The sequence below is a fragment of the Actinotignum saccati genome (assembly GCF_051265055.1).
GTDB lineage: Bacteria > Actinomycetota > Actinomycetes > Actinomycetales > Actinomycetaceae > Actinotignum.
Window position 1 is genome coordinate 1 of sequence record NZ_JBOZCC010000005.1, and the last position, 115343, is coordinate 115343.

Below are 115343 nucleotides of genomic sequence, written 5' to 3' on the forward strand. Positions count from 1 at the left end.
TCCGGAGTGATCGTGGCCGTCGACTGGTCCGGGAAGGTTACGGTGACCGTGCCGTTTTCGGAGACGGTGATCGTGGTTCCTTCGGGGAGCTTCGGATTCTTCTTCTCGACGGCCTTCTTGACCTGTTCGCGTTCGGGATCGGTCAGCTTATTGACATCAACAACACCGGTGATTTCGGGGTCGTTGATCTTGATCTTCTCATTGTCCTTGAGCTGGCGAACCGTCTTGTCCGGAGTGAAAGTAGTTGAGGAGCCGTCCTTGTAGGTCACGGTTGCAGTGCCATTGTCGGAGACAGTGATCTTGGCATCCGTGGGCAGGTCCGGGTTCTTAGCCTTGATAGCATCGCTAACCTTGGTCTTTTCCTCGGGCGTGAGTTTATCGAGGTCAACAACGCCGGTGATGTCAGGATCCTTCAAAGTGATCTTCTCTGCCATCTTCGGCTTGGTGACAGCGATCTTGAAGGGAACCTTCACCGGATCGGGCTGGCCGGGAATCGTGACGAGCACAGTGCCCGTCACATCGCCCGTCTCCTTATCCTCGGGGATCTGGTAGGTAATCTTGCCGTCGTTGCCAACAGTGAGTCCAGCGGGAGCTTCGCCGTCGACCTTAAACGTGGAACCGTCCGGGAAAGTGAAGCCTTCCGGCGTGGAGATCGGAACCTCAACCGTGGAACCGGACTTGCCGCTGGAATCCGGGTATGAAGGCGTGACGAGCGGCGCCTTGAAGGTCTTGGTGCCGAGTTCCTTGCCGTTACGGTTGAAGACAATCGTGACATTGCCTTCCTTGTCCACGGTGACTTTGTCCGTGTCCTTGAGCTGGTTGAGTTCCTTGACCTTGGCCTTGATGGCATCCTGTTCGCCGGGCGTCGGGTTATTCGGGTCAGTTACTGCTGTCTCAGAAATCTTGGACGTGTAGTAAATGATGGTGGCGGTCAGCTTCGGGGAGACCGCACCAAGGTCGGTTGTGAGCGTGCCGGGGAATTCCTGGGTGCCGGGTTCGTGGCTGATCCCGGGAACCTCAATATTCTTGGTGATTTTGCCCTTGACCTCGTTGTGAACATCCTGCTTAGAAAGTCCCGCGTCGTCCCCGTACTTGAGAATTCCGAGCTTGCCGTAATCCACATCTATAAGCCCCTTCACATCTTCGGGGGTGAAAGGCGCGTCGGTATCCAGGCTGCGGATGAGAGTGTCCTGCTTCGTGGGAAGAACACGCACCTTAAACAGATTCGAGAAGGACTGGGTGTAGCGCATATCGTCGGCTTTGTCCGTACGGATTCCGATAAAACGCTTACCGCCAATCGAATTGGAGATACCAGCGTCATACTGACCGGAGATAACGGCGGTATTGCCGGCGAGCTTGAGGTCGAACCCGGAAAGCTGTTTCGTAGCTGGCCACGCCTCGCCCTGGCCCGGGGCGTTAGTTCCCCAGAGCTTACCCTTGCTGTAGTCATCGGCTTTCAGAGTAACTGTTACCGGAGGTACGGGGGTGGACTTCAGTTTGTTCTGGTTTGTGTTCGTGGAAGGATCGAGGAAGACCAGAATATTGGGAACCTTCCCGATAACGCTCACGGATTCGCTGCTGGGAACGACGACGCTAAACCCGTCTTCACCGGCTTTGTTCGCAATAGTGAGCTTTCCTTGGTCATCCACGGTGACCTGATCACGGGTGAGACCGAGGGCGGGGTTGTTCTTGAGGAAAGCGTCAACAATCTTTGCCTGCTGATCCGCGGACAGGGTGTAACTATTCGGATCGGCAACCGTCATTTTGCCCGCGTTATGGGTGCTTTGATTTTGAGGGGCACCCTTTTGGGGATCCGGGTTTTCCTCCCGGAACGCGAACGGTGGAGCGTAGTAGAAAACCTTGACGTTGTAAGTGTCGAAGGTGTCCTGAGTCCCCTTCTTGGCCACGATAACCGGTACGTCCTTAACGCGATCTTTACGCTTTGGGCCGTAGGAGTTAGCGTTGGCTTCGCTGAGGTTCTTTACCGTGAACTCATACTCATCGGGATTCAGGTTGTTTTTGGTGAGCTGAGCCTTGACGGAGTCAATCACCTCAGCCTCGGTCAGTCCATTGACTAAGAAGAAGTTCTTTGCGATGGCACCGCCGAACTTTGCGGAGTTGGCTTGTTCGGCGCTGGAAGCTCCCGCGGGGGAGGCTGGATCGGCGAGCGCGGGTGTGCCGCCGAAGAATATAAGGGTGGCCGCCAGGGTGGCACCCGCTATCTTACGAAAAGAGGTCACGAGATCCCTTCCTTATTTCCCAATCGTTGAACAATGAATACAACATTGATTTGAATAGAGAATTCGTATCATTATTCTAATCCGCAGGTCAGAGGGTTGAAAACCGATTTCCTGTGACGTATGACCAGGTCGTAGTGGGAGTGTGGCGTCGTCGTGCCTTATTGGGGTGGAGCGTGACTGAGCTGATGTGAAATGGTGGGTAGGTGATGGTGGTGTGATGCTTGGTGGTCGGAGCGCTGGTGGCTATTGAAATAAAATGGCTATGGGGTTGATGTGGACAATCTCGTATACCGCTGAGCATAGGATTGCGTTGAATTTCCAAGTTTTCCGTGGAAGATCCGATTCTCCGGCAGTTCCGGGAATTTCGATTCCCACATCTCGTAGACGCGCCACGGCAAGCTAAGTGTTGGCCAGACCCGCATGAGGAGCTCCCGATTTAGCCAGCGCTCCTGCTGTTCTGTGGTTCCCTCGTTGATCAACGTTGTATAACCGCGCTTGATGAGGCCGTTGCTTTCAAGATGGATCGTCTGGGAATTTGGTGCCCAGATAATCGAATGGTCGAGATAAAGCGTGCCGCCCATGCCGGGGCCGCGAAGCGCAGCCAGGGAAGAGGGCAGTTCGTAATGCTTGCGTTGTGAATAGGGTGCAATATCGCGCATGCGGTCTCCTCCCTGGTTCTTCCTCCAATTCTAGAGGGGAAGAGGGCCGCCGGCCACAGCGGAACAATTAAATTGAATACGGCGCGGAGTGAATGCGATAAAATTATGCGTAACAGTGTTATGTAGGGGCGAGGTTATGTAGGCACGAGGAGGTGCGGGTCATGGCACGGCTACATGTGAGAAGGCGGTGGTCCTTCTTTGATGACAGGAGCCGCCATTATTTGAGCGTGAACGGAAAGAGATGCCCGGAGGTACTACTTCCCGAACGCGATAATGTTTTTGAGGTGAACGACGGCGCCTGCGTTGCTCAGGTGCGAACGCTGGTTCCCCTCAAGAGTAATCCCGTATCTTTCTCCGCGGCGGAGGAGAGCGACATCTATCTCAGCTATCGCCTCAAGAAGGGAGTCATTATTGGCCTCATTGTGCTATTCGGCGCGGTGGCGGCCCTGCCCTTCGTGGTGAAGTCCGTGGATCGCATGATTCTGCTTCCGGTGGCCGGGGTGTGCCTGATCGTGCTGCTGGTGCTGTCGCTCACCGTTTTTTCGACGATGTACACGCTCAAAATAGAGGACTCATCCGGAGTGGCTGCATAGCCGGCTGCGCGGGCCGGCCTTCCACAGCCGCATGTACTGGCGGCGGGCTAGGCGGCGTCGTCGTTCTTATCGGGAATGCACTGCGTTGTTGACGAAATGCGCTGGGCGCCGCGATGGTCGGCGAGCCAGCGCTGGCCGTTGACGTCCGTGAAACAGAAACGGAAGTTTTCGTTGATGACGGTGCGCGGGGGTCGGTCGCCGAAAAGGGCGTCGCCGTAGGTGTCCACGTACTCGGCTTTTTCTTTCGGCGGGAGCGTGGGGAACGTGATTTCGTAGCCGGCGGCGGTTTGCCGGAATTCGTGATAGTGGTCGGCGGAGATGGTGAGGCCGTCGAGCGGGGCGGGCAGTGCGAGCGTGAGGTCGAAAACCGGGTTGGGGGAGGCGTTGTGGAAACTCGAGGTGATCTGCCGGCCGATTTTCCCGGTGTCGGTGCGGTGTTCCTCCGCGGTGATCTTATTTTGGGTGAAGGCCTGGTTGGCCTGGGAGAATTGCTCGGCTTTGATCGCTTCGTGGCGGTCGTAAATATTCAAGCCGAGCACGGCCACGGCGATAACCACCGAAATCAGCGAAAGCGTATCGGATAGCGGCAGCCAGCCGCGCCGCTTCCCGCGCGGCTGTTCAGTGCCGATGGCCTTCTCCTCATCCATGCGGTTGTCCCTTTTCTGCCTGTTTTCAAACTGTAGCCGCGCTTGGCGTGACCGATGCTGGCACCGTGCAGCGCGGGCCCACAGCGTGCGGACACCGATGAATTTTAGCGGTTGGGGTTGTGGTGGGAAAGCTCGGACGCGGTCTGAGTGGAAAGAAATCCAGCCCGTCTGCAATCGAAGGTCGCAGCGGGCTGAACGATTGATGTAAATGTACCACGACTGGGGCGGGGACGCACGGGCGGTGAATCAGGAAGATCTGCCGCTTACTTAGGTATTTCACTTGGCCAGTTCCTCATATGCGCGCGCATTTTTTCTTATGAGTGCGGCTGAGACCTTCGCGAGCTCGGCATCGTCTGGCGCTGTGGTCCCATCGAGCTTGTTAGATTCTGTGAATTCCTTGGTCACCGTCATCCCTCCTTGGATATGGGTGGTAGTGCTGACACTTTGATTCTAAACCGCAATTCTCGTTTGGTACCGGTAATGAGTATCGCTATGGGGGGCGTTGAACTTTTGTGTTTCGTGGTGGCTAGACGGCGCGCCTAAATGCTTGCTGATGCACTGACAAACATCATAAACTGTCAGTGCGATCAACATCTGGAGGAGAAATGGCGTCGAGTAGTCTTACTATCCGTCTTGATAGCGAATTGAAGGATGGTGCGGCAAGTGTCGTGGAATCCTATGGACTCGACCTATCGTCCGTTGTGCGAGCGTTTTTCACTGAAATGGTGAACACTAACTCGATTCCTTTGTCCTTCGATTACAAGCGTCCAAACGAGGAGAGTTTTCGAGCTATTCGTGAGACTCAAGAAATGATTGCCTCGGGCAGCGGTAAAAGTTATGCGACTGGCCGCGACCTCATTGAAGCGGCCTTGGCGTGAGAAACTGGAGCGGGCGACGGGAATCGAACCCGCCTCTGCAGCTTGGGAAGCTGCCATTCTACCGATGAACTACGCCCGCGAGAGCGGTGAAACCTCACGCAAGCGGCCGAACCGTAGCGCGAAAGAATCACTAGGTGATTATCCTAGCGTGCCATCCCCGCCAGCGCAAAGCGCGCCCGCGGCTTAGTGCTTGCGGCAGGTGTTGTTCAGTTTCCGCGGCACGTGCGGTCCAGCACTCGCTGCGCGGAAGCGCGCCCAAATTGCTTCAATTACTCCACATACCGCCGCGCGGGTAGCGCCCACCCGCGCGGGCGTGTCAGAATCTAGGCGTGTTACTTTCCGATGTTGATATTTTGCGTTCCGTGAGCGAGGGCCGCATCGCCCTGCACCCCTGGGATCCGGCGATGGTGCAGCCCTCCTCCATCGATATTCACCTCGACCGCTTCTTCCGTCTCTTCGATAACCACAAATACCCGGTCATCGACCCTGCCGCAGACCAGTCCGACCTCACGCGCCTGGTAGAAGTCCCGGCCGACGGCGAATTCGTTTTACACCCGGGAGAGTTCGTGCTCGGCTCCACTTTTGAGCAGGTCACCTTGGGGAACGACGTCGCAGCTCGCCTGGAAGGAAAATCCTCCCTCGGGCGCCTGGGACTCCTCACCCATTCCACTGCCGGATTCATCGACCCGGGCTTCTCCGGGCATGTCACCCTTGAGCTCTCCAATACGGCAACGATGCCGATTAAGCTCTACCCGGGCATGAAAGTGGGCCAGTTCTGCTTCTTCCAGCTCTCCTCGGCGGCCAATAACCCCTACGGAGCCGGCGCGAGTGGTTCGCGCTACCAGGGTCAGCGTGGCCCCACGGCCTCGCGCTCCCACCTTAATTTCCACCGTATCGACGTGACCCACTATCCGGAAGCCGATAACTAGACTCCAGCCTTAGTACAACGCACCTGGCGTACCGCCCGGAGCGCCCCGCACCCAGCAAAACGCGCCCGGAGCGCGCCGGCCTTAGCAAGCCTCGCGCTCCCAAAGCAAGCGCCGGCCGCGCGGTCTCATCGAGAGCGGAAACACGGGACACTCCCGCATATTTTCGCTACTGTAATGATGTTCCATGCGTTAACAACGAGCTCCACCGCCTAAGAAACCGGCGCCCGCACCTACCAGCTGCATCGCGCCAGGTCACCCGCGGAGGGGCTCTGTGGCGTATGTTCGGCACGCGGCGCACGTAGAGCACGTAGCGCACCCCGCGTGCATCACAAGGTCGAAGGGACGGAGGCTGCCGTGGCATATGTGCTCCTGCTATTTGTGGTGGGGGCGCTGTGTGCACCGCTCGTAATGCAGCGCGGGCGTTTCGGCTTCGCGATCCTCGCCCTCCTCCCTGCCGGCACCTTCCTCTGGCTCCTCAGCCTCATTCCCCGCATCCTCCGCGGTGATATCTACCAGCAGTCCCTCACCTGGGTGCCCCAGCTCGGCATGGACCTCGATATCCGCATCGACGCCCTCGGCCTCCTCCTCGCCCTCATCGCCACCGGGGTGGGCGCTGCCGTGCTCTTCTACTCGGCACGGTATTTCAAACGCGATGCCTCCTACCTGGGCCGCTTCGGCGCGATCTTCGTGGCTTTCGCCGGCGCCATGCTCGGCCTGGTCACCACGGATAACACCATCGCCCTCTATATTTACTGGGAACTCACCACCGTCTTTTCCTTCCTCCTCATCGGCCACTATTCCGACCGCCAATCCTCGCGGCGCGCGGCCTTCCAGGCCATTATTGTGACCACGGCCGGCGGGCTGGCCATGCTGGGCGGAATCACCATGCTGGGCGTTATGCCCGGGGGCTCCTTCTCATTGCACGAGCTCGTGGTGGCCTCCCACGAAGCAACGATTTCCCCGGGGAATTCCGCGCTGCTCACGAGCGCCGTCGTACTTGTACTTATCGGGGCCTTCTCCAAATCCGCCCTGGTGCCTTTCCATTTCTGGCTGCCGGCCGCCATGGCCGCGCCCACGCCGGTTTCCGCCTACCTGCACGCCGCGGCGATGGTCAAAGCTGGGGTGTACCTGGTGGCGCGCCTGGCCCCCGGTTTCGCGCATAACCCCGCCTGGCACTGGATGGTGATCATCCTCGCCTCGTACACGGTGCTGCTGGGCGGTTACCGGGCCCTCAAACAAACCGATATCAAATTGGTGACCGCCTTCGGCACGGTCTCCCAGCTCGGGCTCATTATTCTTTTCGTCGGCTACGGAGATTCGGCGATGCTGCTGGCCGGGCTCATGCTGCTGCTGGCTCACTCCCTCTTCAAATCCGCGCTCTTCCTCTCCGTGGGCATCGTGGACGTGTGCACCGGCACCCGTGACCTGCGCGAACTATCCAATGTGGGCCGCAATATGCCCGCGGTCGCCACCTTCGCCGGGATGGCGGATGCCTCCATGATGGGCTTCCCGCCCTTCGCCGCTTTCGTGGCCAAAGAAGGGGCACTCGGTGCGCTGTGGGGCGGGAGCGCCACCGATATTGCGGTGCTCGTGCTCATCGCGGTGGGCTCCGCGCTCACGGTGGCTTACGGCCTGCGTTTCTGGTGGGGCGCGTTCATGCGCAAACCGCGCGTGGAAGATACCGAGGTGCGTGACGTTTCCGCGGTGATGATCTGGCCCGTGGGGATTTTGGCGACGGCGGGCCTGGTGGCCGGGCTCGCAACCACGCCTATCAGCACCTTCCTGGAGCAGTACCTGGCCCAATACCCGGTGCTGGCCCCCTACCAGGGCCACCTGCACCTGTGGTCCGGCTTCAACGGGCCCTTCCTGGTGACCCTCGCCATCCTCGCGGCCGGCTGCCTCCTCTTCTGGCAGCGCCACCGCATTTCTGCCTTCACCCAGCGCCACGCCATCCGCACCAGCGCCGAGGAAGCCTACCAGCGCATCGTTTCGGGCACCGAGCGTTTCTCCATGACCGTCACCGCCCGCACCCAATCCGGTTCGCTTCCCACCTACCTCCTCACCATTTTCTGGTTCCTGCTCATCACCGTGGGAATCGCGCTGCTGACCAACCCGGTGGGCACCCTGGTGGTGCCGCGGCTCTTCGATAGCTGGGCGCAGGCCGCGGTGGCGGTTGTGGGGTGCCTGGGCGTGCTGCTCGCCGCGGCCTCCCGCCACCGTCTCAAAGCCGTGATTCTCATGGGAATCGGCGGCTATGCTGTTGCCCTTACCTACGAGATCTACGGGGCTCCGGACCTGGCTCTCACCCAGGTGCTTTCCGAAACTCTCACGCTCGTGGTCTTCGTGCTGGTGCTGCGCCGCCTGCCCTCCTACTTCTCTTCCCGCCGCACCAAAGGCACCCAGCGCTTCCGCATCGTTTTCGCGGCCATCATGGGGCTGCTTTTCGCGGGGCTCGCCTACCTGGCGGCCGGGGTGCGCACCCACGCCCCAATTTCGGAGCTCTTCGCCGACGAAGGCTTCCGCTTCGGGTACGGGCGCAATATCGTCAATGTCACCCTCGTGGATATCCGGGCGTGGGACACCATGGGTGAGACCTCCGTGCTGGTGGTCTGCGCCGTCGGCATCGCCTCCCTCCTCTTCGTGCGTGACCGTTTCGGCGGCACGGACCGGCTGCGCAATATCCTCGGCGCGAAAAGTGAACGGGCGCAACGCTGGCGGCGACTGGGCGAGGACCCGGCGGAATACGTGCGCAACTCGGTGCGCGCGGAAGAAGAAGCGCGGCGTTCGGGGCGCAACCGGGTCTGGCTCGCCTCCGCGAACCGCCCGGGCGTGGCCTCCCGCCCGATGATGCTGCAAATCGGCACCCGCCTGGTCTTCCACACCATCCTCATTATTTCCCTCTTCTTCCTTTTCGCCGGGCACAATATGCCGGGCGGTGGCTTCGCCGGCGGGCTGCTCGCCGGCATCGCGCTGACCTTGCGCTACCTGGCCGGCGGGCGTTTCGAACTGGGCGCCACCCTCCCCATCCTCCCCGCTCATCTGCTGGGAACCGGGCTGGGTCTGGCTACTCTTTCCTCGCTCGCCCCGATCCTATTGGGCGGCAGCCCGCTGCAAACCGCGAAAATCGATATGGTACTTCCGATTTTTGGGGACGTTCATTTTACGACGGCGCTCATCTTTGACACCGGCGTCTATATCGCGGTTGTTGGTCTGGTAGCCGAAATTCTGCGGTCCCTCGGCGCGGAAATTGACCGGCACGGGGAAATGGAAGAAGGCGTGTGGGACGCCGATATTCGCATCGAACCCTCCCACGACGCCCGCCAGAACCTGCGCGAAGAAATGGAATCCCAGGCCGGCCTCAGCGAGCGCACCTCCCCGCAACAGGAAGCCGAACGCCTGGCTATGGCCGCCGAACAGCGCGATGCAGCAACGGAAGGAGAGCAGCAATGAGCGTATCTCTCGCCCTCATCCTCATGTGCGGGGTTTTCGTTGCGGTAGGCGTCTACCTTATTTTGGAGCGCTCCCTCTCGCGGGTCATCCTCGGGCTGGGCTGCCTTTCCAATGGCGTCAATATTCTTTTCCTCATCGCGGGCGGACGCACCGGCAACCCGCCCTTTATCGGCAACGGCTCGCCGGACCTGTGGGCGGACCCGCTGGTCATGGCCATGATGCTCACCGCCATTGTGATTACTTTGGCCACCACCGGCTTCCTGCTGGCCATGGCCTACCGCACCTGGCAGCTGCGCGATGATGACGAAGTGCGCGACGACGTGGAGGACCGCGCCGTCGCCGTACGCCAGCAACTGGAAGAAAGCAGCCAGCGATCCGAAGTGGGAACAGACTTGCAGGAAACCTCCGCGGAATTCCGCGACGAAACCGATACCCCGGCCCCGCGTTTCGGGCGCCTGGGCCGCTGGAACCGCCGGCACCCCAAGCGCCGCCGGCACCGCTACGTGGCCAACCCGAACGCGACCCACGGCGTGGACGGCTCGCTGGGGAACGGTGCGAACGGCGCGAACGGCGCGAACGGCGCGAACGGTAGGAACGCGGGACGCACCGGGCACCCGCGCGGCACCGGAACCGCGGGGCGTAACGGCAATACGGGAGGTGCGCGGCGATGATTTCCTGGCTGCTGGCCGTTCCCATTGTGCTGCCCCTGCTGGCCGCCGGGGTGCTCCTGGCGATTCCGCGCCGGCGCCGCGTGCAGGCCTGGACCGCGGTGGGGATGCTCTCCATCGTCCTCGTGGTGGCGGTCATTCTGCTTTTCGTTTCCGCGCGCGGCCCCATCACCCTGGACGTGGGCAATTGGGCGGCGCCCGTGGGCATTTCCCTGGTAGCCGACCGGCTCTCCACCATCATGCTCACCACCTCGGTTACGGTGACCCTCATCGTGCTGGTGTACTCGGTGTTCCAGGGCGTGGCAGACGGCGAACGCGGCGCCCCCACCTCGGTGTACTACCCGGCCTTCATGATTCTCTCCGCCGGGGTATCCGATGCATTCCTCACCGGCGATCTGTTCAATATGTACGTCGGCTTTGAGATCCTGCTGGCCGCCTCCTTCGTGCTCCTCACCATGGGCGGCACGGCCGAACGCATGCGCTCCGGCTCGGTTTACGTGATCGTCTCCATGGTCTCCTCCCTCATCTTCCTCACCGCGCTGGGCCTCACGTACGCCGCGGTGGGCAGCGTGAACCTGGCCGACCTGGCCGTCAAACTCCCGCAGGTGGACCCGGGAATGCGCATGGTCCTCCAGATCCTCTTCCTCGTGGCCTTCGGCCTGAAAGCGGCGATTTTCCCGCTGGCCGCCTGGTTGCCCGACTCCTATCCCACCGCATCCGGCCCGGTCACGGCGGTATTCGCCGGCCTGCTCACCAAAGTGGGCGTGTACGCGATTATCCGCACCCAGGTGCTGCTTTTCCCGGGTGGGCGCCTGGACGATATCCTCGCCGGCTTCGCGGTGGCCACCATGCTCATCGGTATCCTCGGCGCGATCGCGCAGGAAAATATTAAACGTCTGCTTTCCTTCACCCTGGTCAGCCATATCGGCTACCTCATCTGGGGTATCGCCATTTCCACCGAAGCGGGGCTGTCCTCCACGATTTTCTACGCCGTGCACCATATCGTGGTGCAAACCGCGCTGTTCTTGGTGGTGGGCCTCATCGGTTGGGTGGCAGGAACGACGTCGCTCGTGCGGCTCGGCTCCATTATGCGCGCGGCCCCCGTGGTTGCGGTTCTCTATTTCCTTCCCGCGCTTTCCCTGGGCGGTATTCCGCCGCTATCCGGATTCCTCGGCAAAGTGGGGCTGCTGGAAGCGAGTGCCGCGCGCGGGACTCCGATTGACTGGGTGCTCATCGCGGCCGGTCTGGTCACCTCGCTGCTCACGCTTTACGCCGTGATTCGCGCCTGGAATATGGCTTTCTGGCAGGAAGCTCCGGCGGAGCTGCCCTCCACCACCTACCCGAGCGGCATGGTGATTTCCGCCTCCGGGCTCATCGCGGTCATGCTGGGTATTACCTTCGCGGCCGCGCCGCTGCGCTCGTTTACCGACGGCGCCGCCGCCGAACTGGAAGCCCGCACCCCCTATATCAGCGCGGTGCTTCCCGATTGGGATCGCGGTACCGGGATTTCCCCGGAGGTCGATGAAGAAACCGTGGTACCCCACGAGGATTCCACCCCGGATACCGGCACCTTCACCCAAACTCCCGAACCGAAGGAAAGTCCGCGCCTGCTGCGCTCCCCGAGTCCCACGCCCGCGGCCACACTGGTGCCGACCGGCGCACCCGTGCCGAGCGGTGCGCCGTCGTTCCCAACACCCGCGCCCGCGGCGGTTCCCGCGCAAGGTACCGCACCCACGCCCGTTCCCACAGTTTCCGGAGGTGAGCAATGAGTCGCGATAGTGAAGCAATCCGCCTGGTCACCCGGCGCGAAGGCCGTTTCCCGAGCGCCTCCCTGGGGGTGCTGGTGTGGCTGACCATTGTGTGGGTGCTGCTGTGGGGGCAGGTGAGCGCCGCCAATATTGTGGCCGGTTTTGCCCTCGCCCTCCTCGTGACCGAAGTGGCGCCGTTCCCCACCGCCTCCTTCGACGGGCGGTTCCGCATCTGGGGTGTGATCCGGCTCGTTGCGATTTTCGTGCGCGACCTCGTGCATGCCTCCTGGCAGCAAGCCTGGTTTATCCTGCGGCGCGCCACCCCGCGCGGCGCGGTGATCCGCGTGCGGCTGCGCTCCCACTCCGATGCCTACCTTGCTATTACTGCCGGGATGTCCACCCTGGTGCCCGGCTCGCTCGTCATCGATACCGACGCCGCCACGGGCACCCTCTACGTGCATGTCTTCGACGTGGGCATGGCCGGGGGCGTGAGCGCCGCGCACCAATCGGTACTCGATTTGGAAGAGCGAGTGCTGCGCGCCTTCGCCTCCCGCAGCGAGCTGGTGCAGGCCGGATTCGTGCCCGGGTCCAGCCCCAAGGCCGGGCGCTTGCCCGTTCCCTTCGCTCCCGATAGTTCCGGAGGTGAACGGTGATTATTGTGATGGTGATTTGCGGGGTGCTCCTGACTATCTCCGCGCTGCTGGTGACGGTCCGCATCGTCAAAGGTCCCACGGTCCTTGACCGGGTGGGGGCGCTCGATGTGATCACGTCGATTATGGTGGGGGCGCTCTGCCTGCTCGCGGCGGTGACCCGGCGAGCGGATTTGCTGGCGGTATTCGTCGTCGTCGCCATTGTTGGTTTCCTCGGATCCGTGGCCGTGGCGCGCTTCATCCGGCCCGTGGACCAAAACGACCCGAAGGAAATGCGGCGCCTCGAAAAAGCGAACGAACGCGAAACAACCGACGAAGAAGAAGACGAAAGCCCCGCCCACGATCCGGACCGCGAGCCGCCCGCCGCTACCCGCACCCAACCGGATACCGTGGGCCGTGCGCAACCAGATACCGCGGGCGCGCAGGAAGGAGCCCGGCCATGAGCCCCTGGGATATTATCGGTGCCGCGCTGATGCTGGCCAGCGCCACCCTCACGTTCGTGGCCGCCATCGGCATGTTCCGCTACCCGGACCTCATGACGCGCCTGCACGTAGCCACGAAACCGCAGGTTCTCTCCCTGATCATGGGCTGCCTGGGCGCGGCCTGCCTGGTGCGTGACCCGTCAATGACGTGGACGCTGCTCCTCGTGATCGGCTGCCAGCTCATCACCTCGCCCATTTCCGCGCATATGCTGTCGCGCGCGGGGTACCGCACCGGCCGCATCGATTCGGATGCCATGGTCGTGGACGAATTGCGCGAGGACCTGCGCTTCGGGCGTGGTCTGAGTCATAATAGTTCTGGACAGGACAAGAATTCCGCGCGGGGGAGCACCTCCGCGCACTCATGATCGAGGGCGGTGCCGGGTGACCGGCCGCATCTGGCCGGGGCCGCGCCGCGCGAAGAAAGGGACGTTATGGATATCGGTTGGAAAGTTGTGAGCGCGGGCGTGGGCGTGCTCTCGGGGATCGTCGCCAATAAAATCGTGGACGTGGTGTGGAAGGGCATTTCCGGGCGGGAGATCCCCGATTCGGAGGATCCGAACGCGCCGCTCGTGGACGCGATGATTTTCGCGGTGGTGTCCGCCGGGGTGGCCGCGGCCGTTTCCCAGCTCACCCAGCGCCAGGCCGCCAAATGGTACGGCAAGGGCGAAGTGATCGATTCGCAGGCACGCGCCCGGGCCTAAGGTTCGCGCGGCGGTGCCTCGCCTTCGCGTGGCGCCGATCCGGTTCCGGTTCGGGACCGCAGGCGTGAAAATACGGGACCTCCGTACTAGACTGGACGGCACGACAGGGGAGCGCAGCAGCGCTGAGAGTGCGGCCGGCACGCGGCACGCAGACCCTCGAACCTGATCCGGTTAGTACCGGCGAAGGGAGTCGAGATCTCTCCTCCGCACCGCGGAGACCCTCCTTATATCCTGAGGAGGATGCATGGTCCAGAAAAATAGGCACGGCGCCCGCGTTCTTGCGGCCGCCGCGATGGTTGCGGCACTGGCCCTGGCCGGCTGCTCAAAGAACGACGACGCCGCCTCTCCGGCAGCGAGCGATCAGCCCACCACCGTCCGGGTGGTCAGCCACGAATCATTCAACCTGCCCGATGAGCTCATTGCCCGCTTCGAGAAAGAATCCGGGTACACCATCGTGAAATCGGCCCCCGGGGATACCGGCCAGGTTGTTAACCAATTGGTCTTGGCGGATGGCAAACCCGGCGCGGATATGGTGTTCGGGGTGGATACCTACACCGCCTACCAGGCGCTCGATGGTCATACCATCGCCGATTATTCTTCCCCGAAGCTCCCCGCGGGGGTGACCGCCCTGGAAGGGAAACTCAATCCCATCGACCAGGGCGAAGTCTGCGTGAATTACGACCGCGAGTGGTTCACCCAGAAAAATATGATTCCGCCCCTGAGCTTCGCGGATCTTTCCCGCCCCGAATACGCCGGGCTACTCGCGGTGGAAAATCCCGCGCTTTCCTCACCCGGGCTGGCTTTCCTAGCCGCCACCGCCCATGTTGCCGGGGGAACGGATGGGCTTTCCCAGCTGTGGGGCCAGCTGCTCGGGGCCGGCACCCGTATTTCCGGTTCGTGGACGGATGCCTACTACACTGATTTTTCCGGTTCGGAAGGCAAGGGAAACTACCCCCTGGTGGTTTCCTATTCTTCCTCCCCGGCTGCTGAAAGCGGGCGCACCGGCGTGATCGAATCGACCTGCGTACGCCAGGTGGAATACGCCGGGGTGCTGCGCGGGGCAGAGAACCCGGAAGGCGCGCAGGCTTTTATCGATTTCCTACTTTCTGAGGATGTGCAGAAAGCTATCCCGGAGTCGATGTACGTGTACCCGGTGGCCGATGTGGAGCTGCCCGCGAGCTGGCAGCAGCACGCCCCGCGGGTCAAGGACCCCATCGTGCTGGATGCTAAAGAAGTGGGCGCCCAGCGCGCCGAATGGATCCGCGCCTGGCGTGACACCGCGGGAATGTGAGTAACTCATTCCGTATCCCGCGCCCGCGCGGAGCTTCCCTGGTGGTTGCCCTCGCGCTCGCGGTCCCGCTATTTTTCCTCGTGGTCTTCTTCCTGTGGCCGGTGGTGGCGATGCTCGCGCGCGGGCTCGTCACCCCGGCCGGGGTGGATACCGCGGGTTTCGCCGCCGAGCTCACCCGCCCGCGCACCTGGAAAGTTGCCGGGCAAACCCTGTGGATGGCGGCGGCCAGCACCGCCTGCTCGGTAGTGCTGGGACTTCCCCTGGCCTATGTGCTTTACCGGCTGCGCCTGCCCGGGGTGCGGGTGGTGCGAGCCTTCGTGGTGGTGCCTTTCGTGCTCCCCACCGTGGTGGTGGGTACCGCGTTCCGGGCGCTGCTGCGCGCGGACGGCCCCTACGGTTTCCTCGGCTGGGATTCCAGCCCGTGGGCGGTGGTCGCGGCTATGGTTTTCTTCAATACCGCCGTGATTTCCCGGACGGTGGGGCCGCTGTGGGCGGCGCTGCCCCCGCACGCGGAGGCGGCCCGTATTCTCGGCGCCTCCCCGTGGCGGGCTTTCCGTACCGTCACCCTTGTGGAATTGGCCCCGGCTATTACCTCCGGCGCGGCTATTGTCTTTTTATTTTGTTCGACGTCGTTCGGAATCGTGCAAACCTTAGGTGCGCCTGGCTACGGCACCCTCGAAACTGAAATCTGGGTGCAGACCACCACCTTCCTTGATTTACGGGCTGCCGCGGTGCTCTCGCTGCTGCAAGTGGTGATCGTTGGGATTGCCACCGCGGTGGCGGCCCGGGCTACCCGGCGCACCTCCGCGGCGCTGCGCCTGCGGCCGGCCGCCCGGAGGAAAATGGGCCCGAGTGATATTCCGGCGCTGCTCATCAGCGCCGCTACCGTTATGTTCCTTATCGGGGCACCGATCCTCACCTTGGTGGCGCGTTCCTTCCAGCGTTCGGGTACCTGGACGCTGGAGAACTACCGCAATCTCATCGGTTCTTCCGGATTCTCGGGGGTCTCGGCTTCCGATGCGCTCCGGAATTCTTTGACAACGGGACTGAGCGCTGCTGTTCTTGCCCTGATGCTCGGGGCGCTGCTGGCTTTCGCGCTGGCTTCCCCGTGGGCCCCGCCGCGGCCGGTGAGTGCGGCCGCGGAAGGGATCGCCCTGCTGCCGCTGGGGGTTTCCGCGGTGACGGTCGGTTTCGGATTATTCCTCACTATCCGCATGCTCGTGCCTTCCGCGCAGGTGCTCGTGCCGGTTGCCCAAGCGGTGGTGGCTCTTCCCCTCGTGGCCCGGGTGATCCTCCCGGTGGTGCGGGCCATTGACCCGCGCCTGCGCGAGGCCGCCGCCACCCTGGGGGCCGGCCCGGGGCGGGTCTGGAGAAGTATTGACCTGCCACTGGCCGCCCGCGCGCTCGCGGTGGCGGCAGGTTTTGGCCTGGCCATTTCCTTAGGGGAATACGGCGCTACGTCCTTCCTGGCCACCAGTGATTCCACCACGCTTCCGGTCCTGATCGGCCAGCTCCTGGGGAGGCCCGGGGCGGAAAATTACGGGACCGCAATGGCCGGGGCGGTGGTGCTCGGTACGGTCACCGGGGGGCTCATGGCGCTGAGTGAAATGGCGGCGCCTGCCGGGGCTGCGTCGTCGTTATTAACGCAGCAGAAAGGAAAGCTTCGTGTTAGAACTTCGTGACGTATCGGTGCGTTACCCGGACGGTTTCGAGGCGGTGCGCGGCGTGAATCTGAGCGTGGAGTCGGGTACGACCGTGGCGCTGCTGGGGGCGTCCGGTTCGGGGAAATCCTCGCTGTTGCGCGGAATCGCCGGGCTGGAGGCAGTGCGCGGGCAGGTGCTTATCGACGGCGCTGATATGACGGCGGTTCCTACCCACCGGCGCGGGGTGGGCATGGTTTTTCAGGACGGGCAGCTTTTCCCGAATCGCAGCGTGGGCGGGAATATTGCCTACGGGATCGAGAAGGGCCGTTCGCGCGCCGAGGTGGCGGCGGAGGTGGAGCGCTGGCTGGAGCTGGTGGAACTGAGCGGTTATGCCGAGCGGGCGGTCACGACTCTTTCGGGTGGGCAAGCCCAGCGGGTGGCTCTGGCGCGTTCCCTGGCGGCGCGCCCGCGGGTGCTGCTCCTGGACGAACCGCTTTCCGCCCTCGATACCCGCCTGCGCCAGGACCTGGCGGTATTCCTGCGCCGGGTGCTGCAAAAGGCCGGCACGACGGCGGTCTACGTGACCCACAATGATGCCGAAGCGGCGACCGTTGCCGACCGGGTGGTGCGCATGGATAGCGGGCGGCTGGTTGCCGGTTCGGAGTAGGTGGTGCGGGTTCGCGGCGTTTTCCGGTTCGCTAAGCTCCCGGAACAGTACGGTTAGTCGTCCTTTGCTTGACGAACACCCTGGATAATTCCGGGAAGCATGAAGGATAGGCGTAGCGCGACATACGTGGCAGCGAAGACCGCGAACCATATCAAGCCGTTATGCATATTCCAGCCCGGCTCTTTGGCCAGGAAAGCCACAAGCAAAGCAAGTAATCCGGCGCAGATATCCGCCATACGGGCTCTAGTCTTGTCAGTCATGAGCGGTTCCATATCTATTAGTTTCGTACCGAGCGCAAGGTTTAACTTGCGCTCGATATTCGGGTATGCGCCCTCGACGGAGGACGGGTAGCACCGTGAGAAAACGGGTGCTGCTTTCCTTTGAGAGATGATGCCAGTTAACCACGCGTGGCTACTTCCGGGTACCGACAAGTGTCGGTATTTTTACCTAAATCAGTAGGTGGCAGTGGGGCTACGGATAGCGGTGGTTCTGGACTACTTTTCTGCCGAAGCGGACATTCTACTGATAAATGGCGAAACGGAATACTGACAGTTATCGGTGTTGCAGGCGTGGCTGTCAGTGTTTAAATAGGAATACATCCAAAGGTAACCGCAGTACGTTCATATAAGCTGCGTATCTGCCTATGCCATTCAGTCCGTATTGAAAGGAAATAAAGAAATGAAATTGCATAGAATTACCCGAATTGCAACGGCAAATATCGCCGCATCTGTTTTATCGTTTGCGGCCGTAGGTGTAGCTTCAGCCTCCGAAATGTCAACAATCCACGGAGGTTATGAAAATGCCTTCCGGGCGCCATCCAGTAGCGGATCCGATTCAATTTCCTCATATATCGCGACTGCGAATATGGATAAGCTGGGGCGTGATTCTAATAACGTGCAGCGAAACTCGGTTTCCCCAGATCGAGAAAGGTCAATTCGTTACGTCGAAAATGTAGAAGCAACGCCACGTTTTGTGGCTAGCCTCGTAGACGGGGATACGCTAACTGTGGATGCTAATGGGACTAAAATCAGTTGGCGTGATAAATATGGAGTTGAAGTCGCGTATTTAGATGCGACAAATGGAGGTGCAACACCTAACCAATTCTTCGTAATAGAAGGTAACGTAATTACAATTATTGCGGCGTCTACTCGTGCGCAGTGTGGTAAATCGTACTTTGGGCAAGTGGTGTTTGGCCTAGCGTGGGCTGGCGGTGTGTGTGGCCCAATGCACCTAATTCCGGCGCTTGGGATAGCTTGCGATGCGGTAACAATTATCGGCGCCCCAATCATCAATTGGGATAGTGTGTGTTGAAAATGAAACACCTGCAACGAATGATTAGGTTCTTTATCGCTACGGGTGGGGCAATAGGAGTATCAAGTTTGATACTTTATTGCCGTACGGGTAACGTGGTATGGAGTTCCCCAGTAATCTTTACCGCAGCAATATCTGGAGTGTTCTTATGGCGTGGATGGGAAGATATTTTATGCGGTCGAAAATATGATGATATTTAAGCAGGTCTCGTTTCGTGATTGGTTGGGTGGTCCAGGTTTTCTTTCGCAAAGGTAGACGAGAAGATCTCGACCACTTCGACACGCGAGTTTCGTGCATTACCCCATGATTCCGGCTTTGATAGCGGTGATCCCTAGTTCCGCACGCGTTGCGCACCCCGTGCGGGCGAGGATATCGGAAACATAGGAACGCACAGTAGTCTCGGATAGTCCGGTTTGTCGGGCAATATTCTTGTTCGCCAGAGCTTGGAGAAGTAAATGGAAGACGGCACGCAAGTGCTCCGGGAGTTGTTCAACTGCTGCAACGAAGTCCGCGTATTCTTCCTTGTTCTGCTGGAGCTTCTCGTAGGAAGTAATCAGGATTTCCGTGGGGCGGGGTGCCATGACTTGCTGCCCACCGTATGCTTTGCGGATTAGTTGAGCGAGTTCTGGAGCGATGATGTCCTTAGTGAGAAAACCGCGTACACCAGCACCAATAGCTTCACCAAGAGAATCTTCGTGTTCGAATACGGTAAGCATAACGATCACGATGTGGGGGTAATCCTGGCTAATACGTTTAGCAGCTTCGATTCCACTCATGACTGGCATGTCCACGTCGAGAAGAGCCAGGTCCACATTCCGGTGACGGAGTTGATCGATTGCTTGTGCGCCGTCAGTAGCAGTAGCAACTACAGCCAGACCTTCTTGTTCATTGAGTAGCCGTGAGAGACCTTCGCGGATAATAGGATCATCATCGGCGAGTAAAATTCTAATGTTACCCATGCCTACTCTTTCGGTGTCTCTGTTTTCATGCTCGGGGATTCTGAAGTGACAGATGTGTGGGCGGGTAGAGTTATATAGGTTATCCACTGTTGATCTACTGCGCTAGATTGCATTGTGCCACCTTCGGTTCTGATTCGGTTAGCGAGATTTGCTAGACCGTATCCACTACTCATATGCGAAATTGGCGGTTGTGCAGCGATCAGATTACTTAGTGAAAGTGCGAGCAGATCAGGCGCCGTTGATACCTCTATGACGAGATTTGCTTCCGAGCCTATAGGCGCGTATTTAAGAATATTAGAAGCACATTCGCGAATTGCTAAAGCCGCCGTACGGCGCTGCTGACGCGTCGTTAGAGTGTCAATATCGCCAGTGATATTGACTTCCAAAGTAATATCTCGGGTACTCAACATATTGGACACTTGGGTGACCACTTTGGACAGTGGAGTTTCGGTTGCCGTTGTATCCATGGAGATGATGATCGGACGGATACGCCTGGAGGCGCTTGTAGCAATCTCAACTAGGGTGCCTAATTCATCGGATAGGTCAGGGTGCCTAATAGCAAGATCCTGGGCAAGGATCGCAACATGAGCCAGGTCCTTCGCTGTAGTGTCATGTAGCTGACGTGCTAACTCCTGGCGAGTTTGTCTTACGGCTTCAAAGGCTTCTTCCCTTTTGGCTTCCGCGAAAATGCGGCGATTATTTTGCCATCGCAAGGACAAACCAACTGCCAAAGTGAGGACAGTTATAATTATTGAGCTAAGTATTTGTAACCTAGGTGTTGGACCGAGCGTTACCGCGACCGCCGCCTCGATAGTCATGGCAGCGATGGCTGGAATAATCCATGATCGCAGTATCCACATCACCAGTACGACGGGTACGCCGAAACCAAGCATAGCGAATGTGTCAACTAAATCGCACGCGTTAGCGGTAACGTAACCGGCTATAAATAGAAACTCGCAAACTCGGAAGAATCCGGCTAAAGCAAATAGCGTACACAATCCGAAATACAGTAAAAAGGAGTTGATATCAAAAGCGTACAAGCCTAACCCTGCGCTGAAGATATCAATCCCTGCGATGATGACGGCGCCGATAGTGAATAACAGTCGTCGTTCCGTAGTGGATACCGTGTGGCCAGGGGGTGGATGAGGAATCATTACGAAGCAGTTTCTCGCTCTTACCGCGGTCGATATTTCTCACACCCGGATAGTTTGGGGAATAGGAAGCATAATCCGGGGGGAATGGCCCGGGGGCTGTAGCGGTGCGGGTCTGTGGAGGCTACCTCAACGCTGTGAGGCGCTACCATTCCGGTGCTGGCCACAGAAGTGGAGGGAGGTACCGTGATGGAAAAAACTAATGCGCCTATGATTGCTGCGATACCTAATTTTGGCATGATTCTCCTTTCGGTTCGACGCGGTAGATTTCTTGAGTCTATCTGCGATCTCGAGAATTTCACGGATGAACACTGGCGTAACTGACCGACATTCGTCGGTATCCTCAAGCGCCTGCGCTGAGGTACGCTTCAAATGTTGATTATCGACGGAATGAGTAGGTGGGCAGTTCAATGAGGAAGCTCTTCTATAGCAAAGATTGGCTGAGGGTTTACGTCGTTACCCTGGTGTCTATCTGCCTGATGTCGGGTCTTTTCTTTATCTGGATGTACCTAAAGAACAAGGCGCAATTCTCAACCTTAATGGCTGACTACGGCTCGGACTTGATCGGGTACTGCCTCATGCTGGTTGTTGTGATGCCACTGGTTTTCGCATTGCACGCAAAGTGGCGGCAAGATCAGCGTGAGTGACTGAGACCCCTGCGCTTGGCTTTACGGCATGTGCCAGCGAAGCCAGATTCGCTCGGGGTTCAGCAGCATATCGCTAAACCCCGAGGAAGCGCAGGATAGCGGGGAAGTCCTCGTTGATCTGGGTGGTGCCGGCCGCGAAAGAGGCTTCCAGTTTCGCCACATTGGTCTCCCGGTTGGAAGTTAGCTGGTGGCGCGGGAAGTAGAGGTAGGCCCGCCCCTGCGCTTCCAGATCGAAAAGATGGGCTCGCGTAGCGTTGTACTTGGCCGCACGTTCCTCCAGCGCGGTAACGAGGTGGGGGTGTTTGCGGAAAGCCGCCCGGATCAGCGCACTTGCCTTTCGGGAAGGTGCCGGGCGCACGTAATCGCGCGGTTTCGTCATAATGACGACGGCGCGCTCGAAGCCAGCAGCCTCAGCGGCATCAATAGGTATACCCCCGGATGGCCCGAGCGCGCCGTCGGCATAAAGCTCACCGTCGAGCGTTACGAAAGGCATAATGCCGGGCATTGTTGAGGAAGCCTGCACCCGCACCAACAGGTCGTCAAGAACCTTAATATCGCCGCGGTGCCAGTGCACGGCGGCGCCGTCGCTCAAACGAAAAGCACTGATATCGAAATCTCCGGGCGTGGACTGGAAAGTCTTGAAATCAAAGGGAAGGGCCTGGCCCGGGCGTGACGTGTGAAGATAGATGTAATCCGAGTTGAAGGCGCCCTTGCCGCTGAGGAAGGTCCGCCAGTTCCCGATATTCGGATCTGCCCCAAATTCCACGAAAGAACGCCGGGCCCGCAGCGGGTCGCGGCTGAGGTAATTCGCCACGTGGCTGGAACCAGCAGAAATCCCCGAAACATGCGGGAACTCCAGACCGGCCTCGATGAGTTTGATAACTACCGGGGCCGTGGCGCTCGCGCGCATACCACCGCCCTCAAAAACGAGGGCGGTCTCAGCAATCCGAGACATAGGGTCTCCTCTCTACGCGCCAGGTTGGAGTGGGTGCGGCCGCGAGCGAAGATGGCTCCAGCCGCGGCCCACACTACCTGCCGCGCACTCCTGATTCGCCCATTCCGTAGCGCAGCGAATTGACTTCGCAACTGCATTCGGTGGCGATATTGATCGTGGAAGCAATGGCACCTTCGGCGCGCAGCTCCAGCAGGCGGGGAACCACCCGATCCCGCAAGGACCACGGGTCAATGGTATTGACGTAGATCTTGGTGCCGCCTTCAAAACCGGCGAGGGTGGAGGTGCGCCACTTGAGGAGCACCCGCCACGGGGTTGCTACTTCCATATCCCGCGAAGGCGCATACCATTCCTCATTCGTGGGAATATCCGGGCCGGTGGCCGCGTGCATGGCATGCACCAGATCCGAAACCGCGCGCAATTCATGGCGGGTGTGCTCGAAAGGTTGGGAGGCTTCCGAACGCGACCACACTTCGAGCGTGGGGTAGCGATGCCCGAACCCAGCGTAGGCCACCGCGTACTTATTTTCCGCGATAACGAGATTGTGGTAGCCGGCGTAATCCACCCCGTACTCGTTGAAAATATTGGGGTTATCGCGCACCCGGTCCACTTCGTAGCGGTGATTGACGGTGCGCTCATCAATGGAGACCAGCTGCTTATGGAGGTGTTCGAAGGAGGCCCCGGCCGGCCGCAACCAATTCTGGAAGACCTGCACGTATTTGACGTAGCGGTTCTGCTCGTACAAATCGCGCATCGCATCCGCGGTAAGCAGGAAGTACCAGTAGTGCTCAGCTGGAGTGAGGGTACCCGAGCCGGCCCGATTCGCGGTGGAATCCGAACCCGGCACATAGTGGTGGCGCCCGATAATGAGGTCATGCCCGCCCCCGTAGAACGGTAGCGCGCTCAAGAGGCGCTCCCGCTCCGGAAGTGCATTCCAGGCATCCTCATCCATGCCTGAGGCAATAGCCTTGTTATGAGCCACGGAAAGCACGTGGGCGCGCCCGGCCGCATCCGAGGTGTAGCGCTCAAAAGCATCCTGGCGGCGGGTGGTGAGTTCGTACTGGTAGTTGGTGGTCCAGTACTGGAAAGGAACAATCTCAAAAAGATTGGGAACTCGCCGGAAATCCCACGGGTCCGCCAGGGAATCCACCGGGGCATCATAGGTGATCCGAGCTTCGCCCGTGGCGGGGTTGCCGACGATGCGTGCCTTTTCCGGCGGTGTTTCCAGGACCCGATCCGCGCAGAAAGAACAGAAGTATTCCGGATGGTCCGCACTCAGCGGTTCCGCGATGGGAACTTCCGCCTTGAGAGGCCGGTTAGCACGGCCCGGCTGGGTCCACACTTCGGTACCGGAAAACGGGTTGATCTGTTTGATGGTCCCGTCCGGAAGCCGGGTAATAGGCGGGCGGATTTCGTGGCGTACAACCATAAGTTCCCCTCACGTTCGGCAGCAGAGCCACCCACCATAGTAGTGGGTAGCTCCGCTGCGAGCACGGTGAAGCTGAATTCTTAGCTCACCGAATACCCGGCCTGCGCCAAAGTTGCATAAGCCTCATTGACGAAGGCTCTACGCACCTGCACCTCATATGAATTGGCGGTGGTGGCCCGCACCGAAGCGAAATCGCGCCGCCCACCGGTAAACCCGTGCGAGATCGCGCCCATAATGGCACCGAGCACCGCCCCGCAGGCAAGCCCGAAGAGGAGCACCTGCCAGAGCACCACGGCCGGCGCGAAAAGGATAAAGAAGAAGGAGAAGAAAAGGCCCCAGGAGGCCCCGCCCGCCGCGCCGTAGAGCGCGGCCTTCCCGGTAGTCAGGCGCCCGGTCACCTGCTCCACGCTTTCCAGATTCACGCCGACGATACGCACATTTTCCACCGGGAACCCGGCATCCGAGAGCGCATCTACCAGGCGTTCGGCCCGTCGGTAATCAGAAACTTCCGTAATGGTGCGGTAATCCGCGGCACTTTGTTCAGCGGCGCGCGCGGTGGCGGACGCGCCAGTAGTTATGTTTTCATTCATAGGCTCATCCTAAAGCTGGCCTATGACAGAAAAATCGCCCTCGAAACAAAATCAGCTGCGCGCCGGAAATGCTCGCTAGCGGTGGAAACCGGGAAGCGTATTCCGGCGCGCAGCCTGGATGGTGTTAGCCTGCGCGGGCGCGCAGCTCACGCGCACACTGGCTAGCCAGCCACGTTACTCAATCGTGGACAGATCCGCGGCGCCAATAATCCCGGCGTCGTTCCCGAGGCGCGCGAGGCGAATCTCCGGCAGCGTCCGGTATTTCGCCACGGGGAGAACTTCGGGGAATTCGCGTACCAGCGGATCGAGCACGAGCGAACCGGCCTCGCTCACTCCGCCGGCAATCACGAAGATTTCCGGATCGAAAATGGTGGCCATATCCGCCAAACCGATGGCATTCCAATGCGCGAGCTCGTTGAAAACGTCGAGGGCCATCTCATCGCCTTCCTGGGCAGCCGCGGTTACGGCCGGGCCGGTCACGCGCCCTTCGCCCAGTTCCAGAATGCGAGCAGCCCCGCTCGGGTAATTCGCGGCCCGCTCGGTGGCGAAACGCACCAGCGCGCTACCCGAGCCCATCACTTCCCAGCAGCCGCGCGATCCGCACCCGCACAGTGGCCCGTTCGGAACCATGTGGATATGCCCGATTTCCGCGCCGAAACCGAAAGCGCCGCGCAGCAGATTCCCGTTCATAATGATGCCGCCGCCCAGTCCGGTGCCGAGCGTCACCACAACGGCGGATTCTGCATCCGCGGCCGCACCGAAACGGTATTCGGCCCAGGCTGCCGCGTTGGCGTCATTTTCAACGACGACGGGCATGCCGGTGAGCTCAGCGATACGTGAACCGAGCCGTCCGTTCTGTAGGGGCACATTCGTGCCGTAGATCAACGTATCGCGATCCGCGGCGATATAGCCGGCCTGCCCTATTCCAACGGTGGTAGCCCCCGAGGATTTGAGGTCATTGACGCAGGCGGCGATGGTTGCGATAAAGGCCTCGGAATCCTGGCGCGGCGTGGGGCGCCGGACCCGCTGCAAAATTTCACCTTGTTCATTGACGACGCCGGCGGCCACCTTCGTGCCGCCAACATCCACACCGATGCTCAGAGTCATGGTGCAAGTCTACCTGGCCTTGCCAGCCGGATTCCGGGATGGCGCAGCGGCGTCGTCGTACCGAAAAAAGAGGACGCGCAAGGACGTGACGTAGCTCGCGAAAAGTGGGTGGGAATAAAAACCGCGCCCCTAAGGTTGAGTTAGGTGGACTCAAGAAAGGGCGAGCCGATTGGACATAGGTTCTCGAATCGTTCAGACTTGGAAGGAAACTTTGTCGAAGGGTCCGCGGCCGGTACCGCCGGCGTGCGGATCTGCGGCACGAATGCAGAAGGAGCAATCATGGCACGTGCAGTAGGTATTGACTTGGGAACAACCAACTCCGTGGTGGCCGTCCTCGAAGGCGGGGAACCCACGGTGATCGCGAATGCGGAAGGTGCGCGCACCACCCCGTCCGTCGTGGGCTTCTCTAAGAGCGGAGAAGTGCTCGTGGGCGAAGTGGCCAAGCGTCAGGCTGTCACCAATGTTGATCGCACGATTTCTTCCGTCAAGCGCCATATGGGTGATGACTGGAAGGTTGATATTGACGGTAAGGATTACAACGCACAGCAGATTTCCGCGTTTATTCTCCAGAAGCTGAAGAAGGATGCGGAAGCCTACCTGGGCGATACCGTCACCGATGCGGTTATTACCGTGCCGGCCTACTTCAATGACGCGCAGCGCCAGGCCACCAAGGATGCCGGTACCATCGCCGGCCTGAATGTGCAGCGTATCGTCAACGAACCCACGGCCGCGGCGCTGGCCTACGGCCTGGAAAAGGGCAAGGAAGATGAAACGATTCTGGTCTTCGACCTGGGAGGCGGCACCTTTGATGTTTCCCTCCTGGAAGTGGGTAAGGATGAGGATGATTTCTCCTTCATCCAGGTGAAGGCCACCTCCGGGGATAACAAGCTCGGCGGGGATGATTGGGATCAGCGTATCGTCAATTGGCTGGTTGACCAGGTGAAGAATGCCTCCGGTGTGGATCTGTCCAAGGATAAGATCGCGTTGCAGCGCCTCAAGGAAGCCGCGGAAAAGGCGAAGATTGAGCTGTCTGCCGCAACTTCCACCCAGATTTCGCTGCCCTATATCTCGATGAGTGAATCCGGGCCGATCCACGTGGATGAAACCCTCAGCCGCGCCAAGTTTGAGGATATGACCAAGGATCTGCTGGACCGTACCAAGACCCCGTTCATGAACGTGATTCGCGATGCGGGCATCCAGATTTCCGATATTGATCACGTGGTGCTGGTGGGCGGATCCACTCGTATGCCGGCTGTGACCGAAGTGGTCAAGGAGCTCACCAACGGGCGCGAACCCAATAAGGGCGTGAACCCCGATGAGGTTGTGGCCGTGGGTGCGGCGCTGCAATCCGGTGTGATTACCGGGGACCGCAAGGATGTTTTGCTTATTGACGTTACCCCGCTCTCCCTCGGTATTGAAACCAAGGGCGGCGTGATGACCAAGCTCATCCAGCGCAATACCGCTATTCCCACCAAGCATTCGGAAACCTTCTCCACCGCGGAAGATAACCAGCCTTCGGTATCCATCCAGGTGTTCCAGGGTGAACGTGAGTTCACGCGCGATAACAAGCCGCTGGGCACCTTCGATCTGACCGGGATCGCGCCGGCTCCGTCCGGGGTGCCGCAGATTGAGGTCACCTTCGATATCGACGCCAACGGCATCGTGCATGTGTCCGCGCGCGATAAGTCCACCGGCAAGGAACAGTCCATGACCATTACCGGCGGTTCGGCCCTCTCCGAAGAGGAAATCAACCGCATGGTCAAGGAAGCTGAGGAGCACGCCGCGGAAGACGCCAAGGCCAAGGAAGAAACCGATACTCGCAACCAGGCGGAGCAGACCGCGTACTCCATTGAGCGCCTGATCAAGGACAATAAGGACAAGCTCACCGATGCCACCGTCACCGAGGTGGAGGAGGCCATCGCCAAGGTGCGCGAAACTCTCAAGGGCACCGGCAACGTGGAGGATGTCAAGAGCGCCCTGGCTGAACTCAACGAGAAATCGCAGAAGATCGGGCAGGAAATTTACGCGCAGGCCCAGGCCGCTGAGCAGAACGGCGGCGCGAATGCTTCCGGTGCCGCGGGTGGTTCCGGCGCGTCCGGTTCTTCTGACGACAATATCGTCGACGCCGAAGTCGTGGACGATGAGGAGAATAAGTAATGAGTGAGGACGATCTGAAGCGCAACGGTCCGGACGGCGTGGAGGAGTCTGCTGTTAGTTCCGGTGCCGGGGAAAACGCGGGTGCCGGTAACGGTGTGGGCGGTTCCGGTGCGGGCGCTGTTTCTGGGAACGACGACGCAGCTGCCGCCGCGGCCTCGCCGGCTGGTGCGGGTGAAGCTGGCACGGGCACGGCTCAGAAACCCGAGGCGGGCGCTGGAGAAGCCGGCGCTGCTGGTGATGGCCAGGCATCGGATGCTCAGGAAGCCGATACTGAAGCTTCCGGTGCTGAAGCCGGCGCAGGCGATGCAGAGGCCGTCGCGGCCGATCCGCTCAGCGAAGCAATGGCGACCATCAGCACCCTGGAGGATCAGCTCAAACGCGCCCAGGCATCGCTGTACAACACCGAAACGGAGTACACGAATTACGTGCGCCGCTCCAAGCAGGAAGCCGGAGCGCACCGCGATTCGGGCACTCTCAAAGTGATTGAGGCTTTGCTCCCGGTTCTTGATGATGTGGAGCTGGCCCGCCAGCACGGGGACCTGGAAGGTCCCACCGGCTTGATCGCGGAGAAGGTGGAGCAGATTCTCTTCTCCACCTTCAAGGTGGCGCGTTTCGGTGCGGTTGGTGATGAATTCGATCCGGAGTACCACGAGGCACTCATGAATCGGTCCTCAGCGGAAGCCACCGCCCAAACTATCGAGACGCTTATCCAACCCGGCTACACCGTGGCGGATAAGGTTCTCCGCCCGGCCCGGGTGGGAGTGGTCTCACCGGAAGAGTAGGGGCAGGCTTCACGGAATACACACAGCAGGATAAGAAAGGGGAGGTGAGCATATGGCAGGGGCAAGCCAAGATTGGCTCGATAAGGATTTCTACCAGGAACTCGGCGTGAAAAAAGACGCCACCCAGGAGGATATTAAAAAGGCCTACCGGAAGCTATCCCGCCGTTACCACCCCGATCGGAATGGCGGCTCGAAGGACGCCGAAGAAAAGTTCAAGAGGGTGGGGGAGGCCTACCAGGTTCTCTCCAACCCGGAGGATCGCAAGCAATACGATGCGATCCGGGCGCTCGGGGCCGGCGGGCCCCGCTTCCGGGCCGGTGGGCAAGGCAGCGGCGGTTTTGAGGACATCTTCTCCATGTTCTCCGGCGGCCGCGGCGGAACCTACCACGCCTCATCCTCCACGGGCGGCACCCGCGCAGGCGGCTTCGGCGGCAACTTCGAGGACGTGCTAGGTGGACTTTTCGGGGGCGGCCAGGGAGGCGGAGGTTTCGCTGGATTCGGCTCCCAGCGCCGGGCCCAGAAGGGTGCGGATATGACCGCCACGGTCTCGCTCCCGCTCCGCCAGGCTGTGGACGGCGCCACCGTGAAAATCCAAACCGCCTCCGGCAAGTCCGTGACCGCGAAAGTCCCGGCCGGCGTGAGCGACGGCCAGAAAATCCGGATCGCCGGGAAGGGGCATCCGGGCATCAACGGCGGGCCGGCTGGCGATATTATCGTCACCGTCCACGTGGAGCCCCACCCGGTTTTCGAGGTGCAGGGCAAAGATGTTTACGTCAATGTCCCGGTGTCCTTCCCGGAAGCCGCTCTCGGGGCTACCGTAGAAGTACCCACACTGGCAGGGCACACCGTCCGGGTGAAAATCCCGGCCGGTTCCTCCACGGATAAAATTCTGCGGGTGCGCGGCAAGGGCCTCACGGCCAAGGGTACGGCCGGGGATATGTACGTGCGTCTCAAGGTCGTGGTTCCCACTCGGCTGTCGGATGACGCCCGCAAAACTGTGGAACTCTTCGCCAAGGCCACGGACGATGCCGATCCGCGCGCGGATTTCATTCGCATGGCCAAGGTCTAGGCGAAGCGCTAGCGAAGCTCATGCCAACGGCTAGCCAAGCTAACGCGAAGCACTAGCGAAGCGGCACGAGGAACGAAAAACCCGGCTCGCCCGGCCCCGCGCGGGGCCGGGCCCGGAACCCCAACAAAGGAGGTTGAGGAGGTATGGCGAATCGACGCGCACCGTTACTCACGGTGTCAGTAGCGGCCGAACTCGCGGGCATGCACGCCCAGACGCTGCGCCAATATGACCGCCTGGGGCTGGTGTCCGCCCGGCGCACCCGCGGAGGCGGGCGGCGCTACTCCCTGGAGGATGTGGAACGCCTCCAAGAAATTCAACGCATGTCCCAGGAGGATGGCATCAACCTGGCCGGCATCGCCCGCATCCTCCAGATGCAAGAACGTATCGACCAGCTCACCCGCTCCCTCCAGCGTGCCGAGCAAGAACTCGCGGCAGAGCGGGAACGCGCCAACGAACGGCGCGCCCATGCTCGCCGGATTTTTGCTGCCGGAGCGGATGGCGACGTCGTTCTTACCCGCGGTCATAAAGACCTACGCGAGTATCTACGCCACCAGGCCGCGCAGCGTCTCGCGCAATTACGCGCCCAAGAAAGTGCCGGGCCTTCCCGCGCGGGAGCTGCCGGAAGTTCGGCGGCAAGTTCCGCAGCCGGCGCCGCGCGCCATCCCGGCTCCGAACTGACCCGCTACCAACCCCATACTCTCGACCTGCTCCTCGCCGCGCTCGCGGTGCAGATGGATTGGGACGACAACCGCGAACACAACCGCGAACACAACCGCGACCGCAACCACGCACGTGACCGCGAGCTTGACCGCGCCTAGGAACGCGACGGCACCCAGGAACGCGACCGTGACTTCCAGCGCGGCGCGGCACTCGAACGGCCCGGGAACAGTGCGCAGTACTGCTAGGGTCACTATGTGCACGCACTGCTAAGAATTTTTCGTTTCACCTCCGCGCTGTCCCGCTACTACGTGGCGGTGGCCCTCGCATCCATCCTCGTGACCGCCGGAACCATTGTTGCTCCCTTCGTGCTCGGCGCCGCCACCGATACCGCGGTTGCTGCCGTGAGCGGCAGCCTCGAGGTTGATGTGGCGGTGCGGCGGGTCATCCTACTGGCCGGCGCCTTCCTCGCCATCGACTTTTTCTCCACCACCATCGACTCACTGGGCGGATACGCCGGCGACCTCATGAGCCAAAAAATGCGCTCCATCCTCTCCGTGCGCTACTTCGATAAACTCCTCACCCTCCCGCAAGACTATTTCGACCGCGAACTCACCGGCACCATCACCTCGCGCCTCAACCGCTCCATCATGGAGGTCACGAATTTCGTCAAGAACTTCGCAAACTCCTTCTTCACCACGCTGCTCACGGTGATCGCCGTCCTGATTATTTCCTTTATTTATTCCCCGCTGCTCTGCCTTCTCCTGCTTATTATTTTCCCGATTTACATGTGGCTGACCGCCCTCACCTCGCGGCGCTGGCAATGCCTGGAAGCACAGAAAAACGAAGACATCGACGTGGCCGGCGGGCGCTTCAACGAAGTAATCGGCCAGATCCGCGTGGTCAAATCCTTCACCCGCGAACGTGGCGAACTCGCGCATTTCGCCCGTCACTACGAGCACGCCGAGCGCCTCACCGCCAACCAATCCCGCCACTGGCACACCATGGACTTCCTGCGTCGCATGGTTATGGCCATTATTTTCTTCGCGATTTACGCGATTATCTTCCTGCGCACCGCCCGCGGCCAATTCTCCGTGGGCGACATGGTTATCCTGGTGCAACTCGTGGGAATGGCGCGCCGCCCGGTCATGTCCATGAGCTGGATCGTGGACACCACCCAGCACGCCATCGCTGGCTCGCGCGATTACTTCGAGGTCATGGAACTCACCGAAACCGAACGCGGCCAGCGCCCCGTATTGACCGGCGGCGCGACTTTTCCTCGCGGCACTGCCGTTACTCCTAACGGCGCCGCCCTTACTCCTAACGACGACGCCGCACCGGCCCGCCCACTCACGGCCCGCGCGCTCCACCAGAAATTGGTGGAAATTGAGCCTGATGTGCCGGCGATTCGTTTCGAGAACGTGACTTTTGGATACGGCACAGATCCGGATGTTTTACGCGATGTTAGTTTCGCTATCGAGCCGGGGGAACGGGTCGCTTTCGTTTCCGAATCCGGGGGTGGGAAAACCACGCTGACTTCGCTTCTCCTGGGGCTATACGAACCGCGGGCCGGGCATATTGAGCTCTTCGGCAGCGATATCGCGGGTCTGTCACTTCAGCAGGTGCGAGCCGCCATCGGGGTAGTTTTCCAGGACCCGGCGCTTTTCTCCGGAACAATTCGGGAAAATATTGCTTATGGGCGCCCGGATGCCACCGAGGAAGAAATCCTCGATGCCGCGAGTCGCGCCCACGCGGATCGTTTTATTCGGCGTTTCACCCAGGGGTATGACACCGTCATCGGGGAGCGCGGACTCAAGCTTTCCGGTGGGCAACGCCAGCGCATCGCCGTGGCTCGCGCCATGCTCAAAGCTGCTCCGGTTTTGGTGCTCGACGAAGCAACCTCCGCGCTGGATACCCGCTCCGAGCGGTGGGTGCAGGCTGGGCTGGAAGAACTCATGAAAGACCGCACCTCGATTATTATCGCGCACCGGCTCTCGACCATCGCCAGCGTGGACCGCATTATCACGCTGCGGGCGGGGCGTATTGATGAGGTAGGTAGCCCGGCCGAGCTTGCCGAGTCCGGGGGAATCTACGCCGAGCTGCTCGCCTTGCAGAATGACAACTCCGCGCGCGCCCAACGCCACCTCAAGCGCTACGGCTTGCGGTAGGAGTATGAGCCGAGGGGCGAGCCGTGCGCGAGCCGTGCGCGAGCCGTGCGCGACCATGCCTGTCTCTGATAGTGGTGCAAGCGGGGTTTTCCGTTGCTATTGTGCGGATCCGCCAGTTCCTACTGCAATGATTTGGTCGATCCTACTGCAATGATTTGGTAGGTCCTACTGCAATGATTTGGCACGTGACATCGATTATTGGGCAGGGGCTCCGACACGTGTTATTAATTCAAAGACCCTTCCTATAGCTTTTTGTATCGGCCGGTCTTAACTGTTTCTAATTTACAAGACTTCACATAGATCGTCTAATAATCTACAAGATCCTCTCAGTGCATCAACAATTTTACGATATTCACTTTCGTAAGATAAAGCTTCGACTCCTTCCTTATCTTTCGGTGTTTGGAAAACGAACTGTCCTGTATAAAAAGACAAGATTAGCGAGCTACCTTCAATCACTAAATAAATGGGACAAACAGTTGCCCAACGAACGAGTTCTGATTGAATTGGGGGACTGAGTAGGTTACGTGCCGTCTGTTCATCTGAACAATACACGTTATAGTGGTCATTAAAGGTTCTATTTTGCAACTCGATTTTTATCTCGTTTGCTACTGCTTTTGGGTGTCCGCCTTGCCGTTCTCTTCCAAGAAAGTAATTTTTTGGAACTAACCGCAATTTTCCTTGGGGTGGTGTGGGCAAGGTTCTTTTGAATACCTGTCCCCAAAAGGCTGTTGTGTTACGGCCTTGAAAACCTTTAATCATCGCGTGAAGATTGCAGAATTTGGTCTGCCAAACATCTCCAAATTGAATATAGCAATTGCTTTCATAGATTATTGCGTATTTCCTGGCATAAGGCGTAATAGTCGTTAACGTCTCTTGCTCGTCCGTGGCGTCATTTCCTGTGTCGGTATAAAGAATTGAGGCCTTTGGGAAAATAAGATTAAAGGTAGGTTTGAAGAAGTGTTTGCGATATAGCTTAGCTAGAGAAGGTGGATTAAAGATACGGAAACCAAAGACAAGCAGTAGTCCGAGGAGAAGAAGATTGATTTTAAGCATGGAAACCTCTGTGATAAACGATCTATAAAACCCTGTCGCATAATTCGTCGTCATAAGTAGGATGAACATCGTTAGGAGTGCGCTAAGCCCACGCCGACGCTTATTTATCCTCTGCATTTTTTGCTTCACTTTCGTAAGTGACGAGTTATTTGCCAACTGGGCTTGAACGACTCTCGCTTTAGCTTGCGCGTCTAAGCTGTCCATTTGCGTGAACTTCTCCCGTCGTGAGTCTGGCAATAGAGATTAGAGGAACTTTTTCTTCTATCGGTTGGGCGTAGGCTACTGTCTCAAATCAGTTTAGCTTTTCATTCTTGAACTTGACAGACTCCGTGAAACCGCCCACCCCTCAATACAGATCCCAGACCGTGGTCACCCCATCCAAACCCGCGGCTCATTCGTACATCTGCTCGTTACCTATCCGCAACCTGCCCCGGGTGCTTAACTCCCGTAGTCCGATCCTTGTTGTGTGCCCGGTGCCGCTCTTCGACTACGGATAAGGTAGGCGGGGAGGCGGCACCGGGCACAGCTATAGGGAAGTGGATGGCGATGAATTATGCGCAGTAGTGCTTGATGGCTTCGTGAACGAATACCGCGGTTCCTTCGCCCGCAAAATCATCAATATTGCGAGTGAACTCGCCACCGTCGGCATACATTTCCCCGAGGCCAGCCAGGATCTCATCCGTGCACGTATAGAAATTATCCGTAATGAACCCTTGCAGCTTTTTCACCAGCGCCTGGGCCTCCGGAGAGTCGGGAGTGCCGGTTTTGATCTTCCCGAATTCGCCGAAAATTAACATGAGGCTCTGGGTAATAGCCTGATTTTCCGTAGCGTTCCGTCCTGCGTGCTTGGATTCATACTCCTGATATTCCGACGTTGTACCCCAGCGCTCTCGGGCCTGGCGTGCGTAATCATCGATTTTTCCGGTGTCAAAAACTGTGAAATCCATATAGGTACCTCCTGACGATTTAATTCTTTTTGCGAAGTCCAACAAGGCTTCGAGTCGGTCCCTTTTCAGGGACAGTAGGGTTATCTGCTGGTCGAGCGCCTCGGCTTCATTGAAGTTCTTGCTGTGGACTATGGTTTTGATTTCTTTGAGCGGGAATTCCAACTCCCGAAAAAGCAAAATATATTGCAGCTGTTTCACGTCCGAGTCGCTGTACAGCCTGTATCCAGCATCCGAGTAATCGGTGGGCTTGAGAAGCCCGATTCTGTCGTAGTACTGCAACGTGCGAACGCTAATGCCGGCAATTTTGCTGACCTCATTGACGGTTTTCATCACTCATCCTCCTTCCGTGTTAACAACGGTAGAGTGTGACGTAACGTCAGGGTCAAATGGCAGAAATCAGGCCTGCCCGCAGTTAAACGCAGACGAGCTCCGAGCAGCAAGAACGCCATATGAATTAAAGTGGTTGGGCATCGGTACCTATCGCGGAATCCCATTCGCCGAACTCTAAACTCAGTGATTTAAATACTTCGTCTGCGAGTTGGGTGGCGCCAGATTCGATGGACCGGAGGCCTTTGTCCAATTCGGCAATTAACTCATCTTTGGTCAGCGAGCTAATATCAACCGGCCTGGCATACGGGAGCTTCACTTCAAAGGGGATACCGCGGTGCAAGATCACTTGCTTATAAAGCAGGGTAATAAGAGTTGACGGGGAGATACCCAATAAGCTCAAAATACGTTCTGCTCGTTCCTTGAGCTCGGGATCAATGCGTACGTATACATTCGCTGTCTTTGCCACGGGTGACCTCTTTGTCTCCTGTAGAACAGTCTGCGCCAATGTAGTGGCATGCGCAAGCGTTTATCCCTCGCGAAAAGCCCAGAATAAATATAGCGGCATACTGCTTCCGAAACTCCGCGGCCCCGCCTAATCCACCCGCTCGGCCAGCACCAAGCACTCCATGTGTGCGGTTTGCGGGAACATGTCCATGAGGCGCGCCTCGTGCACGGCAAAGCCCTCCAGCAGCTGCAAGTCCTTGGCCAGCGTGGTGGGATTGCACGATGAATAGATGAGCCAGCGCGGGGGATTCGCCGCAATCCACTCGGTGAGATCGGTCAGGCCACGCCGCGGGGGATTGACGATGAGCAGATCGGGTGTGCCGCCGAGCTTGCCGGCGGCACGTGCGGCGTCGCCGGCAAAAAACTGCGCGGAACTGCCGGCCTTCGCGGCAGCGCGGCGCGCGGAATCCACTGCGGCCTCGGAAATCTCCACGCCGGTCACGCGCCGCCCCGGGCCGGCCACGTGCAACGCGAAACCACCCACCCCGCAATATAGATCCCAGACCGTGCGCACCCCATCTAAACCCGCGGCCCACTCGCGCGCTTGTGCGTACATCGCCCGGGCAATCGTGGTATTCGTCTGGAAAAACGAACGTGGGGTGAGGTAAAGCGTCACCGCGCCGAGCGGGAACGGCAACGTATCCTCCCCGGTCAACACAATCTCCTCCTCACCCTCCACGAGAGCGGCACGCTGCGGCAGCAAATTAACAGAAATAACCCGAGCGTTCGGGAGCTGCGCACGCAACCAGGGCAGGTGCTTGCGAATCCGCACCACCGACTCGGTCGAACGCAGCACAAAACGTAGTAGCAGCTCACCGCTCGGCGCAGCGGTAATAAGAATATTTTTGAGTTCCCCGCGCCCGCTCGGCACGTCAAAAGGCGTGAGCCGCGCCCGCCCGATGAACTCGCTCAGCGCCGGGAGCGCCGCGGTAATGGGCTGCTCGTAAAGCCCGCATTCGCGCAGGTCCACCCCGCGCATACCCCGATCTAAAATTCCCAGCGTCGGCGCCTGCGCACTTCCGCCCACGGCGAGCTTCGCTTTATTGCGAAAATGCGATTCCGGGGAGAGCGCCGGCGGCAGCCACTCCGGTGCGAAAGGCGCCAGCAATTCGGCCAGGCGTTCCTCCTTGTCCGCCACCTGAGCGGGGTAGGGCTCACCCATCCGGGTACACGAACGGCAGGTCCCCGCCTCAAAATACGAACAACGCACGGTCCCAGCTTAGTGGGCGCGCCCCGCATCCACGGTCTCCACCACCGCGAGCTCGCGCACCCCGCGCCGCGCCGGCCCCAATTCCACCCCGGTGATCGCCCCGGCGGCGGTTTCCTCGCCCACCAAGTGCTGGCACAATTCCGCCAATTCTTCGGCTTCGCGCGGCGGAGCATCAGCCAGGAGCGCCAGACGCGCCACCCGCCCGCGGAAATATTTCGCGGCGTGCGAGATAGTTCGAGACGTTGCGCCCGTGATGCGGGTTGCGGTTATTTTTACGACGTCGCAGCTAGCCGGCACCTTCCATCCCGCATACGCACCGGACCTCGCGTCAATGACCAATCCGGAGGCCCGGCTGTTGAGAACCGGCCACAGGGGTGCCCAGCGGGCCGAAATTTTCGCGCCGCCCAGCTCCACGTTCATTCCCAATCGGTAGGAGGGGATGAGGTCGAGCGGCGAGGTGGCCCCGAAGAGCCCCGAGAAAATCAGGGTGTGCTCCCCGGCGCTGGTGAGCTGCGCTTCTGAGAAGCTCCCCATATCGAGGGCCTGGTAGAGCACCCCGGTATACACCTGCCAGGCCGGGGCGCAGGGCTGCTCGCGCAGCGTGATCTGCGTGGCGACCTCATTAGCAATACTTGGGCCCACCCCGAGAATATCGAGGGCGTCCGGGCGGCGGGACACTTCTTCCAGCTCCGCCACCAGCTCGGTGCGCAAGGCCGTGAATTCCGGGATACTCAGGGCGCTCAGGTCAAGGGCGGGGCCGCTGGCCGGCGCGGTTTTCCCTTCCGAAGGAGGTAGGAGGATAAGCACTGTTTACTCCCCGCTTTCCGCATCGGCGTGCCAGGAAAAGAGTTCAACGTCGCCTCCGGCAGGATCAACTCCCATGACACGAACGCTCGGGTGCGGCTCGAGTTCGAGGCGCACCCGCAGCTCAGCGGACTGGCCCGAGTCCACACTGGCCGGAGCTGCGTCGTCGTGCTGACGCTCCCACACGCGGTACTCGATCCAGGTATTATCCTTGCCCGTGACCTCAAGGCGGGCGCGGGTGAGCCACGGGTGGGTGCGGCGCAGCGCGATGAGGGCGCGGTAGGCGTCGTACATCCCGGCACCCAGGTCAGAGAGCTGTTCGGGGCGTTCGGGTAGGGGCGGGCGCAATTGGTCGTCGGCGGAAAAGCCTTCGAGTTTGGTCCCCGTGAAGCCCTGTTCGTCCCCGTAATAAATCGAAGGCATCCCGGGAACCGTGAAGAGCACCGCGGCGGCCAGCACCGCGCCGGCCGGGCCCACCGCGGTGGCGATGCGTTCCACATCGTGGTTGCCGATGAACGTATTGGGAATGAAATGCTCGCAGAACTGCGCGTGCCGCCCCAGATTCCAGTCCAGCTCCCAGAAATTACGCGCGGCAATCGACTGGCGGATCGAGGCCCAGAGCTCGTACTGGGTGAGGGTATCCACGCTGGAGCGCGCCACGAAATCGGGGTAATCGCCGTGGATAACTTCGCCTAGGAACAGCGCTTCGGGGAAACGCTCGCGGACTTTCCCGAGTACTTCCGCCCAAAAATCGGTCGGGACCGCGTAGGCCACGTCGAGGCGCCAGCCGTCGATACCACGCTCCAGCCAGAATTCCATGACCTCGCGGACCAGCTCACGCACCCGCGGCGAAGAATGGTCGAGGGTAATGAGATCCCCGTGACCTTCCCAGGTGTGGAAATCGCCGCTCTCCGTGCGTAGGCCCAGTTCTTCGAGCTGCGGATGGGAGCGGGAAATATGGTTGAAGACTCCGTCGAAAAGTACCCGGATTCCGCGGCGGTGCGCTTCCTCAATAAGATGGGTGATATCCGCGTTATCGCCCAGGCGCGGGTCGAGGCGGAAATGATCGAGGGTGTCATAGCCGTGGGAAACCGAAGCGAAAATCGGGGTGAGGAGCAGGCCATTGGCACCGAGCTCAATAAGATAATCCAGCCACGGATCCAAAGCCCGTAAGCGGTGTTCACCGGGAGTGGCGCCGGGAAGCTCCCCGGCCGCGGTCAGGGGGCTATGCCCCTCGCGAATGGGCGCCCCGCAGGCTCCCAGGGCAAAAACTTGCCACCAGATGGTGTCGAGCTGTGACATAGCTACGAGCTGCCTTTCTTCGCTTGATCGCTTGGTTGCTTATTCGCTTGTTCGTTTGATCGCCTGTGCGCCGCGGGCGCGCGCCGCCAAGAGCGCCGCCGCGGAGCGCGCTCAGCTGGGTGAATGCGCCGCGGCCCTTCGCTCTCGATTCTAGAGCGAAGGGCCGCGAAGAGAAACGCCGCGTGACACAGCGCCGCGCGAAACCGGCGAAACCAAATGCCAGGCGCAGGAAACACGCCGCGCGAAAAACGCCACGCGAAGTAAGCAGCGCTTACTGCAAGGTGACGGTCGCGTTATGAATCCACCCGGTCTCCAGTTCCAGCTTGGCCGGAACCGCATCGGCCGGCACATCGTAGAGCAGCTTCCCGCTCACGGTATTGCCCGGATTGACCTTCTCGTAGATCATCGACGCATCGCCCAGGTACAGGGAATCCCCGGAAACCGAATGTTGGCGCCCCTCGGTATCCACGAGCTTCTGCTCCGATTCGGCGAAGCCAGCTGCTTCCTTCCCGGTATTCTTCACGGTCACATCCACAATGACGTACTGGCCGGTGGCATCCTTGCCCAGCACATCATTGCCGATATGGCTCACGCCCTTCTCCACATTGGTGACGGTCACTTCAAAATCACCGAGAACGACCGGGGTGCCGATGCCCACGGTTGCGTCGTCGTTCTTATCTTTCTTATCAGCCTTATCGCCCTCAGCCTCGGCCTTCTTATCCGAGCCCTCCGCGGCGTTCCCGGATGCCGCGCTATCGGCAGCCTGGGAGCTGGACGTGGCGGCGGGCTTGCCATCGGATTGCTTGGACAGAGCGGTGCCGACAATCGCGAGCACCACAATAACAAGCAGCGCGGTAAGGAGCTTGTGGCGCGCGAACCAATTCTTTTTCTGTTCTGGGGCGGGTACTGCGCCGTACACCGGCGGCGTGGATGTTGACATGCGAGAACCTTTCTTATCTACAGCGGTGGGCGCCGCCCCGGCCCGGCAGGAGGCCCGCGGCCGGAGTCGCTCACGTATCGCCTCCAGGGTAGAAGCGCGGCGTGGCGCGCACATCCTCCACCTGGGCAGACCGGCCTCATCCCTTTGGGTGGCATCCGCGGGCCGAACGGCGGTTCTGGAGCGCGCGGGCGCGCCGTACAATCACAGGCATGACAGATCACGCGCCGAAGAAACGCAGCGGTGCGGCGGCGCGTGCGGGCCAGAGACCGGCGCGCCGGCGCGGACTCGCCGCCCTCCCCTTCTATCTCAAAACTGCCGCCATATATATCGTCATGGTCGTGGGGGTCGGCTACCAGATTGAACGCGCAAAAATCCGCGCGCTGCCCGGCTGGCTCGGCACCCTCGACGAAGTCGGGATCTTCGTATCGATGTGCTGCTGCATTATGGCGGGCATCTGGGTGGCGCGTCGGGAACGCTACCCGCGCCGCGCGCTTGCGGTTGCGGCCGTGTGTTCCACCTTGGGTGCGATCGGACCGGTGGTCGGGTTTTTGCTGCCGCGCTATCTTGCGGGGGCGCGTGCCCTGGGGCGACGACGCCGCGCCCTGGGCGTGTGCCTCATGTATGCCCTCATTACCGCCTGGCAATTCGCCCGCGAGCTGACCGGGAAAGATTACAACTCTTCCTGGGTGATGGGCTTCCTCAATCACCAGAATCCGCTGGAGGATTTCCCGAATAATATTGTGCCGCTCCTGGTGCTGTACGCGGTGGCGGTGCTTCTGCCTATCGGTTGGGGGCTGTGGCGCAGTGCCACCGCGGAGCTCCAGGAAACTCACCATCGCCTGGATGCCACCAGCGAGGAACTCCAAGCCTCCGCCGCCACCTCCGAAGAGCTGGAAACCCAGCTCACCCGCAAAGAAGAACGCGATGCCCTGGCCCGGGAAATTCACGATTCCATCGGCTCCCAGCTGGCCATTATGAGCCTGCAGGCCGGCTCTTTGGAACTGCTGGCGCGCGGGGATGCGGACTTAGAAGAAGCGGCGCGGTCCCTGCGGGAATCTTCCCGCCAGGCCACCGATGATTTGCGTTCCCTGGTGCGGGTCATGCGCGATCCGAGTTCCTCGGCCTACCGCCCGCCGCGTTCCCTCACCGAATTAGCCGATCATATTGATAAGGTGCTGGCGGCCGGGCATCCCGTCGTCGCCAATGTTTTTATTACGGATGCGGAACGCGCCCCGGCCGCGCTCACCACGGCCTGCTACCGCATTGTCCAGGAACTACTCACCAACGCGGTGAAATACGCCCCGGAAGAAACCACCCGGGTGCGGGTGAGTGGCGGGCCAGGCCAGGGCCTCGATATTGCGGTGCGTAACGCCCTGCCCGCCCCGCATGACGGGGAGCAGAGGGAAAGCGAGCACGGGGCAGGATCGGGATTGCGCGGGGTGCAGGCCCGGGCGCAGGCCCTGGGCGGGCGCGCTAACTTCAGTACCGAAGGCGGCGTTTTCGCAGTGGATGTGCACCTTCCCTGGGACGGGAGTGCCCGGGGCGGCAATTCTGGAATGGTAAAATAGCGCGGTGCCGATTTCCTCACCCATTCGCGTTATGGTCGTTGATGACGACCCGATGGTTCGCCGTCTCCTGGTACAGATTATTAACCTGAGTCCGGAGCGCGATAGTGAGGTCGTGGCGCAGGCGGGCACGGCCCGCGAAGCTTTGGAAACTCTCACCGCGGTGAAGGTCGACGTCGTGCTTATGGACGTGGCGATGCCCGGAGGTATGGACGGTATCGAGGCCACGCGCCAGCTGCGGCGTTTCCCGCATCCACCCCAGGTCATTGTGGTGACCACCCTGGATGCCGACGATGAAGCGGTGCGCGCCGCGGAAGCCGGTGCTTCCGGCTTTATTCTCAAATCGGAAGATCCCCAGGTTCTCCTCCAGGCGATTCGCAATGTGGCAGCCGGGGATGGCGCGCTCTCCCCGCGCGCGGCCAGGCAGGTGTACGAATATTTAGCGGCGACCCGCACCGTGAGCGTGCGCCGGCGCGCCCAGGAAAAAATCGCGCGGCTCACCGCCCGCGAACTCGAGGTGGCCCGGCAGGTGTCCCGGGGGCTCTCGAATCGCGATATTGGCGAGAAATTGCACCTCTCCGAATCCACGGTGAAAACGCATCTCTCCGCCATCGTGGCGAAAATGGGGGTGGAAGGGCGCATCGGGGTCGCGGTGGATATGACACGCGCCGGGCTGCTCGACGACGAACCTGTGTAGCCGGCGAGCCCGCGCGTTCGGTACCGGCGCGGCCACCTGCATGGCAGCTGGCTCCGCCGCGGCCGCGGCCGCGAGTCCCGGTCACCGCCCGTTTACCTGGTGTTTAAGAGTTGGCGATGCGGCCGGGCTAACGTGGAGGAGGCGTGAAGCACTTTCCGCGCCCGCCACGCGCGGACCACACAGAAAGGTCGCAACGTGAAAAAACGTGCCCTCGCGGGCGTTGCGGTACTATCAGCCACGGCTTTGATGGTTCCCGGCGTCTGCCTCCTCCCGGCGTTCGCCGCGCCGGATGGTTCCGGAATTGTTATTAATGAGATTTATACCCGGGGCGGGTCCTCCGGATCCACCTACACTCATAAATACGTTGAGCTGTATAACCCGAGCTCGGCGGCAATTGACCTGAGCGATCTGACGCTGGGCTATTCGGCGAGCCACGGGAAGAACATTTCTTCCAAGGTAGCCCTGAGCGGCAGCCTGGATGCCGGGGCTTATCTGGTGGTCAGCGCCGGATCCAACGGGTCCAACGGCGCTCAGCTCCCGGAGGCGGCCACCTCCCCGATTAACCTCGGAGCCAAGGGTGGGATTGTGGTGCTGGCGCCGTCGTCGCGTATTGACGCGGCCCTGGCAGATCCCGCCACCGCTATTGACCTGGTCGGATACGGGAACGCGAGCGTGGCGGAAGGTGAGGCGGCGCGCGTCGGCTCCAATTCCCAGATGGCCGCGAACTCCGCCTCCCGCATCCCCAACGGCGCGGATACGAATAATAATGCGGCCGATTTTAGTGTTGTTCCGGCTACGCCGGGGCGTGCGAACGACGACGCAACCCCGGGCCAACCGGATCCCGGCACCCAGCCGCAACCTGAACCAGGTGCCGGCCCCGGCACCGAGCCGACAACGGAACCGGGAACGGGAACCGGAAGCGAACCGGCCGCGTCCGTGACCATTGCGCAAATTCAGGGAAGCGGGCAGGTAAGTCCGCTCGCCGGGCAGGAGGTGACCACGCGCGGCGTCGTGACCGCGGCCTACCCGGAAGGCGGACTCAACGGGGCCTATATCCAAACGCCCGGGGTGGACCATACTGATGCATCCCACGGTATTTTCGTGTACGGGGCGGAGGCCGCACAGCTGCAGGCTGGTACCTATGTGGAGGTGCGCGGCACGGTCACCGAGTTTTACGGACTGACCGAAATTAATGCCGCTGCTATTACCGCGCTGGAGGAAAAGCCGGCGGCAATCGAGCCGGTTGAAATCGCCTGCAACGCCACGGCGGCGCAGCGCGAAGCGGTGGAGGGCATGCTCGTGCGCGTGACCGGGCCGCTCACGGTGACTAATAACTATGCCACCAACCAGTACGGCGAGGTGGGTCTGGCCTGCGGCACCCAGCCGCTATGGCAGCCCAGCGAACGCTTCAACCCGAGCGAGAACCCCGAGCAGATACAGGCCCTGGACGCCTATAACGCGGCGAATGTGCTGGTTCTGGATGATGGGCGCTCGCGGGCCTACTTCGGGCGCAATGCCCAAACGAATGTGCCGGTGCCGTATCTGTTCGCCGATAATGAGGCGGCTCAGGTTGGTGAGGCCGGTGCTGCCGGCGAGGCTGGTAACGGTGGTTCGGCCGGTCGTGCTGCGCAGGCTGCGCCGGTGCGCGTGGGCGCCGCCGCAACTCTCCAGGGCGCGCTCATTATGGACTTCCGCAATAATTCCTGGAAGCTGCAACCGAGGTTCCCGGTGACGCTGGAAGATGGCACGGATCGCTCCACCGATGTGGTTACTTTTGAGAACACCCGCGCGGCTGCCCCCGGGAATCTGGGCGGGGATATTTCTCTTGCCTCCTTCAATGTGCTCAACTACTTCACCAGCCTCGGCGAAAACGAGAAGGGCTGCCGGGCCTATACCGACCGCGAAGGTAATCCCATCGCGGCGAATCGGTGCAAGGTGCGCGGGGCTTATACTCAGGAGTCTTTCGCGCGCCAGCAGACCAAGATTGTGCGAGCTATTAACGAGCTGGATGCCAGCGTGCTGGGGTTGCAAGAAATTGAGAATACCGCCCGGGTCTCCGGCGGGGATCGCGATACGGCGGTGCGGGCCTTGGTGGAGGCCCTCAATGCGGACGCGCAGGCCGAGCGCTGGGCGTATGTTCCTTCCCCGGCGAAGGTAGGGGAGAACGAGGACTATATTCGCCTTGCCTTTATCTACCAGAAAGATAAGGTGCGGGCGGTGGGTCCCTCGCAGATTCTCAATAGCGAGTGGTACACCGGGACCGCGCGCCAGCCGCTGGCGCAAAGCTTCCAGGCGGTTGTGGATGGCGAAGGCCTGGGCCCGGAGTTCGTGGTGATTACCAACCACTTCAAGTCCAAGGGTTCGCTATCCAAGAAGATCGCGAATGACGAGGATGTGTACCAGGGCAATAACAACCTGTTGCGCACCAAGCAGGCGGAGACGCTGCGCGATTGGATCGCGGCGGAGTTCGCCGATAAGCCGGTGTTTGTGGTGGGGGATCTTAACTCCTATTCGAAGGAGGACCCGATCCGGGTCTTTGAGAAGGCCGGCTACACCAATCTGCACGGGCATTTCCAGCCGGATTCTTACACCTACCAATTCTCCGGGCTGGTGGGCTCGCTCGATCACGTGCTGGCCAATCCCGCCGCCGCGAAGCTCGCCACCGGAGGGCAGGTGTGGAATATCAATTCCCCCGAGTCGGTGGCCCTGGAGTACTCCCGCTACAACTACAACGTCAAGAACCTGTGGGATGAGAGCGCTTTCCGCTCCTCGGATCACGACCCCTTCAAGGTTGGGCTCAAGGTGATTCCCGAGAAGGAAGACCCGGCTCCTGCGCCGGAGCCGACGCCCACGACACCGGAGCCGACCGCGCCTGAACCGACGCAACCTGCGCCGGAGCCGACGCCCACGACGCCGGAACCGACGGCGCCTGAACCGACCACTCCGGAGCCGACGGCGCCTGAACCGACCACTCCGGAACCGACGGCGCCTGCGCCTGAACCGACGCAACCTGCGCCGGAGCCGACGCCCACGACGCCCGAGCCGACGGCGCCTGAACCAACCACGCCCGCGCCGGCACCGACAACCGGCAATATGTTCTACCTATCCAATACCTGGCAAGCCACCGTGGCCGACCTCGTCTTCAGCTACGGCCGGGCCCGCGATGAAGTCCTCGTTGGTGATTGGGATGGTGATGGTGTTGATACGTTTGCGGTGCGGCGTGGGAATGTCTTCTATGTGAAGAACTCGCTGGCCAGCGGCGCAGCAGATACCGTCTTCTCCTACGGCCGAGCCGGAGATGCCACCCTCGCGGGAGATTTCGACGGCGATGGCCGGGACACCCTCTCGATCCGCCGCAGCAATACCATTCACGTCAATAACTCCCTGGTGAGCGGAAACGCTGATTACGCCCTCCCGTACGGGCGGGTAAGCGATGATCTCTTCATCGGGGACTGGGACGGCAACAGCACCGACACCCCAACGGTGCGCCGCTAACCTCCATATTTCTACCAACACGGGTGGGTGCCGGGACCTCGAGTTCCAGCACCCACCCGCCTCTCACAAAATGCAACTACAAATACGTTAAGAAATTGTTTTGATGTCGTGAGGTTGCACCCTGTGGGCGCCGCTGTTCTCAGGTTGCACTTTGCGCACCCGAAGCGTCGCGGAGGCGCATTTTAAGCCCGTGACGCCGGGCAAATAACCGGATAGGCTTGCGGTAGCTGTTGCGTGATCGCGCTGCGTTCGTGACCCGCAGCCGCTCGCCGCATCGCCGCGCGAAGGCACCGTATCCACCCAGCCCAGGGAGGCATCATGACCGACACAATCGCCCTGATTCATCCGGGAGAAATCCTCAACGAAGAGTTCCTGGTACCGATGGGTATCGCCCCTGAAGCACTCGCGAAATCCGCGAAAATTCCCGCATCCCGTATCCACGAGATTATTCGGGGGCAAGGCCGGATTACCGCGGATATTGCGCGGCGGCTCAGCGGATTCTTCGGCACCACTGAGCAATTCTGGCTCAATCTCCAAAGCCACTACGAGCAGGCCCTGCCCGAGTAAGCCAGAGCTAGACCCACCCGCAACCTCGGTTTACCGGACGCAATCGGATAGCACCTCGTGCAGGGCGTGACGTTCGTCGTCGTCGACCCGAAGCCCGTAGGCACGCTTGACCGCCACCTGCCGCGCGGCGTATTCGCACACAAAAGCCGGGTTATCCGGCAACCACTGCGCGGCGGTGGCGTGCCCCTTCTCCTTATTCGCCGCTCCGGAAACCGCGAGCAAATTGAGCGGGTCGGTGGCGAATTGCGCGCGCGTATCCGCGTCCCAGTCCTGTGCCCCGGCCCGCCACGCATCGTAAAGCGCGACAACATGATCAATGGTCACCGCCTCGGGCGCACGGGCACGGTCAAAAGAAATCACCGTTCCGCTATACGGGTCGCGGAGAGTTCCAGTGGCGACGACGCAGCCGGGCGGCGTGGACTTCCCCGACCAAAAGGTGACTCCCGCGAGATCGCGGCGCAGCACTTCGTTACGCACCGTGCAGCCGTCTCCGTCGGTATCGGGCCAGCCATCTCCCAGGCCGAACTCGGCACGGGAATAACCGCGTCCGGAATCGGGGCGGCCCCCGGGTAGCTCGCTCAAGGCGGAAAGTGCCTCGGACGCGGTGAGTTCGCCGCCGCTCACGCCGCCTGTCGCGCCGCTCGTGCCGCCAGCACCACCGGAATTCGGCGCGGAATCCGAATCAGCACGCCACAACTGGATGAGCGCCACCGCGAGGACCACCAGCAGGGCGGCGATCACGTTCCACATGCGCCGGTGCGGCGAAGGCACGCGTGCATCACGGCCGGTAGCGCCGGATGCGCGCTCGGAAGCATCGGAAGCGCCGGGAGTGCGGGCGCGGTTCCCAGAAGCGCCGGATGCGCGCTCGGAAGCACTGAAACGACCAATCGAAAAACGCATACATAACCTTTCGGGACGCATGCCCGTGGCGGGCCTGCGCCTGCAAGGTAGCATAGTGAGGGACCTTGGCACAGTTACGACAATGAAGGAGTTATGAATGGCCCAGGCACTTGAGACCGATATGGTGAAGAAGTTTGCGGAGGATTTCGCGGCGGATCGCACCGCTCGCATCGTCCAGAACGCCGTCACCCAGACCTCGATCACGAAGGTTGCGCAGGATCGCGATGTTATTAACGCGATTGATCCGTCCATGTCGGTGAAGGTGGACACCTGGAAGGTGAATAACCAGAAGAAGTCCGGGCGCTGCTGGCTTTTCTCCGGGCTCAGCTCGCTGAAGATGCTCGTCAATCGCGCCACCGGCCTGAAGAACTTCGAGTTCTCCCAGTCCTTCCAGCATTTCTACGACAAGCTGGAAAAGGCCAATTATTTCCTCACCTCCATGATTGAGCTGGCGGACCGCCCGGTTGATGACCGCACCGTCCACTACCTGCTTTCCGATCCCATCGGGGACGGCGGGCAGTGGAATATGTTCGTGGCCCTGGTGGAGAAGTACGGGGCCTGCCCGAAGTTCGCGATGCCGGAAACGGAATCCTCCTCCAATACCCAGCTCATGAACCGCACCCTGGAAATGCTGCTGCGCCGCGCCGCCCACGATATTCGCGAAGCGGAAGCCGGCCAGCGTGAAGCCGTGCGCGAAAAGTTCATGGGGCAGGTCTACCGGGTGCTCGCAATTCACCTGGGCACCCCGCCGGAAAGCTTTGTATGGCAGTACGAAGATGAGGAAGGGAACTTCCACCGCGAAGGGAAGATGACCCCGGTGGAATTCGCCCAGAAGTACCTGCCGGATCTGGACCAGTACGTGTGCATCGTCAACGATCCGCGTAATGAGTACGGCAAGCTTTACACCGTGGATCGCCTCGGGAATGTGGTGGGCGCCAAGCCGGTCACCTACCTCAATGTGCCCATCGAGGTTATCCGCGAAGCCACCATCGCCACCCTCAAGGACGGCCAGCCCGTGTGGATGGGGTGCGATACGGGCAAGCAGTCGGATCGCGAACGCGGTATTTGGGACGGCCAGCTCTACGATTACGAAGGCACCTACGGGATTGACCTGGCGCTCTCGAAGGCCGATGAGCTCTACTACGGTGAAGCGATGATGACGCACGCCATGGTGTTCACCGGTGTTGATCTGCGTGAAGATGGCAGCCCGCGCCGCTGGCGCATCGAAAACTCCTGGGGCGATGAGCACGCCGATAAGGGCTTCTGGACCATGAACGATTCCTGGTTCGACCAGCACGTTTTCGAAGTTGCGGTCACCAAGGATCGCCTCTCCGCCGAGCTGCTGGCCGCGCTGGAAACCGAACCGGAAGTGCTGCCCGCTTGGGATCCGATGGGTTCGCTGGCCTAAGCCGTGGAGTACGGCCGGTACGCACCCTCGCCGAGCGGAGATCTGCACCTCGGGAATCTCCGCACCGCGCTCCTCGCCTGGGCTCTGGCCCGGCGCAGCGGGCGCGGCTTCCTCATGCGCGTGGAGGATATGGACGAACGGTCCCGCCCGCAGTTCCAGGAGCGCCAGCTCGCGGACCTGCGCGCCCTCGGCATCACCTGGGACGGCCCGGTCCAGATCCAATCCCAACGCATCGCGGGGTACGACGCCGCCTTCGCGTCCCTGTGGGAACGCGGACTGCTCTACGAGTGCTATTGCACTCGGCGTGATTTAGCCGATGCCGCCCGGGCGCCCCACGGGGCGCCCGGGGTATACCCGGGCACCTGCCGGGACCTGAGCGCGGCCGGCCGTCGGGCCGGGCGCGCCAAGCTCGCCGCGGTGGGCCGCCAGCCGGCCCTGCGGCTGCGCACCGAGGTGAAAGAACTGACTATTCACGATGAGGTGTGCGGGCAGGTGAGCGGCGTCGTCGACGATTTTGTGATTCGGCGTGGCGATGGTCGGTACGCCTACAATTTTGCCTCCGTGGTGGATGATGCGCTTGAGCATATTACCCAGGTCACGCGCGGGGCGGATTTGGCGCCCTCCACGCCCCGGCAGGTGTATTTGCAGCGTTTGCTCGGGGCGCCTACCCCGGAATATTGGCATGTGCCCATGGTGCTCAACCAGGCCGGCGCGCGCCTGGCCAAACGCGATGGGGCCGTGACCATGCGGGCGCTCGCGGAATACGGCTGGAGCGCAGCTGATGTGCTGGCGCTCATCGGGCGTTCGCTGGGGCTGGAGGTGCGCACGGCCGCGGACTTCGCCGAGCAGTTGGATATTCGGGAGCTGCGTCGCGGGCCCTGGTATGTGGACGTGGCGGCCCTCGAAGGCGGGCCGGCTGAGTAAGCGGGCCGTATGAGCACGCGAGCGGTGCCGCGCCGCTGAGCCGCCGCGCCCCCGGCCCGCTGGGCCCCGGTTCGGCCTAAGTGTGCCGGCTAAAATCAGCCACCGGCGCGAATGTCGCGCGGGCCGCGGCCGCTAGATCCGCCGGAGCGAGCCGCACCGAGAGTCCGCGTTTTCCACCCGAGACCACCATCGCCTCCAGCTCGCGCGCCGAGGCATCAATGAAAATCGGGCTGCGCTGTTTTTGACCCAGCGGCGAAATTCCCCCGGTCACGTAGCCGGTGAGTTTCTCGGCATCGTGCGGATCCATCATCGCGGCCTTTTTGCCGCCGGCCGCCTTCGCCAGGGACTTGAGATTGAGCATGGCGGCAGCAGGCACCACCGCGCACACCGCCTTCCCATCCACCCGCGCCAGCAGGGTTTTGAATATAACATGGGGATCCATCCCCAGCTCAGCGGCGGAATCGAGGGCGAATCCGTGCTCGTGATGCAAACTTTGTTCGTACTCAAGAATCGTGAACTCCACGCCGGCTTTCTCCAGGGCGAGGAGGGCCGGAGTCCCGGCCGGCTTATTTTTCTTCGACGACATACGTCCAGGATAGTAGCCCTCATGTTCATATGGATGCACTACCATATTCCTACCGGGAGCCAGCCACCCGGAGACGGAGGAAACCGTGAGGAAACGCCAATTCGGCCGCCGGCATGATGACCAGCAGCGCGGCAGTGCCACCGGGGAAGATCCCGCTATCGAATCCGAAGAAGAACTGAGCGGCGGCTACGATTTCGGCGGCTACCAGCCCGGCCAGAGCTACTACCCGCGCCGCCGCCTCTTCTGGCAACGCGCCACCATTATCGGCATCGCTTTTGTTATTTCGATGGTCGCTCTGGTGGCTTATTTCCTGTAGCGCCGGATAGGCCGCCGCGGAAGCGGCGCGGCGTCGTCGCCCTAAAACGGGGTAGTGAGGTACGACGGCGCCGCCGGGCACGGGCGCATCGGGCCGGTGAAAGCCGGTCTGCCTGTGGGTGACACGCCCGCGGGGCTCGTGCCTGTGGATAACATTTTTCCCCTCTCGACAAGCACCACTTTTATCAGCCACTATGGGAACACCGGTCCTCACCGGCCGGCGTCCGAAGCGCGGAACTCTCACCACCCGCGCACCACCACCTACGTACCTCAGGGGGATGTATGGCTGTATCCACCGCACAATTGCGGGTCGCTCATGATTCGATTCTCACCGTCCGCGCGCTTGTTACCCAGGCTCAGGAGGATTTGCGCGCTCATCTGCACTCAACTATGGACCGCATTGCCGCTTGGCATGCCGGCTGGCGGGGTACCGCTCCGGTAGCTTTCGCCGCTGCGCTGGAGGAATACCGGGCGGTCAGCGAAAAACTGCTGGCTTTGCTGGCTGATTACGGGGCGCGCCTGGGCCGCGCGGATGCCACCGTCGCTGAAACGGATGCGGCCACCCGCGCGGATTTTTCCCGCATGGCCGCTTTGGTCGGGGATCTGCCGGCGGCGTAATAGCGCCGGGGGTATCCGCGTACTTATAGAAAGGATTGATATGACAGAAGTTCGTGCTCATTTTGGGGAACTCTCCGCGGGGGCGGCTGATATGGCTGCCCACGCTTCTCGCATCGAGGGGGTGCTCGCGCAGCTCGATGCGCGGATACGCACCGCGATGGTGGATTGGGACGGGCAGTCTCAGGCAGCCTACGAAGCCGCGCAAACGCGGTGGCATGCTGCGGCCCGCTCCCTGAATGACATTTACGCGCGCATTGGCCAGCAGGTGGAATGCGCTTCGCAGAACTATCGCGCGGCTGACCGGGCGGTGGCTCGCCTCTTCGGGTAGGGCGCGGCGGTTAGTGGCTGTTAGCGGCGGTTTTTCCGCCGCATTTCCGCCCGCCCTGCGTTCGTTATGCATGCGCATTCGCCGTGCATGCAGCTTCAACATGGCTCTATTTCGTCATGCAAAAAATAATATTGTGAAAGGACTCGTATCCACCATGGCAATAACCACGGGCCCGAAACCCACCCCACATGTGATTCGGGTATTTCTTGCTTTTCTCATGGTGTTCGCTCTGGCGGGCGCCGGTCTGTTCGGCGGCGCAGGAGCGCGCGCCGATTGGGATCATTCTGTTGGCCGCGGCATCGAAATTAAAGGGGTGAATATTGTTGGCCATCTCCGCCTCGGCCCGCATTACGCGGAAACACAATCAATTAACGGGGTGGCGGTGGAGGGCTATCCCATTTGGTGTATCCAAGCGAAATATGCTGATCCTGGCCCCGGGGAAATGGTCGATATTACGACCCTTACTGAATCCCGGGCGCTCGGGCCGGGGGAATTGCAGCTGAGCACCCCGCAAATGGCCTGGCTGCTCAATCGCTATGAAGGAAATACCACGGATGACTTCAACCTGGCTGCGTTGAGCTACCTCATCCACGTTAATTTCGAAAAGGAATACCCGGGGCGTCCGGGGCGGGCCCAAGAGACCGTGAACGAATTGGTGCAGGCGGTGCGCACCCAGCGTCCCGATATTGAGGAGCGGGCTCAAAGCTACGTGCGGGAAGCTCGCGCCAGCGCCGCCGTCGGCTACGTGAGCGGAATCGTGGAAGGTGAGGGGGAGCGCAGCGGTACCATCCGCGGTATCGGCGTGCACCCGGATGATTCGGAGGCGTGGCTGCCCGGAATTCCCGTGGTTATTACCCTCAGCGGCCCGGCGGTTTTTGACGCGAGCGGAAGCGCAACCTGGAGCGGGGTGACCGATAGTAAGCCGCTGGAGCTGGCGTGGTCGGCCACCGGGAATGGCCAGGTGAGCTACACAGCCGTTTTCGATACCCCGGTTCGCACCACCCTGACTATTTTCGGTGCTGATGGCACTGTTCAGGACACCATCACTTACGGCCACCGGCCGGTCAGCGATCCTCTCACTCGCAATGTTCCGGGCCGCACCTGGGAAGTTATTTATGATTTCCAGCCGTTGGGCACCTCGAAGGTCAGTACCCGTCCTATTAATACCGACGGCGTTATTAGCGATACCCTCACCACCGCCGTCAAGGAGGATTACGGGGACGGGAAATGGACCCAGGTGAAGGGGAAAAATGTGCCCGTCGCCTATCGGGCCACCGCCTACTGGGCGGGTCGCACCTCCCCGCAGCGCAGCGATACCGTTCCTGAAGGAGCTGAGGTCCTGGGCTCGGTCACGGTCCAGGCCAACGGCCCGGGGCAGACCCTCACCGCGGAACTTTCCACTCCCAAACGTGGTTTCGTTACCTGGGTATGGGAGGTCCGCAAAAACGAGCAGGGGGAGAATTCCCGCTATATTCACGCCGATTGGGCTGATCATTACGGGCTTCCGGAGGAAACGTCCCGGGAAGAATTCCCCTTCCGGCCTCTCGGGGTGTCCCACGTGGCTGAGGCGAAAGTGGTAGATACCGGCACGGTCCTCAGCGATACTTTCGTGGCCCGCGCGGATGAGAATTTCCGGGATGGGGAGTGGAGCCGCCGCCCGGGAACGAACGGTTCTTTCGAGGACGGTCCCTTTATCCCGGTTACTTACCGAGCCACCGCCTGGTATGTCTCACCCACGGCCGTTCCCGAGCCGGGCGTGGTCCCGGCCAGCTCGGAAAAAATCGGGTCGGTGACGGTGGTGGCCGAAGGTCCGGGCCCGATCCGAGCAGAATTGAGCGAGCCGGTGAGCAAACCCGGAATGTACACCTGGGTGTGGGAAGTCCTCGCGGAGGACCAACCGGCCGAGTTCGCGCCCTGGATTGAGGCTGGCTGGTCGGATACGTTCGGGCTGGCCGATGAAACAACGTCGGTGCGCTACCCCGGGAAGATCGATTCGGCTCTCTCGATTCGCCAAACGAAGTCCGGCACCTACCTGGTTGATGATGTGTGGGTGAGCGGCCTGCCCGCGAACCATCCTGATTTCAGCGGCGGGGCCGGATTCGGGGCGGATACTCAGACGCTCAGCCACACCCTGCTGTTCTTCCCGGAAGGCCAGGAGGTCACCGATGAGAACCGCGCGGCTGCCCGCCAGATCGGGAAGCCGGTGGTGCTTCCAGCCCGTAACGGTTTCTATCCGAGCGTGGGTGATCCGTCCTGGATTATGGAGCAGGATGAGGCCGGGGAGAATCTGCCGGGTACCTACGTGGTGGTGTCCGATTTCGCGGGCGATGATCGGGCGGCGCCGCTGGCCACCAGCGTGACCGACGTGACCGAGCAGTTCACGGTGACCCGCGAACCGTCCCTCCACACCACCATGCACCACGAGGACACCCATATCGCGCCCAATACCGGCACCGTCACCCTGGTGGATACCGTGTCCTACCAGCACGTGATTCCCGGTAAGGAATACGAGGTCCACGGGAAACTCCTGGATCCGGCCAGCGGTCAGCCGCTGCGTGATGCCAGTGGCAGCGAGCTCACCAGCATCAGCCGTTTCGTGCCCGAGCACCCCAACGGTAGCGTCGAGGTAGTTTTTGAGGTCGACGCCGCAACTCTGGCCGGCACCAAGGTGGTGGCCACGGAAACTCTGCGCCAGGACGGGCGGGATATTGCCGTGCATGCTGACCTGAAGGACACCAACCAGACGGTGACGTTCACGCGCCTAGCCACCCGCGCCCGGGATGGCTCTTCGAGTGTTGCTGATCATGCCGGCGGCAAAGATGGTGCGGCGGGTGCTGATGGTGCCGAGGGCTCACATGGTGTGGCGGGTGCCGATGGTGCTGAGGGCGCGCATGGTGCTGGCGGCGATCAGATTCTGAGCGCTACCGCGGATGCGCTGATTACCGATGAGGTATGCGAACTCAGCGGAGCGCTTATCCCCGGGGAAACCTACCGGATCGAAACGGCTGCCATGTTCCCCGATGGGACTCCGGTGCTCGGGAAGGATGGCACCCCGGTGCGTAAAGCCAGCGACTTCATTCCCGGTTCGCCCAGCGAATGCGCCCGTATCAAGCTGGATTTTGATGCGAGTGGCTTAGCTGGCCGCGAGGTGGTTCTTTTCGAATGGGTGTACCTGGGCGACCGACTCATTTCCGAGCACACCGATCCGCTCGATAGCGAACAGACCGTTCGTTTCGAAGAACCACCGGTACCTCCGACGACGCCGCCCGCTACGCCACCGGACACCCCGCCCACCACTCCGCCGGCTACGCCGCCTGCGCCTCCGGAGCTGCAACGCACCGGTGCGGCACTCGCAGGCTGGCTCCTGGCCGGGCTCACCGCGCTCGCCGGAGGCCTGACCCTGCGCTACCGGGCCAATTCCCGCTCCAGCGCTACCCGCTAAATCCGGGATAACCAGCCACTAATTATCTCCAACGTATGTCACTCACAGCCCGGGCCGGGGAGGAAAAATCCTCTCCCCGGCCCGGGCTTATGCACGCGCGAAATAATGAGTATGCGGCGGTTTATGAGCGATGGCGAGTGCTGGGTGAGTCAGGTGTGGCGGTGAATGCATCCGCGGGCCTGGTTATTCATGGCAGATTCCGGGTGCAGGCAGCAATATCGGTCCGGGCGGTACCGCCAGGACCGGTACAGAGCTCATCGACGGAAAGACGCGCGGCCGGCTCGGGAAAGAGTGCGCGCCAGGCGGGCGGAATCTCAAACGGAGTGATGTTCTCCCAATTCGCGGCCCGGCGCAGCAGGTCAAGATCGGCGATGTCTACCGGGGTGCTTCCCTGCAAGAGGGTGGCACTCCCCGCATCCGTGTCGGCCACGAGCGCAGCTCCGCTGACTGGCACCTGGGATTCAGGTGCGTGTACCAGAAACGAGCGTCCCGCGTGGAAAGCTGCGCATACCCGCGCGGGGCCGGGCCGTGTGGCAACGGGAGTTGAGCTCGAAGCGATAGCGGAATCGTGTTCGGAAGCCGGAGCGGTGAGCGCGCCGAGATCAGCAGGCCAGCCGTCTCCGGGGCCGGTTTCGCGAAAACTAAGATGAGCGCGAGCTGCCGGATCAAGGGCGTATACCCGCGCTCGGGCACTGTGCTCGGAGAGCCGATACAGATGGAAGGCGGTGGGAGAGAGCGGTTCGAGCACCCCGCCTGACCTGATCTGGAACCAGGTGCGGGTGCCATCACTTCCGCCAAAAACAACCAGGTCACCAACCCGGGCCTCCCCGATGCCAGGAAGATACCCGACCGGCTCACCAGCAGCGGGAACGCTGAGCGGCGTAAGGGCCCGGCCCTCCGCCCAGAGTTCCACCCACGCCGGTGGTGCCTCAAGCACCGGCACATCCGGAAACTCGCTGCGGAAAGCGGCTTCCGGTATATCCACCCGGTAGCGTTGCTCGGCAGCGATCAGCCACAAACCGCTTGTTGTTCGCACTAGCACCGCGCCACCGAATTCAGGGAGTGGGACTGAGGCCGCCAGGGATAACGGCGCGGCCGTGCCCTGCGTATTTTCCGCGTTGTTTTTCTGCGAGCTGGTCATACTCGCGGGGCAGGCCACCAGCCACGGGTCACGCAGCTCGGCTGCGCTCGGTAAAGAATCGGGAGTACCCGGAATTCCTACCGGTCCCCCGCGCGGTACATCTGCGAGCCGGGCAGCCGGGACCACATGGGTCGCCACGCCTTCCGGATACAAAAGATAAGCGCCAGCCAGGGTAGTGAGGGGATGGAGAATTCCACCAGAACTGAGATAGCGTGCCCCGCTCTCCGCGGCGATGAGAACAACGCCATCTTCCCAGCCATCGGGAAGTTGCGGTGAGAGCGCCCGCGCGGCACCGGTACCGGCCGCGGCCATCAGGGCAAGCCCAAGTGCTCCGGCCATCCCGGCTAATCCCGGGCGGGGAGCTTCCTCATGAGCCGGTAGGCCCCACCACAATGCCCCGGCAATGCTGCGGCGCCGGAAACGGCGGGAGCTCATAATAGTGCGCACGTTTACCATGGGCTGATCGCAATAACTATCCCGGCGCCAAGCAGCGCAGTAAGAATTTGTTCGGCGATCTCCACCCGCCGGATGAGAAGAAGCCGGGCTTCGGAACGCACGACGCGGCCCCGATATTCGGTAGCCCCCAGGGGTTTCAGGAGTTTCAGGGGCTCCAAGTTTTCCAGTGTTTCCCGGGGATTCAGATACCCGAGGAACAGAGCGGGAATACTCACCAGCGCGGGAGCCACCAGGCAAGCAAGAAGGCCCGGTGCTGCGTGTGCTGCCGGATTCCGCATGGCTAGCACGCAGAGCTCCACATCAAGAAGAAGGAAGAAACCAAGCCGAAGTACAAACGCGGCGTCGGCGCGCATACTTATGGCACGCAGCCCGAGCACAGTTACTGCCGCGCCGCATATGGCCGCGCTGAGAATATTTGGGCGGTAGGCCAGCGGTAGCAGCGCGGCGATCACGAAGACCGTGCCGGCTTCACCGCCCAGGGTGCGGAGGGTGAGGATGCGGGCCCAGCTTTCCGGGCTGTGCTCCGCGGGTAAATCCGCCATGCTTCCGCCGGCGGCGGGCACCTCCGGCGGGGGCGCGCTCAACCGCAAGACAATCGGCGCAATCAGGCGGACCGTGCAGACCAAGGCCACCACGATCACGAGGGCAGCCGGCTCGGCGAGTCGGGCGTGAAGCCGGGCGCTGCCGCCCCACGCCAGCAAACCAAGTGCCCAGGTCAGCAGCATACTGCGGCCTCCCGGCACGGGAACTACCGCGCGGGAGAACAACGCGATAATGATGAGAAGGCCCCCGGCTGTAATCCCACGCGATCCCGTACCTGGCAAAACCAGCGGGGCCGCGCGCCACCCGCAGGCTGCCCCCGCCCAGCCACTGGCCGCGAGCAGCGCTAGCACCACCAGCTGCGTCCGCGTGCTCGCCCCGGGGCCTTCCCGCCGGCGAGCATGCGCCCAATTCACGCGGGCAAGACCGAGGAAAGCGAGCGCGAGCCCGGCTAGCACGGGAAGCGCGAGCACGTGGGGGAGCGCGGCTCGCGCGGTATATCCAGCCAGGCCCAGCCCGCATACCACGACCAACACCGTGGCACAGCTGCGGAGCGCAGCTGGGGAAAGTTCGCCGCGCTCATGCAAGGTGGAATGGCGGATACGGCTGAGAACCGGGTCGCTGCGCGGAGGCGAGGGAGGCTCGGACCCGTCAATAAAAAGGCACATTCCGGGTTCGAGCTGCTCCGCCACCGGCAAGCTCGGATCCAGCCGTTGCCCGATGGCGGTACGAACCGTCCAGGTGGGAGCCGCAAAATCCGGAGCGAGGAGGTGCAACACCTCTGGAATAAGCGCCGTTAGTGAGAGCGAACTGGCCAGCTCGAATTCGCCGCGCTGCCCCGCGCAATGCACGCAGACGGGAATCGCAATATCCGCCGGCTGCGCGCCGCGTGATTCTGTTAGTTCTCCAGCCATATGCCCTCCTATCTGCGTTGTTGTCTAATCACCTGAGCACCTGATCTCCTACCCGAGCGTTCGCCTAACCGACGCCAGCCAACCCGCCCGCACCGCCACAGCCGCGGGGTGAAGGCACGGTATCAAGAAGGCCGCAACCTGACCAGGGCTCATCCACAGGCCAGAGAGTTATCCACAAGCCGAGCTGGCTCTTTGCGAGAGAAATGCGTCGTCGTACCGAAGCTGTGGATAACGGTTCGTCAAGAAGTCGCAGCCCCGCTAGGGTGTGCCGGAAGGAGAGCGCGCTCGCGAAAGGAGGAGCCATGGAGGGCCTGAGCATTCCCGCGCCGCCCGCGTGTTATCGCGGCAGCGGGCAGAAAATGAGCGCCGTCATGTTCCTCCCCGCGTTGCTATCCGTGGTGATGCTCGTGATTCTCACGTCCACCACCCGGCGCTCTCCCCACCTGCTTCTCCTTATGGGAACGCTCGGGGTTCTTATGCTCGCGCTCGCGCTGCTCAACGTGGGCCTAGGGCTGCGGCGCAATGCCGGGGAACGCGATGGCGCGCGGCGCGACTACCTCGCCGCCCTGGCCAGGTGCGAAGCCGAAGCCGCCCGCATGGTGGAGGCCTGCGCTCGCGAAGAAGCGCACCGCTATCCGGCCCCGCTCGTGCTCCCGCTGCGCCTGGGCCGCGGCACGCCACCGCCACCGCGTCCGATTCGGGTGGGGCAGGCACTGCTCGCGCCGCCGTATACCGTCACGCTCGCGGAGGATCCTCCGGGGGAGCGCGACGACGCCGCCCGCCGGGCGCGGGACCGCTGTGCCACGGAGGTGCAGCGCCCGATCCCCGGCCCCGCACTCCTCGACCTGCCCTCGTATTCCACCATCACGGTGAGCGGGGAAGCGGCCTGGGCCTGGGGGCGGGCCCTCCTCTGCCAGCTCGCGGCGAGCATTCCGCCTGGTGATCTCGCTATTATCCCGGGCGATCATGTGCCTGAGGCCGAGGCAGGTTGGCTCAGTTGGCTGCCCCCGTACGCCGTCGCGGAGGCGGGGCTCGGAAAGGCCGTACACCTTATTATTAAGGGGCCCTTCGGGGCGGCTGATTGCCCAGGCTCCTCGTCCCACCTCATATTGCATGTCCGGGAAAAAACCGAGCGCGAAAAATCGCATCCGGAAGAAGCTGGCCCGTCTGATCAACCCCGCGAGCTCGCACGCGACTGGCCTGCCCAGCGCGAGGCGGGCACGCTCCCCGAACCCGGCAGTCTCGTCGCGCTTGTGGATTATCCGGAGGGTGCCGAGCCCGCGCATCTCAGCCTTGCCGATAGCGCGGGGGTGCGCTGGGGGATACCCGATCTGCTTGACCTGGACGGAGCGGCCTATTGTGCCCGGGCGCTCTACCGGGCTCGCGGCTCGGCTTCGCAGGATTCCACCGGCGTGCAGGGTTTCGCGAAGCTGCTCGGATTGCCATCCCTCACGCCGCAACCCGTTTCGCCGCACGCCTCGCCACCCGTTCTACAGTCCTCCGCTCCGCAGCTCCCCGGCTCGCCTTCTCCACCTCACCGCCCGGCCGCCACCTTGCGCGTGCCCCTCGGGCTCGATCCACAGGGCGCCCCGGTGTGGCTTGATCTCAACGAGGCCGCGGCCGGTGGGATGGGTCCGCACGGCCTGCTCGTGGGCGCAACCGGCTCCGGGAAATCGGAGCTGCTGCGCACGCTCCTCCTCGGGCTCTGCCTCACCCATTCACCCGAGCAGCTCAACCTGGTCCTCATCGATTACAAGGGCGGGGCGAGTTTCCATCCGTTCGCCGAGCTGCCCCATACCGCGGCCCTGGTCACCAATCTGGAACGCGATAGCTCCCTGAGCGAACGCATGGAGGAAACTCTGCGCGGGGAAATGAACCGCCGCCAACACCTGCTCGCCGAGCACGGCCAGCACTCCCACCTGGGAGAATACGAGGCGGCGCGCGCTCGCGGCGCCCACACCGGCCCGCTTCTCGCACCACTCCTTATTATTATTGACGAATTCGCCGAGCTCCTGGCCGACCACCCCGATCTCATCGACACCATCGTCGCCATCGGCCGCCTGGGCCGCTCGCTCGGCATCCACCTGCTGCTCGCGACCCAACGCCTGGACGAAGGCCGGTTGCGCGGCCTGGATTCCCACCTGTCCTACCGCATCGCGCTGCGCACTTTTTCCGAGTACGAATCCCGCGCGGTCATCGGCACGCCGGAGGCCGCCCACCTCCCGCCGCAGCCCGGTTGCGGTTTCCTTGCCTGCGGCGGCGCGCCGCATCGCTTCACCGGGTTTTATGTTTCTGCGCCGCTCGCGGCCCGGCCGGCTCAGGTCCCCGCGGTACGACGACGCAGCTCCGGGCCACCAGCCGCTCCGCCCACTCATGCAGCTCCCGGGCCGGGCACTGCCCCGAACGGGCCTTCCATACTTACCGCGGCGCTCGAACCGCTGCGCGGGACCGGGCCGCGGGCCCACCCGATCTGGTTGGAGCCGCTCACTCGCCCGCGCCACCTTACCGAGCTCATCGCGGTGCGTACCTCAGCCCGGTTTGGGGTATATGCACCGAGTCAGCGCGCCGCCCCGCTCCGGCTCGCGCTCGGCGAGCGCGATCTTCCGCTGCTCCAACGCCGCGAAGCACTCCACATTGATCTCGCAGATTCTCACCTCCTGGTGCTCGGTGCACCAGGAGCCGGATGCGATGAAGCCCTGCGGACCATTGCCGGGGCGCTGGCGCTAGGATATACCTCGACCGAAGCGCAGTACGCGCTGTGTGATGCTTCGGGGGCCGAGTTCGCCGAGCTTATTAATATTCCGCATATGTGTTTCCGGGTCGATCATTCCGAGCCGGAGCGGATGCTCGCCGGATTGGTCGAGCTGAGGAATATGCTTCGCGCGCGCGAAGCCGCACGCGGCGGGGCATCGCCCAGCCCTGATCCTTTCGGAGAAATATTTATATTTCTGCGCGGTTGGTCGGCGCTGCGGGCACGCCCCGAGCTGGACGAGCCGCTCACGGAACTCATTGAGCGCGGCCCGGCCAGCCGTATCCGCATTATTACAACGGCTGCCCGCCCCACCGAGATCCCCGCGCACCTGCGCGATTTTTTCACTACTCGGCTGGAGCTGCGCCTGGCTGATCCCTATGATTCCCATGCCCCGCATCGACGCGCGGCCACCGTGCCGGTGGGCTGCCCGGGCCGGGGGATAACTCCGGCCGGGGAACATTTTTTGCTCGCTACCACCCGGCCGCACTCCGCTCGCTCAGAGGCAGCGAGCCCGCCCGCATATTCAACCGCGCCGCCCGCGAATTCACCCGGCTCACCCCCGGACTCACCCGGCCTCGACCGGGGCGATCTCCTCGCCGAGATCCGCGCGGCCTGGTCTGGGCCACCCGCACCCCAATTGTGGGAACTTCCCACCCACCTCGACTACCAGGAACTACTCGTGGGAGGCGGCCTCGACAAGTCTTCGTTACATTCGCTGCACTTGGGAGTGAGCGCTCGCCATCGCGGGCCGGCTACTCTTGATCTTGCTGTTACCGGGCATGCTCTTATTATTGGGGAAGCGGGTTCGGGGAAAACCGCGGCGCTGCGCCTCCTCGCCCAGCAATTAACGCATATATCCCCGCTCCCGCGGCTTTTTCTTATTGACCCGCATGGTCATCTGCGCACGTGCCTCCCGCCCGAACTTATTGCGGGAAGTTATCGAAGCGCCACGCAGGCCCGGGCGGATATGGAAGCCCTCGCCCAGGTACTCGCCGCCCGCCGCGCCCAAACGCACAGCACGGCGGACCGTGCCCATACTCCAGATACAACCGGCCGCACCGAGCCCGCCCCGTCACCCGCACTGTCACCAGTTTCGTCACCCGCGCCGATTATTGTCATGGTGGATGATGCCGAACTTCTTGATCCGCAGAACTCTCCGCTCGCACCCCTCGCCGAGGTACTCGTGGATGGCGCAGAACTCGGGTGGCACTTGATCCTCGCCACCGCGGAGCCCTCGCACCTCAGCCACCTCCCGCTGTGGCGGCGGCTCCTGGCTACTTCCCCGGCGGTCTTTCTGTTCTCCGGAGATTTTCGTTATCGCGGTGTGAGTGCCCGCCGTGATATTCCGGGACGAGCCCAGCTCATTATCGGCCCGGCAGCAGATACCGTGCAGATCGCGTGGTCCCCGCCCACCGCGGCAAACCTCGGCGAAAGTAACCGTGTGGACCCCGTCCGCCCCGGCGAACCACAACGAAAGTAATCGCATGGTCCCCGCCCACCCCGACACGCCCCCGGAAAACCCGCGGGCTAGCGTTGGCAGCCCGGGCACCAGAATAGGCGCCGCCCCGCCATGAGTTCCTCCCGGATAATTGCGCCGCAGCGCACGCACGGGCGGCCGGTGCGGTGATACACCGCGAAACGCGAGAGCTCCGGGTCCCCTTCGGGAATCGGATCAGGCTGGAATTCGGGCGGGATCGTCACAATAATCCCGGAATCGACATCGCGGCCCATGCACAGCACCAGGTCATCCCACAGCTCGCGATACCGGGATTCGGAAACTTTATTGGCCGGCCGCAGCGGGGAAATCCCGGTGCGCCACAAGCAATCAGCCCGATAAATATTGCCCGGGCCCGCCACAACAGCCTGGTCCATTACTACCTGGCCGGCCGGGATTTTTCGGCGGCGCGCCCCGGCCACGAATCGCTGCCGGTCACCCTCCTCATTGCGAATAGGATCGGGGCCGAGCCGCGCAATCACCCCGAGGACTTCCTCCCCGCTGAGAATCTCGCAGCGGGCAGGGCCGGTGAGCTGGGCAACCGCTTCTGGCCCGGCGAGGCGCAAGCGGGTTGTCGGCGTCGTCGCCAATTCTCCCAGGACTTGAATATTGTCTTCCGGTAGACCATCGCGACCACCCGTGGGCGCCTCGACCAGGCGCGTGGTGCCATCTTGCCCGCCGTCGATGGTTTTGCGCATCCCCGAATCTTCGGTGGGGCTCACTCGAATCCCGGCGCCGTGCAGACCGGCCACCCCCGGCCCCGCAAAAGCCCATTTTCCGTAAAGACCCAGATGAATATGGAGCCAGGTGGCCTGCGGGTCGCCCAGCTCGACGGCAGGAATGCCACCCGCCGCGGCGGCCGGTTCGGAAGCGGAAAGAAAAGGCCAGAAAAGATGCTTGCCCCAGGCGTGGGCCCGCCCGGCGCGCAATCCGTCCAGCAGGGCCGCACCCTGGGCGAAACGCCCCTGCGGGGAACTGGCAGCCACGGCGACCCCACCAAAAAGCGCCGTGAGAATACGTCCGTGACGATGAATAGCGTGACCTTCCGGCACCGCTCCTCCTCCATTCGGTATGCAATTCATCCAGTATAGGCGGGCAGGTTCGGGTGCGCTCCGCGGTGCGGCTCCGCGCGGCCCCGCAATATGCGACGCGGCACGCGGCCGCTAGGATAGCGGGTATGGAGCCGAACGCAGCAGTACGTCTTTTCTCTCGCGCAATCGAGGGGCGCCTGACCGCCACCGATGAGGATGCGTTGGCTCGGCTGGAAGAATCCGGACGCGTCCATGATCGCGCGTCGTTGCTGGCCGCGTGTGCGCCGGCCGCGCCGCTGCGAGAACGGGGCGGGCAGCTGCTCTACAGCGATAAAACCGGCAAAGATTTATTGCGCAACCTCGCGCTCATCACAAAAACTTATTGGATTTCTGGGGCTCTTGCGCTGTCGGCGAGCCTGGATCACGCGGTGAGCGGCACACCTATTTTTTATATTCCGCAAGCAGATATTGATCGTCTGGATAAAACGGCTGCCACCTGGGGCGGCATGCAGCCCCTGTGGGTGCTCCCGATTGACGAGGATGTGAGCGCGGGCGCGCAGTGGATCGATTTCTTCAAGCATTACGTGGGGGTCGGGCGCGCGGTTGTGGATACGTACGCGGTTGGTGACGTGCCTGCGGCGCTCACCTGGATTAAGGAAAAAGAAGATGATGTCGCGGTATAGCCTCAGGTCGCGGCAGTATCACGGGTACGACGACGCCGCCACCGGGCAGCCGGCCTCTCTAGGCGATGGTAGTGCCGCTTTTCTACTGCCCGCTCCGCACATCTTCTAACTTGAGTGGAATAGACTCAAGAAAGCTTGCGTTGCAATGAGTGGATCGGCGAAGTGGTGAACAGGTAGCCGCCGCCGATGTAAGGAGTTGTCATGGATAAACTAACAACGAAGTCGCAGGAAGCTTTGGCGCAGGCCATTCGCACGGCGACGGATGCGGGGAATCCCCAGGTGGAGCCGGTGCATCTTCTCAGCGCGCTGCTCGCCCAGGAAGGTGGGATTGCCCTTGCCCTGCTCGAAGCTGTGGGGGCTAATCGGGTGGAGATCGCGGAGCGGGTATCCGGGGCGCTGGCTTCGCTGCCGCGTTCGGCGGGGGATTCGGTGCAAAATCCCGGGGCGTCGCGCCCGCTCTCGCGGGTGATTTCGGAGGCCGGCAAGGAAGCAACTAGTTTGGGCGATGCCTATATTTCTACCGAGCATCTCCTCATGGCGATTGCGGCTTCGCAGTCCCAGGCGGGGGAGATCCTCCGGAACGCGGGTGCCTCGCATGAGGCACTGCGGGCTACCCTACCGCGCGTGCGCACCTCGAAGGTGGATAGTGCGGATCCGGAAGGCACGTTCCAGGCCCTGGAGAAATACGGTCAGGATCTCACCGCGATGGCTCGGGAAGGGAAAATGGATCCGGTGATCGGCCGCGATAGCGAAATTCGCCGCGTGGTCCAGGTCCTTTCTCGGCGTACCAAGAATAATCCGGTGCTCATCGGGGAACCGGGTGTTGGGAAAACCGCCGTTGTGGAGGGTTTGGCGCAGCGCATGGTCAATGGCGATGTGCCGGAATCTTTGCGCGGTAAGCGGCTCATCCAATTGGATGTGGCCGCGATGGTGGCCGGTGCAAAATACCGCGGTGAATTCGAGGAACGCTTTAAGGCTGTCCTGAATGAAATCAGGGAGGCTGCGGGTGAAATCGTTACCTTTATTGATGAGATCCATACCATCGTGGGGGCCGGTGGCGGTTCCGAAGGTGCCATGGATGCCGGAAATATGCTCAAGCCGATGCTCGCGCGCGGGGAATTGCGGCTCATTGGTGCTACCACCTTGGATGAGTACCGCGAAAATATTGAGAAGGACCCGGCTTTGGAGCGCCGTTTCCAGCAGATTTTCGTGGGTGAACCCTCGGTGGAAGATACCATCACAATTTTGCGTGGTATCGCCCCGAAATACGAGGCGCACCATAAAGTGACAATTACGGACGGTGCTCTTGTTGCCGCGGCGCAGCTCTCGAATCGGTATATTACCGGCCGTCAGCTTCCCGATAAGGCCATTGATCTTATTGACGAAGCGGCTTCCCGCCTGCGCATGGAATTGGATTCTTCCCCGGAGGAAATCGATGTGTTGCAGCGCCAGGTGGATCGCCTCACCATGGAGGAGTCCTATCTTTCTGAAACGCAGGACGACGACGCAGCTACCGCCGACCGCCTAGAAACTATCCGTGCGGAATTGGCGGACCGCAAAGAAGAATTAGCTGCCCTGACGGCTCGGTGGGAAAATGAGAAGGCCGGGCGCAACCGGGTGGGTGATTTGCGCGTCAAGCTTGATGAGCTGCGCACCGAGTTTGAGTTAGCGGTCCGCGAGGGCCGGTATGAGGATGCTGGGCGGCTCCAAAATGGCGATATTCCGGAGGTGGAACGCCAGATCGCGGCGGCGGAAGCAGCCGAAGCGGATGGCCAGGCTCGCGATCATGAACCGATGATTGCCGAGCGGGTGGATTCTGAGGAAGTTGCCGAAGTGGTGGCGGCCTGGACGGGTGTGCCAGTGGGTAAACTCATGCAGGGCGAAACGGAGAAACTCCTCCATATGGAGGAGGAAATCGGGCATCGCCTTATTGGTCAGCAGGATGCGGTGCGGGCGGTTTCTGATGCGGTGCGCCGTTCGCGCGCCGGGGTGCAGGATCCGAACCGGCCCGATGGTTCCTTCCTCTTCCTCGGGCCTACGGGTGTGGGGAAAACGGAGTTGGCGAAGTCGCTGGCGGACTTTATGTTCGACGACGAGCGCGCCATGGTGCGTATCGATATGTCGGAGTACGCCGAAAAGCACTCGGTTTCGCGGCTGGTCGGGGCACCTCCGGGATACGTGGGCTATGAGGAAGGCGGCCAGCTCACCGAAGCGGTGCGGCGGCGGCCTTACTCGGTGATTCTGCTTGACGAAGTGGAAAAGGCCCACCCGGATGTGTTCGATATTCTGCTCCAGGTTTTGGACGACGGGCGCCTCACGGACGGCCAGGGCCGCACCGTGGACTTCCGCAATACCCTCCTTATTCTGACCTCGAATTTGGGTTCTCAGGCTTTGGCTGATCCCACGATGGATGCGGCGGCCCAATATGACACGGTCATGGCTGCGGTGCGGGCGCACTTCAAGCCGGAGTTCCTCAACCGCTTGGATGACGTGATTGTTTTCCATCCGCTGAGCATGGAGGAAATCGGCAAGATTGTGGACCTGCAAATCACGCAGTTGGAGCAGCGGCTGGGTGAGCGGCGGATGCATCTGGATGTGAGCCCGGCGGCGCGCGATTACCTGACGATGGACGGATATGATCCGGCCTACGGGGCTCGCCCGCTACGCCGGCTCATCCAGCGGGAAATCGGTGACCAGCTGGCCCGCATGATCCTCGCAGGTGACGCTCATGACGGGGATACCATCCGGGTGGATACCCGGGAAAATGCCACGGCCAGTGGTGGGACTTCGGGCCGTAGCTATGCCCTGCGGCTCAGCACTGAATCCTAATAACTAAATTGCCCTATCTACGTCCGGGGTGTGCCGAAGCGGCACACCCCGGACCTGCTGTTTCGGTGAAGCGTGGTGGCAGCGATGCCATTGAGTGGGATATTGCGACAGGTGTGCCGTTAAATGCGATGCCGGTGCACCCGATGTGGTTGCCGAAATTAAGTGGCGCCAAGGTATTGACAGATCATTAACGCATCCTTTAGCGTAGCCTTAACGGTGCTCATTCGAGCGTCGTTAAGGGTCACAAGTCCCAACCTTTCAACGGTGAAAAGGAGGCAGATCATGAAGACTATCCGAAAAGTAGGTGCTGCATTCGCGGCAACACTGCTATCAATCGTGGCGTTTATGCCATCAGCCAGTGCTATCCAGGTGGGTGGCTACAAGAAATGTAACTTCAACCAGGCTCATGTTGGTGTGTATGCAAAGCAGCAAACCTCGGAGTACATGGTGGTAAAAGTCCGAAGTGACGTGCTTTACAATGAGGCGGGTCGGTTTGAAGTGAGCGTTGTTTCTAATCACTTCAATGGTAATTGGAGTGCTGCGGCACCGGAGCTCCTTCGTGCACCTACCCACGCTACCTGCACCCCAATAGACTGGTAGATCTTATCTCATACGTGTGTGGTGGCGGGGAAGCGCTGTCTTCCTCGCCACCACAAGTATCACGAAGGAGGGTGGCTTATGAAGTGTAAAATGTTGGCCGTTTTCTTTGTCGCTCTTATGGTGGTGGGGGGTTGTAGCAATAGTGGTTCCAATTCCGGAAGCGTGGGAGAATCTGGGAATGAAGCGGCTGCGGCTTCAGCATCCGAATGGGATCCAAATAGTTGGAAGGCGAAGATCAAGATTTCGCCGCGCTATCACACGGAGGAAGAGAAACTCGCTTATCGCGCGCAGTGGCTAAAACGTCACGCGGAGTTTTTGGAAATTGAAACTCCGCCGGATGTTCCGCTTGTGGAATGGCAAGAATCTCTGGAATTGATGGATAATAAGAGTGCCGAATGCTTCAGGGAAAGAGGTTTTAGCGCTCATGCGATACCGCAGGGCGGAGTTCTTTTTAACCCAGCTGTTCCGGAGTCTCAATATGAGGCGTATAAAATTGCTGCGTACGAGTGCCAAGCGATGTATTTTCCTAATCCGGAATTTCTCACCAATTGGTCAGAAGATCAATTGAGGGTGATATGGGATTACTGGGACGAGTACTATATTCCCTGCTTGGCCGCGCATGGGTTTACCGTCGATACTTCCGAGCGGCCTGCCCGAGAAACATATGTTGAAACATTTCACACTGATGCCGTAAACCGATGGTTCCCCAGCAACGACGGAGCTCTCCTGACCCAGATTCCACCCGAGGTATGGAAAACCTGTCCGAAGACTCCTCCAGCTTCCCAGTTTTATGGCTTGGAATGAGGTACGGCCATGAAACATAAGATTGGATCTGCTCTCGGACTTGTATTTACAGTACTGACTGGCTGTGCTGCTGGCGGTTCTGATTCCGGAACCGCTGGCAATACTGACAGCGGAATGGCAGTGTCCGCTGCATCCGAATGGAATCCTAATTCTTGGACCTCTGACATAGAGATTCCTCCTAAATTCACCACGGAGGATGAGAAGTTCGCTTTTCGGGACCAGTGGTTACGGAGGAATGCGAAATCCATGGGGCTTTCTGATCCCCCGGATATTCCTCTTGTTGCGTGGCAAAACGTATCGCAGGAACGCAATGAAAAACTCGCCGAGTGTTATCGGCTTAAGGGATTCAGTGCTCATGCTCGCCCCCAAGGCGGCCTCTTGTTTGATCCAGCTGTTCCCGAAGCACAAAACGAATCTTTTAACTTGGCGACACACGAGTGTTATTCGAAATACTTTCTCGATCCCGAGTTTCTTGCAAATTTGACCGAGGATCAGTTGCGGGTGCAGTGGGATTATTGGGATGAATACTATATTCCCTGCTTGGCAGCGCATGGTTTTGTTGTTGATACGTCCGAGCGTCCGGCTCGGGAAACGTATGCTACGACGTTTTACTCTGATGCTGAGCATCGCTGGTGGCCGGATAATAAGGGTGAGCTTTCTTTCCGAATCACTCCGGAAGTTATGAAGGTATGTCCGGAAAGGCCGCCAATTACAGAGTTTTACGGGATCGATTGATTTACCGTAGATATGGGGTGTCGTCGTGGAAAAACTCGTGGGCCGTGTCGAGCTCGGACGTTGGCGTCTCGGGTACTTCGGGTGCATTCTTGTGCTGCTTCTTGCGGGATGCGTGGTTGCTGATAATTCCACTAAGACCGCGAGTTCGCATTCTACTGACGCTCTCTCGGCAGGATGGAATCCGGATTCTTGGACATCTGATATAGAGATTTCTCCTAAATTCACTACGGAGGAGGAAAAATTCGCTTTTCGGGACAGGTGGCTACAACGCAACGCAGAGTTTATGGAATTGAAAGATCCTCCTAGTGTTCCTCTTGTTGAATGGCAAAAATCTCTGGAACTTTTCGATAATAAAACTGCAGAATGTATGAGGGGTAAGGGTTTTGGGGCGCACGCTGCTCCCCAAGGCGGCATCACTTATGACCCGGCAGTGCCAGCAGCACAGCGGAAAGTGTTTGATTTATCCCTGTATGAGTGTCAAGCGATGTACTTTCCTAATCCGGAATTCCTTGAGAATTTGACAGAGGATCAGTTGCGGGTGCAGTGGGATTACTGGGACGAGTATTACATTCCTTGCTTGGCGGCTCACGGCCTTACTGTCGATACTTCCGAGCGTCCCGCGCGGGAAACCTATGTCGCGAAGTTCCATACTTATCCGGAGCGCCGCTGGTGGCCAGACAACGGAGGATCATTACTACTTCAAATTCCCCCTGAGGTGTGGAAATCGTGCCCGGATATCCCTCCAGCATCTGAGCTTACGGTTTGGAATGAGGCGTGAGAGATGAGAAACAGGATTTTGTGTACCTTTAGTTCCTTATTCATTGCGGTGGGTGGTTGTGCAAGCGGTAATTCCGATTCGGGAAGTTTGGGAGAAGCTGGCAGCGAAGTGGCTGCGGCTTCAGCGTCTGAATGGGATCCGAATACCTGGAAAGCGAAAATCAAGATTTCACCGCGCTATCACACGGAGGAAGAGAAACTTGCTTTCCGCGCGCAGTGGCTGAAACGTAATGCAGAATACTATGGGATTGAAGCTCCCCCGGATGTTGCTCTTGTTGAATGGCAAAACTCTGTGGAATTGATGGATACCAAGCACGCCGAATGTTACAGAGAAAAGGGGTTTAGTGCCTATGTTCCCCCTCAGGGCGGAGTCGCTTTTGACCCGGGTATTCCAGAATCGCAAGAAGAGGCGTACGACCTTGCCTGGTACGAGTGTTATGCGAAGTATTTTCCGAATCCGGAATTCCTCACCAATTGGTCAGAAGATCAATTGAGGGTGATATGGGATTACTGGGATGAGTATTATATCCCTTGTTTGGCCGCGCATGGATTCAAAGTCGATACTTCCAAGCGCCCGGTTCGGGAAACCTATGCCACGACGTTTTACAGTGATGCTGAGCATCGTTGGTGGCCAAATAACGGAGGATCTCTTGAATTCGAAATCCCTCCGGAGGTGTTAAAGGTTTGTCCGGAGATTCCTCCCGCTTCCCAGTTTTATGGCGTGGAATGAGATACGACCGTGAAACATAAGATTGGATCTGCTCTCGGGCTTGTCCTTACAGTGCTGACTGGCTGTGCTGCTGGCGGTTCTGATTCCGGAACCGCGGGCAATGCTGACAGTGAATTAGCAGCGTCCGCTTCATCTGAATGGAATCCGGGTTCATGGAAGTCTGATATAGAGATTTCTCCTAAGTTTACAAGTGAGGAAGATAAGCTAGCTTTCCGGAAACGCTGGCTGGAGCGTAATGCCGAGACGATCGGAGTTACGAACCCACCTGATATTGCTTTAGTTGAGTGGATGGATTCTCCGCGCGCGGACAATGAAAAGAATGCGGAATGTTTGCGGAGTAAAGGGTTTTCCGCTGAGGTTGCCCCGCAGGGGGGAATTCTGTTTGATCCTCCGATCCCTGAATCGCAGCAGGAGGCTTTAGGTATGGCGGCCTATGAATGTAAATCGATGTACTTCCTTAACCCAGAGTTTCTTGCGAATTTGACAGAGGATCAGTTGCGGGTGCAGTGGGATTATTGGGATGAATACTATATCCCCTGCCTGGCGGCACATGGATTCACAGTTGATACTTCCGAGCGTCCGGGTCGGGAAACCTATGTTGCTAAGTTCCACACCGATCCGGAGCATCGTTGGTGGCCGGATAATAAGGGTGAGCTTTCTTTCCGAATCACGCCGGAAGTTATGAAGGTGTGTCCGGAAAGGCCACCGGCGACAGAGTTTTATGGGATCGACTGATCTGCTGGCGATAGGGGTGTTGCATGAAGCGTAGAGTTCTACCTGTTTTTAGTTCGCTACTCATAGTGGTGGGCGGTTGCGCTGCGGGTGGTTCCGATTCTGGAAGTGCCGGTGCAACCAGTCACGGCACCGCTGTGGCTTCGGTATCTGACTGGGATCCGACTAGTTGGAAAGCGAAGATTGAAATCTCGCCACGCTACACCACTGAGGAGGAGAAGCTTGCCTTCCGAGAACGATGGTTGAAACGTAATGCGGAGTTCTTGGGAATTGACGATCCTCCCGATGTTCCTTTGGTTGAGTGGCAAGAGTCATCGGAACAGTCGGATATCAAAATGGCTGAGTGTTTGACCAACAAGGGTTTTGGATTCCACGTCAATCCCCAAGGTGGGGTCGCTTCCAATGGGAGTATTCCAGAATCGCAAGAGCAGGCATATAAGTTAGCTAGTTACGAATGTGATGCGATGTATTTCCTCAATCCGGAATTTCTTACCGACTGGTCGGAAGATCAATTGCGGGTGGTCTGGGACTACTGGGATGAATACTATATTCCCTGCCTTGATGCGCATGGTTATAAGGTTGATATCTCCAAACGTCCCGCTCGGGAAACCTATGTTGCTAAGTTCCATACCGATCCGGAGCACCGCTGGTGGCCTAATAATGGGGGATCTCTTGAATTCCAGATCCCCCTGGAAGTGTGGAAAGTTTGCCCCAGTGACCCTCCTGCCACAGAGCTCTATGGCATAAAATAACCCCATGATGTTTACCATTCACGTGTAATCGCGTGGCTACCACGAAAGGCGTGCTGCCATGAACAAGAAAATAACTCAGATCCTCGCGGGTGTGATAACACTCCTCCTCGTGGCGGCACTGGCATTCTGGGCGGGCCGCACCACCCTGAAACCCCCGGAGCGGATCACCCAAACGGGAGCGGAGACAATGACCGTCACCGTAACCGAGCAAAATATTGGCCGCACCCTCACACTCTCCACCACGGTAGAACGCGCGGCACAACCGGTTGCCGTGAACCAGCTCAACGGCACCATCACCTCCGTTGCCGCGGACGGAGAATTCCACGCCGGCGACACTCTCTACACCGTCGGAAATACCGAGGTAATCGCGGCAGAAGGTTCCACTCCCTTCTGGCGGACCCTCGCCGAAGGAACCGAAGGTGAGGACGTCTCCCAATACCAGCGGCTCCTCGCTGCCCTTGGCTACTCACGCACCGTGGCAGATGGGAAATTTGGCCCCGCCACCACCGCGGCAACGAAAGCGTGGCAAAAAGCGCGCGGGCAGGAACAGGGCGGCGTCGTCGGCCTGGGAGAACTTGTGGCAGTGCCGCAACTCCCAGCTGCGCTCACCCTGGACCGCAGTATTGCCTGGCCCGGTGCGGCCCTGAACGGAAGTGAAAATATTATTAACTCGGTGTCCGGAACGCCCAGTTTTTATATGGAAATCACGCGCGAACAGCAGGCCATGGTTCAGCCGGGAATGGGTATTCGCGTGAAGCTGGGTGAACAGCCCCTCATCGGTATTACCGGTGAGCCGGAGGAAACAGAAGGGGGCCAGGTCAAGGTCCCTGTTACCGCGGAAGATGGCGGGCTGCTGTGCGGCACTCGGTGCGGGGAATTGCCGGCCAGCCAAAAAGCATATCTCCTTACCGATATTGAGATTGTGCCCGCGGTGACCGGGCCTACCGTGCCGGTCTCCGCGCTGTCTACGATGCCGGATGGGACCGTGAGCGTGAGGGTCGTGGGGGAGGCCGCGCCCCGCACTGTCACGGTTCAGACTGTGGCCGGCGGCCTGGCGGTTGTTGAGGGCGTGCGGGCCGGGGAAAGCGTGTATGCGTTGGCCGATGCGAAGAAGGTCGGCGCGCCCGGTGGGGCCGACACGTCTGGTGGTTCCGGCACCCCCGGTGGGGCCGGCGTGCCGAGCGGATCCGGAGCGCCCGGCGGTTCCGGCGCTGATACCGGCTCCCGCGAAGGCACAGGAACCGGCCCCGGCGCAGATTCGGGCACGGACACGAGCGGAGGCTCAGAAACCGACCCCAGCGCAGATGCAGAAACCGATGCCACCCCGAGCCCGGAAAGCACGAAATAATGGACGCGCCCGGTATCGCCACCCGTGAGCTGCGCTTCCGCTACCGGAAAGGCGCCGAAGAACTCTTCGACGGCCTCACCCACGTTTTCGCCCCCGCCGCCATTACCGCGGTGACCGGGGCCTCGGGGCGCGGCAAATCCACCCTGCTCTACCTCCTCGGGCTCACCCTCACGCCCAGCTCCGGGCAGGTCCTTATCGACGGCGCGGCCGCCAGCGAGCTCACCGACCGGGAACGCTCGCGCCTGCGCGCCCGCCGCATCGGCTTCGTTTTCCAAGATTCCGAACTTGACCCCACCCGGCCCGTCCTCGATTCCGTGATGGAACCCGGGCTTTACGCGGGCCATTCGCTGGCCGCCACCCGCACCCGCGCCCGCGAACTCCTGGCCGGCCTGGGCCTGGAGCACCGCGCCGACCACCGGCCCGGGCAAATCTCCGGCGGGCAGGCCCAGCGCGTGGCGGTCTGCCGCGCCCTCGTCAATTCCCCCACCTTCATCTTGGCCGACGAACCAACCGGAAACCTCGACCCGGATAATGCCAACCTCGTGCTCGGCGCCCTACGCGAAGCAGCGGAATCCGGATGCAGTGTCATTATTGCCACCCACGATCCCACGGTGGTCAATGCGGCAGATGAGGTGGTGCGGCTATGAAATTCGCTGTTCTGCTACGCGAAGGCGCGAAAAATGCGCGCGGGGCCCTGGTCACCACCATCTTGGTGGCCCTGGTGCTCGGGGTGATGTGCGCGGCGTCGCTCGTGACGGTGGGCCGCCAGGCCGCCACCGAAGCCGAGCTGCACCGCCAGCTCACCGGCCCGCAAGCCCGCCAGCTCACCCTTATCGATCAACAAAACGCCGGGTTGCTCCCCGAAGCTTTCCTGGAAACCCTGCACGGCACCTCCGGGGTGGCCGGGGTAGTGGGATACCGGAGCACGGTGGACGTGGTCAATGGGCCGCTCGGCCCGGCCTCCCAACTGTTCGCCCTGGTGGAAACCGGCGGAGACATCTCCAAAATAATTACATTAACAGCCGGGCGTTATCCCGGCCCGGGAGAAGCCATCGTGCCCGAAGCCATGCTGCCGCAGCTGCGCCTGGCCTTCCCCAGCGGATACGTGGAATCGCGCGGTGGGCGGCAGTGGGCCGTGGTCGGCTCCTTCACCCCCAGCGGAGGATTCGAGGACCTCGATAATTACCTCCTGGCCGGGGGCGGCTCGGGCGCCTACGTGCGGGTCACCGCGCTGGCTAACGACGCCGAAAATATTGCTGCGGTCACCGATGTTGCCCTCGCGGCCATCGGGGATTTCGACCCCGCCAAACTCATTATCCGCAGCTCCGTCAGCCAGGCGAAACAGGGCGTGGCCGTGACCGGGCAGGTTGCGGGCATGGGCCGTGCCCTCCTCATCCTCATTCTCGGGGTGGGGGCGCTCTTCATCGCCGCGGTGGTGCTGGCCGACGTGCTTATCCGCCGCCGCGACCTGGGCCGGCGCCGCACCCTCGGCATTACCCGCGGCGGACTCGTGGCCTTGGTGATCGCCCGCATCGCTTACCCGGCCGTGGGCGGCACCGCGCTGGGCATCGCCGCGGCCTGGAGTTATTGCCGGCTGAGCGGCAACCCGGTCGCCCTCGATTTCTCGGTGGCGGTGGGGGTGCTCGCGGTGCTCGTAGCGCTGCTCGCCTGCATTCCCCCGGCAATTTTCGCGGCCTACCGTGACCCGGTGGAGGTCATGCGCACGCCGTAGCCGCGCCCTGTAGCCGCCTTGCATGCGGCGCGTTCTGCGGTAACGGCCCGCGCAGTACGGTTCTCCCGCGGTACCGGTCCCGCCAGGCATCGGTCCCGGGCGGCGGGAGAGCCGCGCGCATTACACTGGCTGTCATGTACGTGGCGAGTCGTTTTGCGTTGGAACCGGAACGTGCGGTGGAACTAGCTGCCCAAATCGGGGTGGGAGAACTGATAACGGCCGGCCCGCGCGGCCTGGATGCCACCCTCCTTCCTTTTAATATTAAGTACGACGACGCCGGCAGCCTCCACCTCCACAGCCATATGGCACGTATTAATCCCCAAGCGGGCGATAGCGGGCCCTGCCTCATGGTGGTTACCGGGCCAAATACCTATATATCACCCTCCGATATGCCACCCGGCCCGGCAGATGCGCCGCTGGCCCGGGTTCCCACCTGGAATTACCTCACTGTGCACCTGCGCGGCGAGCTCACTATCCACGAGGATCCCGCCTGGCTCATCCCCACCCTGCGAGAATTAGTAGACACCCACGAAATTGCCCACCACGGCGGCACCTGGCGCCCCGATACCCACGCGCGGCCTGACCAGCTGCGCCGCATGTTGCGCGCCATCGTGGGCGTGGATATTAAAGTCACGGAGATTATTGGCAAGGCCAAGCTATCCCAGAACTTATCCACGGAGGAGATTGCCGCCACCGCCGCCAGCTTGCGGCGTCGTCGTGAAAAAAATGCCGCCACGCACATAGCCGAGCTGATGGAAAACCTGGCCATCCCTACCGCCGCGGCGCGCGAAGAAGCCGTGGAACGGGCGAAACACGGCCCCTGGGCCGCTCGCGCCGGCACCGAAACCGAATAGCGGCGCGCGGAAAGCGAAGAGAAGCGCAGCGAAACCGAATAGCGGCGCGCGAAGGGCGCGGAGAACCGCATCGAAACCGAAGAGAACCGCAGCGAAACTTAATATGCCACCGGCGGCAAACGTGCCCTATCTCACGTACACTGTGAGCATGGCATTTCTTGAGGAGAACGTGGACCCCCTGGATCTTTCTGCCGTGCAGCTGGCGCGGCGGATGCGCACCGGCCGGCTGGATCCCGTCGCGCATACCGAACGGGTGCTGGAACGGGCCCGCAGCCGCGGTGCCGCGGTGGGGGCATTCACGCATATCGCAGAAGAATTCTCGCTTCGGCAGGCCCGCGCCGCCGCCGCGCAACTGAAAGAGGGCAGGGGCGGGCCGCTCACCGGGGTGCCTTTCCCCATCAAAGACCTCGACGACGTGGCCGGCCTGCCCACCGAATACGGCTCGCAGGCCATGCGCGGAAACATCGCCACCACCACCGGCGGGGTCGCCCAGTCCATCCTGGACGCCGGCACCGTGACCATCGGAAAAACCACCACCCCGGAATTCGGATTCGTCGGCTACACCGAACCAGCCGGCCTCACTCCCGCGCGCACCCCCTGGGACCTGGCCCGCAGCGCCGGCGGATCCTCCGGGGGAGCGGCCGCGGCGGTTGCGGCCGGCGTGGTCCCCATCGCGCACGGGAACGACGGCGGCGGCTCGGTCCGCATTCCCGCCGCGCACTGCGGGGTACTCGGCATCAAACCCAGCCGCGGGCTGGTCTCGCCCGGACCCGGGTCCTCCTTCTTCTCCGATAGCGGGCTGGCCACCGCCGGGGTGCTGGCTCGCACCGCCCGTGATTTAGCGGCCGGGCTCGATATTATTGCGCGGCGCCGGCCCGGGGATTGGAGTCCCTACCCGGGAGTGGGGGACTACCTGGCCACCCTGGATGCGGAATTCGGGTGCGGGCCGCAATCGCGCAGCCGGGCGCTGGCCCTGGCTGACCTGCGGGTGGGGGTGCTCACCGAACCCCTCAATGTTGATACCGAGATCCACCCCGCCTGCCTGGACGCGGTGGCGCGAGCCGCGGAAGATTTCCGTGCTATGGGTGCGCGGGTGGAGCAGATCGCGCGGCCCTTCGGGCCGGAAGCCTGGCAATCCTTTATGCCGATCTGGCAGGCGGGTGCTGCCGCCATCCCGCTCCCGCCCGAACGCGAGGAACTCCTCACCCCGATGAGCCAGTGGCTGCGCGCTCGCGGGCGGGAAGCCACCGCGCCGCAGCTCATGGATGGCTTGCAGGGAATGTACGCCATTGCTCGGCGCATGGGGGAGGCTTTCGCGGATTATGACGTGATTGTGAGCCCGGCGCTCGGCACCCCGCCGGCCGATCCCGCCTGGGTATGCTGCCCTGATGATCCGGCTGAAGATTTCCGGCGCCAGTGCATTGTGAGTCCGTGGACCAGCTCCTGGAATATGTTTGGGCCGGCCGCGGTAGCCATCCCGATCCACCGCGCAGACGTAGATGGCACGGAGTTACCCTTCGGGGTGCACGTGGGTGCCACCCGCTTCGGGGAAGAACAGCTGTTGCTCTCTATTGCCGCGGCCTTGGAGACCCTGGATCCCTGGCCGCTGATTCGGCAGCCGCGCCAGTAATCGGGTGTGCCGTGAGCGCGCGGTGGGCCGCGTGGGATCTTCCGCGCGGCCCGTTCTGCGCGGCGGTGCCGTGTCCTCTTCCGCGCGCCGAATTTTAAGCGCATAAATATCAATGCCCTAACGGAAGTGTTCACGTTGTGGACGCTCTGGACCGATGCGCACCATTCTTTGCGATGATAGCCCGCATCCGGTATTCCCACGCGTCACGCACTGCCGGTCTATCGCTCAAGGGTGAGAGGCTGAGCGGGAGGGGTGCATAACTTCTCCACTGGTTGGTAGATATGCGCGGCGGGGTGGGGAGGCTGCGCCGTGTGCGCCGTCGCCCTACCTCTCCCGAACCCTGGCCTCCGTGCAGGAATGACAACACCGGATTCCCCGACGGGATCCCTCCCGTCACGAAGTTAGGAGAAGGTGTGACAGGTTTTAACTGGCGCCGCCTGGGCGGATTATCCGTCACGGCTGCGCTCGCCTTAAGCGTACTCACTACTCCGGCGCTCGCTGCGGATCAGCCAGCGCCGTCGAATCCCGCCGGCGCTTTCGCCGGTCTCTTCTCTCCCGATAACCCCGAGCTGGCTGCCTTCCAGGATCTGCAGGGCTCCAATGAACGGGTGCGGGTTATTGTGCTCCTCAAGGACCAGTCTCGCCTAGGCAGCGATACCGGTGAGGCGCAGAGCCTGGCCACGCAGGAAGACCTGGTGGCACAGTGGTCGGAGAAGTACGGTCTGCAGCTTGAGCGCCAGTTCGGCTACCTCGTCAACGGTTTCGCCGCGACGATGCCGGCGGATAAGATGGCCGCTCTGGAAGCGGAAGCCGCGGTGGCCTCGGTCAAGCGTGAGCGCGTCTACCAGACTACAGACGTGGCCGCGACCGAGCGCGCAGCCGATATTTCCCGCGCCGTCGCCCAAAGCGCGCTTGCCCAGAACGCGCTCGCCCAAAACGCGGGTGCCACGCAGGCGCTCACGCAGGGCGCCCTCGCAACGCAGCCGCAGGAAAATGTGCCCCTCGAAGATGCCTCGCGCGATATGCAGGGCGCGCCCGCGGCTCTGGCTGATGCCGGCGCGGACGGCACCGGTATGGTTATTGCGATTGTGGACACGGGTATCGACCCGACTCACCGCGATATGCGCATCGACAATTGCGATACCGCGAAGATTAAGAATATTAACACCGCTGCGAATCCCGCCTTCACGTGCAAGGTTCCCAACGGTTACAACTACGCCGATGATAATTTCGAGATCGTCGATACCACCTCGTCCATGCACGGCATGCACGTGGCAGGTATTGCCGCGGCAAACGGCCTGGATGAAGGCCAAACCTTCGCGAGCACCGGGCGGGTGGAAGGCATGGCCCCCAATGCCCAGCTGCTGGCGATGAAGGTCTTCTCCAATGACCCGGCGCGTTCCCGCGGCGCGGCCGACGGCGATATTATTGCCGCCATTGAAGATTCTGTGAAGCTGGGCGCCGACGTTATTAACCTCTCTCTGGGCTCCGATAACGGCTTCGGCTACTCCAACGGCGCGGGCCTGGCCATTGAAGAAGCGCGCGCCAAGGGCGTGCTTCCGGTGATTTCCGCCGGTAACTCCGGACTCAATTTCTCGCCGAGTGGCGGGGAAGACGATATGTTCGGTAAATGGGACGACGGCGTTATTGGCTCGCCCTCGGCTCACGATGCCACGCTTTCGGTTGCCTCGATTGATAATAATTTCGAAACCCGCTCGGTCGCCCGTGTGACCGTGGGGGACAAGACCGAAGATATTTTCTACGAACTTGCCACCGGTAAGCCGGATAATGTGGCCCGCGAAGCGGTAGCCGCCGGCACCGGTAAGCCGGAAGAATTCCCGGAAAACACTGCCGGTAAATACGCTCTTATTGAGCGCGGCGGCATCACCTTCGGGGAGAAATTCGGCAACGCGAAGGCGGCCGGTGCGGCCGGTGTGATTATCTACAACCACGAAGCCGGCGGGGATTCCATGATCTCCATGGGCGGTATTGACGAATACACCTTCCCCGGTGGCGTGATGTTCCGCTCCGATGCGCTGCGCCTCGTGAAAGCAATCGAAGCGAAGACCCCGGTCACCATCGCCCTCACGGATGAAGCCCGGACCACGCCCTCGGCTACGGCCGGCGCGCCCTCCAACTTCACCTCCTGGGGCCCGACCTCCAACCTGGACTTCAAGCCGAATATTTCGGGTGTGGGCGGCAACGTCTACTCCACGCTGAATTCCAATACCTACGGCTCGATGTCCGGTACCTCGATGGCCGCCCCGAACGTGGCCGGCTCCATGGCCAGCGTGCTCCAGGTGCTCGGTGAGCGCTTCCCGGAGATGTCCCGGGCGGATCGCCTCAGCCTGGCGGAAACGCTGCTCATGAACACCGCGGAAATTCCGCGGCACGACGGCGTTCCTTACGCCCCGCGCCAGATCGGCGCCGGTTTGGTGCGCGTGGATCACGCCCTGGCTTCCCAGGTGCACGCCCGCGTGGACGGTGCCAATTCGGTGGCCCTGGGCCAGGTGAACGGGCCGGTGTCCTTCACCGTGACCCTCACCAACCACGGCGATAAGGAAGCCGCCTACGCGATTCCGCGCCAGGAAGTCGTGAACGAAACGAATAACGCGAACGACACCACCTCCACCTTCATTTCCAAGGAAACGCTGACGGCGGACCGCAAGGTCCTCACCGTGGCGCCCGGGGAAACCACGCAGGTTACCTTCACGCTCACCCCGAGCAAGGGTAATCACTTCGTGGAAGGCTGGGCGGTGCTCTCCGGCGTTCAGGAAACTCCGGATATTAAGGTGCCCTACCTGGGCTTCGCCGGGGACTGGAACGCCGAACCCATTTTCGTGGCTCCGGGCCAGACCTGGGGTGAGGGAAATACCTCCACCTCCCAGCTGACCACCACGATCTTCGGGATGACCTTGCCCATGAAGAACAATATCTTCGGGGAATTCTGGCTCTCGCCGAATAAGGACAATAACGTTGATGCGGTTGTCCCGAATCTCACGCAGCTGCGTAACGCGGAAGAAGCCCAGTTCGAAATCTACGATGCGGCCGGCAAACTCGTGACGCGCGTGGGTGAGGAACAGGAACTTTCCCGCCAGATCGCCGGTACTGCCCTGGGCACGAAGAATATTGCGCAGGCTTACCGAGCCCACGCTTTCGATGGCACGGTGTGGGATGCGGCCAGCGCGAGCTTCAAGGCGATTCCGGATGGGCGCTACACCTACCGCGTCAAGGCACGCCTGGGTGATCGCTTCGACTGGCAGACCCTCGATATGCCCTTCGGTGTGGATACCGTGGCCCCCGAAGTTTCCGTGGGTGAGCCCTTCGAGCGTGACGGCCAGCAGATCCTGCCCTTCACCGTGACCGAAACCGGCTCGGGGATTTTCTCCTCGCCGATGGTGGAAACGGATAAGGGTACCCAGATCAAGCCGGTCACCAAGAATTCCGATACTTCCTTCGAAGTGGTGCTTCCCGAGGGCGTTTCCTACGTCATTGTTACCGTGGCCGACCAGGGCATGAATAACACCATGGTCACCAAGGTGCTGGGCGCGAACGCCATCGAGATCCCGAGCCTGAACACCTACAACACCCAGGTCTTCACCCCGAATCACCGCCTCGTCAAGGACGGTAAGCTGACCGTCTTCGGCCTGGCCTCCGATGCGGTGGCCCGCGTCACCGTGGCCGGTACGGATGCGGAGCTCGGCGGCGGATTCTTCGCCGCCCTGGTCCCGCTCACCGCGGGTACCCAGGAGATCCCCGTGGTTGCCTACGGTGATAACGGCCGCGAAATCACCCGCACGGTGCTGACCGTCACCTACGATACGGTGGCCCCGAGCGTGGCGATTACCTCCCTCAATGCCGGCGGCAAGCAGCCGGTGGCCGAGGACGGTTCGGTCACGATCACCGGTAATGTGCGCGATGAGCGCCCCGGCGCCACCCTCACCGTCAAGGTGAACGGCAAGGATGTCACGGTGGATAACACCGGCGGATTCACCACTACCTTCACCCCGGAAGCTGACGCCGTCAGCGCCACCGTGGTGGCCTCCGATGGTGGAAATACCACCACCGAAACGGTCACCTACGAAGGCCGGGAGGTCGTGGCGGAAGATACGTCGTCGTACCAAGCACCCACCTTCACGAATGTGCAGTGCTTCGGAACCACCTGCCTACCGGATATGTCCACCGCGGAAACCACGGCGGACGGCAAGCTGGTGCTGCGCGGTAAGGCGCAGGGCGTGTCCGCCTTTGTGCTTCAGCCGCGCGTGACCGTGAACGAGGCCGGCGCCTACGTGGTTCCGGACCCGATTAACGTGAGCGTGCAGGCCGATGGCACCTTCGAAACCGCGGTGCCGGTGACCACCGGTATTAACGCCTTCCACATGAAGGTGACCGATACTGAAGGCAAGGTCCGCATGGATAGCATCCTGCGCGTGTTCTGGGATACCGGGTACCCCAAGGTGTCCTTCACGGAACCGACCCTGTACAACGGCGTGCTCTACGCGAATTCGGATGAGGTCACCTTCGCGGGTACCGCCTCCGATGACGCCTGGGGCTACGAACTCAAGATCAACGGCTCGGTGGTGCGCAGCATTATCGACCATACCGTGGGCGGCACCAAGACCAATACCCGCAGCTTCAACCAGGCATTCCCGGTTGCGGACGGCGATACGGTCCTCGTGCAATTCGGTGACAGCATGGGCAATACTCTGCTCAACACCATCCCCGTGGTGGTGGATAAGGAAGGCCCGGCGGTGAGCATCAACGGCACGGACGGCGCGGTTATTCGCGACGGCGCTGCCATTGCCACCAGCGTGACCGACCCCAACCTCAAGGCCGCGCGCGTTCTCCTCAACGGGAACGTGCTCAGCGAGCAGAGCACCGATGCGGGCCTGCTCGGCCAGACCGTTGAGGACAGCCTCGTGGACGTCAAGACCTACTTCGGTGGCGGAGACGATGCCGGTGCGAACGGTGCGGATGCCGCGAAGGCCGTCAAGACCGATGCGAACGGTGTGGCGGATAAGGACGACGCCGCCCGCGTGGTTGCGGGCGTGAAGGATGCGGCTGGACTGATGGCTGAGGCCGATGCTCCGGTTGCCGACGACGCAGCAGCTGGCGATACTGCTGGTGATGCCGCGACCACCCTCAATTACACCGTGGAAACCGCGGAGCTGGCGGCCGGTACCTACACCCTCACGGTGGAAGGCACCGACCTGGCCGGTAATTCCACCGCGCAGTCCATCTCCTTCACGAAGGACAGCCTGCCCGTGATCGAGGGCCCGGACACCGTGGAACTCACGGCGCCCGCTGGTACGCTTGACCGGCAGGCCCTGGCCGCCGAGGTACTCGCCAAGTACACGGTGAAGGACGACGGCGCAGCTGGGGCAACGGGCGATACCGCTCTCACCCTGGCATCGGGCACGGTGCTCAACCCGGGCGAGAATACGGTGACCCTCATTGCCACCGATGCTGCCGGGGCTGCCGTGACCAAGACCGTTAAGGTTACGGTGACTCAGGAGAGCGCTCCGGCGCCGTCTCCCACCCCGGATGAGCCGGGCACGCCGGGTACTCCGGATCCGACGCCGGGTCAGCCGGTGCCGAACCCGACGCCTGCGCCGAACCCGACTCCTGCTCCGAACCCGACGCCGGGTACGCCGGGTACGCCTGGCAAGCCGGCACCCGAACCGGGTAAGCCGGGTGATACCGGGAACGTGTTCTACCTGTCCAACGACTGGGTCTCCACGGTTGCTCAGCAGGTCTTCTCCTACGGGCGAGCCGCAGATCAGGTGTTGATCGGTGACTGGGATGGTGATGGCGTAGATACCCTGGCGGTGCGCCGCGGTAACCAGATCTTCATTCAGAACAGCCTCACCGGAGGCGTGGCCGATGAAGTCATTTCCTTCGGACGTGCCGATGACACCATCGTGGTCGGCGACTGGGACGGAGACGGTAAAGACACCTTCGCGGTACGCCGCGGCAACCAGGTATTCGTCCTCAACTTGATCCGTTCGGGGGATGCTGACCAGGTATTAAGCTTCGGGCGCGACGGCGATGTGTTGCTCTCCGGTGATTTCGACGGGGATGGCAAGTCCAGCTTCGCGGTCCAGCGGGGGAATGTGTTCTTCGTGAATAACACCCTCACGGGCGGTAAGGCGGAAACCTCCTTCTCCTACGGCAAGACCGGTGACCAGATCTTCGTTGGTGACTGGGATGGAGACGGGAAGGATACCTTCGCGGTCCGGCGCGGTAACCAGGTGTTTGTGGCGAACTCGCTCAAGAGCGGGAACGCTGATATCACCTTGCATTACGGCCGGGCTGGTGACCAGATGCTGGTTGGTGACTGGGACGGGGATGGTATTGATACCCCCATCGTCCGCCGCTAACACGGCACTGTTTGCAGCCCGCTAACAACTAGCGCGCCTTGCGCGGGATGCCGGCCTATTGGCCAGCATCCCGCCCCGGGCAAGCGAAAGGGGAGGCCCCGGATTTTCCGGGAGCCTCCCCTTTTTCTTATGCTACTTTCGCTGCCTTGCTGTTTTTGCTGCCTTAGCCGCGTTTATTGCCTTGAGCGCGCCCGCCGCTCCTACTGCGCCCGCCGCACCTGCCGCTGGCAAAACTCCCGAATCTCCGCGAATCCGGCCTCGCGCACCGGCGCGCGGGAGAGCAGCACGTCATGCACGGCATGATCCAATTTCAGGATATGCACATCGCTGGCAATTTCCGCGGCCCGCGCCCACATCTGCTCAACGTCCAAAACGGTATCGGCCCCGCGCAGTTCCTCGCTCCACGCCGTGGCCACCATGCTGCGTGCCGCGGTGAGCATGAGTACCGGCAGCCGCAGCTGCACATTCCGCGCTACGTAGCGCTGCGCGCGAATAACCGCGTGCAGCCAGCCGCCCCGAATCGGCGCCGGATCCGGGCGCATATCCCAGGCCGGCGTCCACCCGGTGGTCCAAAACGGATCGGTGGTGCCCTCCGGCGCCCCGGGCACCCGCGTCATTCCCTCCGGGCGCCACGCGTCGAGCACCATCCCGTAAAAGCCCGGGTCGTGTACGGGCAGTGGTTTTTTCGGTGCGGTGCGCGCCGCCAGTTCCGCCACAGGTACGACGACGGCGCTCCCGGCCGCACCCACCTGCAAATCCAACCACGGCGAATTAAGCACCAGGCCAGCCAGGTTTTTCCCGCGGCGTGACCCGGCGTAGAGGGTGGCGGTGAGGCCACCGGTGGAATGCCCGTAGAGGATGGTAGGGAGCTGGGCTGCGGCGGGGCCGAAGCGCGCGGGAAGATCGGTTCGCATGGCGGCCAGGGCGGCATCAATATCAGCGAAATACACCCGCATGCTATCCGTGTAGCCGTAGCTTTGCCGCTGCGGATCCCAGGAGCGGCCATATTTACGCAGGTCGATTGCGTAGAATGCCCCGCCGGCAGCTGTGACCGCTTCGGCAAGGGCCCACTGGTAGAACATGTCATTCCAGCCGTGAATGGCGAGGAAAGCGAAGCTCAGGGTAGGCGTGCCCGCGGGTGGCAGTGCGCGGATAAGGGTGGCGATGACGGCACCTTCGTCGTCGTCGGGAAGAGGAAGGGTGAGGCGTTCGTAACCGGCGCCGAGGAGGTCGGGTTCCCACGCGAGCGCGGGGTGGTGGGGTGTGGCGGCTCGAGTCACGTTCATCCTTTCGGCTTTTCCTCGATTTTACCGCCCGCGTGGTGTTCTTCGGGTCTTTCGGGTCTTTCGTAAAGTCAGGATCGCGGTCACCAGCGTGACCAGGAGGAATGGTGCTAGGGCAATAGCGGTTTCCGGGATTGTATTGACGCTGCGGTAGAACACCGGGAAATCGGTATAGCCGCGCAGCGTATCCATCCATTCTGGCCCCCAGCGGAAAATCACGAAGCCCACGATTCCGAGAATCATGCATCCGATTGCGCCGAGTACTTTCTTTGCCGTGGATGTTTGTGGCATCGTCGCCCACAGCGCCGAGGCGAGCAGCGGAAGCAAGAGGAATCCTGCGAAGAAAACCAGGGCGATCAGATCGGACCGCGTGGAGGGGTAGTCATCGGCAACCTTGGGCCAGTAAAGCTGGGAGGCGTAGATAATTGTCCCAATAACAATCGCGATGCCGATGAGGATAATAATCGCAAGAACACGGTTGAGTTTCATGATTCTTCGCAATCTCGAGGAAAATGATGAGAACCCCCGGTGTTCTCAGAGACAACCTACCATGCGCGATTACTCCGCGGCAGCGGTAGCACGTGCCTCCTTTAGCTCGGCGTTCGGCGGGAGGACCGGCTGGAGGACGAGGGTGCGGTCGGTGCGGGCGGCGATGCTCGGGTCGTGGGTGACGAGCAGCAGGGCGCAATCGCGTTCGCGCACGGTATCGAGGATGAGGCTGAGGACCTCATCGCGCAGCTCGGTATCCAGCGCTCCGGTCGGTTCATCAGCCACTAGCAGGCGCGGGTGATTAATGAGGGCCCGGGCCAGCGCTACTCGCTGGCGTTCCCCGCCGGAGAGGTTTTCAGCCATCGTTTGGGGGAGGACACCTAGGGTGCCGAGGAGCTCGCTGGCCTCGGTGGCGACGTCGCCATCATGACGGTTCCACAGCAGGCGCGGAAGCATCACGTTATCGAGGGCGGTGTATCCGGCCATGAGTTCGCCGTGCTGGAAAACGGTGCCGATGGTTGTGGAACGCAGGCGTGCGAGGCGGTTGAAGGGGAGGCGGTGAATATTGGTGTCGATCACCTCGATGGTGCCGGAGATGGGTTTATGCATTCCCAGAATTGTGGTGAGGAGGGTTGTTTTCCCCACGCCGGAGCGGCCCATGACGGTGAGGGTATCCCCGCCGTTGAGGGTGAAAGTGATGGGGCTGAACAGCGGGTGGGTGTAGCCGCAGACCAGGTTGTCACAGTGCAGAATACTCATGGTGATCCTTTCCAGGGCGCCACGCGCGGGCCCGTGCGGTTAGCCGGCGATACACAAGAATGGATTGCGCGGCGATGAAACAGCCGTAGATCGCGGCGATAGTGAGGATGAACTCCCAGGGGATAAACCCGGTTCCGGGCAGTAAGAATTGCCGTGCCAGGAAGATGCCGACCGCGAGGGCCGCGATCCCGGTCACGATATTGGTGGCGAGGGTGCGCCGGGCGAGGATACGGGCAACCGTGCGGGTTTGCCCGGTGAGTGCCGTGATAGCGGCGGCATCGCGTGCCTGGGCTTCGGCTTCCCGGGAGAAATTCAGCCACACCACCAGCAGCCCGCAGATGAAAGCGAAGGTGGTAAAGAGGCTGAGCCAGGTGGAATGCTGGCGGTAGATTTGCGCCAGGGCACGGGTATTTTCACCCAGAGGTGTGGATAGCGCGGGGATCGGAGTTCCCAGGTCCAAGCTGTGGATTTGGCTGAGGAGTTTTTCTCCAGAATTTCGGCCATCGGATTCGACGAGGGTGACGAGCCAGCCGCGGTCGAGGTTTTCGGGGAGATCTTTCTTCGGTGCGCCATATAACGGAGCAAGGTAATCGGAGAGCACCAGCTCTAGATTTTCTGGAGCGACCTGCCCGTCTTCCAACGGAACCACTCCGATTCCGTTGCCGGCGGCGATAATGGCAGCATCCGGACGGGCTGCGTGAATTTGCGCAACGGCATTTTCGAGGCAGCCGGGTGTATTGGGGCGGCACACAAGAGAGGAATCAACTGCGCTGAGATTCTCAGGAAGTGGCGGGATCTCCCTATCGGTATCCGCGACCGCGTTGAAGCAGGCGATTAGTAGGGTTCCGATAATGAGGAAACAGCCCGCGAGGGTGCCGGAACGCGAAGCTACCTCGGGATGGCGAATAATCCAGCGGGTGGTGAGATCAGTGAGGTGATCCCTGCGGGATCTGATGGCAAGGCTTGCCGCGGCACGGGTAAGCAGTGTAAAGGTTGCCGATAGGCCGAGTAGGACCAGAATAATTCCTATAGGAATGGCGGCAGAAGCCATGTCCGAGGGAATCCACCAGAAATACCATTGGAATCCTGCTGCCAGGATAATCCCAATAGTGAAGAGCGCTAGGCCAAGCAGGGGACGCTTCTTTTTTTGCCGTGCTGGCCGCATTGAGAGTTTGATGCGGGGCCAGGCGAAAAACAGTACGAGCCCGGCGAGTGTGACTAGCAAGGCGAGAATGATCCAGCCTAGCTGGGGGAGAAATGCCTGCGGGTGGAAGTGGAATCCGGTGAAGGGCAGGCGAATGGCTCCACTGATGAGAACGGCGACCGCGGCGCTACCCGCTAGTCCACCAAGTAATACTGGAGGAATAACTCGGGTACTGGCGTGCCGAATGAGGTGACTGCGCCGTGCTCCCACGCATTGAAGAATGAATTGCTCCTGCGCAATGCCGCTCTGAAAATTCTTACGGCAGGCCAGGGTGTAGAGAAAAATCGGTAGGACGATGACGGCAAGCACTAGAGGTAGAAGATGCTTGGCCCAGTGCTCGTACATCACGCTACCGATAGGGCGACTATTCGCACCGTTTGAAGATACGGCGAATCCTGATGAGAGAAAGGCTCGGGTTCCTGCCCGTTCTAGCTCAGACAAAGCTTCGGTGTTAACGGGGCGGGTGATAACCAGTAGTTCGTCCTCGAGAGTTACTGAGTCGTCAATAACCGCCGTGATAGGACCGAATTGTTGTTCCAAGGTTTCGCGGTAGCGGAGAGCGGGGCGGGTGACCGCCGCGCTCCCCGCTGCTGGCCAGGCGCTGAGTCCAGGGGGCGGGGGAATATCGGGTCGTAAAGGTTCAAGATACATAACACTAACTAGACGCGAATCGATAAAGGTTTCATCGACTCGGTAGGCAAAAGTAGCGTCTTCCTTATCCCGTACGTAGATAGGTCCACTCGCCCGTGCTGCTTTGTCCCGGTAGGGAATTTCAACTCCAATGGCGGCCAGCGAAAAAACCGCGACGACGCTCAATAGGGCCGCAATGAACAGGGCCGAAAATGACCGCCGCTTAGTTGTGGAATTCATAATAAACTAGAGGAGATTGATTCGTTAGTGAATCCAGCCGCCGCACGACATTGGCAGTGGGCCAGAGCGTGAAATGCACGGTCTGAAAGCGGTTATTTCCGAGGGTGCTGTTTTCGTCACGGTGGTATTGTATCCCGACTTATTTACGAGGCTACCTTCACCGGTGCCGTCGTCATATAAGTAGTAGGAAGATACAAATCTGCCATCATCAACGTTATCGGTCACGCTGATCGTGGCACCGTGAGTCACGGTGTACTGGCCGTACATTGATCCGTCGTAGACGAGAGCGGCTGCCGTAGTAGTTGCTCCGGCAGCTAGTAGAATGCCTACTAAGCCCGCTGTTACTTTCCGTTTCATCATGAAACCTCCGTTTCGGTTGTTACCACCCAATAGGGCAACTTTGCCCAGATGGGTAGCGTGCGCTCCGTTGCGCGGTGGGGAGAGCTGGAATCTTTCCCCACTTAGGATTCTACGGGTACGCGAGTCTCAAGGGAACTACGTCCTTTTGAGCTAATAGCGAAATATATTCTCAATTTGGGTTTTCGTTATATAAAATTATTGGCTATTTTGGATGGGGAGTTCGGTAGAATCCCCCTAACAGCCCATCACATAGGGAGGAGCCACCCGTGCCTACAACACAAGGCCAGCCCGGCTTGCGGGAAACAGCCACCCGGCTGCTCCCCGCGCTCGGCTTCGGACTCATCCTCGGCGCCCTCCCCCTGCTCTGGATGAACGACTGGCGCGGCACCCTCTACATCAGCCTCATCGCAATCGGCGCACTCACCGTGCTGGGCGGCATTATTTATTTACGCTACCGCTACCTCCACACCGCCGCCGCGCACGACCACCCACTCCGCACCCTCACCGCCACGCTCACGGGCATCGCATTATTCCTGAGCGGCACCCTCCTGCCCACCCTTATCAACCCACCCCAAGCCGTCCGCATCGTCACCACCCAAATCAAAGATTGGGGCGGCGGCCCACTGCGCTCCTATTTCGCGGGCGGGGCTGAAGACTTAGGTGTCGCCGTCGTCGATATTGAAAAAGAAGCCGGAACCACGCAAGCATTCCGGGCCCTCGTGCGCGAACGCCGCCTCGAAATCGACGTTCCCGTGGGTGAAGGCAATAACGCCGCGGTCACCTACTCCTGGGCGCTGCCGCGCGATACCACACCCTACGGATTCGCGGCCTCGCAGCCCTTCCGCTTCGAACGCATCCCCACCTTCGACTACACCCAGCTCGACGCCGCGCTCTTCACCCGCGCCACCACCCTCGTGCGCGAACACGGCGCACAGATCGGATTGACGCCTGCGCAGCTGGAAAGCGCGGAAGTATTCGTGCGAGTCAAATCCGCGGCCGCCGAACTGCCCGAATGCGAAGGCACCTGCCCCGCGCCCGAAGACCTCATCTACACCGGGTGGTTGCACGCCGGCGGCAAAGCCGGGCACGTGATGATCGACGCGCGCGGCACCGTGCTCGGCGAAGACTGGTCGCAATTCGGCGAGTAACGGGCCGAGTAGCGGGCAGCGCGGCGGCTAAAGAATTGCAGCTTCCGCCGGCGCTACTTCGGCGAGGAAATCCGCAATAATCGCGGACACCTCATTATTTTCGATGAGGAAACCATCGTGGCCGTGCGCGGAATGCACGGTCTGGAGCGGGCGAGCCCCGGGCAAAGCCGCGGCCAATTCCGCCATATGCTGCGGATAAAAAAGCCGATCCGAATCAACGGCGACGACGAGCGTCGGTTGCTTCAGCCCCGCCACCACCTGCGCGGTGCCACCCCGCCCGCGCCCAATATCGTGAGTAATAAATGCCTGGTTGATCGTCAGGTAGGAATTCGCATCGAAACGCGCCACCAATTTCGCGCCGTGATAATCCAAATAAGATTGGACCGAGTAACGGCCCCCGCGCAGCGGATCTTCGCCCTCCTGCGGGGTACGCCCGAAACGCGCCGCCAGCTCCGGGGCGCAGCGATAAGTTAAATGCGCTATTTCACGGGCCAGGCCCAGCCCGGCATCCGGGCCGCTCGCCCCGCTCTCATCGGGCTCGGCATCGTAATAATGCCCGCCGCGCCAGCGTGGATCCAACCGAATCGCCAAATTTTGCAGATGGGCATACGCAATATGTTCCGCGGTGCTGGCCGGGCCCGCCACGAGCACCGCAAAAGCACCCACCCGTTCCGGGAAAGACGCCGCCCATTCCATGGTGCGGCAGCCGCCGAAGGAAGCGCCCGCCACCAGAGCCCAGCGCTCCACCCCGAGCAGATCGGCGAGCCGGGCCTCCGCGGCGGCCATATCCCGCATGGTAATTTCCGGGAAGCGCGGGCCCCAGGGCTGGCCATCGGGAGCCGGGGAAGCCGGGCCGGTACTTCCCTGGCAGCCACCGAGCACATTCGGGCACACCACGTAATACCGGTCGGTATCAATGGCCAGGCCCGGGCCCACAATATCTTTCCACCAGCCGCTCTGCCCATCGCGTGCCGCGGCATGGGAATCCCCGGTGAGCGCGTGGCACAGCAGCACCGCATTGGAGCGGTCCGCATTGAGCTGCCCCCACGTTTCGTAGGCGAGTCGAACCTGCGGCAGGCGGCCGCCCAGCTCCAGTTCCAGGGGGCCAAGATCCGCGAAGCGGCGTTCACCCGGGTCGTCTCCTTCCAGCCAGGCGCCGGTGGGGCGCTCGGTGAGGCGGGGTGCGGGGGTGTAGCCGGTATCGAAATCACCGATAGGTTCGGCATCGGTGACCGGGTCTAGGGGGGCGTGTCCCACGAGGAACTGGGGGCTGGGCGTCATGATAATCCTTGATCTTCTTGCTCTAGGCGATGGACTCGAGGCCCTGGCGAATATCGGCAATAAGATCGCGCGGATCTTCAATACCGATGGATAGGCGCACGGTGGCCGGGCTAATACCATTGGCCGCCAGCTCTTCTGCGGTCAGCTGCGAATGTGTGGTCGAAGCCGGGTGCACCACCAGCGACTTCGCATCCCCAATATTCGCGAGATTAGAGAAGAGATGGAGGGACTCCACGAAAGCCGCGGCCTTCTCAAATCCGCCCGCAACTTCCACCGTGAACACCGAACCGGGGCCCTTCGGGGCATACTTGGTGGCCAGCTCGTGATAGGGATTATCCGGCAGGCCAGCCCAGTTCACCGAGTCAATCCCGGGGTGCTCGGCCAAGAATTCCGCCACCGCGCGGGTATTGGAAAGATGGCGGTCGATGCGCAGGGAAAGGGTCTCCAGGCCCAGCCCGATCAGGAAGGCGTTGAAGGGGGAAATCGCGGCGCCGGTATCACGCAGCAAGGTGGCGCGGATACGGGTGGTGAAAGGAGCGCCGGGAAGATCACCCCAGACGATGCCGTGATAGGACTCGTCCACCTCGTGGAAGCCGGGGAACTTGCCGTTCTTCCAGTTGAAGCCCGCGCGTTCCACCACGGAGCCGGCAATGGAGGTGCCGTGCCCGCCCAGGAACTTGGTGGCCGAATCCACCACCACGTCCGCCCCGAAATCGAAGGGATTCACATTGGCGGGAGTGCCGATCGTATTATCCACAATGAGGGGAATATCGTGGGAATGGGCGAGCTTGGCCAGCGCCTCAATATCGAGAATATCCTGCTTCGGGTTCGGGATCGTTTCCCCGTAGAGGGCCTTGGTGTTCTCATCAATGAGGGCTTCCCAATTGGCCGGATCCGAGGGATTCTCCACGAAACGAGCCTCGATACCGAAGTTCTTGAGCACGTGCTTGAACTGGTTGTAGGTCCCGCCGTAGAGCGAATCGGAGGACACAATATTATCCCCGGCCTGCGCCACATTCGTGACCGCGTAGAAAATAGCGGCCGAACCGGAAGCGAGGAGCAGCCCGCCCGTGCCGCCGTACAGTGCGGAAATACGTTCTTCGACAGCCCCCTGGGTGGGGTTGGTGATGCGGGTGTAGATCATGCCCGGATCGGTGAGCGCGAAACGCCCGCGAGCCTGCTCATTATCCTTGAATACATAGGACGTGGTCTGGAAAATCGGCAGCGCCCGGGCGCCGTGATCGGAATCGAGGACCTGGCCGGCATGCACCTGAAGAGTATCGAAGTGCAAAGCGTCCGGGGTAGGGGCGGTGTGCTGGGAATTCTGATTTTCTGACATGGTGCTCTCCTTCAAAAATGTGATGGGGAGCGGGCGGCAGATAACGCCCCGGCATAAACCTAGGAAAATATTCTTTTTCTCAGGCGCAGCAATATCCATTCTGGATAAACCAGAGGTGTGACATATGAGGAATGGAATTGTGCGATGCGGCGAATGCGCTCTGACCAGCCCGCTTATTTTTCTACTTGGTGTTCTTTTCCAAAATCAGCAGGGCTGATAGCGCACGTTAGGGCGGCTGGGCCGCGGAACGTGCGCTAGTTGGGCATTCGCATGACGAACATGATGCAAGCATAGGCAGGCGAGGGCGGTATTCGTCAAGTTCACGACGTGAATCACATTCTTGATTGAGTGCGCAGTTGCGGTTCCTACCCTGTGACGATTGTGGTTTCTGATAAATACAGGTGAACAGTGTGACGAAAAAGAACAGAATTACACCTGTGAAATTTTGGGGCAGATGTTTCGTTTTGGACTGGTGTGAGGTATGTTCTTAGTGTTTATATCGAATTGTGGGCTTAGTCTGCGCGCACCCGTCCGGGGCGCGGGAAAGCCCGCCCTCTGGAGGTCGTGTGGAGAATCGTTCTCGGCGCCTAACGGCTGTGCTGGCCGCCTGCGCCCTCGCTCTCTCAGTGCTACCCGGTGCCCGCGCGGATAACGTTGATCGCGATATTGATCGCTCGCGGGCCGCGGAAAAGCAAACAGCTCAAAGTATCGGGCAGATTGAAGCTTCGCTGGCCGGGCTTGCCTCCCAGGCCGAAGCGGCACGCACCGATGTGGTGATTAAGGCAGCCGAAGCCCAGCGCGCCCAGCGCAACCTGGAAGATTCGGTCAATACCGCGATGGATGCCCAGGTGGTGGCCAATAGCGCCCGGGCGGAAGCCGATGCGGCGCGCGGGGAGCTCGGCTCGATTTCCTCGGCGATGTACCGGGATTCTTCCACCACGCTCACCGCCGCGAACGCGCTGCTTGGGGCGCAATCCCTGCGCGATGCCGATGATCGCCAGCGCGCCTTCCGCACCGCCGGCCACGCCACCGACCAGAAGCTACAGCGCTATCAGGCCGCCCGCGATATTGCCGATACCCTCCAGGGCGAAGCGGATCGCAAGGCCAATGAGCAGGCCACGATTGCCGCGCGCGCCGAGGGTGCCGCGAAGGACGCTAGCTCGGCCGCCTCCCAATTGGATAGCCAACTGGCCTCCATCGAAGCACAACGTGACCAACTTTTCGAAACCCTTGCCCGGCAAAAGGGTACGACGGCGGCGCTGGAACGCGCCCAGCAAGAACAGAAAGAAGCCGCGGCGCGTGCCCAGGCCGAAGCCGAGCGCCAGCGCATCGCGGCCGAAGCGGCAGCCCAGGAGCAGGCCGCCCGCGAGGCAGCGGCTCGGGAAGCCGCGGCCCGCCAGGCGGCCGCGGAAGAAGCGGCTCGGCGCCAGGCTGAAGCGCAGCCCGCCCCCGCGCCGGCACCCGCTCCTGCCCCCGCACCGGAACCTGATCCGGAACCGGCACCTGCGCCCGCTCCGGCCCCCGAACCGGAACCGGAACCCGAACCTGAACCGGCCCCGGCGCCTTCGGGTGACGGCTGGGCGATTGTCAGCTTCGCGCGGCAATTCGTGGGCGTGCCCTATGTGTGGGGTGGCAATACCCCCTCAGGCTGGGATTGCTCCGGTTTCACCCGCTATGTATACGGGCACTTCGGGTATTCCCTGCCGCGTACCTCCGGGGCGCAGCGCTCGGCCGGCTACGAGATTTCCCCCTCCCAAGCCCAACCCGGCGACCTGCTGTGGTGGCCCGGGCACGTGGGAATCTACACGGGCAACGGCATGCATATCGCCGCCACCAACCCCGAAGGCGGCACCCGCGAAGGCCCGATCTGGGGCAGCCCCACCTACGTGCGGATTATTGACTAGGTGCGGCTAGCGCGCGGCAGGTAAGGTTCGCGGAGCGGATCGACGCCGGCGCGCGGCATACAAGCCGAAAAGAAAAGCGGGAGCTGTGCATATCTGCATAGCTCCCGCTTTTTGTGCTTTTATTCGGAGTTACTGGCGTTTTCGCCGGGGCCGCGCCGGCTGCCGGGGCGCTTGTCCAGTGCCGGGCTGCCCGTTTAGTGCTGGCCGGGCGCCCGCTTAGCGCTAGCCGGCTGCTTAGTGTTGGCTGGGCGGCTGCGCTTCGTGCGCGGTGTAGTAGCCTTCGTCAATGGCCCGCTGGAAGGAAGCCCGGATTTCCTCTTCCGCGGCTTCGCGGCCCACCCAGTGGGCGCCTTCCACGGATTTGCCCGGTTCCAGATCCTTGTAGACCTCGAAGAAGTGCTGGATTTCCAAGCGATGGAATTCCGAAACATCCTCAATTTCGGTACGCCAGGAAGCCCGCTGATCCGAGGCCGGCACGCACAGCACCTTATCGTCGCCGCCCTTTTCATCACGCATGCGGAACATGCCCAGCGCGCGGCACCGAATCACACAACCCGGGAACGTGGGCTCTTCCAGGAGCACCAGGGCGTCCAGCGGGTCGCCGTCCTCACCGAGGGTGTCATCAATAAATCCGTAATCATCGGGGTACCGGGTGGATGTGAAAAGCATGCGGTCCAGGCGAATCCGCCCGGTTTCGTGATCTACTTCGTACTTATTTCGATTTCCCTTGGGGATTTCGATGGTGACATCGAATTCCATCATGTGAAGCTCTCCTCGCTGACGGCTGGCACATAAGAACACCTAAGAATACGAGCTGCGTTCCGTGCAAGAATAGGCCCGTGAAAGGAAAAGCTCAGATCGCTTTGTCCCTGGTGCTCCTTCTTGCGGGCGGGTACGCATTCGCTGATGCCTTTGATCTTACCCCCGGATTGCTCACCCTGGGACCTAGGGCCGATGCCGCCGCGCCGTATCCGCATCCCACCCCCGTGCCGGCCGTGACCGTTCCGACCGCTTCCGCGCCCGCGGAACTCGAGGATGCCAGCGCCGCCAAAGTGGCCGCCCTCGGCCAGGAATTCGCCGCGCGCCTGGCCCCCACGGGCCAGGTATCCTACGAAATTCGCGAGGCCGCCACCGGGCGGGTCCTCGCCAGCAAAGACGCGAAAGTCCCACGGGTCCCGGCCTCCAATATGAAACTGGTGACCGCCCGGGTGGCCCTGGAAACCCTCGGCCCGGACCGCCGCTTCGCTACCAGCGTGGCCGCTTCCGGCTCCACCATTCACCTCATCGGCGGGGGCGATGTATTCCTGGCACCCGATACCGCCGCCACCCAGGTCCCGGGCACCATCGCCCGCGGCGATCTTTCGGAATTGGCCGCGGCCGCCGCCACCTACGCGCGCGAGCATCCGGGTGGCCCGGTGAGCGTCGTCGTTGATACCTCTCTTTTCGCGGGGCCGGAGTACGCGCCCACCCTCGACCCGGTCAATCACGATTACGTGGCTCCCATCACGCCGATTGCCGTGAACGGCGGGGCGGTGGGCTACCACTACAGCACCACGCCCGCACTCGATGCCGGGAATGCGCTGGCCGAACAGCTGCGCGGGGCCGGCGTGGAGGTGGCGGAGGTGCGCGCGGGGCAGGCGCCCAAGGAAGCGGCGGCCCACCCGCTGGCCACGGTGCATTCGGCGAGCGTGCGCGAGCTGGTGGACCGCATGCTCACCGAATCGGATAACACCCTGGCCGAAACCCTCGGGCACCTGGTGGCGCGCGAGCGTGGGGAAAGTGCGGATTTTGCGGGGGCGGCGCGGGCCACGCACGCGGCTCTGGAGGAGCTCGGCTACCCGCTGGAGGGCGTGGTGATCTCCGATAATTCCGGGCTGAGTGAAACGAATCGGCTCACCTGCGTGCTTCAACTCGCGATCCTGGAGGATGCTGTGAACCTGGCGGACGGCACGGTGGGGGCGCTGGGCGCGGGGCTGCCGGTGGCCGCGCTCAACGGCACGCTCGCGGATCGCCTCACCGAAGGCGCCGCGCCCGGTATGATCCGCGGGAAAACTGGCACGCTCGCGGATGTGGTGTCCCTTAGCGGGGTGCTGCGCACGCGTTCGGGGGCGCTGCTGACTTTCTCCATCCTCACCGATTCCCACCACGACGTTTCGTTATTGGACGTGCGGGCCGCCGAGGATGCTTTCCTCACCGCGGTGGCGGAGCTGTAATGGCCGGACCCCATCCCGCGTATGCGGCCGGGCGGCGCCGCCTGCGCGCCCTGCTGAAGAGCTGCGGTTACGGGCCGGGGACTCGCCTGACGGTGGCGGTGTCCGGCGGTTCGGATTCCCTCGCACTGGCCCGCATCGCGCTCTTCGTGGCGCGCCGTGACGGCTACCTGCTGCGCGCGGTCACCGTCAATCACGGGATTCGCCCGGAGGCGGGGCGCGAAGCCGCGCAGGTTGCGAGCCTACTTCGTTCGTGGGGGTACGACGACGCCGCAACGGTCAGCGTGGACCTTGGCGGTGGATCGAGCCCGGAAGGGCAGGCGCGGGCGGCCCGGTACGCAGCGCTGGCCGCGGCGGCTGGCGCGGCACGTGAGGCGGCGGGCGCGGCGGGCGAGATGGCTGGTGCAGGCAAAGCGGCGGGCGCCTGCGGCCCGGTGCTGCTGGGCCATACCGCGGACGACCAAGCCGAAACCGTGCTCCTGGGCCTGGGCCGGGGTTCGGGAGCACGTTCCCTGGCGGGCATGCCGGAAGCGGGTCCGCTGCCGGGCCACCCGGAGATCACTGCGTTACGCCCGCTGCTGGGGCTGCGGCGCGCGGCGCTTCGCGCCGCGCTGCAAGATGAGGGCATTGCCTGGGTGGAGGACCCGTCCAATGAGCCCGATGGCCCGTGGCGGGCGGCGGGCGGCGGCCCGCTCACCCGCGCCGCGCTGCGCTCACGCGCCCTGCCGGCCCTACAAGAGGCGCTCGGGCCGGGCACGGTGGAAGCCCTGGCCCGCACCGCCTACCTGCTGCGCCGCGATAATGAAGCACTCGATGCTTGGGCGGCCCGGGAGCTATCCAGCTGGGAAGAGCACGGTGTGGTGACAGAGGCGGGGGAGCCAGCTGGCGGCGTCGTCGTACCTATTGCGCCACTGCGTGAACTTCCCACGGCCGTACGCACCCGGATTCTGCGTGCCCTTGCCCTGCGCGCCGGAGCGCGTGCCGGGGAGGTGAACGCGGGGCATATCGAGGCCCTCGACGCGCTGGTGACAGGGCCGGGCGGCGTGCGCCACTGCGACCTGCCCGGGGCGCGAGCGCTTCGGCGCGATAATATTGTCGTCTTCGCGCGTTAGGCTTAGATGCACAGCGGAACTGCTCAAGGAGATGGTGATGGACCACACCGATATGGGTGATAAGTTGGAAAAAATCCTCGTCACAAATGAGGAAATCCAAGCGAAGCTTGAGGATATGGCGCGCCAGATTGACGCCGATTACGATGGTGATCTGCTCGTGGTGGGCGTGCTCAAGGGCGCCGTCATGGTCATGGCGGATCTGGTGCGGAAAATCCACTCTCCGCTGAATATGGATTGGATGGCGGTGTCCTCCTACGGGATGGGTACCAAATCCTCCGGCGTGGTGCGGATTTTGAAGGACCTGGATGCTGATGTGACCGGCCGGCACGTTCTCATCGTAGAAGATATTATCGATTCCGGCCTCACGCTCGCGTGGCTGAAGAAGAACCTGCTGGATCGCGGGGCGCAATCGGTGCGGATCGCGGCTATTCTGCGAAAACCCGAGGCGGCTAAAGTTGACGTTCAGGTTGATTATCTAGGCTTTGATATTCCCGATGAGTTCGTGGTGGGGTACGGACTCGACTATGCCGAACAATTCCGGCATCTGCCTTTTGTGGGCACCCTGGCCCCGCACGTTTACGGAGGATAAGTGGACGAACAGCAAGAACCTCGCGGTACGGAACCGGGCGGCACCGCGCCGGGCGGAAGCGAAGCTCGTGGCGGTGAGGCACGCGGTAGTGACACTCGCGGTAGCGAAGCGAATCGCGCCGAACCCAGCGCGTATGAGCGCAAGCGCCGGGCACGCCGCGCCCACCCGCCCCAGCCGGACAACTCGGGCAGTGATACCGGTACGGGCGGCGACGGGAAGAATAAGAAATCCCGCGGCTCCGGCTCCGGCCATAAGCTCAGCGAAGAAGAACGCACCAGCAGGCGGCGCTGGCGCGTTATTTCCGGCATCGTCATCGCGGCGCTTCTTGCTTTTATCGGGACCAACCAATTCATGGCCATGCAGTGGTCCAATATCTCCACCTCGGAAGGTATCGCGCTGCTGGAAGGTACCACCGTGCAACGCGTGCAGATTACAGACGGCACCAACCGGGTGCGCCTGTGGCTGACCGAGCCAACGAAAACCATGGACGGCGACGGCGACAAGCACGACGCCGGGAAGAAGGTCACCTTCCAATACGCTGACCCGCAGGGCCAGCACATCACCTCCCTAGTGGAACGGGCCAATCCGGAGCGCGGGCATAACTCAATCGTTCCCTCCCAGAACGTTTTCGTGTCCATGCTCTTCACCTTCCTGCCCATGATCCTCATCTTCGCGGTGTTCATCTGGTTCATGCGCAGCCAGATGGGGCGCGGCTTCGGGGCGAAAGATGCCAATGCGGACGGAGAAGTCTCCGAAGTGCGCTTCTCCGACGTAGCCGGGGAAGATGAAGCCGTCGAAGAAGTGAAGGAAGTGGTGGACTTCCTCAAGAACCCGGACCGCTACCAGGCCCTCGGGGCCCGCATCCCGCGCGGGGTGCTCCTCTACGGCCCACCCGGAACGGGTAAAACCCTGCTGGCCAAGGCCATCGCCGGGGAAGCACAAGTGCCGTTCTTCTCCATCGCCGCCTCGGAATTCGTGGAGCTCTACGTGGGTATGGGTGCCTCGCGCGTGCGCGAACTCTTCAAAACCGCGAAGAAAAAAGCCCCGGCCATTATTTTCGTGGACGAAATCGACGCGGTGGGCCGCGGGCGCAGCAGCGGAGCCCTCAGCCACGGCGAACAGGAACAAACCCTCAACCAGCTCCTCGTGGAAATGGACGGCTTCTCCACCGATGAGGCCGTGGTTCTTATTGCCGCCACCAACCGCCCGGACGTACTGGATCCGGCGCTGCTACGCCCCGGGCGTTTCGACCGGCAGGTCGCGGTAGATGCCCCCGATATTCGCGGGCGCGAAGCCATTTTGCGGGTGCACGCGCGCGGCAAGCCGCTCGCGGACGACGTAGACCTGGCCGGGGTCGCCAAGCGCACCCCCGGTTTCACAGGCGCGGATCTCGCCAATATCCTCAACGAAGCCGCGCTTTTGGCGGCGCGCCGCCACGCCCACGTCATCACCAATGCGGATGTGGATGAAGCCTCGGATCGCGTGATGGCCGGCCCGCAGCGCTCCAGCCGGGTGATGAGCCCGGAGGATCGGCGCATGACGGCCTATCACGAAGGCGGGCACGCGCTCGCGGCCGCGGCTTTGCGCTATACCGACCCGGTCACCAAGGTGACTATTTTGCCGCGCGGGCGGGCCCTGGGCTACACGATGGTCATGCCCACCGAAGACCGCTATTCGGTTACCCGCAACCAGCTCCTCGACCAGCTCACCTACGCGCTGGGCGGGCGCGCCGCGGAAGAAATCATTTTCCGGGATCCTTCCACTGGCGCTTCCAATGACATTCAGAAAGCCACCGAAACCGCGCGCAAGATCGTGACCGAATACGGGATGACCACCGCGGTGGGTGCGGTGCGGGTGGCTCCCACTGCCCAGGAAGAAGCGAGCTTCGGGGCGGCCTCGCGCACCTCGGATTCCCTGGCTGCCACCGTGGATGAGAATGTGCGGGCCCTCCTCGACCAGGCCCTCACCGAAGCGTGGACGATCATCACCGAAAACCGGGATATCCTCGACCACCTGGCCGCGGTGCTCCTCGATAAGGAAACCGTGCTGGAAAACGAACTCGCGGAGATTTTCAAGGACGTTGTTAAAGCCCCGGAGCGGGAGGTGTGGCTCTCCGCCCCGGATCGCCCGGTCTCGCAGCGCCCGCCCATCCCGCTCCCGGAAGGGAAAACCGAGGCGGAAGCGGCAGCGGATTCGCGCCTTCCCGCCCCGGAACTCCCCGATGCTGCCACCGGGCCGCTCGGCCCGCGCGGCCGGCACGGCGCGGAAAATGAGGGCGCCTAAATCTTCGTGGTTATGAGCGTGGAAAATACGGGGCGTGAGCGCGGAAAGGACGGATGCATGAGCGCAGCGGAATCAGCGGGAAGCGGCCGGGCCGACAGCCAGAGCATGGACACGCAGCGTCACGGCGCGCGGCAGGTCGATACCGCGCGGGTGGAGCGGGCCGTGCGGGAACTCCTCAGCGCTATCGGTGAGGACCCGGACCGCCCCGGCCTCGTGGATACTCCCGCGCGGGTAGCCCGCGCCTGCACCGAAATTTTTTCCGGGGTGGGCAAGGATCCCGACGCGGTGCTCGACGCCCAATTCGCGGAAGACTTCCACGAAATGGTGGTGGTACGGGATATCACTTTCTATTCCATGTGCGAACACCACCTGCTGCCCTTCTTCGGGGCGGCCCATATCGTCTATATTCCCGGGGCGGAAGGGAAAGTCACCGGCCTGTCCAAACTGGCCCGGCTGGTGGAAGGCTACGCGCGCCGCCCCCAGGTTCAAGAGCGCCTGACCACCCAGATCGCCAATGCGCTGCGTGACCGTTTGGGCGCGGCCGGGGTGCTCGTGGTGGTGGAAGCCGAACATATGTGCATGACCATGCGCGGGGTACGCAATTCCGGTTCGCGTACCGTCACCTCGGCGGTGCGCGGCATGCTGCGCAAACCGAGCACCCGCGCCGAAGCCATGAGTCTCATCGAACGGGGAGCCTAATATGCCAACACCTATGCCGCTGCGCGATTCGGAACTTTTGGGGGGACCCCACACCCGCGTGATGGGAATCCTCAACGTCACCCCTGATTCTTTTTCCGACGGCGGGCGCTGGGCCACGGTCGATGCCGCCATCGCCCACGGCCATGAACTCATCGCCGCCGGGGCAGACATCATCGATATCGGCGGGGAATCCACCCGCCCGGGTGCCACCCTCCTCAGCCCCGCGGAAGAATGGGATCGCATCGGGCCGGTGGTACGCGAACTAGCCGCGCATATCCCCATCTCGGTCGATACCTACCACGCCGAAACCGCGGCGCGGGCCTGCGCGGCCGGCGCCCGCATTATCAACGACGTGACCGGCGGGCGCGCAGACAGCTCCATGTGGGAAACCGTGGCCGAATCCGGGGCCTATTATGTGCTTCAACACGGGCGCGGCGACGCGCAAACCATGAATTCTCTGGCCGGCTATCGCGCTATCGGCCGCGAGGTCAGCACGGAAGTTCTTGAGCGCGTGGCGGGTGCCGTTGCGGCCGGCATTGCCCCCACTCGGATCATCATCGACCCGGGTTTCGGCTTCGCAAAAATGGGCGACGACGATTGGCGCCTGGCGGCCCATATTGACGAATTCCTGTGGGCCGGCATGCCGGTTCTCATCGGAGTTTCCCGCAAACGCTTCCTCGCCGAAGTCACCCCGGAAGGCCTAGCTGCCAGTGGGCGAGACGGCGCCACCGCGGCGCTGAGTACCTATTTCGCCGAAAAAGGCGTGTGGGCGGTGCGGGTCCACGACGTAGCATCCTCGCGGATCGCGGTGGATACCGTGGCGAAACTGCGCGAATGCGGACTGGTATCCACCTCCCAACCCGGAGTAGCTCGCCCCGAAAACACGGGCGCTGCGGGGGCCGCGCGGTCATGATGGGACTACCCCCGCGTATTCACGATGCCCTCGCCATGCTCGGATGCTGCCTGGATACCGTGAGCATCACCGGCGTGGAAGTATCCGCCCGGCACGGCGTCTACGCGGAAGAACGCGAAGCCGATCATCCTTTTATTTTCGACGTCGCAGCCTTCGTGGACACCAGCGCGGCCGGCCATGCAGATGACCTCGCGGCCACCATCTCCTACGCGGATCTGGCAGAGGACGCCCGCGCGGTCGGGGAAAGCACTCCTGTGAGCTTGCTTGAAACACTGGGGGAGCGGGTAGCCGGCCGGGTCCTCGCGCGCGGTGCCCTGGCCGCCGAAGTGACCGTACACAAACCCGAAGCTCCCGTACCGGGGCGCTTCACGGACGCCCGGGTAACCGTGCGGCGCCTGGCCGATATTGCCCGCGCGGGAACCATGCGGGAGATGGTGATCGGGATGGGCGCGAACCTGGGGGAACGCGAAGAAACTCTGCGCGCTGCCCTTACCCAGATCGCCGCGCTCCCCGTCCATATTGACGCGGTTTCCTCATTCCATACCACCGCCCCCGTGCTTGCGCCCGGGCAGGAGCCGCAACCCGATTACCTCAACGCGGTACTGCGCCTCAGCACCGAGCTCGCGCCCCTCGAGGTGTTGGCCGCACTCCGTGCTATTGAGGCGCGAGCGGGGCGCCAGCGCCGGATCCACTGGGGGGCCCGCACCCTCGACCTCGATATCGAATGGGTAGAAGGAGTACGCAGCACCCACCCGCTTCTCACCCTGCCCCACCCGCGTGCTCATACCCGCGCCTTCGTCATGGAACCCTGGCAAGAAATCGATTCGGAGGCCACCGCAAAACTGGAACGCGCCCGGATAAGCGAGCACGCGGGTGCCGGCGGCGTCGTCGGCCCCGATACGGGCGGGCACGATGCGTAATCTACGAGCCTTCCTGGGGTGGGGCGCGGCAGGCGCTTTAGCAGGTGAAGCGCTGCGGCGCCTCCTCGCCGCGCATCCCGTTGCTGTGCCCGCCTTCGCCGGGCTGCCGCTACTCCTCATCGCCGCGGTGCTGCTCTGGTACGGCTGGCGGGTGCGGCGGCTACGGCGCGGGCGCGCCGAATCTCTTTCACGGCTGGCTGCGCTGCGGGTGGCAGCAGGCGCGGCAGCGGGGCTGCGCAGCGGGGCGCTTCTGGCGGGCGCCGGGGGAGTGCTCGCGATTATGAGCGCGCTGGGCTCCACCTCTTTTACTCGGGCGAGTGCGCGGGCCTGGGCGATCCTCACCGCCGCGGCGCTGGTGCTCGCGGTGGTCGGATGGATCGTGGATACCTGGTGCCGTATTGAGCGGCGGTAGCGGGGCGCCGGTTTCATTGTGCCGCGGCAGTCGCGGTGTTTTTCGGGGCCAATTTTTATGTCGTAGCCCTTTGGTAGCGTTAAGCCATGGTGACTACCCCTCTTGATCCCGGGCGGAACTACCGCGCGGTGTCGCGCAAACTCTTCACGGTGCGGTGGATTATCGCCGCCTGCTTCTGGCTCGTGCTCCTCATCGCGCTCGCGGTGGCTGGATTTATTGCGCGCCCCGAACCGCTCGCCTATTACGCGCCCCTGCTGGGGTTGCCCGTCCTCGGTTTCCTGATTCACCTGCGGATTCTCTCCCGGCAGGTGAATCACCTCGGTTACGCGATGGATGATATTGCGCTGCGCCTGTGCCGCGGGATTATGTTCCGCCGCATTGACGTGGTGCCCTACGGGCGTATCCAAACGGTGGATGTGCAATCCGGGCCGCTGCTGCGCCGCTTCGGGCTCGCGAAAGTCACTCTCCACACCGCCTCCATGGAAACGGATGCAGTTATCACCGGTCTGCCTACCGCGGAAGCGGATGAGGTGCGTGAACGTCTCCTTCACCTCGGCGTAGCCGAAATGGAAGGGGTCTAAATGGCCGGCACCGAAACATCCCCGGAATCGGGAAGCGTGATGGGAGTAACCGGCGCGCTGCCCGCAGCTCCTGGTGCGTTGCCCGCAGTTCCTGGTGCGCTACCCGCTGCGCCCGGAGTGAGTAGCACCGCGATCTCGGGCACCTGGCAGCCGGTCTCGAAATGGACGCCGTGGAGCTCGCTGCTCTCGTTGTGGTTCTTTGTAGTAGTAGCTGGCGGTTATATCGCGATTAAGCGCCTGGAGGATACCGATTCGCCTGGAATTGTCTGGGGTGAATTCGTTGATCTGCTGCGTTCCTTCTGGCTGATCGCGGTGGGTATTGCGGTGGTAGTTACGGCGCTGACCGGGATCGTCGCGGCCATCCAATGGCGGCATATGGCCTGGATGTTCGATGCGGACGGGGTGCATATGCGCAGCGGCGTGCTGTTCAAACAGCACCGCCACGTGCGCTGGGATCGTATCCAAAGCGTGGATGTCACCCAAAAACTCCTCGCGCGGCTGGTGCGCCAAGCCAGCCTCACTATTACCTCCGGTGGAGAAAAAGTAGAGATCGGGTGGTTGGCGCTGCCCCACGCTGAAAAACTGCGGCCTCTCGTGCTCTCGCTCGCGGATAAAATGCGCAGCGGAGATAGCTCGGAAGTCCCCGATCTTGCCACCGTCAGCGCTCCGGAAGTACGCCCGCACCTGTATGCCATGTCCGCGCGGCGGTTCCTTGCCTCCCTCGTGCTCTCCCCACGGATCTTCCTCGCGATTCTTACGGTGGCCGGATCGGTCACCACCTATGTGCTTACCGATGCAGGTGGTTCCTTCGCCCTCCTCTTCCTTATCATCGCGCTGATATGGCAGCCCGTGAGCTCCCTGCAAGCTAATTGGGGAGCTCGCATCTCGCCCACGGCCGAAGGCGTGGAAAAACAAGAAGGGCTCCTATCCCGGCGCACCCTCGGGTTGCCTTCCTATCGCGTCCACGCGCTGGCCTTCAAAAAACCGAATTTGTGGCCCGGATGGTGGAAAGTAGAAAGCTGCGTTATTTCCGGCTCGATTTCCGAAGCGATGGAAGCAGCCAAGACCGCAAATGATGCCCTGGTCCCGGTGGGAACGGTCGAGGATGTCCTCGCCGTTGTGCGTGAACTCGGCTTCGCGAAAGACGCCGACGCTGACGTGCTTCCCGAGGGCGATGCCGCATCCGATGCCGCTGCCGCTAGTGCTGGCGCTACTGATGCCATGGCGCTCCCACCCCACACCGGGGTACCCAGCCTGGCCCAGCTGCGCAGTTATCTTCTTGATGACAGCGCCCTCCCCGGATTCATCCCCAACCCGCGCTCCTCACGCTGGTTGGATCCCATCGGGTGGAAACGCTCGGGTATTTTCGTAGGTGAGGATGTCATTATTATGCGGCATGGCTGGTTCTGGTACCGCAAAGTAACAATTTTGCTGCGCGAACACTACCAATCCGCCATTATTAGCCAAGGCCCGCTCGAACGCCGCTTCCAGCTCGGTACCCTGCGCTGGGCAACTGTGGGGCTCTCGGTAGATGCCCACGCCAAACACATGGATGCCGCCACCGCCAGCCGCGTCCTCACCGCCACCGTCCGCGAACGCGGGCACGGCCCGCGCGGCTGGCACCCCGAATTACCTCCGGCCGGCCCCACCGCACCACCAGCCGTGCGGCCCTCCGCACCTCCAGCGGCACCGCCATCGGCACCGCCATCGGTACAACCAGCGGCACACGAACCGCGGGCGGCCGGTATGCACGCGCAGCCAACTGCACCCACTCAGCCGGGCGCGCCTACGGCGCCGTCGTACCCCCAAGGGAATGACAATAGTCCCGGGTCGGGCCGCAGCCAGGTTCCTGAAAGTGATTTCGGCCCGATACAAGAGTGAAACACGTCGCGTAGCCGCACTTTTACATTTTTCTACATCTAGGATTATTCCCATGCTTAATATCTACGGCCCGGGTGGTATTGGTGGGCTCATCGCGGGAGTTCTCGCGCACAACGGTCAAAAAGTCGCGGTTGTTGCTACCGAGCGCACCGCAGATGTTATTAACCGCAACGGAATTGTTATTAAATCCAAGCGGTTCGGTAATTTCACCGCGCAGGTGCCGGCAATAACCAGCCCGGCCCGCGGCAGTGAAATCCTCCTGTGCACCAAGGCATACACCCTCCCCAGCATCGAAAAGTCGATTCGCTCGGCCCGCCCCAAAGAAGTGGGGGCGCTCTTCAACGGCTTCGATCATGCTCGTGCCATCCACACCCTCACCGAAGGGGAATCCTGGTCCGGCTCCGTCTACACCATTAGCGAACGCACCGCGCCCGGAGTTATCGAACACACCTCCCAATTCCTCAAAGTGGAAATGCCCGATACCGCCATGGACGGCGAAATCGCGCGCGTACTCCTCAACGGCGGAATTGACGTCTTCTTCCGCGGTACCGAAAACCAGGTCCTGTGGCGCAAACTCCGCAACCAATGCGCCATGGCCCTGCTGACTGGCGCCACCGGGCTGCCCATCGGCCGCGCCATGGAACGCGCCCCGGAACTCACCGACGCGATGTGCACCGAACTGGCCCGCATCGCCACGATGGAGAAAGTTCCCACCCGCCCCGCGGAAATCCACGCGTGGCTACGTCGCCTCGCACCCGATGCGCACTCCTCGCTCTCTCGCGACCTGCGTGACGGCAACCGCACCGAAATCCACTCCCTGGGCACCGCGGTTCTCGAAGAAGCCGCCCGCCTCGGAGTACCCGCACCGGCCATCACCGCTGCACTCTCCGCCATCGATGATCGGTTGCGGGGCCGCAAGTGACACCGGGCCGGATGACCATAGGGATCATCTCGGCCGGAAAAGTCGGAAGCGTCCTCGGCGCAGCTCTGCGGGCCGCCGGCCACACCATCATCGGTGCGGTGGCCCGCAGCAGCGCCAGCCGCGAACGCCTCGACGCACTCCTCCCCGGAGTACCCGCGCGCGAAACCAAAGACCTCCTCGCCCGCGCAGACCTCATCCTCCTCGCTGTGCCCGACGCCGCCCTGCCCGGCGTCGTGGAACACGCCGCCGGGCAGGGATGGTGGCGCCCCGGCCAGCTCGTCATCCACACCAGCGCGCGCTTTGGCACGGGCGTACTCCGGGATGCGGCTACCGCCGGCGCCCTCACCCTCGCCCTCCATCCGGCCCTGACCTTCACCGGGACCTCCCTCGATATGCGCCAACTCATCGGCGCCACCTGGGCAGTCACCAGCTCCGCGCCACTCCTGCCCATCGGCATGGCGCTCGTGAGCGAACTCGGGGGAGAACCCTCCGTCCTCGCCGAAGAAAACCGCGGACTCTACGCTGCCGCCCTCACCCATGCCTCCCGGCACACCGCGCTCCTCGCCGGCCAAGTCCAGCGCATGCTCGCCGCCGCCGGACTGGACAGCACCTACGCCCGCGGACTCCAAGAACAAGCACTCGCCATGGCCGACGCCGGTATCGAACTTATTGACCCGCCAGCTGGCGGCGTCGTCGCCGAAAAAAATGAAGACGCACCCGCCGCAAGCGATAGCGCCCCGGACGATATCGCCGCGGTCGAAGCCCTGGCAGCAACCGGGAATTATCCTGATATTCCACCTGTCTATCGGGTGATACGGGCCGCGTCACGTGACCGGGCGGCGCGGCGTCGTCTACCATGACCATGTGAGTGAATTTCTTGATAGTGAAACCCCGGAACAGATGCGTATCCGGCTGGACAAGCGCGCCCGCCTGCTCGCGGAAGGAAGCGAAGCCTACCCGGCTGAACTTCCCATCACCGCCACCATCCCGGAAATCCGGGAACAATACAGCGATATTGAGGCTGGCGAAGAACTAACCGAGACGTCGGTGGGTATCGCCGGGCGTGTCATGCTCTCCCGCACCGGCGGAAAAATTGCTTTCGCCACCCTCCAAGACGGGCGCGGCAACCGCCTCCAGGTGATTCTCTCCCTCGCGCACGTGGGCGAAGAACGGCTGACCGCCTACAAACAAGACGTAGACCTGGGCGATTTCATTTTCGTTTCCGGGCACGTGGGGGCCTCCAAGCGCGGCGAACTCTCCGTTTTCGCCCACGAATGGCAGATGGCCTCCAAGGCCCTGCGCCCGCTGCCGAAGATTTACCAGAACGAAGCCGGCGAAGACGTTGCCCTCAACGAAGAATCGCGGGTGCGGATGCGCCACCTCGACCTCATCACCCGCCCGGCCGCCCGTGATATGGTGCGGCTGCGCGCCGGGGTCATGAAATCGCTGCGCGCCAATTTTGACCGCCGCAGCTACGTAGAAATCGAAACCCCGATCCTCCAGCCCATCCACGGCGGGGCCGCGGCCCGGCCCTTCCAAACGCATATTAACGCCTACGATGAGGACCTCTACCTGCGCATTGCCACCGAGCTCTACCTCAAGCGCGCGGTGGTGGGCGGCGTGGATCGCGTATTCGAAATCGGGCGGAACTTCCGCAACGAGGGCGCCGATTCCACCCACTCCCCGGAATTCACCGCCCTGGAGGCCTACCAGGCTTACGCCACCTACGATACGATGGCCGAACTCACCCGGGACCTCGTCCAGCGGGCCTGCCTGGATACCCTGGGCACCACCACCGTCACTCTGAATGACGGCACCGAATATGATCTGGGCGGCGAATGGCAGAAACTCGATCTGTATGAATCGGTTTCCGCGGCCGTGGGTGAAGAAATCACCGTGGATACCCCGCGTGAACGCCTCGAAGCCCTCGCGGAAGCCCGCGATATCGCGATCGCGCCCTTCTGGGTGAACGGCAAAATCGTGGAAGAACTCTTCGAAGAACTGTGCGGGGACCAGCTCTACGCACCCACCTTCGTGTACGACTTCCCCGAGGACACTTCCCCGCTCACCCGCCCGCATCGCACCAAGAAGGGCCTGACCGAAAAGTGGGACCTGTACGTGCGGGGCATGGAACTGGGCACCGCCTACTCCGAGCTGGCCGACCCGGTTATCCAGCGCGAACGCCTCACCCAGCAATCCATCGAAGCCGCCAACGGCGACCCGGAAGCCATGCAGCTGGACGAGGACTTCCTCGCCGCCATGGAACAGGGCTTCCCGCCCACCGGCGGCATGGGCATGGGCATCGACCGGCTCCTCACCGCCATGACCGGCCTGGGGATCCGTGAAACGATCACCTTCCCCTTCATTAAACCCGGGAAGTAACCCGACCGGCCAGGGGAATGACCTGGCGCGCTGGGGAAATAACCTGATCGCTTCAGGAAGTAACCCGGCTCGAAAGTAATTTTTCGGTACGACGACGCCCGCGCCGCGGAGGCCCAGCCCCCGCGGCGCGGTGGCGTATCTGGCGCGGGTACATCGAGCTGCGCGGCGTTGCTCCGCACGGGGCGGCTTAGGCCGCTACCAGCTGCCGGGAACAACCCAGCCTGGCACCCGGTAAGTTGCCCACTAAAAGAAACGTGATGAATTTTCCTATTTATTTTTCGGCCTCTTCACGGTAATCTTCCAAGTAGTTCGGTGCCACGCCCGGCTTCCCGAATCCTATTTCCCGTGTGCAAAGGTGCCCGTCCATGAAGAAAACTGACACCATTTTCCAGGTCATCAAGCTCCTGCTCGGCCTCGTCATCGCCGCAGCTCTCGTCAAGTTCGCATTTTTCCCGAACCAACGCACCTCCACGGAACTCGTGGCCCAGGGGGATTTCACCATCCCCACGGTGGTGGCCATGCCGGGGGATATCGATAATTCCCTCACGCTCGATGCCACCGTCATGCGCAATCCGGCCACTCCCGTGCGGGCCACCGCCAACGGCACCGTGGATGTGGTCGATGTCAAAGCGGGCGCCGTCGTCAATGAAGGTGACCGGCTGCTGCGGATCCGCCACGAAGAAGAAAAAACCACTGCCGCCACCGTGGAAACTTTTGAGGACGGCACCGAAGTGGAAGTGCCCGGCGAGCCCTATATTGAAGTGAGTTACGTGAATGTGCTCGCCCCGGTGAGCGGCACCGTGGCGGTGGATGTGCTCGTGGGCCAGCCGGTCTCCATCGGAGAAAGCATCGGCTCGATCACCCCGGCCACCTACCACGCCCGGGTGAGCGTGAAACCCGAACAGCTCTATTCCCTCGCTTCGCTGCCGCCGGCCGGGCAGCTCGCGGTCACGAACGGCCCGGCGCCTTTCGACTGCACCAATCTGCGCACGGTCACGGAAAAAACCGGTGCGGGGGCTGGTCTTGGCGCTAAAGAAGCCGAGGCGCGCGGACTAGATGGCGCGTCCGGAAGCGTGCAACCTGCCCTTATCTGCGATATTCCCGCCGAACAGCAGGTTTACGACGGTTCGGCCGCGAAACTCACCATCCCGGGGAGCAATACCACCGGGGTGCTGACCGTGCCGGTCAGCGCGGTGGAAGGGCGCTTCCGCGAAGGCGTGGTCTACCTGCCCGCGGCGGACGGCGCGCAACCTACCAAACGCACCGTGCAACTCGGGGTGACGGACGGGCGCCAGATTCAGATCACCGGCGGACTGGAAGAAGGCGAAGAAATCCTCCAGTACGTGCCGAGCGCGCAGCCCACGCCCGACCCGATGATGGGGATGTGATGTTAGAGCTTGAGCAGGTGACCCGCACCGTCACCCTCCCGAACGGCCGCCCGCTGCCGATTCTGCGCGGGGTGGACCTGCGCATCGAGCGCGGGGAGTACGTGGCGATTATGGGTCAGTCCGGAACGGGGAAATCCACTCTCCTCAATATCATCGGGATGCTCGACCTGCCCGATACCGGCTCCTACCGTTTTGAGGGCCGCGACGTGGCGGACTTGAGTGAATCGGCGCGCGCCCACCTGCGCGGCTCCCTTTTCGGTTTCGTTTTCCAGCAGTTCAATCTGTTCCGCGGCCGCACCGCCGTGCAAAACGTGGAAGTGCCCCTGCTGTATTCGGATACCGCTACTATTTTTCGACGCCGCAGCTTAGCTGCCCAGATGCTGGATCGGGTGGGATTAGGGGACCGCCTGGATGCGATGCCCTCCCAGCTCTCGGGCGGGGAACAGCAGCGGGTGGCCCTCGCCCGGGCGCTCGTGCGCCGCCCCCAGGTTCTCCTCGCGGATGAACCAACTGGCGCCCTCGATGTGGATACCGCGGGGCGGGTCATGGATCTTATGGAAAGTATGGCGCGGGAAAATAACGCCACTTTCATTATGATCACCCACGATCCGAAAGTGGCCGCCCGCGCGGATCGCCGTTTCACCATCCACGATGGGCTCGTCTGGCCGGAGGAAAAATGACACGCATTTTCGGGGCCGTTCTCGAAGCCTGGGAAGAAATTCGAGTGGATCGCGGACGAGTTATCCTCTCCCTCGTCGGGGTGGCGGCCGCGGTGTGGGCAATGGCAACCGTGCTTGCCCTGGGCCAGCTCATTAGTGCAGCTGGGGAACACCAGCTCGCCCAGTGGGAGGGTAAACCCGGCACCGTCAATATCGGGGTGTATAACACCGGTGGGGAGGGCGGCGCCGATCCGTTCGCCAACCCTTATGCCGATCCTTACGCCAATCCGTACGCGAATCCCGTGGCTCCGCCCACCGGCGCGCAGCTCGGCACCCTGGCCGGTGCCCAGGCCAGCGAAGATATTTTCAGCACCACCGTGGCCGAATACATGGAGAAGGCCGGGGCGAATTATTGGACGCGTTCGCGTACCTCCTATGTGTCCCTCGCCTTCCCGCCGGTGCTACCCGGAGCGGGCGGCGCCGGTGATATTCAGGACCTGGAGGGCTGGGGCTCCGAAAGCATGACCGGGGCGGAAGCCGGCGGCGAGCTGGGTGCCGGCGGCGAGCTGGAAAGCGCCGGTGCGGTAGAAGGCGCCGAACCGGTAGGGGATGGCTCCAACGGCACCGAGTTTGGTGAAGGCGGCGGCCCCGGGTTCGGGATGATGGAGCCGAATTACGAAATGCTCGCGGTGGACCCGGCCTACGGCCCGCTCTTCGACGTGCAGCTCACCCGCGGGCGGTGGCTCACCGAAGCCGATGGCGAGCGCCTCATGAACCCCGCCGTCGTCAATGAAATGCTCTACAAGGAAATGGGCGAGCCATCGCTGGCCAGCTACCCGCAGATCGCGCTGTCCGGACCCACCGGGGTGCGGATGACGGTGGTCGGGGTGGTTGCGGACCGCTCGCGCTGGGATAGCCCGCGCCTGCACGTGCCCTACCAGAGCATGGCCGCCGCCGCGATGACCCAGCTTTCCCCCATGAATTCCTCCACCGTTTCGGTGCTGGTGCCGCGCGGGGAAGAGGCGGAAGCCCAGAAGGTCCTCGTCTCCGTACTCCAGGGTCGCTTGGGGAAGAACTACCAGGTGGAAGGCCAGTTCATCGAAAGTCAGATGCGCGGCCAGGAATCCACCGAACGCCAGGTCACCGCGATTATCGCGGCCATCGGCGGGATCGTGATCCTGGTGGGCGCCCTGGGCCTGCTGACCGTTTCCATCGTCACGATGAAGCAGCGGGTGCGGGAAATGGGGATCCGCCGCGCGATGGGCGCCTCCGCGCGCCGTATCTTCACCTCGGTATTCCTGGAATCCGTGGTGGCGACGACGGCGGCCGGTTTCATCGGGGTCATTGCCTCGATTATCACCATCCGCACCGCGCCCATAGCCCGGTGGCTCGACCTGCCCTTCTCGGTGGATAGCGTGGGATACCCGGTCCTGGCCGCCTTTATTGGCCTGGCGATCTCCGCCGGAGTGGGAGCGCTCTGCGGAATTATCCCGGCTACCATGGCGCTGCGCATCAAACCGATTGACGCCATCCGCTTCTAGGTGGGAGCGCGGAGAGCTAGGCTAAAGCCATGAAAGTACTGCTCCCCAATAGCTTTGACCTCTCCCTCCCGCCCGAAGCGGGCGTCACCTGGGTGACCTTCGATGTGAACGCACCCATCCCGGAAGAACACCGCGATGCCGAAGCCCTCGTGGTCTGGCTCGATCCGAATGCGACCGAGCACGTGGCCCAGCTTCCCCAGCTCAAACTCATCCAGGGCATGATGGCCGGTGCGGAAAGCCTGCACGCCACCAACCCGCCCGCCGGAGTCATCCTCGCCACCGCGAACGGCCTGCATGACGCCACCGTATCCGAACACGCCATCGCCCTCGCGCTCTACCTGGTGCGCGACCTGCGCATCGCCACCGAAGAACAGCACAACCACCGCTGGTCACGCGATCGCATCTTCTTCACCGAACTGCGCCCCGGCGGGCGCCTCACCAGCCTGCTCGGCGCGAAGGTAACCATCTGGGGCTACGGGCATATCGGGCGCCACCTGGCCGGGATGCTCAAAGTTTTCGGGGCGCAGGTGCGCGGCCTGGCCACCTCCCGGCGCACCGAAGGTGATATTGAGGTGTACGACGGCGCCAACCTCGCCCAGCGCGATGAGCTCCTGGCCGATACCGATGTCCTCATTCTCATCCTCCCCGCCACCGAGGCCACCGCCAATGTGGTGGATGCGAGCGTCTTTGCGGCCCTGCCCAGTCGCGCCGTCGTCGTTAATGTGGGGCGCGGAAAAACGGTGAACGAAGAAGACCTGGCCGCCGCGCTGCGCGAAGGAAAAATCGCGGGCGCCGGCCTGGACGTGACCGCCACCGAGCCGCTCCCCGCGGATTCGCCGCTGTGGGACCTGGCCACGATTATTACCCCGCATACCGCCGGCGGGCGGCCCGTGGGTGCCGAAGAATTGATCCTCGCCAATGTGCGGGCGCTGCGCGACGGAGGGGAGTTCATTAACCGCGAAGCCTAAGCGTAGAAGGAAGCCTCAAGCGGCCGCGCGATCCGGTGCGGCGCCGCGCTCGCATGACCCGCCGCGCTGCCCCGCGCCACACAATCGACAATAACCAACCGCCCGGGACTACCACTCGGCGGCAATAGTGCGCTACACTCCTTAAACTGACATACAGTTCAGCTCAAGGAGGAGTAGTGATGTCATCGAGTGACGATAAGCGGCCGGCCACGCCCGCCGCGGAATCCGAGGACACCAGCGCGCAATTCGCCGCCGCGCACCCGGACACTTTCGCGCAGTACCTCAGGCGGCGCGGCATGGTGTTCTTCGTGGCCTACCTCGGCTACGTATGCGCGTACCTGGTCCGCAATAATTTCAAACTCCGCTCCGAAGCCCTGCGCCTGGAGAACGACTGGAGCCTGCCGCAAATCGGCCTGGTGCTCACCATGTTCACCATCACCTACGGCTTCGGGAAATTCTTCATGGGGATGCTTTCCGACCGCGTTTCCCTGCGCCGTATTTTCGCCGGCTGCCTGGGGCTTTCCGCGGTGCTCTGCGTTGCCATCGGTTTTACCACGAATTTCTACCTGCTCGCGGTCCTCATGTTCCTGCTCGGCTGCGCGCAGGGGGCGCTCGCGCCTTCGTCCATGGCGATGATCGCGAATTGGTACCCGAATAAAACCCGCGGTTCCGGTATCGCGATCTGGAATACCTCCCAGAACCTGGGCGGGGCGCTGCTGCCCCTTATGATCACCTGGCTGCTGGCCCTGGGCGGGCCCAGCGGCGGCGCGATTGCCTTCTGGGGCCCGGGCCTGGTGGTCTTCGGCCTCTCCATCTTCTTCTGGAAGTACGGCGGGGACCGCCCCGAAGCCGAAGGTATGCCCACCCTGCGCCAGATCTACGGGAAGGCCGGCGAACCGAATACCGACGAAACCCCCGACGAAAGTTACTGGCATATCCTGGTGCGTTTCGTTTTCACCTCCCCGCTGGTCCTCACCGTGGCCTTCATCAACGCCGCGCTCTACTTCCTGCGTTTCGGGGTGCTCAACTGGATGCCGGCCTTCCTCGGCACCGAAATGGGCTTCACGGAAGCGCAGTACTCCACGGCCTTCTCGGTGCTGGAATGGATCGCGATTCCCGGCTCCTTCCTCTTCGCCTGGATTTCCGTCAAGCTCCCCAACCGTCAGTCGGTGGTGGGCTTCCTCGGGCTGCTGTGCCTGGCCGGCCTCATCTGGGTCTACATGGGTAACGACAATTACGTGGTGCTCCTCATCGTCTCCGGGCTCATGGGCGCGCTGATTTACGGCCCGCAGCTCATCGTCAATATCCTCACCCTCAACTTCGTGCCGCTCAAGGCGGCCGGGGTGGCGGTCGGTTTCGTGGGGCTCTTCGGGTACATCGTTGGCGAGATGGGCGCGAACCTCATTATGCCGATCCTCGCCGAGCGCTTCTCCTGGGCGGCCTCCTTCACGCTGCTCGCCGGCATCGCGGTGGCGGCCGGGGTTATGTACCTCTCGCTCTCGCGGCGCGAACAGGCCGTGGTGCAGGCCTAATAGTTATCGCTGCATAATGTACGACGACGCCGGCGCGGGGCCCGAGGATTCGGGCCCCGCGCGGGTGTGCTGGCAGCCAGCTAGCTGCGTCGTCGTTCTTAATACCGCAGGCTGCGCATTTCCGGGCCGCGCAGGCTCGCGTACCCGGCCGCGCAGATGAGGGCGGTGAGGGCGAGGCTGGTGTAGGCTACCGTCCAGCCGTAGCCGGTGACCAGGTGGGGGATGAGGAAATTCGCGAGGGTTTCGCCGGCCAGGTAGCCGGCCGCGCCCACCACCCCGGTGGCAGCGCCGGCCACATTATCGGGAACCAGGGAGAGGGTGAGCATATTAATACTCACCTGGGGTCCGTAAATGAGAGCGCCGAGCAGCAGCGCCAAGGCTACCGAAGAACTGCTAAAAGCCAGGTGGGGCCAGGCGGCGAGCGCCGCCGCCAGGGCCAGCATCGCTTTCATGGCTGCCGACGAAGCCCGGTTGGGGTAGCGCGCCGCGTAGGCCCCGAAGGCGAAGGAGGCCGGAATCGCCGCCAGTTCCGCGCCGGCCAACACGATTTGGCCGTCGCGCCCGGTGGCGTGGGCGGCCGCGAAAATAACTATCCAGTTGATGACACCGAAACGGATGCAATACAGCAGCGTATTAATG

General features: G+C 62.0%; 96 protein-coding genes, 1 tRNA gene and 1 riboswitch (1 of these 98 running past the window's edge). Of the genes, 65 read left to right on the forward strand and 32 right to left on the reverse strand.

What is annotated here, in order from left to right:
• On the reverse strand, positions 1-2240 hold a 2240-nt coding region (locus ACRQEC_RS05395), incomplete at its 3' end, for a MiiA motif-containing surface protein (RefSeq protein WP_435730298.1).
• 260 nt (positions 2241-2500) lie between these two features.
• Entirely contained in the window at positions 2501-2899 is a 399-nt protein-coding gene (locus ACRQEC_RS05400) for a hypothetical protein (RefSeq protein WP_284890095.1), read from the reverse strand.
• A gap of 227 nt (positions 2900-3126) precedes the next feature.
• On the opposite strand from ACRQEC_RS05400, the gene ACRQEC_RS05405 reads away from it, so the two are divergent.
• Entirely contained in the window at positions 3127-3492 is a 366-nt protein-coding gene (locus tag ACRQEC_RS05405) for a hypothetical protein (RefSeq protein WP_284890094.1), read from the forward strand.
• A gap of 47 nt (positions 3493-3539) precedes the next feature.
• Here ACRQEC_RS05405 and ACRQEC_RS05410 read toward each other — a convergent pair whose 3' ends face one another.
• Both ACRQEC_RS05410 and ACRQEC_RS05415 read right to left on the reverse strand, forming a co-directional pair.
• Positions 3540-4139 carry a hypothetical protein gene (locus ACRQEC_RS05410; protein WP_284890093.1) on the reverse strand — a complete coding sequence of 200 codons (600 nt, stop codon included), beginning with the start codon at positions 4137-4139 and terminating at the stop codon, positions 3540-3542.
• Between the two features lie 276 nt (positions 4140-4415).
• Complete coding sequence (locus ACRQEC_RS05415; RefSeq protein WP_284890092.1) at positions 4416-4544, reverse strand: hypothetical protein; 129 nt, start codon at positions 4542-4544, stop codon at positions 4416-4418.
• Between the two features lie 176 nt (positions 4545-4720).
• Here ACRQEC_RS05415 and ACRQEC_RS05420 point away from each other — a divergent pair, with 176 nt between their 5' ends.
• Entirely contained in the window at positions 4721-5017 is a 297-nt protein-coding gene (locus ACRQEC_RS05420; protein ID WP_320756970.1) for a type II toxin-antitoxin system RelB/DinJ family antitoxin, read from the forward strand.
• 5 nt (positions 5018-5022) lie between these two features.
• Here ACRQEC_RS05420 and ACRQEC_RS05425 read toward each other — a convergent pair.
• Positions 5023-5096 (reverse strand) — tRNA-Gly (locus ACRQEC_RS05425).
• 250 nt (positions 5097-5346) lie between these two features.
• Between ACRQEC_RS05425 and dcd the strand changes: the two genes are divergently transcribed.
• The 11 genes from dcd (at position 5347) to ACRQEC_RS05480 (ending at position 17246) form a co-directional block, all read left to right on the forward strand.
• Entirely contained in the window at positions 5347-5946 is a 600-nt protein-coding gene (gene dcd / locus ACRQEC_RS05430; protein WP_026428605.1) for a dCTP deaminase, read from the forward strand.
• A 354-nt stretch (positions 5947-6300) separates the two neighbouring features.
• Positions 6301-9396: a Na+/H+ antiporter subunit A gene (locus ACRQEC_RS05435; protein ID WP_284890090.1), complete on the forward strand. Its 3096-nt coding sequence runs from the start codon at positions 6301-6303 to the stop codon at positions 9394-9396.
• Entirely contained in the window at positions 9393-10067 is a 675-nt protein-coding gene (locus ACRQEC_RS05440) for a Na(+)/H(+) antiporter subunit C (RefSeq protein ID WP_284890088.1), read from the forward strand. Before ACRQEC_RS05435 ends, ACRQEC_RS05440 begins: the two co-directional genes overlap by 4 nt.
• Entirely contained in the window at positions 10064-11833 is a 1770-nt protein-coding gene (locus ACRQEC_RS05445; RefSeq protein ID WP_284890087.1) for a Na+/H+ antiporter subunit D, read from the forward strand. Before ACRQEC_RS05440 ends, ACRQEC_RS05445 begins: the two co-directional genes overlap by 4 nt.
• Positions 11830-12465 carry a Na+/H+ antiporter subunit E gene (locus ACRQEC_RS05450; protein WP_087069996.1) on the forward strand — a complete coding sequence of 212 codons (636 nt, stop codon included), beginning with the start codon at positions 11830-11832 and terminating at the stop codon, positions 12463-12465. Before ACRQEC_RS05445 ends, ACRQEC_RS05450 begins: the two co-directional genes overlap by 4 nt.
• Entirely contained in the window at positions 12462-12905 is a 444-nt protein-coding gene (locus ACRQEC_RS05455) for an MrpF/PhaF family protein (RefSeq protein ID WP_284890086.1), read from the forward strand. The genes ACRQEC_RS05450 and ACRQEC_RS05455 overlap by 4 nt, the downstream gene beginning before the upstream one ends.
• The gene (gene mnhG, locus ACRQEC_RS05460) at positions 12902-13309 is read left to right on the forward strand and encodes a monovalent cation/H(+) antiporter subunit G (RefSeq protein WP_026428609.1); all 408 of its coding nucleotides are present in this window, start codon (positions 12902-12904) and stop codon (positions 13307-13309) included. The genes ACRQEC_RS05455 and mnhG overlap by 4 nt, the downstream gene beginning before the upstream one ends.
• A gap of 66 nt (positions 13310-13375) precedes the next feature.
• Complete coding sequence (locus ACRQEC_RS05465; RefSeq protein WP_284890085.1) at positions 13376-13645, forward strand: DUF4235 domain-containing protein; 270 nt, start codon at positions 13376-13378, stop codon at positions 13643-13645.
• Between the two features lie 95 nt (positions 13646-13740).
• Positions 13741-13851, forward strand: a riboswitch (TPP riboswitch).
• Positions 13852-13889: 38 nt separating this feature from the next.
• Entirely contained in the window at positions 13890-14936 is a 1047-nt protein-coding gene (locus tag ACRQEC_RS05470) for a thiamine ABC transporter substrate-binding protein (RefSeq protein WP_284890084.1), read from the forward strand.
• Entirely contained in the window at positions 14933-16618 is a 1686-nt protein-coding gene (locus ACRQEC_RS05475; protein WP_284890083.1) for an ABC transporter permease, read from the forward strand. Before ACRQEC_RS05470 ends, ACRQEC_RS05475 begins: the two co-directional genes overlap by 4 nt.
• A complete protein-coding gene (locus tag ACRQEC_RS05480) occupies positions 16602-17246 on the forward strand; it encodes an ABC transporter ATP-binding protein (RefSeq protein WP_284890082.1) in 645 nt (214 codons plus the stop codon). Before ACRQEC_RS05475 ends, ACRQEC_RS05480 begins: the two co-directional genes overlap by 17 nt.
• 53 nt (positions 17247-17299) lie before the next feature.
• On the opposite strand, the gene ACRQEC_RS05485 is transcribed toward ACRQEC_RS05480, so the two are convergent.
• Positions 17300-17506, reverse strand: coding sequence for a hypothetical protein (locus ACRQEC_RS05485; protein WP_284890080.1), 207 nt, complete (start codon positions 17504-17506; stop codon positions 17300-17302).
• A 418-nt stretch (positions 17507-17924) separates the two neighbouring features.
• Between ACRQEC_RS05485 and ACRQEC_RS05490 the strand changes: the two genes are divergently transcribed.
• Positions 17925-18557 carry a hypothetical protein gene (locus ACRQEC_RS05490; protein ID WP_301575301.1) on the forward strand — a complete coding sequence of 211 codons (633 nt, stop codon included), beginning with the start codon at positions 17925-17927 and terminating at the stop codon, positions 18555-18557.
• A gap of 296 nt (positions 18558-18853) precedes the next feature.
• Here the strand turns inward: ACRQEC_RS05490 and ACRQEC_RS05495 are convergent, their stop codons facing one another.
• The 6 genes from ACRQEC_RS05495 to ACRQEC_RS05520 all read right to left on the reverse strand — a co-directional run bounded on the left by ACRQEC_RS05495 (position 18854) and on the right by ACRQEC_RS05520 (position 25392).
• The gene (locus ACRQEC_RS05495; protein WP_284890078.1) at positions 18854-19516 is read right to left on the reverse strand and encodes a response regulator; all 663 of its coding nucleotides are present in this window, start codon (positions 19514-19516) and stop codon (positions 18854-18856) included.
• A gap of 2 nt (positions 19517-19518) precedes the next feature.
• Positions 19519-20670, reverse strand: a complete 1152-nt coding sequence (locus ACRQEC_RS05500; protein WP_284890077.1) for a sensor histidine kinase — start codon at positions 20668-20670, stop codon at positions 19519-19521.
• A gap of 717 nt (positions 20671-21387) precedes the next feature.
• Positions 21388-22269: a patatin-like phospholipase family protein gene (locus ACRQEC_RS05505; RefSeq protein WP_284890076.1), complete on the reverse strand. Its 882-nt coding sequence runs from the start codon at positions 22267-22269 to the stop codon at positions 21388-21390.
• Between the two features lie 73 nt (positions 22270-22342).
• Positions 22343-23695, reverse strand: coding sequence for a DUF4921 family protein (locus tag ACRQEC_RS05510; RefSeq protein WP_435734858.1), 1353 nt, complete (start codon positions 23693-23695; stop codon positions 22343-22345).
• 80 nt (positions 23696-23775) lie between these two features.
• Positions 23776-24285, reverse strand: a complete 510-nt coding sequence (locus tag ACRQEC_RS05515; RefSeq protein ID WP_284890075.1) for a general stress protein — start codon at positions 24283-24285, stop codon at positions 23776-23778.
• A gap of 174 nt (positions 24286-24459) precedes the next feature.
• Entirely contained in the window at positions 24460-25392 is a 933-nt protein-coding gene (locus ACRQEC_RS05520; RefSeq protein WP_087069989.1) for an ROK family glucokinase, read from the reverse strand.
• Positions 25393-25671: 279 nt separating this feature from the next.
• On the opposite strand from ACRQEC_RS05520, the gene dnaK reads away from it, so the two are divergent.
• The 5 genes from dnaK (at position 25672) to ACRQEC_RS05545 (ending at position 32225) form a co-directional block, all read left to right on the forward strand.
• On the forward strand, positions 25672-27549 hold the full coding sequence (gene dnaK / locus ACRQEC_RS05525) for a molecular chaperone DnaK (protein WP_026428617.1): 1878 nt from the start codon (positions 25672-25674) through the stop codon (positions 27547-27549).
• Positions 27549-28331: a nucleotide exchange factor GrpE gene (locus ACRQEC_RS05530; protein ID WP_284890074.1), complete on the forward strand. Its 783-nt coding sequence runs from the start codon at positions 27549-27551 to the stop codon at positions 28329-28331. The genes dnaK and ACRQEC_RS05530 overlap by 1 nt, the downstream gene beginning before the upstream one ends.
• 52 nt (positions 28332-28383) lie before the next feature.
• The gene (locus ACRQEC_RS05535) at positions 28384-29400 is read left to right on the forward strand and encodes a DnaJ C-terminal domain-containing protein (RefSeq protein ID WP_284890073.1); all 1017 of its coding nucleotides are present in this window, start codon (positions 28384-28386) and stop codon (positions 29398-29400) included.
• A 143-nt stretch (positions 29401-29543) separates the two neighbouring features.
• On the forward strand, positions 29544-30218 hold the full coding sequence (locus ACRQEC_RS05540) for a heat shock protein transcriptional repressor HspR (protein WP_284890072.1): 675 nt from the start codon (positions 29544-29546) through the stop codon (positions 30216-30218).
• 96 nt (positions 30219-30314) lie between these two features.
• Positions 30315-32225, forward strand: a complete 1911-nt coding sequence (locus ACRQEC_RS05545; RefSeq protein WP_284890071.1) for an ABC transporter ATP-binding protein — start codon at positions 30315-30317, stop codon at positions 32223-32225.
• 282 nt (positions 32226-32507) lie between these two features.
• Here ACRQEC_RS05545 and ACRQEC_RS05550 read toward each other — a convergent pair whose 3' ends face one another.
• From ACRQEC_RS05550 to ACRQEC_RS05580, 7 genes are all read right to left on the reverse strand, one after another.
• Positions 32508-33482, reverse strand: coding sequence for a DUF3137 domain-containing protein (locus ACRQEC_RS05550; RefSeq protein WP_284890070.1), 975 nt, complete (start codon positions 33480-33482; stop codon positions 32508-32510).
• A gap of 347 nt (positions 33483-33829) precedes the next feature.
• Entirely contained in the window at positions 33830-34555 is a 726-nt protein-coding gene (locus tag ACRQEC_RS05555; protein ID WP_284890131.1) for a MerR family transcriptional regulator, read from the reverse strand.
• Between the two features lie 124 nt (positions 34556-34679).
• On the reverse strand, positions 34680-35021 hold the full coding sequence (locus tag ACRQEC_RS05560; protein WP_284890069.1) for a type II toxin-antitoxin system RelB/DinJ family antitoxin: 342 nt from the start codon (positions 35019-35021) through the stop codon (positions 34680-34682).
• 126 nt (positions 35022-35147) lie between these two features.
• Positions 35148-36221 (reverse strand): methyltransferase domain-containing protein, encoded by a 1074-nt coding sequence (locus ACRQEC_RS05565; RefSeq protein WP_284890068.1) that lies wholly within the window; start codon positions 36219-36221, stop codon positions 35148-35150.
• A 57-nt stretch (positions 36222-36278) separates the two neighbouring features.
• Positions 36279-37076, reverse strand: a complete 798-nt coding sequence (locus ACRQEC_RS05570) for a YaaA family protein (RefSeq protein WP_284890067.1) — start codon at positions 37074-37076, stop codon at positions 36279-36281.
• A 3-nt stretch (positions 37077-37079) separates the two neighbouring features.
• Positions 37080-38375: an alpha-amylase family glycosyl hydrolase gene (locus ACRQEC_RS05575; RefSeq protein WP_284890066.1), complete on the reverse strand. Its 1296-nt coding sequence runs from the start codon at positions 38373-38375 to the stop codon at positions 37080-37082.
• A gap of 271 nt (positions 38376-38646) precedes the next feature.
• The gene (locus ACRQEC_RS05580) at positions 38647-39315 is read right to left on the reverse strand and encodes a DUF4352 domain-containing protein (RefSeq protein ID WP_284890065.1); all 669 of its coding nucleotides are present in this window, start codon (positions 39313-39315) and stop codon (positions 38647-38649) included.
• Between the two features lie 209 nt (positions 39316-39524).
• Between ACRQEC_RS05580 and ACRQEC_RS05585 the strand changes: the two genes are divergently transcribed.
• From ACRQEC_RS05585 to ACRQEC_RS05600, 4 genes are all read left to right on the forward strand, one after another.
• Positions 39525-40883, forward strand: coding sequence for a sensor histidine kinase (locus ACRQEC_RS05585; RefSeq protein WP_284890064.1), 1359 nt, complete (start codon positions 39525-39527; stop codon positions 40881-40883).
• A 4-nt stretch (positions 40884-40887) separates the two neighbouring features.
• Positions 40888-41577, forward strand: a complete 690-nt coding sequence (locus ACRQEC_RS05590; protein WP_284890063.1) for a response regulator — start codon at positions 40888-40890, stop codon at positions 41575-41577.
• Between the two features lie 195 nt (positions 41578-41772).
• On the forward strand, positions 41773-45072 hold the full coding sequence (locus tag ACRQEC_RS05595) for an ExeM/NucH family extracellular endonuclease (protein ID WP_435730150.1): 3300 nt from the start codon (positions 41773-41775) through the stop codon (positions 45070-45072).
• A gap of 318 nt (positions 45073-45390) precedes the next feature.
• On the forward strand, positions 45391-45639 hold the full coding sequence (locus ACRQEC_RS05600; RefSeq protein ID WP_284890060.1) for a HigA family addiction module antitoxin: 249 nt from the start codon (positions 45391-45393) through the stop codon (positions 45637-45639).
• 30 nt (positions 45640-45669) lie between these two features.
• Here ACRQEC_RS05600 and ACRQEC_RS05605 read toward each other — a convergent pair whose 3' ends face one another.
• Positions 45670-46539, reverse strand: coding sequence for an HNH endonuclease family protein (locus ACRQEC_RS05605; RefSeq protein WP_284890059.1), 870 nt, complete (start codon positions 46537-46539; stop codon positions 45670-45672).
• Between the two features lie 97 nt (positions 46540-46636).
• On the opposite strand from ACRQEC_RS05605, the gene ACRQEC_RS05610 reads away from it, so the two are divergent.
• Together ACRQEC_RS05610 and gluQRS are read left to right on the forward strand one after the other, a co-directional pair.
• Positions 46637-47947 (forward strand): C1 family peptidase, encoded by a 1311-nt coding sequence (locus ACRQEC_RS05610; protein ID WP_026428629.1) that lies wholly within the window; start codon positions 46637-46639, stop codon positions 47945-47947.
• 3 nt (positions 47948-47950) lie between these two features.
• Positions 47951-48871, forward strand: a complete 921-nt coding sequence (gene gluQRS / locus ACRQEC_RS05615; RefSeq protein WP_284890058.1) for a tRNA glutamyl-Q(34) synthetase GluQRS — start codon at positions 47951-47953, stop codon at positions 48869-48871.
• Positions 48872-48947: 76 nt separating this feature from the next.
• Here gluQRS and ybaK read toward each other — a convergent pair whose 3' ends face one another.
• Positions 48948-49457, reverse strand: coding sequence for a Cys-tRNA(Pro) deacylase (ybaK, locus tag ACRQEC_RS05620; protein ID WP_284890057.1), 510 nt, complete (start codon positions 49455-49457; stop codon positions 48948-48950).
• Between the two features lie 85 nt (positions 49458-49542).
• Here ybaK and ACRQEC_RS05625 point away from each other — a divergent pair, with 85 nt between their 5' ends.
• From ACRQEC_RS05625 to ACRQEC_RS05640, 4 genes are all read left to right on the forward strand, one after another.
• A complete protein-coding gene (locus ACRQEC_RS05625; RefSeq protein ID WP_087069974.1) occupies positions 49543-49773 on the forward strand; it encodes a hypothetical protein in 231 nt (76 codons plus the stop codon).
• Positions 49774-50054: 281 nt separating this feature from the next.
• Complete coding sequence (locus ACRQEC_RS05630) at positions 50055-50390, forward strand: WXG100 family type VII secretion target (RefSeq protein ID WP_284890056.1); 336 nt, start codon at positions 50055-50057, stop codon at positions 50388-50390.
• 40 nt (positions 50391-50430) lie between these two features.
• Positions 50431-50718, forward strand: a complete 288-nt coding sequence (locus ACRQEC_RS05635) for a WXG100 family type VII secretion target (RefSeq protein WP_284890055.1) — start codon at positions 50431-50433, stop codon at positions 50716-50718.
• 133 nt (positions 50719-50851) lie between these two features.
• On the forward strand, positions 50852-54160 hold the full coding sequence (locus tag ACRQEC_RS05640; RefSeq protein ID WP_284890054.1) for a VaFE repeat-containing surface-anchored protein: 3309 nt from the start codon (positions 50852-50854) through the stop codon (positions 54158-54160).
• A 187-nt stretch (positions 54161-54347) separates the two neighbouring features.
• On the opposite strand, the gene ACRQEC_RS05645 is transcribed toward ACRQEC_RS05640, so the two are convergent.
• Positions 54348-55757, reverse strand: a complete 1410-nt coding sequence (locus ACRQEC_RS05645) for a type VII secretion protein EccB (RefSeq protein ID WP_284890053.1) — start codon at positions 55755-55757, stop codon at positions 54348-54350.
• Positions 55751-57211 (reverse strand): hypothetical protein, encoded by a 1461-nt coding sequence (locus ACRQEC_RS05650; protein WP_284890052.1) that lies wholly within the window; start codon positions 57209-57211, stop codon positions 55751-55753. The genes ACRQEC_RS05645 and ACRQEC_RS05650 overlap by 7 nt, the downstream gene beginning before the upstream one ends.
• Positions 57212-57513: 302 nt before the next feature.
• Between ACRQEC_RS05650 and ACRQEC_RS05655 the strand changes: the two genes are divergently transcribed.
• Positions 57514-61443 carry an FtsK/SpoIIIE domain-containing protein gene (locus ACRQEC_RS05655; RefSeq protein WP_284890051.1) on the forward strand — a complete coding sequence of 1310 codons (3930 nt, stop codon included), beginning with the start codon at positions 57514-57516 and terminating at the stop codon, positions 61441-61443.
• Between the two features lie 47 nt (positions 61444-61490).
• On the opposite strand, the gene ACRQEC_RS05660 is transcribed toward ACRQEC_RS05655, so the two are convergent.
• Complete coding sequence (locus ACRQEC_RS05660; protein WP_320768951.1) at positions 61491-62510, reverse strand: Fpg/Nei family DNA glycosylase; 1020 nt, start codon at positions 62508-62510, stop codon at positions 61491-61493.
• A 125-nt stretch (positions 62511-62635) separates the two neighbouring features.
• Between ACRQEC_RS05660 and ACRQEC_RS05665 the strand changes: the two genes are divergently transcribed.
• The 15 genes from ACRQEC_RS05665 to ACRQEC_RS05735 all read left to right on the forward strand — a co-directional run bounded on the left by ACRQEC_RS05665 (position 62636) and on the right by ACRQEC_RS05735 (position 83075).
• Positions 62636-63172 (forward strand): hypothetical protein, encoded by a 537-nt coding sequence (locus ACRQEC_RS05665; RefSeq protein WP_284890049.1) that lies wholly within the window; start codon positions 62636-62638, stop codon positions 63170-63172.
• 201 nt (positions 63173-63373) lie between these two features.
• Positions 63374-66001, forward strand: a complete 2628-nt coding sequence (gene clpB / locus ACRQEC_RS05670; protein ID WP_284896182.1) for an ATP-dependent chaperone ClpB — start codon at positions 63374-63376, stop codon at positions 65999-66001.
• A gap of 282 nt (positions 66002-66283) precedes the next feature.
• Positions 66284-66601: a hypothetical protein gene (locus tag ACRQEC_RS05675; protein WP_284890047.1), complete on the forward strand. Its 318-nt coding sequence runs from the start codon at positions 66284-66286 to the stop codon at positions 66599-66601.
• Between the two features lie 78 nt (positions 66602-66679).
• The gene (locus tag ACRQEC_RS05680; protein ID WP_284890046.1) at positions 66680-67405 is read left to right on the forward strand and encodes a hypothetical protein; all 726 of its coding nucleotides are present in this window, start codon (positions 66680-66682) and stop codon (positions 67403-67405) included.
• A gap of 9 nt (positions 67406-67414) precedes the next feature.
• Complete coding sequence (locus ACRQEC_RS05685; RefSeq protein WP_284890045.1) at positions 67415-68140, forward strand: hypothetical protein; 726 nt, start codon at positions 67415-67417, stop codon at positions 68138-68140.
• Between the two features lie 25 nt (positions 68141-68165).
• Positions 68166-68918, forward strand: a complete 753-nt coding sequence (locus ACRQEC_RS05690; RefSeq protein ID WP_284890044.1) for a hypothetical protein — start codon at positions 68166-68168, stop codon at positions 68916-68918.
• A gap of 3 nt (positions 68919-68921) precedes the next feature.
• Positions 68922-69647 carry a hypothetical protein gene (locus tag ACRQEC_RS05695; protein WP_284890043.1) on the forward strand — a complete coding sequence of 242 codons (726 nt, stop codon included), beginning with the start codon at positions 68922-68924 and terminating at the stop codon, positions 69645-69647.
• Positions 69648-69656: 9 nt separating this feature from the next.
• Positions 69657-70382, forward strand: coding sequence for a hypothetical protein (locus ACRQEC_RS05700; protein WP_284890042.1), 726 nt, complete (start codon positions 69657-69659; stop codon positions 70380-70382).
• Between the two features lie 23 nt (positions 70383-70405).
• Complete coding sequence (locus ACRQEC_RS05705) at positions 70406-71131, forward strand: hypothetical protein (protein ID WP_284890041.1); 726 nt, start codon at positions 70406-70408, stop codon at positions 71129-71131.
• Between the two features lie 58 nt (positions 71132-71189).
• Positions 71190-72479, forward strand: coding sequence for a peptidoglycan-binding protein (locus ACRQEC_RS05710; RefSeq protein ID WP_435734859.1), 1290 nt, complete (start codon positions 71190-71192; stop codon positions 72477-72479).
• Complete coding sequence (locus ACRQEC_RS05715) at positions 72479-73126, forward strand: ABC transporter ATP-binding protein (RefSeq protein WP_016441826.1); 648 nt, start codon at positions 72479-72481, stop codon at positions 73124-73126. The genes ACRQEC_RS05710 and ACRQEC_RS05715 overlap by 1 nt, the downstream gene beginning before the upstream one ends.
• The gene (locus ACRQEC_RS05720; RefSeq protein ID WP_284890039.1) at positions 73123-74211 is read left to right on the forward strand and encodes an FtsX-like permease family protein; all 1089 of its coding nucleotides are present in this window, start codon (positions 73123-73125) and stop codon (positions 74209-74211) included. The genes ACRQEC_RS05715 and ACRQEC_RS05720 overlap by 4 nt, the downstream gene beginning before the upstream one ends.
• Before the next feature lie 134 nt (positions 74212-74345).
• A complete protein-coding gene (locus ACRQEC_RS05725; RefSeq protein ID WP_284890038.1) occupies positions 74346-75065 on the forward strand; it encodes an FMN-binding negative transcriptional regulator in 720 nt (239 codons plus the stop codon).
• Between the two features lie 148 nt (positions 75066-75213).
• Positions 75214-76695, forward strand: coding sequence for an amidase (locus ACRQEC_RS05730; protein ID WP_320768932.1), 1482 nt, complete (start codon positions 75214-75216; stop codon positions 76693-76695).
• Between the two features lie 413 nt (positions 76696-77108).
• Positions 77109-83075 (forward strand): S8 family serine peptidase, encoded by a 5967-nt coding sequence (locus ACRQEC_RS05735; RefSeq protein WP_435731902.1) that lies wholly within the window; start codon positions 77109-77111, stop codon positions 83073-83075.
• A gap of 200 nt (positions 83076-83275) precedes the next feature.
• Here ACRQEC_RS05735 and ACRQEC_RS05740 read toward each other — a convergent pair whose 3' ends face one another.
• From ACRQEC_RS05740 to ACRQEC_RS05755, 4 genes are all read right to left on the reverse strand, one after another.
• Complete coding sequence (locus tag ACRQEC_RS05740) at positions 83276-84361, reverse strand: alpha/beta fold hydrolase (RefSeq protein ID WP_284890035.1); 1086 nt, start codon at positions 84359-84361, stop codon at positions 83276-83278.
• A gap of 21 nt (positions 84362-84382) precedes the next feature.
• Positions 84383-84847 carry a hypothetical protein gene (locus ACRQEC_RS05745; protein ID WP_284890034.1) on the reverse strand — a complete coding sequence of 155 codons (465 nt, stop codon included), beginning with the start codon at positions 84845-84847 and terminating at the stop codon, positions 84383-84385.
• A gap of 69 nt (positions 84848-84916) precedes the next feature.
• Positions 84917-85606 carry an ABC transporter ATP-binding protein gene (locus ACRQEC_RS05750; protein WP_284890033.1) on the reverse strand — a complete coding sequence of 230 codons (690 nt, stop codon included), beginning with the start codon at positions 85604-85606 and terminating at the stop codon, positions 84917-84919.
• Positions 85587-87680: a hypothetical protein gene (locus ACRQEC_RS05755; protein WP_284890031.1), complete on the reverse strand. Its 2094-nt coding sequence runs from the start codon at positions 87678-87680 to the stop codon at positions 85587-85589. The genes ACRQEC_RS05750 and ACRQEC_RS05755 overlap by 20 nt, the downstream gene beginning before the upstream one ends.
• Positions 87681-88306: 626 nt before the next feature.
• Here ACRQEC_RS05755 and ACRQEC_RS05760 point away from each other — a divergent pair.
• Positions 88307-89188 carry a hypothetical protein gene (locus ACRQEC_RS05760; protein WP_284890029.1) on the forward strand — a complete coding sequence of 294 codons (882 nt, stop codon included), beginning with the start codon at positions 88307-88309 and terminating at the stop codon, positions 89186-89188.
• Positions 89189-89215: 27 nt separating this feature from the next.
• Here the strand turns inward: ACRQEC_RS05760 and metX are convergent, their stop codons facing one another.
• Both metX and ACRQEC_RS05770 read right to left on the reverse strand, forming a co-directional pair.
• Positions 89216-90469 (reverse strand): homoserine O-acetyltransferase MetX, encoded by a 1254-nt coding sequence (gene metX, locus ACRQEC_RS05765; RefSeq protein WP_284890028.1) that lies wholly within the window; start codon positions 90467-90469, stop codon positions 89216-89218.
• 22 nt (positions 90470-90491) lie between these two features.
• Positions 90492-91808 carry an O-acetylhomoserine aminocarboxypropyltransferase/cysteine synthase family protein gene (locus tag ACRQEC_RS05770; protein WP_284890026.1) on the reverse strand — a complete coding sequence of 439 codons (1317 nt, stop codon included), beginning with the start codon at positions 91806-91808 and terminating at the stop codon, positions 90492-90494.
• A 566-nt stretch (positions 91809-92374) separates the two neighbouring features.
• On the opposite strand from ACRQEC_RS05770, the gene ACRQEC_RS05775 reads away from it, so the two are divergent.
• On the forward strand, positions 92375-93712 hold the full coding sequence (locus ACRQEC_RS05775; RefSeq protein ID WP_026428652.1) for a C40 family peptidase: 1338 nt from the start codon (positions 92375-92377) through the stop codon (positions 93710-93712).
• Between the two features lie 234 nt (positions 93713-93946).
• Here the strand turns inward: ACRQEC_RS05775 and ACRQEC_RS05780 are convergent, their stop codons facing one another.
• Complete coding sequence (locus ACRQEC_RS05780; protein ID WP_026428653.1) at positions 93947-94471, reverse strand: inorganic diphosphatase; 525 nt, start codon at positions 94469-94471, stop codon at positions 93947-93949.
• An 80-nt stretch (positions 94472-94551) separates the two neighbouring features.
• Between ACRQEC_RS05780 and ACRQEC_RS05785 the strand changes: the two genes are divergently transcribed.
• From ACRQEC_RS05785 to ACRQEC_RS05870, 18 genes are all read left to right on the forward strand, one after another.
• A complete protein-coding gene (locus tag ACRQEC_RS05785) occupies positions 94552-95925 on the forward strand; it encodes a D-alanyl-D-alanine carboxypeptidase/D-alanyl-D-alanine-endopeptidase (RefSeq protein WP_284890024.1) in 1374 nt (457 codons plus the stop codon).
• The gene (gene tilS / locus ACRQEC_RS05790) at positions 95925-97034 is read left to right on the forward strand and encodes a tRNA lysidine(34) synthetase TilS (RefSeq protein WP_284890022.1); all 1110 of its coding nucleotides are present in this window, start codon (positions 95925-95927) and stop codon (positions 97032-97034) included. Before ACRQEC_RS05785 ends, tilS begins: the two co-directional genes overlap by 1 nt.
• A 37-nt stretch (positions 97035-97071) precedes the next feature.
• Positions 97072-97623: a hypoxanthine phosphoribosyltransferase gene (gene hpt, locus ACRQEC_RS05795; RefSeq protein ID WP_016441812.1), complete on the forward strand. Its 552-nt coding sequence runs from the start codon at positions 97072-97074 to the stop codon at positions 97621-97623.
• Entirely contained in the window at positions 97624-99906 is a 2283-nt protein-coding gene (ftsH, locus tag ACRQEC_RS05800) for an ATP-dependent zinc metalloprotease FtsH (protein ID WP_284890021.1), read from the forward strand.
• Between the two features lie 105 nt (positions 99907-100011).
• On the forward strand, positions 100012-100605 hold the full coding sequence (gene folE, locus ACRQEC_RS05805) for a GTP cyclohydrolase I FolE (RefSeq protein ID WP_284890130.1): 594 nt from the start codon (positions 100012-100014) through the stop codon (positions 100603-100605).
• Position 100606: 1 nt separating this feature from the next.
• Complete coding sequence (gene folP, locus ACRQEC_RS05810) at positions 100607-101518, forward strand: dihydropteroate synthase (RefSeq protein WP_284890020.1); 912 nt, start codon at positions 100607-100609, stop codon at positions 101516-101518.
• A complete protein-coding gene (gene folK, locus ACRQEC_RS05815) occupies positions 101515-102438 on the forward strand; it encodes a 2-amino-4-hydroxy-6-hydroxymethyldihydropteridine diphosphokinase (RefSeq protein WP_284890019.1) in 924 nt (307 codons plus the stop codon). Before folP ends, folK begins: the two co-directional genes overlap by 4 nt.
• Positions 102431-102850, forward strand: coding sequence for a DUF3180 family protein (locus ACRQEC_RS05820; protein WP_284890018.1), 420 nt, complete (start codon positions 102431-102433; stop codon positions 102848-102850). Before folK ends, ACRQEC_RS05820 begins: the two co-directional genes overlap by 8 nt.
• A gap of 86 nt (positions 102851-102936) precedes the next feature.
• The gene (locus tag ACRQEC_RS05825) at positions 102937-103431 is read left to right on the forward strand and encodes a PH domain-containing protein (RefSeq protein WP_284890017.1); all 495 of its coding nucleotides are present in this window, start codon (positions 102937-102939) and stop codon (positions 103429-103431) included.
• Positions 103432-105312, forward strand: coding sequence for a PH domain-containing protein (locus ACRQEC_RS05830; protein ID WP_284890016.1), 1881 nt, complete (start codon positions 103432-103434; stop codon positions 105310-105312).
• Positions 105313-105364: 52 nt separating this feature from the next.
• The gene (locus tag ACRQEC_RS05835; protein ID WP_284890015.1) at positions 105365-106234 is read left to right on the forward strand and encodes a ketopantoate reductase family protein; all 870 of its coding nucleotides are present in this window, start codon (positions 105365-105367) and stop codon (positions 106232-106234) included.
• An 11-nt stretch (positions 106235-106245) separates the two neighbouring features.
• Entirely contained in the window at positions 106246-107094 is an 849-nt protein-coding gene (locus tag ACRQEC_RS05840) for a Rossmann-like and DUF2520 domain-containing protein (protein WP_284890014.1), read from the forward strand.
• 40 nt (positions 107095-107134) lie between these two features.
• Complete coding sequence (gene lysS, locus ACRQEC_RS05845) at positions 107135-108616, forward strand: lysine--tRNA ligase (protein ID WP_284890129.1); 1482 nt, start codon at positions 107135-107137, stop codon at positions 108614-108616.
• Between the two features lie 365 nt (positions 108617-108981).
• On the forward strand, positions 108982-110004 hold the full coding sequence (locus ACRQEC_RS05850) for an efflux RND transporter periplasmic adaptor subunit (RefSeq protein WP_284890013.1): 1023 nt from the start codon (positions 108982-108984) through the stop codon (positions 110002-110004).
• Positions 110004-110684: an ABC transporter ATP-binding protein gene (locus ACRQEC_RS05855; protein WP_035276747.1), complete on the forward strand. Its 681-nt coding sequence runs from the start codon at positions 110004-110006 to the stop codon at positions 110682-110684. Before ACRQEC_RS05850 ends, ACRQEC_RS05855 begins: the two co-directional genes overlap by 1 nt.
• On the forward strand, positions 110681-112204 hold the full coding sequence (locus tag ACRQEC_RS05860) for an ABC transporter permease (protein ID WP_284890012.1): 1524 nt from the start codon (positions 110681-110683) through the stop codon (positions 112202-112204). Before ACRQEC_RS05855 ends, ACRQEC_RS05860 begins: the two co-directional genes overlap by 4 nt.
• 29 nt (positions 112205-112233) lie before the next feature.
• Positions 112234-113172 (forward strand): NAD(P)-dependent oxidoreductase, encoded by a 939-nt coding sequence (locus ACRQEC_RS05865; protein ID WP_284890011.1) that lies wholly within the window; start codon positions 112234-112236, stop codon positions 113170-113172.
• A 179-nt stretch (positions 113173-113351) separates the two neighbouring features.
• Complete coding sequence (locus tag ACRQEC_RS05870) at positions 113352-114704, forward strand: MFS transporter (protein WP_087069933.1); 1353 nt, start codon at positions 113352-113354, stop codon at positions 114702-114704.
• 98 nt (positions 114705-114802) lie between these two features.
• On the opposite strand, the gene ACRQEC_RS05875 is transcribed toward ACRQEC_RS05870, so the two are convergent.
• A protein-coding gene (locus tag ACRQEC_RS05875) for an MFS transporter (RefSeq protein WP_284890010.1) crosses the window boundary here: on the reverse strand, positions 114803-115343 show its end. Its footprint extends 743 nt past the window's final position; 541 of the gene's 1284 nt are visible here — the last part of the coding sequence; its start codon lies beyond the right edge, outside the window; it ends in the stop codon at positions 114803-114805.

Excerpts from the sequence above, each read along its gene's own strand:
- ACRQEC_RS05770 (WP_284890026.1), bottom strand. The coding sequence starts at position 91,808 with ATGTCAGAAAATCAGAATTCCCAGCACACCGCCCCTACCCCGGACGCT.
- ACRQEC_RS05485 (WP_284890080.1), bottom strand. The coding sequence starts at position 17,506 with ATGACTGACAAGACTAGAGCCCGTATGGCGGATATCTGCGCCGGATTA.
- ACRQEC_RS05675 (WP_284890047.1), top strand. The coding sequence starts at position 66,284 with ATGAAGACTATCCGAAAAGTAGGTGCTGCATTCGCGGCAACACTGCTA.
- ACRQEC_RS05635 (WP_284890055.1), top strand. The coding sequence starts at position 50,431 with ATGACAGAAGTTCGTGCTCATTTTGGGGAACTCTCCGCGGGGGCGGCT.
- ACRQEC_RS05850 (WP_284890013.1), top strand. The coding sequence starts at position 108,982 with ATGAAGAAAACTGACACCATTTTCCAGGTCATCAAGCTCCTGCTCGGC.
- ACRQEC_RS05585 (WP_284890064.1), top strand. The coding sequence starts at position 39,525 with ATGACAGATCACGCGCCGAAGAAACGCAGCGGTGCGGCGGCGCGTGCG.
- ACRQEC_RS05565 (WP_284890068.1), bottom strand. The coding sequence starts at position 36,221 with ATGGGTGAGCCCTACCCCGCTCAGGTGGCGGACAAGGAGGAACGCCTG.
- ACRQEC_RS05495 (WP_284890078.1), bottom strand. The coding sequence starts at position 19,516 with ATGGGTAACATTAGAATTTTACTCGCCGATGATGATCCTATTATCCGC.
- ACRQEC_RS05515 (WP_284890075.1), bottom strand. The coding sequence starts at position 24,285 with ATGAATGAAAACATAACTACTGGCGCGTCCGCCACCGCGCGCGCCGCT.
- clpB (WP_284896182.1), top strand. The coding sequence starts at position 63,374 with ATGGATAAACTAACAACGAAGTCGCAGGAAGCTTTGGCGCAGGCCATT.
- ACRQEC_RS05465 (WP_284890085.1), top strand. The coding sequence starts at position 13,376 with ATGGATATCGGTTGGAAAGTTGTGAGCGCGGGCGTGGGCGTGCTCTCG.
- ybaK (WP_284890057.1), bottom strand. The coding sequence starts at position 49,457 with ATGTCGTCGAAGAAAAATAAGCCGGCCGGGACTCCGGCCCTCCTCGCC.
- ACRQEC_RS05410 (WP_284890093.1), bottom strand. The coding sequence starts at position 4,139 with ATGGATGAGGAGAAGGCCATCGGCACTGAACAGCCGCGCGGGAAGCGG.
- ACRQEC_RS05720 (WP_284890039.1), top strand. The coding sequence starts at position 73,123 with ATGAAATTCGCTGTTCTGCTACGCGAAGGCGCGAAAAATGCGCGCGGG.
- ACRQEC_RS05500 (WP_284890077.1), bottom strand. The coding sequence starts at position 20,670 with ATGATTCCTCATCCACCCCCTGGCCACACGGTATCCACTACGGAACGA.
- ACRQEC_RS05655 (WP_284890051.1), top strand. The coding sequence starts at position 57,514 with ATGGAGGGCCTGAGCATTCCCGCGCCGCCCGCGTGTTATCGCGGCAGC.
- ACRQEC_RS05820 (WP_284890018.1), top strand. The coding sequence starts at position 102,431 with ATGCGTAATCTACGAGCCTTCCTGGGGTGGGGCGCGGCAGGCGCTTTA.
- ACRQEC_RS05695 (WP_284890043.1), top strand. The coding sequence starts at position 68,922 with ATGAGAAACAGGATTTTGTGTACCTTTAGTTCCTTATTCATTGCGGTG.
- ACRQEC_RS05520 (WP_087069989.1), bottom strand. The coding sequence starts at position 25,392 with ATGACTCTGAGCATCGGTGTGGATGTTGGCGGCACGAAGGTGGCCGCC.
- ACRQEC_RS05650 (WP_284890052.1), bottom strand. The coding sequence starts at position 57,211 with ATGGCTGGAGAACTAACAGAATCACGCGGCGCGCAGCCGGCGGATATT.
- ACRQEC_RS05825 (WP_284890017.1), top strand. The coding sequence starts at position 102,937 with ATGGTGACTACCCCTCTTGATCCCGGGCGGAACTACCGCGCGGTGTCG.
- ACRQEC_RS05710 (WP_435734859.1), top strand. The coding sequence starts at position 71,190 with ATGAACAAGAAAATAACTCAGATCCTCGCGGGTGTGATAACACTCCTC.
- ACRQEC_RS05745 (WP_284890034.1), bottom strand. The coding sequence starts at position 84,847 with ATGAAACTCAACCGTGTTCTTGCGATTATTATCCTCATCGGCATCGCG.
- folE (WP_284890130.1), top strand. The coding sequence starts at position 100,012 with ATGGACACGCAGCGTCACGGCGCGCGGCAGGTCGATACCGCGCGGGTG.
- ACRQEC_RS05470 (WP_284890084.1), top strand. The coding sequence starts at position 13,890 with ATGGTCCAGAAAAATAGGCACGGCGCCCGCGTTCTTGCGGCCGCCGCG.
- tilS (WP_284890022.1), top strand. The coding sequence starts at position 95,925 with ATGGCCGGACCCCATCCCGCGTATGCGGCCGGGCGGCGCCGCCTGCGC.
- ACRQEC_RS05400 (WP_284890095.1), bottom strand. The coding sequence starts at position 2,899 with ATGCGCGATATTGCACCCTATTCACAACGCAAGCATTACGAACTGCCC.
- ACRQEC_RS05505 (WP_284890076.1), bottom strand. The coding sequence starts at position 22,269 with ATGTCTCGGATTGCTGAGACCGCCCTCGTTTTTGAGGGCGGTGGTATG.
- ACRQEC_RS05830 (WP_284890016.1), top strand. The coding sequence starts at position 103,432 with ATGGCCGGCACCGAAACATCCCCGGAATCGGGAAGCGTGATGGGAGTA.
- dnaK (WP_026428617.1), top strand. The coding sequence starts at position 25,672 with ATGGCACGTGCAGTAGGTATTGACTTGGGAACAACCAACTCCGTGGTG.
- ACRQEC_RS05540 (WP_284890072.1), top strand. The coding sequence starts at position 29,544 with ATGGCGAATCGACGCGCACCGTTACTCACGGTGTCAGTAGCGGCCGAA.
- folK (WP_284890019.1), top strand. The coding sequence starts at position 101,515 with ATGATGGGACTACCCCCGCGTATTCACGATGCCCTCGCCATGCTCGGA.
- ACRQEC_RS05725 (WP_284890038.1), top strand. The coding sequence starts at position 74,346 with ATGTACGTGGCGAGTCGTTTTGCGTTGGAACCGGAACGTGCGGTGGAA.
- ACRQEC_RS05750 (WP_284890033.1), bottom strand. The coding sequence starts at position 85,606 with ATGAGTATTCTGCACTGTGACAACCTGGTCTGCGGCTACACCCACCCG.
- hpt (WP_016441812.1), top strand. The coding sequence starts at position 97,072 with ATGGACCACACCGATATGGGTGATAAGTTGGAAAAAATCCTCGTCACA.
- ACRQEC_RS05575 (WP_284890066.1), bottom strand. The coding sequence starts at position 38,375 with ATGTCACAGCTCGACACCATCTGGTGGCAAGTTTTTGCCCTGGGAGCC.
- ACRQEC_RS05450 (WP_087069996.1), top strand. The coding sequence starts at position 11,830 with ATGAGTCGCGATAGTGAAGCAATCCGCCTGGTCACCCGGCGCGAAGGC.
- ACRQEC_RS05705 (WP_284890041.1), top strand. The coding sequence starts at position 70,406 with ATGAAGCGTAGAGTTCTACCTGTTTTTAGTTCGCTACTCATAGTGGTG.
- ACRQEC_RS05740 (WP_284890035.1), bottom strand. The coding sequence starts at position 84,361 with ATGAACGTGACTCGAGCCGCCACACCCCACCACCCCGCGCTCGCGTGG.
- ACRQEC_RS05440 (WP_284890088.1), top strand. The coding sequence starts at position 9,393 with ATGAGCGTATCTCTCGCCCTCATCCTCATGTGCGGGGTTTTCGTTGCG.
- ACRQEC_RS05835 (WP_284890015.1), top strand. The coding sequence starts at position 105,365 with ATGCTTAATATCTACGGCCCGGGTGGTATTGGTGGGCTCATCGCGGGA.
- ACRQEC_RS05530 (WP_284890074.1), top strand. The coding sequence starts at position 27,549 with ATGAGTGAGGACGATCTGAAGCGCAACGGTCCGGACGGCGTGGAGGAG.
- ACRQEC_RS05580 (WP_284890065.1), bottom strand. The coding sequence starts at position 39,315 with ATGTCAACATCCACGCCGCCGGTGTACGGCGCAGTACCCGCCCCAGAA.
- ACRQEC_RS05535 (WP_284890073.1), top strand. The coding sequence starts at position 28,384 with ATGGCAGGGGCAAGCCAAGATTGGCTCGATAAGGATTTCTACCAGGAA.
- metX (WP_284890028.1), bottom strand. The coding sequence starts at position 90,469 with ATGACGCCCAGCCCCCAGTTCCTCGTGGGACACGCCCCCCTAGACCCG.
- ACRQEC_RS05860 (WP_284890012.1), top strand. The coding sequence starts at position 110,681 with ATGACACGCATTTTCGGGGCCGTTCTCGAAGCCTGGGAAGAAATTCGA.
- mnhG (WP_026428609.1), top strand. The coding sequence starts at position 12,902 with ATGAGCCCCTGGGATATTATCGGTGCCGCGCTGATGCTGGCCAGCGCC.
- ACRQEC_RS05645 (WP_284890053.1), bottom strand. The coding sequence starts at position 55,757 with ATGGTAAACGTGCGCACTATTATGAGCTCCCGCCGTTTCCGGCGCCGC.
- ACRQEC_RS05490 (WP_301575301.1), top strand. The coding sequence starts at position 17,925 with ATGAAATTGCATAGAATTACCCGAATTGCAACGGCAAATATCGCCGCA.
- ACRQEC_RS05865 (WP_284890011.1), top strand. The coding sequence starts at position 112,234 with ATGAAAGTACTGCTCCCCAATAGCTTTGACCTCTCCCTCCCGCCCGAA.
- folP (WP_284890020.1), top strand. The coding sequence starts at position 100,607 with ATGCCAACACCTATGCCGCTGCGCGATTCGGAACTTTTGGGGGGACCC.
- ACRQEC_RS05600 (WP_284890060.1), top strand. The coding sequence starts at position 45,391 with ATGACCGACACAATCGCCCTGATTCATCCGGGAGAAATCCTCAACGAA.
- ACRQEC_RS05840 (WP_284890014.1), top strand. The coding sequence starts at position 106,246 with ATGACCATAGGGATCATCTCGGCCGGAAAAGTCGGAAGCGTCCTCGGC.
- ACRQEC_RS05755 (WP_284890031.1), bottom strand. The coding sequence starts at position 87,680 with ATGAATTCCACAACTAAGCGGCGGTCATTTTCGGCCCTGTTCATTGCG.
- ACRQEC_RS05715 (WP_016441826.1), top strand. The coding sequence starts at position 72,479 with ATGGACGCGCCCGGTATCGCCACCCGTGAGCTGCGCTTCCGCTACCGG.
- ACRQEC_RS05855 (WP_035276747.1), top strand. The coding sequence starts at position 110,004 with ATGTTAGAGCTTGAGCAGGTGACCCGCACCGTCACCCTCCCGAACGGC.
- ACRQEC_RS05630 (WP_284890056.1), top strand. The coding sequence starts at position 50,055 with ATGGCTGTATCCACCGCACAATTGCGGGTCGCTCATGATTCGATTCTC.
- ACRQEC_RS05685 (WP_284890045.1), top strand. The coding sequence starts at position 67,415 with ATGAAACATAAGATTGGATCTGCTCTCGGACTTGTATTTACAGTACTG.
- ACRQEC_RS05870 (WP_087069933.1), top strand. The coding sequence starts at position 113,352 with ATGTCATCGAGTGACGATAAGCGGCCGGCCACGCCCGCCGCGGAATCC.
- ACRQEC_RS05555 (WP_284890131.1), bottom strand. The coding sequence starts at position 34,555 with ATGAAAACCGTCAATGAGGTCAGCAAAATTGCCGGCATTAGCGTTCGC.
- ACRQEC_RS05665 (WP_284890049.1), top strand. The coding sequence starts at position 62,636 with ATGGAGCCGAACGCAGCAGTACGTCTTTTCTCTCGCGCAATCGAGGGG.
- ACRQEC_RS05730 (WP_320768932.1), top strand. The coding sequence starts at position 75,214 with ATGGCATTTCTTGAGGAGAACGTGGACCCCCTGGATCTTTCTGCCGTG.
- ACRQEC_RS05445 (WP_284890087.1), top strand. The coding sequence starts at position 10,064 with ATGATTTCCTGGCTGCTGGCCGTTCCCATTGTGCTGCCCCTGCTGGCC.
- lysS (WP_284890129.1), top strand. The coding sequence starts at position 107,135 with ATGCGTATCCGGCTGGACAAGCGCGCCCGCCTGCTCGCGGAAGGAAGC.
- ACRQEC_RS05780 (WP_026428653.1), bottom strand. The coding sequence starts at position 94,471 with ATGGAATTCGATGTCACCATCGAAATCCCCAAGGGAAATCGAAATAAG.
- ACRQEC_RS05510 (WP_435734858.1), bottom strand. The coding sequence starts at position 23,695 with ATGGTTGTACGCCACGAAATCCGCCCGCCTATTACCCGGCTTCCGGAC.
- ACRQEC_RS05605 (WP_284890059.1), bottom strand. The coding sequence starts at position 46,539 with ATGCGTTTTTCGATTGGTCGTTTCAGTGCTTCCGAGCGCGCATCCGGC.
- ACRQEC_RS05680 (WP_284890046.1), top strand. The coding sequence starts at position 66,680 with ATGAAGTGTAAAATGTTGGCCGTTTTCTTTGTCGCTCTTATGGTGGTG.
- ACRQEC_RS05550 (WP_284890070.1), bottom strand. The coding sequence starts at position 33,482 with ATGGACAGCTTAGACGCGCAAGCTAAAGCGAGAGTCGTTCAAGCCCAG.
- ACRQEC_RS05610 (WP_026428629.1), top strand. The coding sequence starts at position 46,637 with ATGGCCCAGGCACTTGAGACCGATATGGTGAAGAAGTTTGCGGAGGAT.